This is a genomic window from uncultured Endozoicomonas sp. (assembly GCF_947495845.1).
Classification (GTDB): Bacteria; Pseudomonadota; Gammaproteobacteria; order Pseudomonadales; family Endozoicomonadaceae; genus Endozoicomonas.
This window is the reverse complement of record NZ_CANMAO010000006.1, coordinates 1-115,343: the sequence shown is the minus strand read 5'-3', so window position 1 is coordinate 115,343 and position 115,343 is coordinate 1. Positions and strand designations below refer to the sequence as shown.

Sequence of the window (115,343 nt, the reverse complement as noted above, 5' to 3'; positions counted from 1 at the left end):
AGCTTAGTGAATTGCTTTTTTCTTACACATTTATCATGCTGCTTAATGGGAGAGGTAGTGCAGAATGTACCATTATCACTAAGAGATGACTTACCGCTTGCTGGCGACAGAGTCGATAATGGTAATTTTTCCAGTGCTGCCACCCTGAGATCATTCTTTAATTGTTCATAGACACATTGTTTTTTATCTTCTATTTTTTTTTGAATTTCTACAAACATGGGATCATGTAATTTAAAGGATAAATTTTTCCAAAATAAAAATAACAGCGCATTACCATAACCCCTTAAAAAAAAGTCTCCAAACGATGTTTCATTTTTTGTAAAAGGCAATTTGTTTCTGCAGGACATAAATATCGGCTGCACTTTCTTGAACATATTTTTACCGGATAATAGTCCGTTGTATATTTCTCCATAAAGATCACGTTCAAATATAGCAAAAAGAACATCCGATAAAAAGCTACAGCCTGCACGCTGACTTTGTTCTATTTTATCGGAGCGTAGAGCAGATACGGCATCCTCTAGGGAGCTATTAAACTCCCCCCCTTTTTCATAATCATGTCGAAATTCAAAAAGAGGGATAGAATATATTAGCTCCATTTTCTTTGCCCTCGCGCATATCTCTTTGAAGAAAATATCTGGATTAAAGCTATTTTCAAGAAACTCCAGCTTTCTCTCTTTGCTATCAAACCGTGAAATTTGCCTGTCTACTACTTCTCTCCAATATTGATCGACCATATCATCACAGGCTTTTGAACCCGCTAAAAATCCAGAAATCCATTGAATTAAAACCTCAAAAACGATAATAATAATAAAAAACCCCTCGGGACAGGTTAATATTTTCGACACATGAGCATCATATTCCATTTGTTCACATGTCTTGACAGATGTATTAAATCGAATTTGCAGATTAGCCAACTCATCGAAAAGTACTTGACAATAAAGCTTATATTTATCTACGCAATCAGATTCATCGGGAATAATATTTTTTATTAATTTAAATTCGAATCCAATGCCCTCCATATGCTGAGTCACATCAAGAAGAAAATTATTTTTAATTTCCGGAAAGCTCATAATATTTCTGATATATTCAATAGTATCATTTTCTTTTGCATTTTCTGTTTTTTCCTTTTGCGCAAATCTACTACAAATACATTTATTTTTAATATTACTATCAACAGCCTCTCTAATTTTTTTTTCAACACAAGAGTTTAAAATTTTTCCAATTTTTCTATTGAACGCCTTCGCATGATCATCACAACAGGTTTGAGAATGTAAGGGGCAATACCTTCCATCTACCATCAGTTGCTGAATAAATTTGGTAGAACAAGTTTCGCACGAAAAAAATTGCGAGTTTTCATTGTTGCATAACATTTTACTGAGCATAAAGTTCGTGACTCAATGGCAAATACAATAGAGAATCAAGAATAGTCCATAAATATAGATTAATCTTGATGTGTCTTATTATCTTTTCCTGGCATCCATGTAGCCCTAAACCTCTTATTCTTGCAGCTAACCGTGATGAGTTTTATCAGCGCCCGACTGACAGCGTCCAGCATTGGGATGACCACCCCGATGTCTTTGGCGGACGCGACCTTGAAGCCGGCGGAAGCTGGCTGGCCATCAATAAAAATGGCCGCTTTGCGGCTGTGACCAACTATCGTGAAATGCCTCCCGTGACAACAGCGCGATCACGGGGTGAGCTTGTGCATAACTTTGTGACAGGCTCTCAAAGTGCTCACGACTATCTGCACGGCATTAAACAGCAAGCAAACCAATGGTCAGGTTTTAATCTACTGGTGATGGATAACACCGGCATTTACTATTTCAGTAATCGCGCTGGTGATATAGATATAGCACCTCTTCCAGCAGGTATCTATGGTCTTACCAATCACCTGCTGGATACACCCTGGCCCAAATTGATCAAGGCAAAGGACGATTTTTCCCATGCTGTTTCTCAAACTGCACCAATTGACAGTAACCAATTAATCGAGCTGATGCACGACTGCACTCAGCCATCGATCGAGCAACTTCCAGACACCGGTGTTGGCAAAGAGCTGGAGAAATTGTTATCCAGTTGCTTTATTGCCAGCCCCAATTATGGCACCCGCAATACCAGCGTTTTAATTCTGAATGACGAAGGCGTTCTTCAATGGACGGAACAAAACTATTTACCTAAAGGCGTAGTGGGTGAAAGGCAAAACTTTCGTATCAAAACTTTCATATCAACATATTGAAAACAAATGAACTAAGCTAGAGGCTGTTGATAAGTTGTCTGAGGTTGAATGATGGCTGCACAATCTATCCGTCCTATCCGTCTTTTACTGCTGTTGTTGATAACATTACCTTCTACCGTCTTCGCCATTGTTCCTTCACAGGCTCATCAATGGCTTGAATTAGGCTCTGCGCCTGCACGGTTTAGTGATAGCTCTCTAACCATCGTACCCAACAGTGATAAAAGCTTTGCCAAGCTGCGATTTCATATTTCACAAGGGAGCATCATTTTGAATCAAGCCAAGGTTTATCTGGTGAATGGTGATGTTTTTCACTTTGGTCTGCAGAAAACCTTAAAAGCCAGTACCACAGAGAGTTCCGGTTATGAGTACTCTCAAATGATTCCTCTGGTCAACGCTCAGCAAAGCCCAATTAAAAGAGTGGAAGTGTCTTATAAATTCAAGATGCAGCTACAGGCGTCAAACCCGGTGGTGCTGAAATTGCAGGGCATACCCATCAAGTAACTTCAGGCGGGCTTTTCCGAAAAGCGACGGCTTTTGATACCCAACACTTTACCAACGCCTTCTTTGCAGAGAGCAAGTTCCAGAGAGCTTCGAATCAACTCTGCATTGTCCTGCTGGAGCAATTCGGCAAAGATTTCCTGAGCCCGCTCCATGCTAATTTTCCGCAGCACCCACTTCACTTTCAGCAGATTCACGGCGCTCATGGAGAGCATATCAAACCCCATAGCCACCAGCAGAACCGCAGCCGCTGGATCACCAGCCATTTCACCGCAAATGCTGACGGTTTTGCCCGCCTCATGAGCATCATTGACCACCGATTGCAGCGCTTTTAATACGGCGGGATGGAATGAATGATATAGGTCAGAAACTCTGGGGTTGTTTCGATCCACAGCCAGCAAATATTGCGTGAGATCGTTGGAGCCGATAGAGAGAAAATCCACCCGAAGCGCCAGATCTTTCACAATATAAACGGCGGCAGGTACCTCAATCATCACACCAACCGGTGGCATTTTAACAGACCAGCCTTCTGCCAGAACTTCTTCATAAGCGCGATGAATCAAATGCTGGGCTTCTTCCACTTCAAAAACGCTGGATATCATCGGCAGCATAATGCGCAGATTATCCAAGCCCAAACTGGCTTTCAGCATGGCGCGCACTTGTACCAGAAAAATCTCCGGATGATCCAAAGTAACCCGAATACCACGCCAACCGAGAAATGGGTTGTCTTCTTTGATAGGGAAATAGCTGAGGGATTTATCACCGCCAACATCCAGCGTCCGCATCGTAACAGGGCGCGGGTGAAACGATTCTAACTGGTAACGGTAGATTTTTTCCTGTTCAGATTCACTGGGAAATCGATCCCGAACCATGAAGGGAACTTCAGTTCGGTATAGCCCAACGCCCTCGGCACCTCGATCCAATGAACGAATCGTATCCGTCATCAAGCCGGTGTTCACCCAGAGTGGAATTCGATGCTTATCCACTGTTTCACAGGGCAAATCAGCAATGGCTTCAAGCCCTTTGCTGAACTGATTTTCTTCTTCAACCACTTCAACATAATAGTCGAGAAGCTCCTGCGCTGGCGTTGAATACACCAGCCCAAGGTTGCCATCGACAATCATCTTCTTACCGGACAACTTATGAAAAGGAAGATCAACGACACCCATCACCGTAGGCACGCCCAAAGCGCGGGCAAGAATCGCAACGTGGGAATTACCAGAACCCCGGATGGAAACCAGGCCCGCAAGAGAATCCTGAGGTACTTCGCCCAGCATGACCGGTGACAGCTCTTCACTGATCAGAATCGTATTCTCCGGATATTCAACCCGAGCATGCTCTCCCTGCTGAAGGTAAGCAAGCACTCGCCGCCCCAGATCCCGCACATCCGCAGCACGCTCCCGAAGATAATGATCATCCATCATCTCAAAATTACGGACGTGCTCTTCAATCACCTGACGCAGAGCACCCTGAGCCCAGGCGCCGGCACGAATGCGATCACGAATCTCCTGCCCAAGAGCACGATCATCCAGCATGCGCTGATACACATCAAAAAGAGCACGTTCTTCTTCGGGTAAACGACCGGCCAGCCGCGCAGCGGTATCTTCCATTTCTGCACGAACGGCAATCAGTGCATCACCAAGAAGCGTTAACTCCTGATCAAGATCTTTCCAGGTGCGATCAGGCACTGAGCTCAAATCCGCTGGCGGAGAAACCACAACCACATGGCCAATGGCGACACCCGTTGAACCAGCACTGCCTTTAAAACGCGCGATTTTCTTTTTCTTCGCCGGCGCAGCAGTCGTTGTGAGGGTGGAGGTCACCATCGTGATGGAACCGGTTGCCTGTGCATGGGCAATGACACCGGCCAATTGGGCAGACATGGTGACCAGAAACGCCTCTTCGTGCTCATCGAAACGGCGCTGTTCAACCTGCTGCACCACCATAACCCCTAGCGGGTTGCGGTTATGAATGATGGGAACCCCGAGAAAAGAGGTAAGACGTTCTTCACCGGTTGCCTGGACGTAATGAAATTTGGGGTGGGATGCAGCGTCTTCAAGGTTCATGGGCTCTTCACGCAGCCCCACTTGCCCTACAAGGCCTTCGGAATGGGCAAGGGTCACCTGACCAACCGCTTCAGGGTTTAAACCTTCTGAAGCCATTAGCGTGTAGGTGGAATTTTCAGGATCGAAGAGATAAACCGAGCAAACTTCAGTTTCCATGGCGCCACGCACCCGCTGCACGATGATCTCCAGAGCCATCTGGAGATCGGAGGCGGCGCTGACTTCCTGAACAATATTGCGCAGGGTATTCAGCATGTCAGTTAAAGACCCTGTTTTAAGTTAGAATTACTCGTTTTTTAAAAGCATTAGCCATCGTCACTGGCCTGTAACTTTGCAATCCTTGGCACCAGCTCCTTTAAAGCCCGGCGATACACTTCCCGCTTAAACGACACCACCTGACCAAGGGGATACCAATAGCTGACCCAGCGCCAACCATCAAACTCCGGCGACCTGGTATGGTCAACCCGGATACGGTCTTCATTGCTTACCAGCTGCAGCAAAAACCACTTCTGTTTTTGCCCGATACACAGAGGCTTCTGTTCTCTGCGCACCAGCCGTCGAGGCAGACGATAGCGCAACCAGCCACGGGTGCAACCCAGGATTTCCACATCCTCGGGACAGAGACCAATCTCTTCGAATAGTTCTCTGTACATTGCATCTTCCGGTGATTCCCCGTCGTTAATACCGCCCTGGGGGAACTGCCAGGAATCCTGTCTGATTCGCCGTGCCCACAATACCTGACCGTGATGATTTGCGAGGATAATGCCCACATTGGGCCTGAATCCATCATTATCAATCACGTTTTGGTTACCTTTGGGTCACCTCGATGCAGTGCAACTTATTTCAGTTCATTACAACCTACGAGCATCCGGCAAGGGATCGTCGCATAAAACGTGCCTATGAAAAGGAATAAACACAACCACTGTTCGGCAACCACTTAAATTATTTCTTATTACGCATTGTTTCACAAACTGCCAGTTCTCAGCAAACAGGCATTTCAAGAACTTTGGGAATATTCCCTGACAGTTGTAATCCCTTGATTCTCTATTTTAACGCAAGAACTGCTGGCGCATCGGAGCACTCTCAAAGAAAATACCAGCAAAATAAGAACCTGCTTTTAAGGATTCCCCATGGCTCTTGCGATTTTTGACCTTGATAACACCCTCATCGCCGGCGACAGCGACGCACTGTGGGGCGATTTTATTGCCACCAACGGGCTGGTTGATTCAGAGATCTACCGGGAAGGGAACAACTACTTCTACGAGCAATACCAGCAGGGTCAGTTGGATATCCATAAATATCTGGCCTTCTGCCTGAAGCCACTGACGCAGATGAACCTTGATGAACTGGCGATATGGCATGACCGCTTTATGGAGCAAGTTATCAACCCAATCATGCTGGCGAAAGGCAAAGCACAAATCGAGAAGCACCGGGAACAAGGCGACTTTCTTATGATCATCACCGCCACCAACCGGTTTATCACCGAGCCAATAGTACGACAGCTGAACGTTGACGAGATGCTGGCGATTGATCTGGAGATCAAAGATAACCGCTACACCGGCAATATCGTGGGGACGCCGACCTTTCAGGATGGCAAAGTGATTCGCCTGCAACAGTGGCTCCATAAACACCCCGAGCATTCTATGGCAGGCAGTTACTTCTACAGCGATTCAAAAAACGATCTGCCGCTATTGAAACAGGTAGATCATCCCATCGCTGTCAATCCTGATCCCGAGCTCGAGAGTATCGCCAGAGATCAGGACTGGGCAGTGATGGACTTTCGTTAATAACTCATTAATACGGGGTCAAACGAGTAAAAATCGATTTAATATAATCGGTCTCAGGAATGGCCGGATGAACAGGATGGTCCGGCCCCTGATGCCCCTGCTCCAGAATTTGCAGATTACGACCAATATTCCGACTGCCTGTACGAAGCAAGTCCACCATATTTTCTCGCTGCAAATGCATGGAGCAGGATGCCGCTATCAAGTAGCCGTCTTTATCCAGCAAACGCATAGCCAACTCATTAATACGACGATAGGCTTGTTCACCCACTTTGATATCTTTGCGTTTTTTAATAAACGCCGGTGGATCGACAATGATCACATCAAAACGTTCTTCAGCACTTTTCAGGGATTTCAGTGCTTCGAATGCATCGCCTTCAATGGTTTCCACTTTGTCCTGAACGTCATTCAGCTCGGCGTTGGCATGCACGCTGTCCAAAGCAAATGCAGAAGCATCCAGACAGGTGACTTGATCTGCCCCAAACGCTGCCGCCTGAACACCCCAGCCACCCACATAACTGAAAACATCCAACACTCGCTTATCCTGAACATAAGGACGTAAACGATCACGATTCATTCGGTGATCATAAAACCAGCCAGTTTTCTGACCTTCCACCACCGGTGCCTGAAAACTCACGCCATTTTCTTCCAGCATGACCACATTTGGCACTTGACCAGAGACGACTTCTACGTACTGCGCGAGATCTTCCAGCTTGCGTCCATTGCCATTATTTTTGAACAGAATGCCTTTTGGCTTAAGAGCCTGATTCAGCGCATCGATAACAACATCTCGCAGGTTTTCCATACCCGCTGTGGATATCTGAGCCACCAGATAATCGCCAAAACGATCCACAACCAAACCGGGCAGGCCGTCACTGTCGCCGTAAACTAATCGATAGAACGGCTTATCAAACAATCGCTCCCGCATACTCAAGGCAATGTTGATACGATGCACCAGCAATGATTTATCCAGCATCTGTTCACTATCCCGGCTGACCAACCGGGCACAGATCAAACTGTTTGGGTTTACATAGGCAATCCCCAACGCTTTGCCATTGACGTTTTCCACCAGCACTTGCTCACCAAGCTCGAAACTTTTCAGCGGGCTTGTTTTTGTGTCCACTTCATTACTGTATATCCACAGGTGACCGAACTTCAGACGGCGATCTGCTTTGTTCTTCAACCGTAATCTTTTTATTAACATCTTATTACCTTTTTGATTTAAACGGCTGCCGACGGGAATACCAGTAAAGCCAGACAGACAAGCTCAGTGTTATCAACAAAATGATCCATGAGCCATAGATGACACCGCTCCAGCCAGACCAGCGCCAGAAGATACTCAGATAAAAACCACCCGTGCTGGCTCCAAGGTAGTAGAACACTAAATAAAGTGACGACGCACTGGCTTTAGCACTCACTGCATTATGGCTAACCCAGCTGCTGACATTGGAATGTGCAACAAAAAAACCAAAGGCATTGATCAGAAACCCACAAATGATCCAGCCGATAGACTGTGTCAGCATCACGCCAGACCCTAGAATAATCAGACAGACACCGGCAGCCATGATCAAAGGTTGTGGAAATAATCCGGAAAGCCGGCCAGAAAATGCCGCACCCATGGTACCGCTAAGATAGGTCAGAAAGAGCATGCCCAGCCAACTGGACGACAATCGCCATGGCTCGTCGGACAGTAGAAACGTAGCGTAGGTATATTGGTTGACGAAAATGAAGAAGTTAAACCCGCCAATCAGAAAGGGCACCAGCAACAGCGGGTTTCTCAAGTGCCCAAAAAGATCGCAACAGATGGTTCGAAACTTAAGCGGTGCTGGCTGAAAGTTTTTGGAATCTGGCAGCCAATACACAAAGATAGTCAGGCAAATCAAACTGAACATCGCCATAAATAAAAAGGCGTCTTCCCAACCAAACCAGTCACCAACAAAGCCACCAATCAATCTGCCGCTGATACCGCCAAGGGAGTTGGCACTGATATAAACTCCCACCGCCAACGTGAGTGCTGGCTTCGCAAATTCATCGCCCATGTAAGCGATAGCAATAGCCGGCAGGCCGCCAAGACAAAAACCTTGTACTGCACGGAGCACAATCATGTGCTCATAATCACTCACCTGAGAAATCAGCGCTGCGCACAAAACAGCACCGGCCATAGAGCAGATCATTAACGTCTTTCGTCCAATAGCGTCAGACACTGGCCCGAAAAACAACAACGACAAACCCAGCATAAACGTGGCAATGGTAAAACTCAGCCCCGCCTCAACGGGCGACAGCTGAAAGTTATCCGCCAGCATCGGCAACAGCGGTTGGCTGATATAGAGGTTTGAAAACACCATAAAGGAGCCAAGGCTCAGAGCCAAAGTGGCCCGCCAGAAACGGGGAGTACGTGCTTCAATCATGACGGCTTACCTGATTATCTCTCTGGCTCGATTTTCTGGCTCAATCTTTTGGCTCATTGTTCTTATGTGAAGCTGCAGTCTATTTAAAGAAAGCGCTAGCTACCAACCCAAAGTCCCTACTTTTTCTCTTTTCTTACCCGAAACCCGAGGGGAGACTAACCATTCCCCATCATCATGTCAGGGGAACTACGAATTCATCCACAGCTTCAAGCACTTTAGTCTTGTTGAGAACACAACGAGGAGCTGTACTGATGTCTGATAATAACGAAGAAACCATGTTCCAGTTACTCCACTCTCTTATGGGCAAAACGCCAGATCATTCTCTGACCGACCTTCTGGAATCAGCTCATAAAGGTTTTACCCACGGCGCCAATGATTTTGTCGAACAGGCTGCAGGCAACATGCAACCGGTGGAGATTAAAAATAACTTACGCAGTTATCCTTTGGCACAAATTCTGGTCAGTATTGTGAAATACCATGAATTAAATAAGGATACCGACATTATCCGTGAAACCGTGCTGGCCACTCTGGAATGCCTTGAAAACAATATCCAGCAAACGACTGATGCCGCTCAGACAGTGGAGACGACGTTACACTAATATTAAATCAGTTATTTAATCAGTGCTGGATGCCTGTTGAATCAGGCGAATACTGGTTTCAGTCAGTAAACTGGTAGAGCGCCAGAAGTCACTTTTTGCTTCTGGCGACTCGGGTTCACTTTTACTGAGCATCACAAGGCTGCTCTGGAGATCCACAGGGCACACTGACTGGCGATCCGGCGCAGTTACTTCAGGATAACTTTCCTGATAAAACCGCAGCCAATCAAAACACAACCCCGGATCAGCCTTGCCTCGAAAGCCAGCAATATGTTCATGCCCTACCACTCGTTCAGGGCTCGCAAGATTGGGGTAGTGTTTTTTCAATTGCAACATCACCTGCTTTAGCGCACCGTACTGAGCTTCGGTATATGGAAATACATTGCCATTGTAGTTCACTAACTCAATACCAATTGAGCAGTCATTCAACCCCGTCATGCCAGCCCACTCACTGACCCCGGCATGCCAGGCTCGCAGCGCTCTGCCATCAAGGCAATCCACCAGCTCATAAATATCACCAGTTATATCAATCACCAAATGAGAAGATACTGACGACTCTGGGTTTGTGAAAAGCGCCAGCGTTTCCTCAAGGTTCACAGCCGTGTAGTGAAGCACCAGAAACTCCACGGGAATCTCCCAGTCATCTCGATTTTTCGTTTTCAGGCTGTTTACCGTTAAAGACATTATCGTCTCTCAGAAAAGGGTTTTGATTTATCATTGCCTGAATTAACCTCCTCTTCAAGACCCATTATTTTTTCGGAGTTATCAAGATGGCCAAAGGCCTGCAAAAACATCAGGCGCGCAAAGATGCCCTGAACCTACTGGGCAAAGATCTGGCTCGCCGGGCAAAGTCCAAATGCGAAACCTGTGAAGCTTCTGGCGTTTCACTGTCGATTTATGAAGTAGAGCCGGTTCCCAATGAGCCGGATTACGACCATTGTCTTATGATTTGCGAAACCTGCAAAGATCAGCTGGAAAACCCAAAACGTATTAATGTTCATCACTGGCGTTGTGCTGCAAAAGGTATCTGGAGTGAAGTACCAGCGGTTCAGGTGGTTTCTCTGAGACAGTTGAGAAGTTTATCCACAACTCAGGACTGGGCTGCGGATGCACTTGAACACGCTTATATTGATTCCGACGTAGAGGCATGGGCGAGCTCTACTCCCTGAGTAGTTGTCACACAGAGGTTCGCGCCACATTTTTGCCACTATCTGCTCTAAGGTGCATTTGCTCATCATTGCTAGCGACCTCGGGGCGTGCGATCCATTGACGGAATGCAGTGAATGGTCGTGAGGCAACATTCCCTGCAGACTTCATTATCAACCTGCGGGTTCCCATTTTTGCTTGATCACCGTCATTACGCAGCCTTTGGTATTCCTTACCGGTATAGAAAGTAAAGGCGCCCACGCCAACTGCAGCGACTATTGCAGTGCAAACTAACCCAACCGTAGCTTGTGTACTTAAACCGGTACAAGCTGCTACCACGCACATATCATTACCACTGGTTGAACCATCCATTTCTGCTGGAGGTTCAGAAGACGTCATGATATTTTCAGAGGTTGAGCCTGAATAAAACCCCGGCGGACATATCATTCCTGGCGTCGCAGTGGTTTCAGGCATTTCTTGGGTGGGTATTTCATGACAATGCAACTCATCCTCACCATTGGTACAATCAGGCACTCCATCGCAAGCAAAGGCTTCAGGAGCATGATTGCCGGATGGTAACTCACATAACAGAAGACCATGTTTTTTTAGTTCATAGCCACTGCAATTGAATTCATCTGACTTATCTTTACACGAATTGAAACTATCACAATTTCGTCCCTTCACAACAACGCCATCGTCGCATTGAAATAGACCATTTTTACCATACGCTTCCTGAGTACACCCTTGTTCGTCTTCTGCTCCAGGGCAGTTTATCGAGCCATCGCAATATTGACTGGGGGTTATCTTCTTAAATGAATCAGGGCATTTCATATCGCGCCCTAATTTGCTAGTAAACGACAGGTCATTACATCTTGATACATCTTCATCATCATTATGCGGACAATGCTGAAAATTATCACACACATTCGAAGCTGGTATCTCCCTCTGCCCGCCCGCTGCCTCCTTACACAAATAATGCCCATGTCCCAATTTTTCGGAAATTGTACAGTTTTGGTGAGAGGAGAAATCTGCACAGCCGTTACGGTTATGATAACTCCATGACTCACCATTGCATCGATTCTCACTCTTAATCACTTCTCCACTGGTACAACGAAACATACCGTTTTCGAAGTGTTTTTTCTGAAGCTGTTGATCACTAGATATTTCTTTCCCGCTTTGCTTTGCCATGCCCGGACAATTATCTTCATCGAATCCATTGTCACAATCGGGATCATAATCGCACTTAAGAAAATCTGGAATAATGACTTTCTCACCGTATCGAGTGCACTGAAAGAAGCCGTTTTTCTTATAGTCTTCATCTTGACAGCCTAACTCATCTTCATATACATCTACATATACAGCGTTCACTGAAGCTTTAACTGAAGCCTTCGTTGATGCCTCAGTGGTTGGCACACCAGTAGTTGTCACATCCGTGGTTGGCACATCACTGATTGTCACATCACTGGTTGTCGCATCACTGATTGTCGCATCACTGGTTGTCACATCACTGGTTGTCGCATCACTGGTTGTCGCATCACTGGTTGTCGCATCACTGGTTGTCACATCACTGGTTGTCACATCACTGGTTGTCACATCACTGGTTGTCACATCACTGGTTGTCACATAAGTGGTTGGCACGCCCGAAGTTGGTACACCAGTGGTTGGCATCCTTGTTGTTGGAGACTCAGTTAGCGCCAATGTTGGCACATCCACTTTAACTCGATAACCATAACAATCCATTTTGTTATTGCACCTCTTTTCGCTTGGTATAGACTCTTTGCGCGGATCCTCATAACAGGTAAATACCTTGTATTCTTTCGAGCTGCAGTCATTTTCATCCTTGCCGGTTGTTTTGCAATCATCAACAAGATTACAACGTTCTGACTCATGGTATGAAGTTCCATCTCCGCATGGCCTTCTTCCATTTGCAGCCAGCGCTTCATCGGTACAATTTTCATCATCTTCGCCAGGGCAGTCGGGCACGCCATCGCACATTTTGGATTTATTGATATAAGAGCCGTCAGCACACTGATATATCCTAGCCTTAAGAAGCTTGACTCGAGCTCCCTGAGAATCCTGAGAAGACGAAGTGTGATTATCAGTATGTTCTGAACCTACGGGCTGAAAAATACTTAAAGACCAGCCGAGAGTAAGAAGGAACTTTCTTCCGCCAGGCAACAAATAGTCCAGCTCAGGTGTTAGCTCGATCTGATTATGCAAATACCCTGCTGAAGCCTTAGCTGCTTTACCAAGAAATTCGCCAACTTTTGATATTGATCGATCGACAAATTGATCAGCCTGTTGAGCAACATTCAGTGGCTTTTCTGTTGCTGAACTTTGAATATTAGCTCCGCAGCTATGGTATCTGGATGGATTAGCATTAGAGACTCTTCTGCTACCTGAAAACAGTTGTTGTGCAGCACTTTCATGTCTATTAATACGACCATCAATATAAGATTGTTGTGCAACTGTCTCAAGTGGTCTGGTAAATAACTGAACGACAATATTCATTAATACAACCACCCTATTTTTTAATTTACATTCGGGTCAATAAAATATAATTTTCTAACAGGCAAACTTAGACGATAATTATCGTCCTTGATTAAAAAATCCAATCCAATTAATTATGTTAACTTTGCGCATTATTGAGAAAATAAACACTGAAGTAGCGATTTAAAAGGCACTTGCCTTTTAAGCCGATAGCGTTCTATAGTTTTAGTATGAATAAATTATTAAAATATTTCTTCGTATTATCTTTTTTCCCTTCAGCACTCTGGGCTGAACCCGAAGAGACTATTCAGCCTGTCTCCGAGATGAACTTCATACAAATCATGATGCCTTTGCTCATGGTGATCGCCTTGATTTTCATGATTGCCTGGCTGGTCAAACGTTTTAACCCCAAGCTCTCCACGATGGGCATGAGCAAAGAGATCGAAATTCTGTCCAGCACTCAATTATCCACACAATCAAAGCTGTCTCTCATCAGAGTTGGGGGAAAGGATTTACTGATCGGTATCACGCCTCAAAGTATCTCTCTATTAAAAGAATATGATGAGCCTGTGGTAAAAGAGCAACCAGAAAAAGAACAAGTAGCCCTGGCCGACCAGTTTCGCAGCCTGTTAAAGAAAAAGCCTGAGTGAAATAACGTAAATTAGCACTTATTCATCAGGCCTCTGATAACGACTTATACAACTAATACACAAGTTACTAACAAAAACTCCGCAAAGTTATCCACATAAAATTCTCATCTGTTCGCCATCTCTGATATCAGCACCACCATTCTTATTTCACTGATACAGATCTGCTGAAGGGACTCCCGACTCTCATCACTCAAAGAGTCTAGTTTGCTCATTTGCTCACTGCTGTCATGCCAGAGGCCTGCTGCCATTTTTTCTGGGTAATGACTCTCCAGCTTTTCCTGCAGGCTGTTCCGCTTTTCCTGCAAGACAAGCAACATGCCAATTAAAACCGTAGGCGTATCTCCGGAAACTTGCTGACGTAGCCTTATGTAGGTGAAATAGAGCATGGTGATCCGCTCAGTGCTGTTTCTAAGACAGAGCAGACAAAGATAAGACTCATCTTCAATGGGCATTAATGGTGTGTCGTTGACGTCCATTCGCTGCTGATGGGCTTGTTCCATACTGACCTCCTCCATGAGGTTACTCATTTATCCAGAATACCGGAAATCTGTGAACTATTTCCACAGATTTCCTGATCAACCCATTGAATGAGCTGTGGATAAATCCCTTTACCCCCTACTAACACTACACAAAGAGAGCGCTGTTTGTTTTTTGATCAACATCATTTTCATTCACACCTCTTTCAAAATATTTGCAGGTGATTCACTGACAACACGACGAATGCCCAACCAGCCCACACCGCCTAAAACCACACCGCCGAACAGTGGCAATGCCAGCCAGATGTACCACACCGGCTGCCAGGCTAACTCAAAGACCTTTGTGGTTAAGAAATAGGTAGCCAGTTCTGTACCCGCAGCTGCTAACAAACCGGCCAGAACACCAAATAGAATAAACTCACCCACCTGCATAAGCAGCAGCTGTCGTCTCGTTCCGCCCAGTGAACGGATCAGCGCACCTTCCCTGAGCCGCTCATCAATAGTGGACTCGATTACTGATACCATAACCAGCAGGCCAGCGATTAATAGCGCGGCCAGCATGGCTTCGACAGCAATCGTAGATTGCGCCAACATGGCTTGAACCTGACGGATTACCGAATCCAAATCCAGTAATGTCATGGTTGGGAATCGGGTAATCAATTCGTTCAGTAATAGCTTATTATCGCTGCCCAGATAAAAGCTGTTAAGCCAGGTTGCCGGTAAATCCTCCAACACCGCTTTTGGGAAGATCATGTAAAAGTTTGGACGGAAGGATTCCCACTGAACCGTTCGGATACTGCTGACCGTTTCAGTAAATTCGGTGCCGGAGACAATAAACGTCAGTCGATCTCCCATTGTTATCCCCAGCCTCTGAGCCAGTTCGGATTCAATGGATAACCCATCATTACTGCCCGACTCCCACCATTGCCCAGCTTCCAGCTGATTTTTTTCGGGTAGATTTTCGGACCAGGTCAGATTCAGCTCACGATTCAAAGTGTGATCATCTTGCTCATCTTTTGAAACCGCTTCCCGCACCGGCAGATCATTCAACCGAATTAAACGACCACGAATGATTGGATACAACTGACTGGTATCCACCTGATGCTCAGCAAGAAACTCACCGTAAGCTTCGACTTCTGCTGGCTGGATATTCATAGCGAAATAGTTTGGCGTATTGTCTGGTAAATCATTCTGCCAGCGATTCAGAAGGTCGGTGCGCAGAACCAGCACAATGGCCATGGCGATAAACGTCAGAGTAAACGCCAGTAACTGGGCAGATGTTTTGCCTTTGCCTTGAATGATCCTACTCACTGCCGGTCGCCAGAAAACCGGTATCCCGGCAGCACTGTGGCGATGACCAAAATAGCCGAGGGCAAATTGAATCCCCAGAGATATCAGCACTAAAACCACACCAGAAGTCACCGCAAGAATCAGTGCCATCATCAAGCCGCCAGTGTGGTACCAGAGCAGAAGAAATACCGCCAGAAGCGAACAGCCGTAAACCAACCATGAAGCTGCCGGAGCAGGCGACAGATCACGTCTTAATACCCGAAGCGGAGAAACCTCCTGAAGGCGGAGCAACGGCGCCAGACCAAAACCTGCCAACGTGATAACGCCGGTAGCACCACCCACCACCATTGGCATCCAACCGGCTTCGGGTAACCAGGCTGGCAGGATGCCTTTTAATAATTGCACCAACCCTTCCTGCAAGAGCCACCCTGAGAAAACACCAGGCAGAGCAACCAGCAATGCCACCAGTGCCAATTCACCCACCAGCAAACGCAACACCTGTTGACGGCTGGCACCAAGACAACGCATGACGGCACAGCTATCAAAACGTCGCTCCGCAAATCGCTGGCTGGCCATGGCCACAGCAACACCTGCCAGCATCATGGCAGCAATGCTGGCAAGCCCAAGAAACTGTTTGAGCCGAACCACAGAATCCCGAAGATCACGGCGGCTGTCGTCCGCCAGAATTAACCTTTCACTGTCGTCGAGCTTTGGTTCTGCCCAGACTTTAAAGCCCTCAAGCTGATCACGCTCACCGGCTAGCATTGCTTTCCAACTGACCCGGCTGCCCGGTTGGATAATCCCTGTGCTTTGAAGATCATTAAGATTGAACATTAACCGGGGCGAAAAGCTGTAGAAATCGCCTCCACGATCGGTTTCAAGCGTGATTGCCCGGGTGATGGTCAGCCAGGTATTGCCCAGCATCACCTTGTCGCCTATATCCACACCCAGCAGTGGAAACAATCTTGGTTCCAACCAGGCAGTGCCCGGTTGCGGAATGTCATCTACTCTTTGATCCGGTGAAAATGGTTGGTCTGCGGTTCGAATATGGCCACGCAGTGGATAATTGTTTTCCACAGCCTTGGCGGAGACCATTTGCATCTCCTCCCCAGCCATCACCACCGACGGAAACTCCAACACTGTGGATAACTGCAAGCCCTGTTCACGGGCCTCAGTCTGCAAACTTTCCTGAACCGGTCTGGAGCTGCGGATAACCATATCCGCACCCATGACTTCGGCCACCTGTCGTCCAAGTGCCAGTTGCAGCCGATCGCTGAATAAAGCAATGGCGGTACTGACGGTGACCGCCATCAATAATGCCGCCACCAGCAGCCACAATTCACCGGAGCGCCAGTCTCTCAGTAAAAACCGCCAGGATAGTTTTGCCCAGGATAGCTTTGAAGAACACGACGGCTTGTGGGTAACTGGCCTGGCAGAGTTATTTACAGCAGCGCCGCTCATACCTGCGCCTCCAGTTTTCCACCATGAAGTTTCAACACCCGCTGGCAACGTCTGGCCAGATCCATATCGTGGGTCACCAGAATAATGGTGGTTCCTCGCTCACGATTCACTTCAAACAGCAGCTCGATGATGCTTTCACCAGTGTGCTCATCAAGGTTGCCCGTGGGTTCATCGGCAAACAGTATTTCTGGCTCGCCGGCAAATGCCCGGGCAATAGCAACCCGCTGTTGTTCACCGCCAGACAGTTGTTTTGGATAATGAGTAAGACGGTGTTCAAGACCCACCCGAACCAACAGGGCTTTGGCTCGCTCTTCCGGGTTATCCACACCAGCAAGCTCCAGTGGCAACATGACGTTTTCCAGAGCGGTCAAATTTGCCAGCAGCTGAAAGGATTGAAAGACAAATCCCGTATGTTCACCGCGTACCTTTGCCCGTGCATCTTCATCAAGCGCATCAATTCGCTTGCCGGCTAACGACACGGTGCCCGAACTGGGCAAATCCAAGCCGGCGAGAATGCCCAACAAGGTGGATTTACCAGAGCCTGACGTCCCGACGATAGCCACCGATTCGCCAGACTTGATCTCAAGGTCAAGTCCGGACAAGATGGTGAGCGAGTTATCCCGGGTCACGACCGTTTTTTCCAGACTGGACGCCGAAACCGCCATGACAATCCGATGGTCAGCCGTATTTTCGTTAATAGAGTTTGAAATGGTAGTTGAAATGGTATTCATGAATAAATCCCTGGTTCGAAGGGTGCTTGCCTTTACCCTGCTATCGTTATTTTCTTTGACTCTTTCAGCGGCGGAAAAAACACTGCTGGTGTATGGCGATAGTCTCAGTGCAGCTTATGGTCTTACGGATTTAAATCGTGGCTGGGTTCATCTGCTACAACAGAGAATTGACCAGCACCAATACCCCTGGAAAGTGCTCAACGTCAGCATCAGTGGTGAAACCACCTCTGGCGGCCTGAGCCGTTACCGAAAAACTCTTGAGCAAACCAAACCGGATTTGGTGTTACTTGAGCTCGGTGCTAACGACGGCCTGCAGGGGAAGCCCCTGAAAACTCTGAAATCCAACCTTGAGCAGATGATCATCCTGACGCGTGAGCACAATGCTGACCTTATGCTATTTGAAATGATGATCCCACCCAACTACGGACCGGTGTATACACGACGTTTTACAGAAACTTTTCACGAACTGGGTAAAAAATACGATGTGCCGGTGATTCCATTCTTTTTGAATGGCGTAGCAGGGGATGAACTATTAAATCAGCCGGATGGTATTCATCCGACAGAAGATGCTCAGCCTAGTTTGCTGGATAATGTTTGGCCAAGTGTCAAATCAGTTCTTCATTGAAGGGGAGTCTTGCTTTATGGAAGAAATACATCATTGTCCTCAGAAGAGGCCGTATTGATCCCCAGTTCTCTGTCAATAATATCTATGAGGGCATCCGACGGCTCACCCAGGGTTTCCGGTACTGTTACCTCATCGGACTGCACCGTTGAATCTGGCATGATATAACACGGGTGAACCGAGTACACTGGCTGACAGGTAGAGATTCTATAACCACCAAGTTCACGCGATGAAAGATGCTGACTACCCGATGTAAAGAGTCCTACTTGTAAGTTAGTGACACAAAAACCTCGGAACAAACCACTCACAGATTCATACTGTTTTATGTCGATAAACGGATTGGTAGCAAAAGCCTGTTTACTTGTCATAAATACAGGCTTGTCATTATAAACACAGAGAAAATTATTTATTTTATACATAGCCACCTTGAATCTATTGCAAGAGGCTACGTAGAGTCATCAAAAAGTTTTTAGTTCCATGTACTGACATTCTTTACCCCTTATAATGGTGCTACATGGTGTCTGACATTTCCGCTTGCCGTCATCTCAAGAAATGCATCACCAAGACGCTTGCTCTCACTCACCACCTTTTCCCAATACTTTACCCGATCATCATATGAAAAATTGGCAAAGTCATTCCGATCTGGGATTTTCCCATGGGGCAGGTTGGCGACAAATTCTTCCGAGGGCGAAATGAGTACAACATTGTCTGTATTTTCAGCCCTTGGCTTTCGATGTTTCAGCGCTTTATCAAACCAGCCAGGAATCATTCGGGAATAAAAATGAGGATACAAAACCAACCCTTCTCCGTGATTAAATGGCATATCGAAGTGGTAATCGGTAATCCCACCGTCACGGTACATGCCATCGGGCGCGCCACTGATATTACGAATACCCTGCATCACCGCAGGAATAGAACCGGATGCCATGATGGCATCCACAACATTCTCTTTCGTGAAAACCACCGGCTCAGTATGCATATCGCCCGGATTGAAGAAAGCCGGTTTCTCTTCATTTTGATAGGCTGGGTGATGAAAAAGGGTGCGTGTAAAAAAAGAAGGCAGTGTTTTTCTACTGATCAAGTTACCAGTAGCAGCCAGCGCCAGGCCAGCCATTTGAATAGGCTGAATTTCTGATGCAGTGAGGCCATGGCACCTGTCTGCAATCAAGTTAAAACGCATGACTGGATTATTGAGAATCTGATCCACACTCTCCGGGGTTACCATTATTTCCACTAAATCACGGGCTTTTGTGCTTATTTCTTCTGGTGTTGGTTTGTCAGAATAATTGGTATAGAGATACCCTTTTTCAAATCGTTCATGAGCCGCCAGTGGATCATTTTGTGCGTAACAGCTGAAGCGCCAACTGCCGGCTGATGTACCCAGTAGATCAAGAGGTGTTTTTCGATCCCGAAAGTATTCGCCAAGCAAGGCTTTATCCAGACCACTCAATACAAACCATTTTGGCCCACCGGAGGCGCCCACCATCACTTTGATGCTTTCTTGTGGTAACCCTTCAGACCGGATCTGCTCCAGAGCCTTTGCCCCCGCCTGAATATCCAGAAGCTTTTCCATCAGCACTGCCTTTTATTATATTAAAAACCTGTACATTCTATTTGGATAGAAGCGCTCAAAACTAGCCCATCCAACAAATATACGACTAATTTTACTTATTTCTATGCAACGATGCTGTTTGGGAACTTCTCTGTATTCAGAGACTCAATAGCAGTCCATAACAATACATATGAAAGTAGCTATTACATGTTTAGTTTGGAAACCGCAGCACAGAGGTGCTCATCTCTCTATTATTCAGAACTCCTTAATGAACACGGAAATGTAAGAGATGTAAATATACGAATTGGCACATTCTTTAATAAACAGGTTGTAAGTTATAACTCTGAAGGCACCATACAGATAAAGTCAGGTGAAAGTCCTTTATCAAAGCATATTCGTTCTATCGAAGAGGTAAAGCTGTTTGCGGCTAGTGGGTTAGCATTCTCTTCTGAAGCCTTAGTCTGTGCTGGGGGTTGCGGGCAAAGATACAATTTACTTAGCTTGGGAATAGTCAACGATGCCAGCGACATAGTGAAGCTACATGACTCACAGCACCCAAATTGTGATCGTCAGAAGCTGCAAAAGGAAGCCGAAAAACACATACCAATTCATACCTTTACCGAAGCAGATTACAGCTCTGAATTCCATCCAGATAATTCTCAAAACCCAGTTTTAGTTCACGTAATCGATGACTGGTAAATACTCTCAATTACCCCATTCAACTTGGCGTTAAAATCATCATCGCTCATCTGGGCACTCAAACCATCCGTCAAGGCTCTGGAAAAACTGGCTATCACACCATGATTGGCCGCCAGCTTCACATTAGCATCTTCCAGGCTGTAGCCACCGGAGAGTGCAACCACTTTCAGAACCCTTGGATGATCAACCAGCGACTTATAGAAATCTTCTTCATTAGGCAGTGACACCTTCAGCATGACTTGCTGCGTATCGGGTAAATCATCCAGCTGCTTTGTGATTTCCGTTTTCAGGATGGCCTCTGAATCCGATTTATCGGGACTGTGGATATCAATCTCCGGCTCAATAATCGGCATCAACCCTTTTGCCAGAATCTGTTTGCCCACTTCAAACTGTTGTTGCACTACTTCAGCAATGCCTGCGGCATCTGCCTGTTTGATCAGCAAGCGCATTTTGGTGCCAAATACATTCTGATTATTTGCTTTATCCAGAAGTGCATCCAGTTCAGGCATGGGCTTCATCAACTGTACGCCGCCTTTGTCGGTAGCCAGTCCTTTATCCACTTTCAGAAACGGCACAACCTGCTTTTTCTCCCAAAGATATTTTGAGGTAGGTATGCCTTCTATGTCCCGATCCAGCGTATTCTCAAAAAGAATGGAACCCAATATACGATGGCTGTCGAACACTGCGCTGGTGATAATGCGAGTACGCATTTCGTGCACCTTGGCAAACATTTCCTCATCGCCATTGTACTGATCCGGTGAGATGCCATAACTCTCTAAAGCCTTCGGTGTACTGCCGCCACTTTGATCCAACGCAGCGATAAAACCATTACCGATTTTAACCCGTTCCAGCATGTCTGCTTGAGCTTGTGATGACATTGAAGAGCCCCCCTGCAAGTGAGATTCACTGGGGTAAAAGATAAACCATAGAACCGGATCTCGCCTGTGAATCACACAAGCGAGGTACAAAATTACCGGAACCATTTTTTTTGGGGGAGTAGTTATTTGATGAAGTGCTTTCTATAGAATTGAAGTTCTTCTATGGACTCACGGATATCTTCAAGGGCCAGGTGCGTGCCCTTTTTGGTGAACTTGTCGAGCAGCTCCGGATTCCAACGTCTGGCTAACTCTTTCAGAGTGCTCACATCGATATTCCGGTAATGGAAGTAGTTGTGCAGATCCGGCATGTAACGGTTTAGGAAACGACGATCCTGACCAATAGAGTTACCGCACATTGGCGACACACCCTGATCCACATGACGACGAACAAAGTCCAAAGTCCGCTGTTCCGCTTCATTTTCACTGATGGAACTCTGTCTCACCCGCTCTGTCAGACCAGTAGCAGCATGGGTTTGAATGCACCACTCATTCATGGTTTCCAGAATGGCATCGCTGCGGTGGATTGCCATCACCGGGCCTTCTTCCAGCACATTCAGCTGCCCATCAGTGACAATGGTCGCAATCTCAATGATTCGATCGTTCTGTGGATCCAGACCGGTCATTTCCAAATCGATCCATATTAGATTGTCTGCTTTAGCCATTAAACACCCGGAGATTTGTGAGCAGAGAGAGAATGAACTGACATAATAAGTGTACTTCATTCATAATTGCAGCGAATTCAACACAATACAACTGTAAGTACCCAACCATATGAAATCATCTATTCTGACCAACCGATCAGACGCTCTGCGGCGTTACAACTTCAGTTACGTAGCGCTGCTACGCTCCCTGCGTTGTGCCTTGCATAGCACCTGCTCAATTGCCCAGAAATATCCGATTTCATATGATCGGGTACTTATGAACTTATCCACAAAAGCCCCACAAACACCATGAGTAAGCGCAAACTAACGCGCAGACAGAGTTGGCGCATCGAAAAGATCCAGGAAGAGCGTAAAGCCCGGGCTCAGAAACGGGAAGCTCAAATTACCCAGGAGCTCCGTGATGATGCTCTGGGGCCGGAACAACCGGGCCTGATCATTGCTCACTATGGCGCCCAGCTGGATATCGAGCCCATCGGCAAACCCGGGGAAACCTACCGTTGTCACCTGCGGGCAAATCTGCCCCAGCTGGTAACTGGCGATCGGATCGTCTGGCGACCTTCTCTGAAAGACGATATCGGCGTGGTCGTTGCGCTGGAAGACCGGGACAACCTGCTTTCCAGGCCAGATATGCACGGCCAGCTGAAACCCGTCGCCGCCAATATTGATTACATCGTGGTAGTGATTGCACCAGTACCTACGCCATACCCAAACCTGATCGACCGCTATCTGGTGGCAGCAGAAACGGTGGGTATTGAGCCTGTTATCCTGTTGAACAAAACGGACCTGCTGGAAAATCCGGCAGACAAACAAGCCCTCGATGAGATGCTCGCCAGTTACGAGCGCATTGGTTATCGAGTGTTAAAGGCATCAACCCTCTCGGAAGATGGGCTGGCGGCGATCAAAAATCTGTTGAACGAACACATCAGTGTGTTTGTTGGCCAAAGTGGTGTGGGTAAATCATCACTGGTGAATACCCTTCTGCCCGGTGTGGATATCAAAGTAGGCGCACTCTCAGAAACCACCGGCAAAGGCACCCACACCACCACTGCCGCCAAGCTATTCCACTTTCCGGCTGGCGGCATGCTGATCGATTCTCCGGGCATTCGTGAGTTTGGCCTCTGGCACATGGAGCCGGAAGAGGTGCTAGATGGTTTCCGTGAGTTCCGTCCGTTTATTGGTTATTGCAAATTCCGTGACTGCAATCATGAAAAAGAGCCCGGCTGTGCGCTCCAAAAGGCGCTGTTAGATGGTGATATCTCGGAAGAGCGAATGAACAGTTATCGAAGCATTCTTGTCTCTCTGGAAAAAGCGTAATAAAAGCTCAAGCATGCACCGTGGTTGCCTATACTGCGGTCATGTTTTCTATCCCGACCTGACAATGACCCAGTATCAAACCACCGACCATCATCCGAGACTGGGTATTGAAGTACACTCAGGGCTGGATCTGAAATCCCTGACGCCTCATCAACAATCCCATCTGAAAAATACCCTTTGGCAACATGGTGTAGCGGTTTGCCGGAATCAGCACTTTACCGCAGAAGAGCTTGAACAGTTTGCCGCGGATACCTTCGGACCACTGATGTTTGGCGGCAGTCGTGACAAAAACGCAGAGCTTCCCAATGAGCTGATCAGCCGTCATGTTGCTATTCTGGGCAACCCTTCAGGCCCGGTTGAAAAACCACCCGAGTCTGTTGCCTGCCAGTGGCATCACGACAAAGATGCCCTGCCAAAGCTTGAAGGGCTGGAGATGAACGCGCCTTACGTAGTGATGCTCCATGCTCATAAGGTGCCTGATATTCATGACGAACAACGTCATAGCACCCACTTTCTCGATCAGCAGGAGGCGTTAAAATCCTTAAGTCCTGAACGTCAGCGCGTTTTGAAAAATATTAAGCTTATCCACTCTCCGCCTACTTTTGGTCGCCAATTATCGTTTGATGAAACGCCCGCTAAAAGTCACCCTCTGATCTCTGAACACCAGTTCACCGCAGAAAAAAACTTGTATATGGGTTCTGATACGGCAATACCGGTAGGCAGTGAAGATGACCCTGAGTCTGCAAAAGCATTTTGGTACACATTGTTGGACGAGGTGTTAGCCAGCTGCAACGTGTACGCTCACAGCTGGCAGGAAGGCGATATCGTCATGTGGGATAACTCTCAGGTTATGCACTGCGGCCAACCTTACGATTCAATGAACCAACAACGTATCGCTTTGCGCCTGGGTGTCGTTGCTAGGTGAACTGATGATCCAAAGTGCAAATATCATTACAATGCCCTCAGCAATGTCCTCAAAACAGCCTCGACATATACCCATTGGATTTCAAGATGCTACTAGGCGACAAGTGAGCGAAGCCTTTAGGCCCTCGGGGGCCCGTTAACTCCAAGGATGGAGTGTATGCTGAACAACGTCAGGAACGTTGTCAGTAGTAGCCTACAAGTAGTAGGTGATCGGGGTGAGCGAACGCTGACAACAACGTAGCATCTTGAAAGCCGATGGGTATAAAAGAGCACACTCCAGAGAGAGACTCCATGACAGAAAATAATAATTTGCCACTGATACTGGAGCCGGAAGCTCTGGAAACATTACTGGCCTCCGATCAGCCCCTGAAAGACAACCTGATCATCATCGATCTTTGCAATCCACAGCTGTATCGTCAGGCTCATGTGCCCGGCGCCATCAGCGTTAACCCAGCCCGCTTAGTTGCAGGCACTCTGCCCGCCAGAGGCAAGCTCCCGCCCGTCAGTCAGCTCGAAGCCTTATTCGCCGAGCTGGGTTACACCGGCGAAGAACATTTTATCGTCTATGATGATGAAGGCGGTGGCTGGGCTGGTCGTTTTATCTGGACTCTGGATGTGATCGGGCACAAGCATTATTCCTACCTCAACGGCGGCATTCACGCGTGGTTAAAGGAAAAGCATCCGGTGGAAAGTCAGCCCAACCAGAGAGCTTCTGCCGATGCTTCTATACAAACAGTTTCTCTGAACATTGATGACAGCGTTATTGCTTCCAGTGATTTTATTATTGATAGTCTGGATAACCCTGAGTTTGTCATCTGGGATGCACGCTCACCAGAAGAGTACAGTGGTGAAAAAGTCATGGCGCAGAAAGCCGGCCATATCCCCGGCGCCGTGAATTTTGAATGGACTCGCGCCATGGATCCCCAGAGAAACTACCGAATAAAAAACGGAGTGGAATCCGAACTGGCAGCCATTGGAATCAACGGTGACAAACGCATTATTACCCACTGTCAGGGCCATCACCGCTCTGGCTTTACTTATCTGGTTGCCAAGTCCCTGGGCTTCGACAACGTCAGAGCCTACGACGGCTCCTGGTCTGAGTGGGGCAATTTACCAAATACTCCAGTCTCACTGTAAACATCCTGAAGGTGCAGGCGGCCATATGTTCAATTACAATGGCCGCGAATCCAATTTTGAAACGTGTGCTGGATTATCAGCACACACTTCATCAGGCACTAATAAAGGATACCCTCTCATCGTGAAAGAGAAGCTGTTTGCTGCACTGCAGTATGTACTTCCTCACCACCTTATTTCCCGATCTGTACACTACTTTGTTGAGTCACGGATCCCATGGTTTAAAAACGCCCTTATCCGCTGGGCCATCGATACCTACCATGTGGATATGGCAGAAGCCGAACGGGAAAGTGCGGAAGATTATGTTCACTTCAATGATTTTTTCACCCGCTCTCTAAAAGACGGCGCTCGTCCATTGCCAGAAGACCCTGGCATGATTGTCAGCCCTGCTGATGGTGTGGTCAGTCAGATTGGTGATATCGACAATGGCCGAATTTTTCAGGCCAAAGGCCATGACTACAGTTTGGTAGAACTCCTCGGTGGCGATCTACAACTGGGTCAGGAATTTATGGGCGGTAAATTTGCCACCATTTACCTGTCACCTCGTGACTATCACCGCGTGCATATTCCAGCCGCCGGTACTCTGCACAAAATGGTACATGTGCCTGGTCGTTTGTTCTCTGTAAACCAGGGAACGGTTGAAAACATTCCACGATTGTTTGCCCGTAACGAGCGGGTCGTGAGCATCTTTGATACCCAGTTTGGCCCAATGGCAGTGATTATGGTGGGCGCCATCAACGTTGCCAGTATTGAAACCGTCTGGGCAGGATTAGTCACGCCAAAACGTGGTCAGGTGGATACAACAGCCTATGGCGATGCCAGCAATGCTGTTGAGCTGAGCCGGGGTGATGAATTGGGACGATTCAAACTGGGCTCAACCGCTATTGTTCTGTTTGGCAAAGATCAGATCGACTGGCTGGAAAACTGGCAGTCTGGCAAGGCGGTGAAAATGGGTGAAGCCATGGCTCAGAGCAAGGCCATGAGTTCCGCTGCATCGATCACAGAATAATCACCAGACGTTCAAAATAATGGGTATCAACACAACAGTGGTGATGCCCTTTTTTTAAGTAGCCGACAGAGCTGTACTAATAATGAATCAGGCACACTCGGATGCCATCTGGCATCGCATCCATCAAAAAACCAAACCCGTCGGCGCTCTTGGTCAACTGGAATCCCTAGCCCACCAGCTAGCTCTGATTCAAAGCCAAAGCAAAGACGCTGCGGTTGCCAACATTGAAATCCATTCTCCCACCGCCATTGTGTTTGCCGGCGCTGACGATCATTGCCATCACTCTGATATTTCGCTCGCTGTTTAAACGATGGATTATCAAGCGCATCGGTGGCTTCACGGGGGATTGTCTTGGTGCTGCACAACAGTTATCAGAACTGCTTATCTATCTGATACTCATAGCTACTATGGCGTAAGCTCAAATTTGAATGAGCCATCGGCTTATTTTATGACTCAACGCCGACTTATTGGTATATTCCCACCTAACATGTCGCAATATATCAATCTCGCTTCTGCAAAGCGCGATTGATATGCATCCCACTTGAGGACGATTGTATCGTGACGAGCATTAAACTCGGCATCGTGATGGATCCCATTGCCTCCATCAATTACAAAAAAGACAGCTCTCTGGCCATGTTATTGGCGGCCAGTAATAAACAGTGGCAGCTGTTTTACATGGAGCAGGAAGACCTCTATCAGAAAGAGGGAAAGGCCATGGGCAGCGTGCAGCCCATGACCGTCAAAGCCGATCCTGAAGACTGGTTTGAGCTGGGCGAACGTCAGGAAATGCCTCTGGAAGAACTGGATGTGATTCTGATGCGAAAGGACCCACCTTTCGATATGGAGTTCATTTACAGCACCTACCTGCTGGAACAGGCCCAGGCCGCAGGCACATTGATCGTCAACAACCCGCGTAGTATCCGTGACTGTAACGAGAAGATGTTTGCCACTCTCTTCCCTCAGTGCACACCGCCGGTGATGGTTTCCCGCAGCCCGCGTCTCTTGAAAGAGTTCGCTGAAGAACACGGCGATGTGGTTTTGAAACCGTTGGATGGCATGGGCGGCAGCTCTATTTTCCGCACTCATCCGGGTGACGCCAATCTCAGTGTGATTATCGAAACCCTGACCGAGCTGGGTCAACGTCAGGCCATGATTCAAAAGTATATTCCGGACATTAAATCTGGCGACAAACGCATTCTGATGATTGATGGTGAGCCTGTTCCTTATTGTCTGGCTCGTATTCCTGCGGAAGGTGAACTTCGTGGCAACCTTGCTGCCGGTGGTACTGGTGAGGGTCGACCATTGAGCGACCGTGACCGTTGGATTGCCAGTCAAGTTGGCCCGGTACTTCGGGAGAAAGGTCTACTTTTTGTGGGTCTTGATGTCATCGGCGATTACCTGACCGAAATCAATGTTACTTCACCGACCTGCATCCGTGAGCTGGATAATCAGTTCAAATTGGATATTGCAGGAGAGTTAATGGATAAGATTGAGGCAAAGCTCACAGCTACAGATAAATGATACCAATTCAGCTTGTAAATTATGGGCTGTGCAGCCATTTTGATCGACTGGATCAGCGTTGAAGTTCCTCGCCATAGCTACCACCCACAGGGCGTAAAGGCTATGACTCGGCTCTTCGCCTTTATGCCCTCGGGTATTGCCCTGCCGATCAAAATAACTTGCTCACTCCACAATTTAAAAGCGCCATTGGTATAACCGGAAACTATCAGTTTTTTTCCGTTACAAAGTTGCATATAGTCAGCGGTGGTGCGAATGATTTCACCTCTTCGCCCACCGTACGGGAAGGCCCTGCTACAAGCGCCCTAAAAGCATCAAGGAAAGCAGTATTCAGAACGCTATGTCTCAGCCAGTTATTGCCTCCACGGCCGTTTCCACTGCCGACCGCCTGGGTTTTACCCTGTTTGCGGCCGCTGCTCTGCACCTTCTGGTGGTGCTGGGTATTACGTTTGCAGTGAATGATAAAACCGCACCACCGCCAACACTTGAAGTGACGCTTGCTACTTATCAAAGCAAAGAAAAGCCAAAGGATGCGGATTACCTTGCTCAGATTAACCAGCAAGGTAGTGGTACGCTGGATAAAAAAGCGCTGCCATCCAGCGATCAACAAGCACAATTTCAGGATGAGTCTATTCGCGAAGTGCAGCCTAAAGCACAAGCGGCTGCTCAACCCGAGCAAGTCATTGCTGAACAGCGCCGTATAACAACCACAGCGGCGAGCTCACACAAAACAACGGCAAAGGTTGATGTAGAAACGCCAAAACCAGCGGCAGAAGAGCGTGACAAGCCCCGCAAAGCGATTGATTTCAGGAATGAAATTGCCAGCCTGGAAGCTCAGCTTCATAAACAAAGGCAGGATTATGCTAAACGCCCTCGCATTAAGCGGCTAACGGCGGCATCCACCCTGCAGGAAGACGGCGCCTTCTATAAAGAGTCCTGGCGCCGCAAAGTAGAAACGGTTGGCAACCTCAATTACCCCGATAAAGCCCGCAAACAAAAGCTCTACGGTGAACTGCGCTTGATGGTGGCGATTAACCGTGACGGAACCCTGAACAAGATTGAGATACTTGATTCGTCCGGTTACCAAGTTCTGGACGATGCTGCGATTCGAATTGTTAGACTGTCATCGCCGTTTACCCCATTTGACGATACACTGAAGAGCTATGATCTCGTTGAAATCATCCGGACCTGGCGCTTCGAACCGGGGAACCGCCTGTTCAGTGAATAGATAGCTATTTCTCCTGCTCAGGCTTGCCATCAAATAGGTTTACCCTAAACTGCCGCTATGAGTAGCACTCTCTCACAAAGCTTTAAAAGCCAATTTCTGATTGCCATGCCCAGCATGGCAGACCCTTCTTTTACCGGTGCTTTAACCCTGATCTGCGAACACTCGGAAGAAGGCGCCCTGGGTCTTGTGGTTAATCGACCCAGTACACTGCTTCTGAGTGAAATTTTCCAACAAATGGGCATAACCACCAATGAAACTTTATATACTGGTGGACACTCTGTGTATGCAGGTGGTCCTGTCTCCCAAGAGCGCGGCTTTGTTCTGCATTCCGGCGAGTCTAACTGGGATAATTGCATGACCATTTGCTCAGGCATACAACTGACAACCTCCAACGATATCCTAAGCGCCATGGCAGAAAATCGTGGGCCAAAACAAAGCATGGTGGCCCTTGGTTACGCAGGTTGGGGCGCAGGGCAGCTGGAGCAGGAAATTGCTGACAACACATGGCTGACTTGTCAGGCAGACCCTGCCATTATTTTTGAAACACCCTATCACCTGCGGCTAAACGCTGCGGCCAAAACCCTTGGAGTTGACCTTAGCCTGATGTCTGATCAGGTAGGCCACGCATAATGACTGATAAATTATTACGAACCGTTTTAGGATTTGATTTTGGCACCCGGAATATTGGTGTTGCCGCGGGCCAGGTGATTACCCAAACAGCCACCGCCCTGCCTTCGCTGAAAGCCAAAGACGGAATACCCGATTGGTCACAGATTGAAGCCCTGATCAGCGAATGGAAGCCGGATGCGGTGATTGTGGGGATTCCACTAAATATGGACGGTACAGAGTCTGAAATGTCTCGCCGTGCCCGTAAATTTGGCAACCGAATTCATGGTCGTTTTAATTTGCCATTTTACGAAGCCGATGAGCGGCTGACGTCTTTTGAAGCGAAAGAGTGGGCAGGAAAACTCGGGCATAAAGGGCATTACGGATCGAATCCCGTCGATGCCATGGCTGCGCAGATCATACTGGAAGCCTGGTTGAATGACCCGTCTAATGAAGCATTGTTCGGCTCGTAGGTCGGTAAACCTGAAAGGTTTGCCGACACTTTGACACGAAAATGTCGGCAACCTTCCAAGTTACCGTCAGTATTGAAACCTTAGAAATCATCCATCTGAACAGTGAGCTTTTTACCACTCTGTTCAGTCAGATACTCTCCATCGGTTTCAGAAGCCAACTTGATCATCAGGCGCAAGTCGTTTGGTGCATCAGAATGCTTGATGGCATCATCGTAGGAAATCTCACCACTGTTGTACAAATCATAGAGTGCCTGGTCAAAGGTTTGCATACCAATCTCTCTGGATTTTTGCATCAACGGTTTCAGACTGTGAACATCCCCTTTGCGGATCAAGTCCTGCGCCAATGGTGAATTCAGGAGAACTTCTATCGCCGCCCGGCGTCCTTTACCATCAATACAGGGCACCAGCTGCTGGGCAATAATGCCTTTCAAGTTAAGGGACAAATCTGACCACACTTGATGATGCATTTCTGATGGGAAAAAGTTCAGAATACGGTCCAGCGCCTGGTTCGCGTTATTGGCGTGGAGGGTTGCCACACACAGGTGACCGGTCTCTGCAAAGTTCAGGGCATAACTCATGGTGTCCTGGCTTCGAATCTCACCGATCATAATCACGTCTGGTGCCTGCCGCAGCGTATTTTTCAAGGCAACTTCATAAGACTCTGTATCAATACCCACTTCCCGCTGAGTAACAATGCATCGTCTATGGTTGTGAATAAATTCCACCGGGTCTTCGATGGTTATAATATGACCCATGTCGTTTTCATTGCGATGCCCGATCATCGCCGCCAAAGATGTGGATTTACCCGTACCGGTAGCGCCGACCATGATGATCAAGCCACGCTTGGTCATGGCGAGATCTTTCAGTATGTTGGGCAGCTTTAGAGAATCAAGGTCAGGAATTTTCTCTTCAATACGACGAAGCACCATGCCGACCTGATTACGCTGTTGAAATGCGCTAACCCGGAAACGGCCAATACCCATCTTATTAATAGCGAAGTTACACTCCAGCGACGCTTCAAATTCCGCTTTCTGTTTATCTCCCATCATGCCAAGCACAATATTTTTAGCTTCAGTGGCATTTAATGGGGTTTTGGTAACCGGAACCAGTCGGCCATCCAACTTCACACTGGGCGGAAAACCCGCCGTAATAAACAGGTCAGACGCTTTTTTAGCCACAACCAGTTTTAATAACTTCTCAATTTCCATTAAAACGCGTCCCCGTTCTTCGCTTTCTCACGGGCAACATCACGATTAACAACCCCTTTACGCACCAGTTCGGTCAGGCACTGATCCAACGTCTGCATGCCTAAACTGCCACCTGTCTGAATAGCAGAGTACATCTGCGCAACCTTATCTTCACGAATCAGGTTACGAATGCCCGGGGAACCAATCATAATTTCATGGGCAGCAACACGACCACCGCCGTTTTTCTTGAGTAGCGTCTGAGAGATAACCGCTTGCAAAGATTCTGACAGCATGGAACGAACCATGGCTTTCTCATCTGCCGGGAATACGTCCACGATACGGTCAATGGTTTTAGCCGCGGAGGTGGTGTGCAAGGTTCCGAATACCAGGTGACCGGTTTCTGCCGCGGTCATCGCCAGACGGATGGTTTCAAGGTCTCGCATCTCACCCACCAGAATGATATCCGGGTCTTCACGAAGCGCAGAACGCAATGCGTTGCTGAAGCTGTGAGTATCCCGGTGAACCTCACGCTGGTTGACCAGACATTTTTTGGAAACGTGGATAAATTCGATGGGGTCTTCAATGGTCAGAATGTGTTCGTACTTGGTGTCATTGATATAATCGATCATGGCTGCCAGCGTCGTACTCTTACCAGAGCCCGTTGGCCCGGTGACCAGAACCAATCCCCTTGGTTTGTCCGAAATGGTTTTAAAGACCTGACCCATACCCAGATCATCCATGGTCAGTACTTTACTGGGGATCGCACGGAATACCGCGCCGGAGCCACGGTTCTGGTTAAAGGCGTTAACACGGAAACGGGCTACGCCGGGTACTTCAAAGGAGAAATCCGCCTCGAGGTGCTCTTCAAAATCCTTACGCTGGCGGTCATTCATGATGTCATAAATCAGTCCATGGACTTCTTTCTGGTCCATTGAAGGGAGGTTGATTCGACGCACATCACCGTCTATACGAATCATGGGCGGCAGGCCTGCAGACAAGTGCAAATCCGACGCTCCCTGCTTGTAACTGAACGCGAGAAGTTCAGTAATATCCATTTAATATCCCCCTAATTACACGAAGCAGGTAAAATAGTTTTTTTATATTGCGCTAATGTACCGTCAAATGACCTTATTACAAGACCGATTTCAACAGGTTTATGACCAGATTCACTTAACTGAACAAACCTGCCACCGCCAAGGTCAGGTTCAACTACTGGCCGTCAGCAAGACAAAACCGGCCGACATGATACGCGCCGCTTGGCGTTGTGGTCAGAAACACTTTGGTGAAAGCTACCTGCAGGAGGCCATCAGCAAAATTCAGGCACTGGGCGACCTTTCTGATATTCACTGGCACTTTATCGGCCCGATTCAGTCAAATAAAACACGAGATATAGCAGAGCACTTTGAGTGGGTGCACAGTGTGGATCGTCTTAAGATTGCCCAGAGGCTGAATGACCAGCGTCCTGAATCATTGCCGCCGCTGAATATCTGCCTGCAAATCAATATCAGTGAAGAATCGTCCAAATCCGGAATTAACCTGAGTGAGCTGCCACAGCTAGTACAAGCCATCAACCAATTACCCCGGCTTAAGCTACGCGGGCTGATGGGTATTCCGGCGCCAGAGTCAGACCCAGAGCAACAGCGAATTCCATTTCGAACACTGGCAGATGCGCTTAAAAACCTGAATGAGCAGTTTTCTCTGGATATGGATACGCTCTCCATGGGAATGAGTGACGATCTGGAAGCGGCTATTCAAGAAGGCTCAACCATGGTGCGCATCGGCACAGCGCTGTTTGGTGAGAGAGACTATGCACAAAAGCCGTCTCAGAATGCATATAAAAATCAGGAAAAAGAATAATGAATCAGCCAACTATCGCTTTTATCGGTGCAGGCAATATGGCCAGCGGTATCATCGGTGGCCTTATCCAGAATGGTTGGCCGACAGAGCGATTGATTGCAACGGCCCGCACCGAAGCAACGCTGTCAGCCATCAAAGATCAATTCGCCATTGAAACCACCACCGACAACCATCAGGCTGTGCAACAGGCTGATATCATCATGCTTTGTGTAAAGCCACAGATGATGAAAGCCGTGCTGTCGGACTTACGTTCATCCATCCCCGCTGTGTCTCTGCTTATTTCTGTCGCAGCTGGCATCACAATGAGCAGTCTCGAAGCTTGGGCTGGCAATGATCAAGCCATCGTCAGAAGCATGCCAAACACGCCATCGCTGCTGCAGTGTGGCGCGGCTGGTCTGTTTGCCAATACCGCTGTGACACCTGAACAGAAAGCATTGGTTGATCGTGTTTTCTCCGCCATCGGCATTGCCGAGTGGGTAAAGGAAGAATCATTAATTGATGCAGTCATCGCCGTTTCCGGCAGCGGCCCCGCATACTACTTCCTATTTATGGAAGTGATGGAACAGGTTGGCACCCAACTCGGCCTTGATCAGGAAACCGCTAAACGGTTGACTCAACAAACCGCTTTCGGTGCAGCCAAAATGGCACAGGCCAGTGATGTGGATACCGCTGAATTAAAACGTCGGGTAATGTCGCCAAATGGCACCACTGAGCAGGCAATCAACACCTTTATGGATGGCGACTTGCCAGCATTGATTGAGAAAGCAATGAATGCCGCCGTTAAGCGGTCGATAGAAATGGCGGAAGCATTGAAGGACTGATTTTCACTTCATTGACATGCCAACAGTAAGCTTTAATGTATTATCGAAAGATTATTAACAGGTAACTGACAAACATTATGGGTGCACTTTCTTCAGGGCTCACTTCAAGCCTCAGCTTTTTAATACAGACCCTCGGTGGGCTGTATATCATGGCGGTGCTGGTGCGTTTTCTTCTACAGCTGGTTCGGGCGGATTTTTATAACCCGATCTCCCAGGCGATTGTGAAAGCTACTTCCCCGCTCCTGACCCCCATTCGCAAAGTTATCCCAGGTTATGCCGGGATCGATTTTGCCTCGTTGGTATTGGCACTGGTGCTGCAGATTATTCTGTATTACGTGCTGTTTGCGTTGTCTGGATTTTCGCCAGCTCAAGTGCCGGTCGGCGCGGTGTTATTCAAAAGCGTTATTCAAATTTGCATTGAGTTTCTGAACATCTACATGTTCAGCCTGATCATCATTGCCATTGCCAGTTGGGTAGCTGCAGGCAGTTACAACCCGGGCCTGATGCTGCTGCATCAGATTACCGAACCGCTTTCCAGCCGAATCCGCAAAGTGATTCCACCCATGGGCGGCCTGGATTTTTCATTAATGGTTCTGGTTATTGTGATTATTACCCTAAAGAACTTTCTGGGCGCATTAGCCTGATCAATTGTAGAAAATTCGGCACTCAACTCTTTTGAGTGCCGGCTTCCTTCAAGCGCTCCACTCCCCCCGTCGATATCACTGCTATTCCCCTACATTTCAGGTCACGGATAGCACCATGTTTCTGGAAAAATTCTGCTCACACCTTTTTGGTCTATCTCCAGAAACCGTTGTTCGCTCTGCTCTTTTGGTGTGCCTGCTGACATTGTTTCCTGGAATAACAGTGGCGGATGACATACTTCTTAATAATCAGCAAACACCCCCTTTCAACTACCGTTTTGATGACCAAACCATCGAGCGGGGCACAGAGCTGATTGTCTCCGGCACCAATACCTCTGATGAACCTGAGATACTGGTGGTACGTATTGATAATGATCAATCCTCCAACTATTACTCTCGCAACAACCGTGAATTTACCTTGGCTCCCGGCCCTTTCAACCTGACCATTCCACTCACAGGGCTGAACACATCCAGCAAAAAGCCACTGGGACAGCCTTATACAGAAATGATCATTTTTACATCGTCGCGTTGGACCGGTATCAAACTCAATGCGGTGGTCATCAGCAAGGGAAATAGCATCCCGGATCAAACCATGGCACTGGATTTTGGTTCGTCCACCAGCCCCGTATTCCCGGGTTTTGAACCCATAGAGAAAAATCATTCGTTTATTAAAGGAATCCCGAAAGTGCGTGCTCGGGTTTCTGGTGATGCGCTGATTCGAGATGGTATTTCCGGAATCAATCAAGTGCAGATCCCATGGCCCGATGGCCAGTGGAAAGTGAGTTTGTGGACTCAGGACCAAGGTGAATGGGAATACCTCCCTCACTTTTTGAACAGAACCATTGCCGTCAACAACAAGCCTTTTACTAAACAGACGCTGACAGAGTCCCAATGGATAAATACCGTATACCTTGCCGGCCGACAGAAAGAAGCGGGGATTGATGGTGATCTCTGGTCATTGGTTGGTGAACGCCGTGATGGCTTTATTTCAGAGCATATTAACGTCAGTGATGGTCTGGTGACCATTAACCTTACCGGTGATTTTGGCGGGAATTTCCTCTCTGGCTTGGTCATTGAACCTATCGATGGAATCTATGCCAGCCAGATTCAGAAAAAGCGGCAAGAACGGTTTCTGAACAAATGGCCTGTTGTCAGCGACAGCCATAACGCCACTGCAACCTTGTTATTAGAAGACATCAGTCAACAAACTAAAACGGACGATGGCTTTTATCCGGTCGCCAAAAACACCGTACTTAACCTTTTATTCGAAATTAAAAGCCCCGTCGACGATATTGCCCCTGTACTGGCGATTTCCCCCCCAAAAAATATAGTGAATGAATCGCTGGAGATTGCCAAACGATATGGGCACTGGCGTTTTGAGCGCCCTTACCCCAATGCAACATCATTGACTATCGACGACAGTTATCTTCGATCTGATCTGGAACATATGCAGATATCCAGTCAGAAGCCCAGAAGATTGCATATTCAAGTTCACATCCCAAAAGAAGCACCCGCTGGCAACTATTTCGGCAAGGTTCAGCTGTTCAGCCAGGGTGAGCTGAAGGTGCTGGACTACCAGCTGAAGGTATTGCCCATGGCGCTGCCTGAGCTGGAAGCACCCGTCGGGCTCTATCTGGAACCAGCACCTTACTATCAGTGGTTTGCTACGCTTGCCCCCCATCGTGCTGCAGCTACCGCCTGCGATTTGTCATTACTGGCCTCTCATGGTTTCAGCACTGTCGCCCCTGCACTGGCAACCCCCGATAACGAGAAGTCCCGCGAACGCTTCATAGCACAGTTACAGCAACTAAAAGATCACGGTTTCACCGAAAATCTGTTGGCGTATTCACCTCTGAAACGACTACTTGCGCAAAAGAACACTGCCAATGCCACCAATGATCTGGCGGCATTAAAAAGCATTATGACAACCCAAGGACTGCCTTCTCTCTACTGGTCTATTTTCGACGAGCCGTTACCAGAGAAATATCAACAAATTAAAAACAGTGGAATGCTACTGGACTCTCCTGAACTGCAAATGAAAACAGCGGGTCATATGAATAATGGCCGCCAGGATGAACTGGCAGAGCATGCAGACCTGCTACTGATCAATCACGGCATTAACGTTGCTGAAGACACCATTGATCGCTTTCAGGAAAACAGCGAAGTATGGCTATATAACATGCCTCGCCCACGGCTGGCGTCCGGATTTTACCTATGGCGTTCTGGTGCTGATGGTTACTTACAATGGCATGGTCGTATGCCAACCGCTGACCCTTTTGATCCAACGGACGGCCGAGAAGGTGACATGATTTACCTTTACCCTTCCCCGGTACATTGCTCGAAAACACCTGATATTCATCGTCGCTTTCTTGACCTGCACGAAGCAACTCTGGACTTACGCTGGCTCCAGTGGCTTGAAAATGAAGCACAGAGCAGCAAGACAGCCAAGAAGCTTATTCAAAAAATTGAGCAGCGGGTTACCACTGACTGGCTTAAAGCCGAACAGGAACTTAGCAAAGCAGATGTCCTCAGGCTCCGAGCTGCCATTACTAAATTCGCGCTCATTCAGACCCGCTCTTTAGATGAATCACAAGGGATGCCTGTTACTCAAGCCGTCCCTCAAGAAGCGATTATTCAACGCTTACCGGCCAGTCAGGAACCAGTAGAAGTAAAAATATCGGAAACAAAACCAATAGCCATTCGCCCAACGCGCTCTAACTCATCATCAGGTTTTTATCTACAAGCCGGGAGTTATCAATCTGAACGTCGTGCTGCTAACGCACTATCTTTGATCAAGCAGGCCGGTTTTAATGCTTATATAGAGAATGCAGTGGTGGATGGCACTTCGTACAAGAGAGTCATGATAGGGCCCGAACTCTCACTGCCGGATGTCAATAAAGTGATTGCCAAACTAAAAGGAAAATTACAATTCAAACAATTCCCGGTAAATGCTGACAATACAAAATCACTGTCGTTTTTTATTCATGCGGGCAGTTATCAAGATAAAAATAGAGCACTGAGTGTTATGAAGACTATCAGAAAGTCTGGCTTTAATGCCTATGGCAAAACAGTCACGGTTAAAGGTAATTTATATTATCGTGTATTTATTGGCCCAGAATTAGACCTTAAAGATATCAACATCATACTCGAAAAATTTGGTGCTCAATTACCGCTTCAACAATATCCTCGATCTCATAATTTAGACCAGCAACCGTAAATCAACTAATACCGTGAAAAGGTAAGTAGAAGCTTTATTAGGTTTCAGAAGAATGGTCAATTTTCTTGAGGTAATGGACAAAGCGGATAAACAAAAAGAACGTAGAAAACGGGATTAATCAGAGAGCCGAATGGCTCCCTGACTAATTTTCTTACAGTAGCAGCTTACGAATATCCGCCAACAACTCACCCAACATGGCAGTGAATCGTGCAGCATCCGCGCCATTGATCGCTCTGTGATCATAGGAAAGCGACAGTGGCAGCATCAGCTTCGGTTCAAACTCTTTGCCATTCCACACAGGCTTCATGGAAGACTTAGAAAGGCCGAGTATCGCAACTTCTGGTGCATTCACGATTGGTGTAAATGCTGTACCACCGATGGAACCAAGGCTGGAGATCGTGAAGCAGCCGCCCTGCATTTCATCAGGTTTCAGCTTCTTATCTCTTGCCTTGCCAGCCAGTTCAATCACTTCTGCCGACAATTCCCACAGGCTCTTCTGATCTACATTCTTGATCACCGGTACCAGCAGGCCGTCCGGTGTATCCACCGCCATACCGATATTGATGTATTTCTTGTAGATCAAGGTTTCGCCATCCGGGCTGAGAGATGTGCAGAACTGTGGCATCTCTTTCAGCACGTAAGCCACTGCTTTCAGAATAAACGGCACTGGTGTCAGTTTGGTGCCACGCTTTTCTGCCAGTGCTTTCTGAGCTTTACGGAACGCTTCCAGTTCGGTGATATCACACTCATCAAACTGGGTAACGTGGGGCACGTTTAACCAGGAACGCTGGAAGTTCTTCGCCGCAACCTTACGCAAGCGGTTCAGTGCAACCTTCTCGATGTCACCCCATTTGCTGAAATCAATTTCTGGCATGGCTGGAATACCAAGACCAGATGTTGCAGCAGCAGCTTGTGGCTTCTCACTGAGGCGTGTCTTCACGTATTGCTGAACATCTTCTTTCAGAATACGACGGCGTGGACCTGTGCCAGAAACCAGCGCCAAATCCACACCGAATTCACGAGCCAGCCTGCGAACCGCCGGGCCAGCATGATAGTTACGATTCACCCGTTCCAGCTCAACCGGATTCGCTTCTGCATGGGGCGGTGGCGCAGCTGGTGCTCTGGATGGCTCAGCTTTTGCTGGTTCAGTTTTTGCAGGCTCCGCTGCTGGAGCAGGCTGAGTTACCGCTGGCACTTCTGCACCACCGATGACTTCCAAATCCAGAATCAAGTCGCCCTGACTCAGCGCATCACCTTCTTTTACAGAGATGGCTTTCACCACGCCGGTAAAGGGTGAAGGCACTTCCATCGTCGCCTTGTCGGATTCCAGCACAATCAAAGACGCTTCTTCTTCGATGGTGTCACCCACTTTCACGCACACTTCGATGACCGGCACATTCTCAGCGCCAATATCAGGTACGGTCACTTTTTCAAGGCGTGAGCCCGCTTGTGGAGCTGGAGCAGCAGCCGTTGGTGCAGCGACTGGCGCTGGCGCCGATGCCCCTGGTGCGGGTGTCGATGCAGCTGGAGCATTTCCACCAGCCACTTCCACATCCATCACCAAATCGCCCTGATTCAGAGCATCACCTTCTTTAACATGAATGGCTTTCACCACACCTTCTACTGGCGAAGGCACTTCCATAGTGGCTTTGTCGGATTCCAAAACAATCAGGGAATCTTCCAACGCAACGGTGTCACCTACCTTTACGCACACTTCGATCACCGGCACATTTTCAGCGCCAATGTCAGGAACGTGTACGGACTCAATACTTGAACCACCCGCTGCTGCTGGTGCAGCAACAGGTGTTGGTTCTGCAACCGGAGCAGGCGCAGCTTCTGCAACAGGCTCCGGATTTGCCGCAGCGGCTTCACCAGCCGCTGCCATTTTCAACATGGGAATACCTTCACTAACACTGTCGCCCACTTTCAGCAGCAGCTCAGTTACCACACCATCACGGGGTGCTGGCACTTCCATGGTTGCTTTATCGGATTCCAACACGATCAGGGAATCTTCGGCACACACCGAATCCCCCGGCTTTACGCAGATTTCAATGACTTCTGCTTCGCCGCTGCCGATATCTGGAACCTTGATGATTTCGTCACTCATTCCTCGTACCTTCTCTCAGTTCCAGTATCAGCTATACAGCGGGTTCGCTTTGGTTGGGTCGATATTAAACTTCTTGATCGCATCGCTGACCACAGAAGCTTCCAGCTCACCATCTTGAACCAGTGCGTACAGGGCAGCGACGACGATGAAATGACTGTCCACTTCGAAGAAATGACGCAGCTGTTCACGGGAGTCGGAGCGACCAAAACCGTCGGTGCCAAGAGCAACAAAAGTACCTGAAATAAACTCACGAATCTGGTTAGCGTACAGGCTCATGTAGTCGGAAGCGGCAACCACTGGTCCTTTACGGCCAGCCAATTGCTTCTCAACCCAGCTAGTACGTTGCTCACCTTCAGGATTCAGCATATTGTGGCGCTTCGCATCTTTACCATCCCGAGCCAGCTCGTTAAAGCTTGTGGCGCTCCAGATATCGGACTCAATGTTGTACTCATCACGTAGAATGGTGGCAGCCTTGCGCACTTCCTCAAGGATGGTGCCGCAACCCATCAACTGAACCTTAAGGCCACTGTTGCGGGAGCACTCTTCAAGGTTATAAAGACCCTTGATGATGCCTTCGATCACTTCCGGACCTTCCGGCAGCGCTGGCTGACGGTAGTTCTCATTCATCGCAGTAATGTAGTACCAGACGTTCTCGCCATCGCCATACATGCGCTGCAGACCGTTCTGAACAATCACCGCCATCTCATAGCCGTAAGTCGGATCGTAACTGATGCAGTTTGGTACGGTGGACGCCAGAATGTGACTGTGACCGTCCTGATGCTGCAGACCTTCACCATTCAGCGTGGTTCGGCCAGCAGTAGCACCGATCAGGAAGCCGCGTGCCTGAATATCGCCCGCAGCCCATGCCAGATCGCCGGTACGCTGGAAACCGAACATAGAGTAGAACGCATAGAACGGAATCATTGGCACGTTGTTGCTGCTGTAAGACGTTGCTGCAGCAATCCACGCCGAATGAGCGCCGGCTTCGTTGATACCTACTTCCAGAATCTGACCTTGAATGGATTCTTTGTAGAACATCACCTGATCAGAATCCACAGGCTCATAGTTCTGGCCGACAGCGGAGTAAATGCCAAGCTGACGGAACATGCCTTCCATACCAAAGGTACGGGCTTCATCTGGCACGATCGGTACGATGTATTTTCCAAGGTTCTTATCTTTAGCCAACGCTCCCAAAATACGAACGTAAGCCATAGTGGTAGAGATTTCACGCTCACCACTGCCTTTCGTCACGGCTTCAAAAGCATCCAGACCCGGAATTTCCAACTTCACGTCGGTTTCAACACGACGCTGTGGAATAAAGCCGCCCAGCTTCTCACGACGCTGACGCATGTACTTCATTTCAGGGCTATCAGCGTCCGGCTTGAAGAACGGCAGATTTTCGATCTCTTCATCTTTAATAGGCAGATCGAAACGGTCACGGAAGTGCTTCAGGTCATCAACCGGCAACTTCTTCACGTTATGGCTGATGTTAGCTGCTTCACCTGTTGCGCCGGTGCCATAACCTTTTACAGTTTTCGCCAGAATAACCGTTGGCTGACCAGTGTGATGGGTCGCTTCATGGTACGCCGCATACACTTTGTATGGATCGTGACCACCACGGTTCAGACGCCAGATATCGTCGTCAGAGAGATTTTCAACCAGTTTCAGTGCTTCAGGGTCACGACCAAAGAAGTGTTCTCGAGTCCAGGCGCCGCCTTTGGCTTTGCAGTTCTGGTAATCACCATCCACCGCTTCGTCCATAATTTTCTGGAGCTTGCCGTTTTTGTCTTGCGCCAACAGTGGGTCCCAATGACGACCCCAGGTGACTTTAATTACATTCCAGCCAGCACCGCGGAACACGCCTTCCAGTTCCTGAATGATTTTACCGTTGCCGCGCACCGGACCATCCAGACGCTGCAGGTTACAGTTCACCACGAACACCAGGTTATCCAGCTTTTCACGACCAGCCAGAGAGATCGCACCGAGGGATTCCGGCTCATCCATCTCACCATCGCCAAGGAATGCCCATACCTTACGGTTCTGCTCCTGAGCCAGGCCACGGTTGATCAGGTACTTCATAAAATGCGCCTGATAAATCGCCTGAATCGGGCCAAGGCCCATAGAAACGGTTGGGAATTGCCAGAAGTCCGGCATCAACTTCGGGTGAGGGTAAGAAGAAAGACCTTTGCCATCGACTTCCTGACGGAAGTTATCCAGCTGATCTTCACTTAAACGACCTTCAAGAAATGCCCGGGAATAAATACCCGGAGCCACGTGCCCCTGATAATAAACCAGATCACCTTCGCGGGAGTCGTCATGGCCATGGAAGAAATAATTGTAACCAATGTCATAAAGCGTGGCACTGGAGGCAAATGAAGAAATATGGCCTCCCAGACTGCTGTCTTTTTTATTGGCACGCATTACCATTGCCAAAGCATTCCAACGAACCAATGAACGAATACGGCGCTCCATAAAGAGATCGCCAGGCATGCGGGCTTCTTTCTCTGGTGGAATGGTATTGCGATAAGGTGTCGTTATTGCGTAGGGTAGCTGAGTCCCTTTAGCACGCGCGTGCTGAGAAAGACGGGTCAACAGAAAATGAGCCCGATCCTCTCCTTCCTGTTCTAGCACGGAATCGAGTGCTTCCAGCCATTCCCGTGTTTCTATTGGGTCGATATCATGCATAAACCAATCTGCTCCGAAATCAGTTGAGTTCCACCAGGTATGTATAGAAGCTAGCTAAAGAATCAGGCTGCCCTGCATCGGACGCAATCCTTACCAACTCCAGAAGAACAATAGATGAAAAGAAACAAGCGTTTCTGTCTGGCAGACTCATCAAACGAAATGATCGCACATGTTAATGGCTGATCATCACAAACACCAATTTCATTAGGTATAAATCCGTCTCACGGTCGTTTCCCAAGAAATCATTGATGCAAATAAACGCCTATCTAACTACAAAATAAGTAATCACCGCAATGAGTATCACTACTTAGATTCTATTTATTGTTAAAAATTCAGTTTTTCTTCCATTTTTTTGAGTAGAACTATAACAAAACCCAAACAATGAAAACAAAATAACAACAATCAACAATCTTTATCGGCTGAATAATTCACAACCTCTGCATCATCCGATATTTAAAAGTAGCAGCTTTAGCGGTTTTTAATGAACTTTTGCCAATTAAACGAACGTTTGTTTTATTTAAGAGTTATTTTACAGTTTTATTTTCTTTTAATCTGATTACCTGTGGATACGGGTGCCAAGTGCCTCTCCCGAATAATCGTATCAATCACTTTTTCAGTAATATGACCTCCATATATCCCTCCACATATCGCCCCTTCCAACCCCAACATACAAGGACAAACTACACCCCCTAAGACCATTCGACCAAAACAGCAACCAACACACATACAAGCCAAGGCTGAGGTATGACTTCCACAGTCTCTGACGGCATGCATCTTCTGACGCGTCAGACACTCCGGAAGAGCTAAAAAGTCTTTGCTTACTTCCATCGCTGATGGCTCCATAGATATGTCTCTGGCTGATCATGGATGGACGCTTCCGCTTCCTTTATATATGCATCCATAACCGGATAGTCCGAACCAGGGTCAGAACCAGAGAGCTTTATAAACTCCAGTCCATAGTATCCCGCCCTGATTTTCTTACACTTCGCAAAGAAAACCGGGTACTGAGTCAATTTAACGATTCGCTCTGCACCCGTAAAAAAATTTGCCTCCTTATTTAAGAAAACTGATGGGTAACCCTGCTCCTGATTTCCCGGACGCTGGTCCGCCAGCATCACGAATAATCGAAAGTGCTTTTGTTTTAATATATTTTTACCCACTTGTTTCATTGGAACGGGGGTCGAGTTGAACCGACTACGCACTTCATAAATAAACTGATTCATTCCTCTGTGATGCAAAGGCTTATAAACCGGATCAATCGGAACACCTAAATGCAGGGATGCACCATGCAGCATCCATTCCCAGTTCCCTTGATGAGTGGTCAGAATAATCACCGGGCGCGTTTGATTCTGCGTTTCAGCAAACAGCGCTTCCTGCCCTGTCAATACGCACCGTTTCTGAAACGCCTTTGCGCTCATATCATGCGCCTTAATCATTTCCAGAAACAATTGAGTAAGATGCCGGTAAAACCGTTTGGATAAGCACCGAACTTCAGCTTCACCGAATTGAGGAAATGCCTGACGAATATTGGTGGTTACCACCCCCTTTCGATACTTGAAAACATGGCAGACCAATAGGTAAAGCAACCATGCCAGTGGATAGATCAAACAAAAGGGCAGCTTTGCCACCAGCCTCAGCAAAAACATTTGCAAGCCCAACCAGTAAAAAACGTCTCAGTATAGACATTGCTGGCAGCGGCAAATGTTGTCCTTTAACATATCTTTAATAAGCTCAATAACTGGAAGAGATCAGGTCAATGGAGTCACTCACGGCGTTATTCAGTCAACACCTCACCTCCTCCGGGTTGCCTGATCCGGTTCAACAGGTGGTCGAAAGCCATTGGCAGCAGTTCATTGAACGACATCCGACATTTGACCTCACCCTCGACCCACGACTGATCAATGAGCTCATCCAGTGCTGGGCTGGCAGCGACTTTGCCGCGCAACAATGCATTCGTTATCCCGAATGGCTGGAAACGTTATGCACGAATAGAAAACAGTTGCCTGATATGGCAAAAAATCACGCCGAACGACTTGGCAGCGCCATTGCACTGGCAACTACCGATGATGAACTGAACAGAGCGCTGCGGTTGTATCGCAACCAGGAAATGCTGCGCATTATCTGGCTGGATTTGAACCGTCTGGTTTCCATGTCAGACACCACGAAAGACATGTCTAATCTGGCAGATGCCTGCATTGATCGTACCCTTGACTGGCTCTATCACGATGCCTGTAAAACCATGGGAACGCCCTTCGGCACTAATATTCCCGATGAAGAACCGGTTGCTCAGAAAATGATTGTTCTGGGTATGGGCAAGCTTGGCGCCTATGATCTGAATCTTTCCTCTGACATCGACCTGATGTTCACCTTTCCCTGCCAGGGTGAAACCCGTGGTGCCAAAAAAGTAATCACTAATCAGGAGTTTTTTATCCGGTTGGGGCAACGACTCATAAAAGCGCTGGATAGCCAGAATGCGGATGGCTTTGTCTTCCGGGTAGATATGCGACTGCGGCCTTATGGTGCCAGCGGCGCATTGGCTCTGAGCTTTGCGGCCATGGAACAGTATTATCAGGATCAGGGGCGTGACTGGGAACGTTACGCCATGCTCAAAGCTCGAATAGTTGCCGGTGACAAAACGTCTGGCCAGCAATTATTGGATACGCTTCGACCCTTTGTTTATCGCCGTTATATAGACTTCGGCTCCATCAGCGCACTGCGGGAAATGAAGCAGCTGATCCAACGGGAAGTCAAACGCAAAGGCATGGAAAGCAATATCAAACTCGGCCCTGGCGGTATTCGGGAAATTGAGTTTATTATTCAATCCTTCCAGATCATTCATGGTGGCCGTGATCGCAGTTTGCAGGAACGGAATCTGCTGAACGTTCTCAACACTCTTAAAGAAAAACAGTGGCTCTCCCCTGAAGAAGCCGCAGAGCTGGAATCCGCCTACATTTATCTGCGCAATCTGGAACATGCCATTCAGGCCATTGATGATCGTCAGACTCAAGACCTGCCAAAAGGTGCTGAAACACAGGCACGTATTGCTTGCTCCATGCAGCACAAAAACTGGAACGAACTATTAACGACACTGGATCAACATCAAAAACTCGTAACCGCACATTTTGATGCGGTCATAGCTGACCCAGAAGCCAAAGAGAAAAGTGACACTAACAGCAATCAATGGCAATCATTATGGCTCAGTCGTTTAACGGAAGAGGAAGAGCAACAGTTAATGACTCAGGAAGGTTTTAAAAACGTTAAAACCTCATGGCGACGATTGATCTCATTGCGAGACGGAAAAGCCATTACCCGTGTCAGAAAACAAAGCCATGATCGGCTGGATCAATTTATTCCCTTGCTGTTAACCGTCGCTGCCGCCTCTACCGAGCCAGATACTTTTTTACTGCGCATTCTCCCGTTAGTGGAAGCAGTGCTTCGTCGGACCGCCTATCTGGTACTACTGATTGAAAACCCCGGCGCACTCGAACACCTTGGCCGACTGTGTATTGCCAGCCCATGGATTGCTGAACAGATCGCCCGATTCCCGGCGCTTCTGGATGAGTTTCTCAACCTTGGCGATCTCTACAATCCGCCAAAAAAAGCCGAGCTTGCGGACGAATTACGCCAGCAGCTGGCTCATATTCCAGAGGATGACCTGGAAAACCAGATGGAAGCCCTGCGTCATTTTAAAATGGCTCACATACTTCGAGTAACGGCAGCGCAGGTATCCGGCAAATTGCCACTGATGAAAGAAAGCGATTATATAACCTGGATCGCCGAAGTTATTCTCGATGCGGTTCTGGCGATCGCCTGGCGCAATCTGACTGAGAAGCACGGCATGCCTCAGGATGCACAGGGCAACCTGTGTGATCCCGGGTTTATCATTGTAGGTTACGGCAAACTGGGTGGTATTGAACTCGGCCCGGGCTCGGATCTTGATCTGGTGTTTATCCACAATGGTGGCACCAATAAAGAGACTAATGGTGCAAGATCCATCGACAGCACCACCTTTTATACACGACTGGGTCAGAGAATTATCCATATCTTGACCACCCAGACGCCATCCGGCATTTTGTACGATACGGATATGCGACTACGGCCGTCTGGTTCAAAAGGCCTGCTGGTTAACTCTCTGCCTTATTTTGAAAAATATCAGAAAGAAGAAGCCTGGACATGGGAGCATCAGGCGCTGGTTCGCGCGCGCGTCATTGCCGGTGATCAAGCTCTGGCGCAGCAGTTTGTCAGCCTTCGCGCAGATATTCTTGGTATAGAGCGAGATACAGAAAAACTGAAGGTTGATGTGATCAACATGCGTCATAAGATGCGGGAGCATTTGGGCAGTAAAACCAATCAACACCTGTTTCATCTTAAACACGACAAGGGCGGTATTGTTGATATCGAATTCCTGATGCAGTTCTCAGTGCTGAATTACGCCAACCGTTACCCTTCTCTATTAAAGTGGACTGATAACATACGAATTTCGGAAGAACTGGAGGCCGTTCATCTGCTCACCCATGAAGATGCACGGCAACTACGGGAAGCTTATAAAACATTCCGCTTAGCTATTCATCAGAAAGCTTTACAGAATGAGGCACCGCATATCGAAACAGGAACGGCAAACCACATGCAGAGCAATGTAATTAGTATTTGGAATCATTTTCTAAAAGGATGTAATTGATTATTCAATGTGCTGTTTGGAAGCGCCTTTCAACAGCACAATAAAACACCTTATATTTTTTATCTTTTATTACCTTTCCTTGACCTCCACACTCAAAAAAATGGAGTCATTTTTAACATATGGGTAGTCTGACGTCAGTTTTTTCTGGCCTGCAAACCTTTCACAACCAAAGTGCCTATTTTCAAGACCTGCCTGAGGTTTACCATATTGTTCAAAAGAAAACTCTTTTTTAGAGTCAGTTTTTTTCGTTTTATGTTTTTGGTTTCCTGTTTGATCAAGCATAGAGAATTTTGTAGAAAATTCGCATGGGAATTTTTGGAAGTGCATATACTCGTTCGGGATTATCTTGCAAAAAAATGACATATATTTCCCTTCTTTTTTTCCTGAACCATTGAGGCAAAAACTGGGAACTAAACGAACCCCCCCTTGACTCACTTCAAACTCAGGCCCTTTAATTTCCTTATACTCATCCAATTTTCCAACAAGCTTTTGCTCTTTTGATCTAAGCCTGTCAAGCTCATTTTCCCTTTCTAAATTATTGGGGTTGTTAACTTCAATAGGCTGACTACTTAAATCTATAATTTTCTTTCTGACATTTTCTAGTTCAACAGGTATTTCCCTGATAGTTTTTAATTTTTCAGATACGTTATCGATTGACCAAAACACTTTCCCTGATGTTGATATGTCTCTATTTTCTTTTAATCTTTTGATTTCTTGCTTTTGCGACTCAACTTCAAGCTGTAGGCTTTCAATAGCTTGCTCTAGCTTTCTCTGACCAATATCTTTACATGCTATAAGCTCACCGATAAGAACAGCTGTACCCTTTTTTTCAATTGCCTTGCCAGAATCACCGATAAGAACAGCTGTACCCTTTTTTTCAATTGCCTTGCCAGAAATACCCTTAGAAAGATTTTTCACAACCTCCCTGATCAAAACCTTTTTTATTTCATCGTTACGTGCTTCGGCATTTTCAAGCCGCTGTGTTAGCTGTTTGACTTCTGGATTGAGTCCTCCTGCGATCATTGGCTGCCGTTTTTGATCCCTAGGGGTGACATAGCTATAGTCTCTTCGTACCGAACTCGGCCTGAACCGGATAGCTTCAGGATCAACAACAGTAAGGTTTCGCTGTCGTTTTTCTACTGCACTTCGTCTTCCATCGCCTTCTTTTTTTGGAATGTCCGGGGCAATATCCTGCCTGATTACGGAACCCATAGTTTTATGAGATGCATCGGACAGACGGCTGTCAGGTACGTTGCCGGTATTTACAACTTGATTAGGCTGTATTGTCAGTGTTTGGGATCCAGCTGCCTTATCCATTTAAGTTACTCCAGAAAGGATGATCAGCTTAGAACACTGTCAGCAGGATCAGTTCCATCAAATACATCATATTAGGCGCAAACCCCATTCCAATTACAACTAAGCGGACCTTGCTGGCATTGCGGCCATTGAGGGTTTATGATCCGAAGCAACCTGTACTAAAACTCTGTATCGACAACAATTTCAAAGTGGAGTTATCTGATGTCTTTCGCCGATCGTGATGGCGTTATCTGGCTAGACGGGGAGCTGATCCCCTGGCGCGAAGCCCAAACCCATGTTCTGACGCACACCCTGCACTATGGTATGGGCGTGTTCGAGGGTGTCCGCGCTTACAGCACACCGAATGGTCCTGCTATTTTCCGTTTAAAAGAACACACCGATCGCCTGTTCCGCAGCGCTCATATTCTGAGAATGGACATTCCCTACAGCAAAGAAGAGCTGAACGAAGCCCAGAAATTGGTGGTTCGTGAAAATGGTCTGGACGAAGCGTACCTTCGCCCCATGTGCTTCCTGGGTTCCGAAGGCATGGGACTCCGTGCAGAAGGTTTGAAAGTTCATACTATGGTTGCAGCCTGGAACTGGCCTTCCTATATGTCTCCGGAAGCATTGGAGCAAGGCATTAAAATTCGTACATCGTCTTATACCCGCCACCACGTCAACATCACCATGTGTAAAGCCAAGGCCAATGGCAACTACATGAATTCCATGTTGGCTCTGCGGGAGGCGTTGGAAAGTGGCTGTGAAGAAGCATTGCTGCTGGATAACGAAGGTTACGTGGCAGAAGGCAGTGGCGAGAACTTCTTTATCGTGAAAGAAGACGGCATTATTTACACGCCGGAACTGACTTCCTGCCTCGAAGGCATTACCCGCGATACCATTATGCAGTTTGCCAAAGAGCTTGGGTTAGAGGTTCGGGAAAAGCGGATTACTCGTGATGAAGTGTATATCGCGCAAGAAGCCTTCTTTACAGGCACCGCCGCAGAAGTGATGCCGATTCGTGAGCACGATGGACGCAAGATTGGTTCAGGTAAAAGAGGACCAATTACGGAGAAGCTGCAGTCTATGTACTTCGATCAAGTGCGTGGTAAACGTCAGGAAAAACCAGAGTGGCTGTCTACCTGTTTATAAGTAGTTAACCATCTGAAATCGTATTTTCTGACTCATTGATCAGGCCCTCTGACTGCGTTGCAACTCTGGTCACATAGCTCACTATGCTCCCGCTGTTGCGCCTTGCAGAGAGCCAACTCAAATCCGGTAACCTTTCGGGGTTATCGGTTTATGGAACGACCTTCAGCGACTTCACATCAATCTCTACCCCAGATTTTCGCTCCACATCCACCTCACCAATAATTTCCACTTTGGTCTTGGCATCAATATGCTGGCTAGATGGAAAATCTTTGTCGTCTATATCCACCTGAATCTCGCCAGAGCCATCACTGAACATATACGTTTCGTGCTTCACTTTACGCACCAGATGCCCTTTCATAGCCACGGGCATATCTTCTTTCGGATTCTTTAAAATGGACGCCACCGTTGCGGCACTTACCTTAGAACCGGGGCCAGTATAAGCAGCATTAACCTCCCCTATAAAAAGGTTAAAGAACAAGAGCGCGCCAATGGAGCAAACCACTGCTTTTTTTGTATTTGAACAAACGGATAGAAACGAAGAGTACATACTGATCACACCTATTCATGCTGGTACGTTACCAATATAGACGTATATTGACGTTCAAATAAAAATCTTTCTCCATAGAAAAACAAAGAATATTTGCTGCTCCAAAAACCGAGCTCCAACAATCTGGCCTGTTAGAATTCAGCGCCCGTAGAAGAGATTCAATGAATTTATTAATCAGCTGGCCAAAACTGTCTGTTTTTTTTACCGACCATTGATAAATCCAATCGTTTATTGAATAAAAATTCAAAAAGAAGAAAGCATGCACCACTTACATTTCGAGATAAAATCTTTTAAATAGACAACTTTTCATCCCCCACAATAAAAAAAACCATTTAACAATGGTGGATTTCAACAAATTGTTGATACTCGATGACAAACATCAATATTGTTTTTGATAAAAATAAGAACCACCGCTGTATTCTTGACTCATATTCATCTCAGGATTAGAACATAAGTTCTCATCGTATCGACCTTAATTAGAACCAGAGACTTTTCACCTGCGATGAGATTTCACCGACCAGAATTATCTCAAACAGGAGAATATCGGTATGAGCGGCAAAATCATCAAGAACTCCAGAAACACAGAAAAAGCACCATTAAATGCCTTTTCTACTCAGTCTGTGGCATTTTCCCATTACAACAACATTTCAGCTCAATTACCTGTAAACCCTGTCACCGGCGAAATCATTTCTGCTGATATTAAAGAACAGGCGAAACAATGTCTGGATAATATTAAAGCGATTGTTGAAAGCGTTGGTCATATTATGTCCGACGTGGTCAAAATCAATATTTATGCAATTAACATTACTGAACTTGCCGCAATCGATGAAGTGTATGCCACCTTCTTTCAGGGCTATCCTCCGGTAAGAACTTCATTAGCCGTTGAAGCTCTGCCAATGCAAGGTGCTCGCGTACAAATGGATGCACTGATTTCCAACGGTGAAGGCACTCACCCGCAAGCGCCTTGCGATCTTGTCAAAGTTGCTGGCAACACGCCGAACGCGCCTCAAAGCCCTTTCTCAACGCAAACTGTCGCTTTTTCCCATTACAACAACATTGGTGCGCAATTACCGATCGACCCAACCACCGGCAATAAAGTCATGGGGGGCATTAAGCAACAGACCAAGCAGTGCCTGAAAAACATCAAAGCCATTTTGGAAAGCATTGACGTGCCTTTCGACGACATCGTGAAGCTGGGCATTTTCGTTCGTAACGCTGCAGATGTTGATGCCGTCAATGACGTTTTCAAAACCTTCTTCCCTGATTCTGCCATCGCCAGAGCCGTAGGTTATGTTCCTGCACGCTCTGTTGTGATTACTTCTGGCTTACCGATGGATGCCCTGGTTCAAATCGATGCCGTCGTTTCCCACGGCGACGGTACACCGCCACAGGCCGTTGAAGATCGTCACGGCATTGTGATTAAAGCGCGTAATACTAACGATGCACCAACCTCTTCTCTGTATACGCAAACCGTCGCTTTTTCTCATTACAACCATATCACTGCACAATTGCCTTTGGACCCAACCACCGGAAACATGGTTGACGGCGGAGTAGAGGAACAAACTCAACAGTGCCTGCAAAACATTAAGGTGATTGTGGAAAGTATTGGCCACGAGATGGACGACGCGGTAAAGATAAATATTCAGCTGACAAAAATTGCCGATATTGAGGCGGTGGATGACGTGTATAAAACGTTCTTCAACGGAGACCTGCCTGCAAGAACCGTGCTTGGCGTTGCCGACATTCCTGAAGGCGCACTGGTACAGATAGATGCGGTGCTTTCCAATGCTGAAGGCACACCGCCACAGGCGTAAATAGAGAATCACTCCCGAGCTATGGTAGCCGAACTATCTAGCTCGGGAACACGATTAAACACTTAATAAAAAGCCTCAAGAAAAAAATAAATAATAAACATCCGTTTTCTAATAAATTCATGACCCAAGACAATGCGATCTAAAAACAGCATTGATGTTTTGTACCAATGTCCCCACTATTGCTCCTCTCAGCTATCAAAAAACAACCAATATAGCAGTCAACATAACTAGCACTGGAGTCTTTAATGAGCGCTATCCATGAACTGCAGCCCCATGCTCTATGGCAGCATTTTGCAGCGATTTGCGACATCCCACACCCTTCTTTTCACGAAGATGAGATCCGCGAGCACCTGATCGGTTTTGCTAAAGCGCACAACCTGGAATGTCAGACCGACTCTGCAGGGAACGTCATCATTCGCAAGCCAGCCACTGCCGGAATGGAAAACCGTGTCGGTGTCGTACTTCAGGGTCACATGGACATGGTGCCTCAGAAAAACAACGACACGGCTCATGACTTCACCACAGACTCAATCAAAGCCTATATCGATGGCGACTGGGTAACCGCAGAAGGCACCACACTCGGCGCAGACAATGGCATGGGCATGGCCGCTGCTCTGGCCGTTCTGGAATCCAAAGACCTTCAGCATGGCCCGATTGAAGCGCTGTTCACGGCGACGGAAGAAACCGGCATGATCGGAGCGCAAGGTCTTGAACCTAATAGGCTACAAGGGAAAATCCTGCTGAACCTCGACACAGAAGATGAAGGCGAGCTTTATATCGGCTGCGCCGGCGGAACCCGTGTTGAAGTGAAGGGTGAATACACGACAGAAGCAGTTGATAGTAAATTAGTATTTAAGACTCTGACCATTTCCGGATTAAAAGGCGGTCACTCCGGCTGCGATATTCACCTTGGTCGCGGTAACGCAATTAAGTTGCTGACGCGTATTATTCAGCGCCTGGAAGCCGAAGGCATTCGTATTGCCAGCCTGACTGGCGGTTCCCTTGCCAACGCCATTCCGCGAGAAGCTTCTGCGGTTATTGGAATTCCCGCAACCTCTTTGGCTGCCTGTGAAAAGATTGTTGATCTGATCAGCAACGACATCACTGCAGAGCTTGCAGAAGTTGAGTCTAACCTGTCCATCATCATGACTGATGCTGAGCCAGCCAGTGAACTGATGTCGCTCCCCGCTCAAAACAGCTGGATTGCCGCAATCAATGCCTGCCCTAATGGCGCTCAGCGAATGAGTGATTCCATTGAGGGCGTTGTGGAAACTTCGCTGAACATCGGCGTGCTGAATATCCGTGAAGGACAAGTCTTTGTTCATATTCTGCCAAGAAGCCTGGTAGGAAGCTGCAATGAAGGCATTAATGATTCAGTAGCTGGCCTGTTCAAGCTATTGGGTGCTGAAGTGGTCTTTTCTGATAGTTACCCGGGCTGGAAGCCAAATGCCAATTCACCGATTCTGGCAACCATGAAGCAGGTATATCTGGATCTGTTTGATAAAGAAGCCGGAGTTCAAGTGGTTCATGCCGGTTTGGAATGCGGCCTGCTGGGCAGCAAATACCCCGAGTGGGATATGATCTCCTTCGGCCCAACCATCCGCTTCCCTCACTCTCCGGATGAGAAAGTGCATATCCAAAGCGTCGCCCGTTTCTGGGATCTTCTGGTAGCGACTTTGAAGGTTATTCCTGAAGCTTGACATTACATATGCCGATCCAGTTAAAGCAGGATCGGCAGCTCTGGTTCAACTAAACGTCAGTAATCACTTTCTTACAGAATTTCAAATACTGATTTGCATTTTAGATAAAACTCATAAGCACAATAAATTCGTCGTATACTGATAACGAAAAAAGGCCTCGAAACTTAACGCTTCGAGGCCTTCATCATATGGTGCCTAGGGGCGGAATCGAACCACCGACACGCGGATTTTCAATCCGCTGCTCTACCAACTGAGCTACCCAGGCATAATCTGTCATATCCTTGCTTTTGCTTTCAAATAGAGCCAGAAATCGCCAGCAAGTTATTGAATTAATTATATTTAATATTTTCATAATCTGTCAACAGCTTTCATGCTCTATTTTTACATCGCAATGGGAAACTGTCCCAAAACTGTCCCCAAAAAAGCAAAACTGACCCCAGAAATGACCCCAGAATTGTTGCTCATTCCAGGAAATCCAACTAGATTATTAATTAACCGAACGATCAATAAATCGTTGTCGTATGATCAGACGGTATTACTCGGATATGGAATTCAGAGTGCTTGATTGTCATAAAAGCTAGTCATTAAAACAGCAACAGGACAGGCAGTTAAACGACACTATGCAGAGACCAAAAAAGGTTAACACAAATACACTGACAAAGCTGTGCAAAGACTTTCTGAAGCAGCATAAAAATGGTGGAGAAAACGACACTTCTCTCGCGATTCACTCTTTCCCCCAGGGCGAGGGCTCCATTGTTTTTCGTATGAAGATTAACAGCAATGATGCCGTCGTCGGCACCTTTATCTATCGGTACACTAACGAGCACAAAAAAGTCCGCAAGATCAGTCTGGGGAAATTTGACCCTGAGACTTATCCGTTCTCAAAAGCAACCGAAGATACAGCACTTTATCGGAAGCAGATCAAACAAGGCATAGACCCACTTGCGGTTAATCTGTCACACACACCGGAAAAGAGGCTGGCAACTTTCAAAGATGTCGTCCATTTCTATATTTATTACCAGACACAGTCCGGCAAAAAGGATAAAGACAACGTAAAGCGCGAGCTAACCAAAAACGTACTTGCCGTCAAAAAGTTTGAACCTATTCTTGATACTTTGGCTCACGAAGTGACAGAAGATTGTATCGAGAAAATTGTCAGCCATATGGTAAAGCGAGACATTGGTCGATCCTCCAACCGGGTAAAAACGTACCTGACAACGGCGTATAACTTCGCCAAAAAACGGCAGGCGACGCTTGGAGCGCTAAGAGAGAAAGGGTTTCCTGATGTCGATTTTTCCCGAATTCGCTATAACCCGGCACAGGATGTCGCAACAGACCCCTCTTTTGAACAATCAAAAAACAATCACCTCACGGAAAAGAAACTGACTCAATTCTATCAATCCGTCACCCTTGATAAAGATGACTCGACACGATTTTGCATGGAAACCAGCACGTTTTACCTGATCACGCTGAACATACTGCTCGGTGGGCACCGTAAACGACAACTGATCGATGTGGACTGGGACAGGGTCGATTTTGAAGAGCGTTCCATAGAAATCATCGACTATAAAGGTAACAGCGGTAAGCCGAGAGAATACCTTGTCTACCTGTCAGATACCGCTATTGAGTGCCTCAAACGGCTTCGAGAATTGAGCGGTGGCGTAGGCAAGATTTATCCATTCTCAGAAAGCTATATCCCAAAACAGTTCAGGCTATACAGTGCGTGGGCGAAGACATCAGTCAAGTATGACGGTCTTCGCAGTACCTGCACCACTCTGATGAAAAAGCATTTCAAAAAAGTCATCAACAATTACGATCCTGATGATGTGAAGCGAATCCAGCATCACGTTTTTAGCGGTGTGCAAAGCAAGCACTATGACAAAAATGAGTACTGGGAAGAAAAGACAGCGCTATTAACTGAGTGGGAACAGTATTTGAAGCAACTCGGGCTGTGGGTGGGTGGTAGCTATGGAGAGGAACTTCAACGCAAATCCAGTAGGTCAAAATAGCTACGTAGCCCATAATTTAAAAATAGTAATTGGTATTACTAAGTACCCAACCATATGAAATCATATTTTCTGACTCATTGATCAGGCTCTCTGACTGCGTTGCAACTCTGGTCACATAGCTCGCTATGCTCCCGGCGTTGCGCCTTGCAGAGAACTTGATCAACAAGCCAGAAATATTCGATTCCAAATGGCCGGGTACTTAAGCTGGCTCTGTCCGATCTTATTCAGGGTACATATTTGCAATAATGCCTTTGATAAATGTCTTCTTATTGATCTCGTAATCACTCACACACGGTGCTTTTGATAGCCAGTAGTTAACGCTTGCCAAAAAACCATTAAGGTGATCATGGTTTTTCAATTTCATTTGAAGATTCTTAGTAAGTGTATGAAGGTCTTGTTGTTCTGGAAGCTGGTTATACTTTTCTTCAGAGTACAGAGAAATAAACTGTTTGCCTTTATTCAGGCTAAGCAGGGAGCGCATAAGCAAGCCATAAATTTGCTCATTGATTGTTTTGGGGAGGTTAAAAAGAATGGTTCGAGGTATGTCAAATACATCCCCTTTTTGCAATTGCTCTGTTAGCGGAACCAGTTGATCACCCAGGTGTTTCAGTGTGTCGTTTAGTGATTTGATCTCTTCAGCAAACGACAAACAGCACACAGGCCTCTCAACGCCAGGAACATGAACTAACAATGGTTTTCTATTCCAGTAAGTTACTCTGGCCTCAACACTGACCTGAAGCCCCATTGCTTGCGTACCCAAATCACCCTCATTCAAAGCAATATTGTAGGCTCTTGGTAGTCTGATCTCAGAACATCCGGGAATTGGCCAGATGACAATGCTTCGGGGAACTTCTGACCACTTCTCGGCGTTAAGTATTTGCAGCTTTTCAAAAAGTATCCTGGCAGACTCTTCCGTCATGCAGATAATGTCAATATCTTTAAATGATGAGCAGCGGTTCTGCAAAAATCGAGAAAATGACCCGGTAATAAGAATGGGAGGTTCGGTAAAAAAACTATTGACTTCTTGAATAATCTCCAGCGCTTTCAGCGTTAGCACATTTAACCGCGCAACCTGATTGTCTGGTAAACTCGCTCCGCCTACATTTAACAATTGCTTAAGAGTTTGAGTAGCACTGGCACTGACTGTCTGAGTAACGAACGTATTCTCCGCTATTTTTGTTCCTCCCCGGTATCCCGGAACTCGGCAAGGGAATAGGCCTCCTTTGTTAAAATTAGCAACGGATACTTCTACCGATTTTTTTCTTCCACCAGACCTTTCTATAACGGGGATTACGTCGAGAAAATCTCGATGATCCGGTGTGGCGCTATTTACACGTTTGGCTGAATAACTATTTTCTCCATCACTGGGTAAAAAGCTAGCATTCGTGTTATCTGAGCCTGGTTTAGGTAATACAAAGTGCTCTCTATTCACTGCCATTGAAGCATCACCTTGACTGGCAGAAGCTGCGTGCCCGTGCCGGCTATCACTGTCCCGCTTTGTAATCGAAGTATCTCGCTTATACAGTAACTGCTCCATGAGATAGTCTTCGGAGCTGAATCGTTCAAACCAGCAGCGTAAAGCATGGCGCAACTTGCTTCCTTCAGGGAAACTCTGAAGGCAGTTTAGAACCTGACTCTCATGGATTTTTTGTCCCCCAATAGACAGCCTCGTCTTAAAACAATGTGCCAGGAAGAAGAACTCTAAGCGTGAATTTTGAAATGAGCTCCTGAGTGTTTTGATGGTTTGCAATACCTGTTCTGCTGACACCCTCTGATGATCAAGTGGCAGCTCATACTGCACAGCCATGAATTTTAAAATACATTGAAGTCGATGTTGCTCATCGTTTTTGACTGATACGTTGTTTAAGATTTGCCAAGCCTGTTGAAGTGTACCCTGAGCTTCGTTGGTTTCATCGTATAACTGTGTTTTTTTCAACCTTTGCATCAGATACTCGACTTGCCTCGAAGAATGATCTCCGGGAACTTCATCAAACGCTTTTAATACTGTTTCATTATCCAGATGACAGTCATTCAGTTCTCTTGCATTCAGTGCCAGCTGAGAATAAAAAATAGCTCTTTCGAGGAGCCAACCATTGCATTCATAACCCTTAACCACAGCATCCGGTGTAACCTGCCGGCCATTTAACGGCAGACCCCTCAGGCAACATTCCTGTTTGAAGCGCACTATCCCAAGTTTGCCTTCTGGATTATCCGGAAAACCGTTAACTACCGCATCCGGTGTAACCTGCCGGCCATTTAACGGCAGACCCCTCAGGCAACATTCCTGTTTGAAGCGCACTATCCCAAGTTTGCCTTCTGGATTATCCGGAAAACCGTTAACTACCGCATCCGGTGTGACCTGCTGGCCATTTAACGGCAGATCCCTCAGGCAACATTCCTGTTTGAAGCGCGCTATCCCAAGTTTGCCTTCTGGATTATCCGGAAAACCGTTAACTACCGCATCCGGTGTGACCTGCTGGCCATTTAACGGCAGATCCCTCAGGCAACATTCCTGCTTGAAGCGCGCTATCCCAAGTTTGCCTTCTGGACTACCTGGGTAATCCTTAACCACCGCATCCGGTGTGACCTGCTCGGGTTTCTGCTTACCATCCGGTGACAAAAGCAGGCCCTTCAGGCAACATTCCGCTTTGAAGCGTGCTAGCTCCAGTGTTGCTTTGACTGCCTGATAATCCTTAACCACCACAGCCGGTGTGACCTGCTGGCCATTCAACGGCAGGTCCCTCAGGCAACATTCCTCTTTGAAGCGCGCTATCCCCAACTTGCCTTCTGGATTATCCGGAAAACCGTTAACTACCGCATCCGGTGTGACCTGCTGGCCATTTAACGGCAGACCTCTCAGGCAACATTCCTGTTTGAAGCGCGCTATCCCCAACTTGCCTTCTGGATTATCCGGAAAACCGTTAACTACCGCATCCGGTGTGACCTGCTGGCCATTTAACGGCAGACCTCTCAGGCAACATTCCTGTTTGAAGCGCGCTATCCCAAGTTTGCCTTCTGGACTACCTGGGTAATCCTTAACCACCGCATCCGGTGTGACCTGCTCGGGTTTCAGCTTACCATCCGGTGTCAAAAACAGGCCCTTCAGGCAGCATTCCGCTTTGAAACGCGCTAGATCCAGTGTTGCTTTGACTGCCCGAAAATCCTTAACCACCTCATCCGGTGTGACCTGCTGGCCCTTCAACGGCAGCCCCCTCAAGCAACATCGATCCTTGAAGTGAGCTACCGCTAACTGACACTTATTTTTTTGATCTGGAGCTCGATTGAATTCTTGAATGACCTGATCGGGACTGATATGTCCATTGTCAAAGAGAATGTCCTTTAAGCAGAGCTTTTGTAGAAAGAAGCCTCTTCGTAGGGAGTTTGAGTCCTTTAAATATGCCGTCATCACATCAGATGCTGTGACTTTACGCTTATGTAATGGTGATGGTTGCTGTTTCCAAAAGACATCCTCTAAATATTTGACATTAACTTGGGTAGCTGTACTTTTACAGGGTTCACAAGTTGAGACGCCACGTCTTTCGTTTAATTGATTTCTTGATCTGCTCTGCTGGCCATCCGTGACATGATGTCTTGGATAGGGGTAGGTTGTTGTAAATTCCAGAATAGAACCCTGTTCAGTTAAACTATAAAATACCGCCGTTTGACCTCAAAATAATTATTAAGTTCACTCCATTTATGGTTTTTTGGGCGAGGGGCAAAGATGCCCCTATATCGCAATCGCATGCTGACCCACCCGACAAGATCATGAAAGCCCCTGCCTTGCCAAGGCTTCAAAAAGATAGTGTGTACTCATCGCAGCTTTCTTTTCATCGCAGCTTTCTTTTGCTCTCTTTTCAAACCTGCTTTAAGGGACTTCGTGCTATTCAACAGATTGACAGCGACAGGCCTCAGGTCTGCTAGGAGGCTGACCGAGAATAGCGCCCGTAGCGAGGATGGTAGAAAATTGAGTAGACCAGCGGAACTTCCCCACTCCTAGAATGAGAAATAACCTTAAGTCAGTGCCATTGGCGTTTATAACCATTTCAACAAAATGAACCTATAGGAAGAACCATGATCTAATTTTTATTTTTATGGAATTACTAAACATGAATAACATTGGCAGCGCTACCAACTTTAGAACAGGCACAGTTAGAACAGACACAGATAATAATGACAAAAACCCGAATGAACGTGCCAATTCTTCAAAGGGGCTGCCGCATAAAAGTAGCTCGGTCCGTAGGGTACAAAAAGCAGCAAAATTTACCCCCAAAATACAAAGATTTAATAACCCTTCCAGCGCTCCCAATTTATCAATGCGGGGAACACGCAGAATTCAAAATTTTAATGAGCTCATCACCCAAACGACAATTGACTCTTTGGTGTCGGTATCGAGTAAGTACGGAACTAAATATGATGGGAAAAAGCATAGTCAATGTGCCCAAACAATTAAACAATACACATCGACTGCTCAAAGTCCTTTAAATCTAGACCAGATAAGCAAGCTGGCACCTTTACTGGAAGTATTTAAGCCAGCAACGAATTGGGAATGGCGTAGCTTAACGACAACACTTCATTCATTCACTTCAGCGGGTGTTTTTACACCTCATGAAAAAATGGATAAGAAGGTTAAGGATTCTCAATCTAATTTATTGTCAACTTTGCTTGATGAAATAAAACTAAAGTGCGACCAAAAGCCTGCTTATACAGATGCCCAAGGTATCACCAACCTGCTGTGGGCCATGGCGAAACTGATGGATAACGGGCTGGAGTGGACAGCAGAGCTCAAAGCCGCCGTGGCCGCGCTATTACCCCAGGTGAACAGAGAGAAAGACCAATTTAATACCCAAGCTATCACCAACCTGCTGTGGGCCATGGCGAAACTGGTGGACAACGGGCTCGAGCGGACAGCAGAGCTCAAAGCCGCCGTGGCCGCGCTGCTGCCTCGAGTGAACGTAAAGAAAGACCAATTTAATGCCCAAGCTATCACCAACCTGCTGTGGGCCATGGCGAAACTGGTGGACAACGGGCTCGAGCTGACAGCAGAGCTCAAAGCCACCGTGGCCGCGCTGCTGCCTCGCGTGAACGCAAAGAAAGCGAGCTTTAATCCACAGGAAATCAACAACCTGCTGTGGGCCATGGCGAAACTGATGGATAACGGGCTGGAGCGGACAGCAGAGCTCAAAGCCGCCGTGGCCGCGCTGTTGCCACTGGTGAACAGAGAGAAAGACCAATTTAATGCCCAAGCTATCGCCAACCTGATGGGGGCCATGGCGAAACTGATGGACAACGGGCTCGAGCGGACAGCAGAGCTCAAAGCCGCCGTGCCCGCGCTGCTGCCTCGAGTGAACGTAAAGAAAGACCAATTTAATGCCCAAGCTATCGCCAACCTACTGTGGGCCATGGCGAAACTGGTGGACAACGGGCTGAATCAGCCAGCAGAGCTCAAAGCCGCCGTGGCCGCTCTGCTGCCTCGAGTGAACGCAAAGAAAGACCAATTTAATGCCCAAGCTATCACCAACCTGCTGGGGGCCATGGCGAAACTGGTGGACAACGGGCTGGAGCGGACAGCAGAGCTTAAAGCCGCCATGGCCGCGCTATTACCCCAGGTGAACATGCAGAAAGACCAATTTGATGCCCAAGCCATCGCCAACCTACTGTGGGCCATGGCGAAACTGGTGGACAACGGGCTCGAGCGGACAGCAGAGCTCAAAGCCGCCGTACCCGCGCTGCTGCCTCGAGTGAACGTAAAGAAAGACCAATTTAATGCCCAAGCCATCGCCAACCTGCTGTGGGCCATGGCGAAACTAGCGGACAACGGGCTGGAGCAGACGAAAGATCTAACAGCCGCTGTGGCCTCGCTGTTGCCACAGGTGAACATGCAGAAAGACCAATTTAATTCCCAAGCTATCGCCAACCTGCTGTGGGCCATGGCGAAACTGGGTGAGGCTATTGAGCTGAGCGTAGTTGAACCTCTGTTCGAATCTCTTGTCCGCATCAGTGAAAACTCTAAACCCTCTCAACAAGGGGCGTTCATGTCTCTCTGGGCAGTAATGGCATATTGCGCCAGGTTGGCTCTAAGGGGAGAAGCAATAAAGAATTTACCAGCCACCCGTCATTCCCACGCAGGCGGGGATGACGATAGGAAAAAACTGAATGCCCCTCCCCTAAGTTATAATGCGACGGATGATAATCTGTTTACAGAGTGCATAAGGAACCTGTTTACACGCTTGAAAACTAACTCTCCAGTTAGTGTAGATAATCAACCCACCCTTGCAATGGCCGCAAGTTGGTTGAACGAAGAGTGTCCGGTTACCCCCCATTACAAGACCACTACTTCAGAACCTCAATCCGAATTCCTCAGGCAACTTCGGATCAAAATGCAGGGTTTAAACATTACAGAAGAAAAGAGTCTGAATTCATTACCTCCGGTTGATCTGCTACTGACAGATTACCCTGTTGTTATTGAAATACAGGGGCCTGTTCATTATGTGGGCAATGATTTCAAAATCAGGAATGGCTCGACGCTGCTAAAAATCGCCCTGCTTCAAAAATTAGGCTTTAGGGTCATTGAAATCCCGACGAACCAGCTTAACAGCGTGGAATCAATAGGCGGAGCAATTAATCGAATAGACAGTGTTATTAAGCAATCCGTACCACTGAAAAGCGGGGAGGAGTGGGAGAATGAGTCAAACGTGACTGCCGATGTAAATCAGGGAGGATATAATACAGTCACACGAAATAGGAGATCCAAGAAGAGAAGAGAATGGTGAAGGGAAATAAGTCACCATCATCGATAGGGGTTATGTCCAAATTCCTGTTCGGCCAGCAGCGCGAGCCCACGAAATGACTTTCGAAAATCAATGGGATCACGATACAGGTAGACTTTGGGAAGGACGCGGGTTTATTTGGCGCTTACGATGCAGTCATTCAAAACTATCCCGCATCAGTTTCAGCCATATGCTCAACGGGAATCACGACATCTTTCGTCTTTAAACCATGATTCCCTCTCACGACCACGTGATCCCCAGCATGAATCTTCCCGCTCACATAAGCATACTGTTCATTATCGAACAAAACATCGACAGTGATGGCAAAAGCACGATGTTCATCATTTTCCCTCAACACCTTGTATATCTTCTGCCCCTCTTTACTTATCACAATGGCATCTCTGGGAACCCTCAGAGCTTCCACGGGTTCACTCAAAGGTATAGCTACTTTTACTGGAGTGCCCGGTGCCCACTGAACAGAACCCGGATTCAATCGCACCTGTATCAAGCGCGATCTGGAATCAGCACTTGCTCCCTGGTTAATCAATTGAGACTGGTAAGAGTTTTCGCCATTAAGAATTTGCAGTGTTTCTTGTGAGGTAAGGTAATGGCTCAAGCCGATAGGAATCTGAACCTGCACTTCGACCTGCTCGGTGTTAACCAACTCAACCAACTTATCGCCCACAGTTACATATTCCCCAAGAGCAGCCATTCGCTCATTGACCACACCAGAAAATGGAGCACGTACCTCAGATCGCTCCAGCTGATCATTCGCCTTATCAAAATTAACTTTGGCCAACTGCCAGTCCAGCTCAGCCATTCTGGCATCATGCTGAGCAGCATCCAGCTTGTTACGCGAGATACTTTTCTTTTTATGTAATGCCTGCAACCGCTCGGCTTCTCTGGATAAGTAGCTAAATTTTTGTAATGCCTGATCTTTCTGGAGCATTTTATGCTCAGCTTCCAGCTTCAGCTCTGTGCCATCAATTTTCGCCAGCAGACCTCCCTTATTAATCTGAGCACCAAAATCAGCCACCCATATTATACGACCACGAACTTCTGAACTGATCTGCGCACTTTCTTTACTGATCACAGTGCCATTGAGCCAGTTCACGGGTGCGGATACATGATTTTCAACCAATGCGGTAGATACGGCCATTGAAGCGAGACCAACCGGAGAAATCATCACCAATAATGATACAAACAAACTCAATTTTCTTATTTTCATACTCGAGCCTCTGGCAGAGCCACTCCCTTGGTCACATTCGTTTCTCCCATACGTAACAGGGCAGGTAGCAGAATCAAGGTAAACAAGGTGCTGATAATCATACCGCCAATAATCACGGCCGCCAGACCCCGGTAAATTTCACTTCCCGTAGCCGGCGTCAGCAACAGTGGCAACATGCCAAAAATACTGGTGAGGGTGGTCATAAAAATAGGGCGCATCCGGGTAACCAGTGCCTGCTGTACAGCTTCTGCTCTCGATAGTCCTTCTGCTTCACCACTCCGGGCCTGATGAACCAACAAAATGGCATTGTTGACAACTAACCCAAGCAAGATAATAAAGCCAACCATGGTCAATAAATCCATGGGTTGGGAAGAGACGCTATTTAACAGGTGAATAGCCAGCAACCCACCCACTGTCGCCAATGGCAATGTCAGAATAACCAGCAACGTATCTCGCAATGACCTGAACAGCCCCCACAATAAAATCAGCAGAATCAACAAGGCGAAAAGGAAAATCTCCAGCAGATTATCAATGGCCTGATTAAGGCTATCCGCATTACCGGAAATCTTAATCTGCCCACCAGCCGGCATCCATTCAGTCACCACGGGCAGAATTTTTTCCTCCACCGCCTTAAGTGTCTCTTCCAGCGTCATGTTTTCAGCCGGTGAAATAGACAATGTCAGCGATCTGCGCTGATCCACCCGACGAATACTTTCAGGCCCTAACCGCGACTCAACCGACAAAACTTCCCCCAGAGGAATTACAAATCCGGAGGGTGTCATCAGCGGCGTCATTTCCAACATCTGAGGAGACCGGATATCACTACCCCGCATAATGATGTCCAGGCTTTCCTGCCCATCAAAGTATTCACCTAGATGAATACCCTCCCCCAGGCTTTGCACCACTGACGACAGATTACTTCGATACCATCCAACTTCAGATAAACGACGATCATTTGGCAAAAGCCTGAGCTCAGGAGCGGTGAAATCCAAACCAGGAAACGGTCGAACATCACTACCAGGCATCTCTTTTTCAATAAGCCCCATTGCGCGCCTTGCTACCTCATACAGCGCCGGAAGATTATCGGCCTGTAAATCCAGGTTAACGCCATTACCATTACCGTAGTTACCAAACAAGTTTCCCTGTCTGGCAAAGGCTCTCGTATCGGGTATATTGCTTACAATATCTTGCCGAACCAATTGCTCCAGAGCGCTGACCTGAGACTGGTCTTTAGCCCGAACTCCCATGGTGGCGCCACCGGGCCAGAGAATAAAATAATAATTCTTTAATGCTGGCTCAGTTGTTCCGTCCATATAGGGTTTGAGACGATTAATTAATAATGGCACCACTTCCTCTTTTACCGATGCGACACTGGTACCCGGAGAGAAGTTGAACCATACGTCCACTGCATCCCGTTTTACCTCGGGCAAATAGTCCATTCTTGGCATAGCGACCCGAGTCATTATGATTGGAATTCCCATCAGCACGACAATCAACACAACACGACGCCGGTTAGTTGATGTGAGCCTGATTATCCTTTCACTGATTCGCTGCCAGGTGGGCTGGTAGTGATCTTTAAATTCTTGCTTTGGTAGCCAGCGCGCAGCTGCCGTTGGCAGTACGGTCATGGCGATCACCAATGACACAGCCACAGAAACCGCAATGGTCAGAGCCAGATCTGAAAATAACTGACCTTCCACATCGTTCAGCAGCATCACTGGCAAAAAGATAGCGATGGTTGTCAGGGTTGATGCCAACAATGCACCCCATACTTTTGATGACGCCTGCTCAACGGCTTGAACAGGGGAAGCATTGTTACGCTCCCGCTGCCGGACAATACTTTCCAGCATAACAATTGCCGCATCAAGCACCATACCAACCGAGAATGCCAGGCCGGCCAGAGAGATGACGTTCAGTGTACGACCAGTTATGTACAGAATGCCGAGTGTGATCATCAAACAAACAGGAATCGACATGGCAATCATCAGCGTTGCACGCCATCGTCGTAGAAAACACCACAGCACCGCAATAGCCAGCAAAATACCAAACAGTAAATTGGTGCTCACCATATCCAAAGCTCGCTGGATAAAAACAGAGGCATCAAAAGACTGAACCATCTTGACACCTTCCGCTTCTAACACATCCTGATTTAGTTTCTTTACTTCAGACTTAATGGCCAGCAAAGCCTCCAGCGCATTAGCACCGGATTCTTTGAACACTTGCATACCAATAGCGGGGTTACCATTTTGAATTCTTAACGTCCGTTCTTTACCGCGGGAGAGGGATATCTCCGCCAGATCACGAAGGTAAACCGGCTTCCCTTCGCGCCAGGCAACGACCATTTCACCCAATTGGTCAATTTCATACTTACCTGCCAAGCGCAGCTTATACTCCCGACGCCCAATATTCAGAGTGCCTCCGGAAATATCAAATCCAGTTGCCACACGGGATGCCAATTCCGGAATGGTGACGCCCAATTCAGCTACCCGCCATGGATCAAAAATCACATCAAGCTGCTGTTCACCTTCTCCTCTGACTGCAACACCGGCAACACCGGGTATACTTTCCAGAGCCGGTTTCACACGGGAATCAATCAGACCCTGATAGCTTTGAATTGAACGATCATTACCAGGTAATTGCTGGAGAAAGAACCAGGTCAGACTATCGTTACTGCCTCGATTATTTACAAAAGGCCCACGAATATTCTCCGGTAAGCCGGACACTCGATTCAGTCGATTAATCACCTCCAGCAAGGTCTTTTGCATATCTGTGCTGAGGGCAAATACCATCTCGACTTCTACCCGGCCATTCCCTGAATTGCTTTCCATAACCTTCAGCCCGGGAAGGCCTTTCAGGGCCTGCTCAAGAGGATCAGTAATTTCCGATTCCATCTCTTCCGGGGCCGCAGCCCGCCAGAACACTTCAACAGACAAGCTGGGCCGTTCGATATCTGGAAACAGCTGAATAGGCAACTGTCGTATACTGAGAAACCCAAACACAAAGGTCAGTGCAACAGCAATTGCAATGACTGTTGGGTTCTGAATAGAAAAACGGGTTAAATTCATATCATTTGCTGTTCTTTTTTATAAATATCGAAAGATATATTGTACGTGACAGTTACTTTCCATCTCGCTCCCATACTCCGGGCTGACTGCCGGCAACCCATTGGGTTACCGACTTACGGATAACGATAATTGAAATATGGAAGTTATTTCAGAACACATCCTTTCAGAACACATCCTTAATGTATCACCAGACCCTGACCCGATCTTCTGGCTTGCGATACATTCCATCACCTTCTTCCACCTCAAATGCTTCATAAAATTCATCAAGGTTGGACAATACGGCTTTGGCTCGATACTCACCCGGTGAATGCGGATCAACGACCAATTGCTGTCGAAGTGCCTGCTCACGAGTCTTGATTCGCCAGATCTGCGACCAGCCCATAAAGAAGCGCTGTTCACCGGTAAAACCATCGATTTCCGGAGATTCTTTACCGCTCAGTGACAATTGATAAGCTTTATAGGCAACACTCAAACCGCCTAAATCGCCAATATTTTCACCCAGCGTCAGCTGTCCATTAATGCTCATATCGTCAAAAGGTTTGAAGGCATTGTATTGATCCACCAGCTTGGCTCCACGAGCTTTAAACTGCTCAAGGTCTTCATCACCCCACCAGTTTCTCAAATTGCCATCACCATCATACTTAGCGCCCTGATCATCAAACCCATGCCCCAGTTCGTGGCCAATAACAGCCCCAATGGCGCCATAATTGACCGCATCATCCGCTGCCAGATTGAAAAAGGGTGGTTGAAGAATGGCTGCAGGAAATACAATTTCGTTATTGACCGGGTTGTAATAGGCGTTCACTGTCTGTGGTGTCATAAACCACTCACTGCGATCCACCGGCTTGCCGGCTTTGGCTGCCATTTTTTCATACTGCCATTGGCTTGATCGCATAAAGTTGCCAACTAGGTCATCCGGTTTTATCTCCAAAGTCGAGTAATCGCGCCATTGATCGGGATAACCAATCTTCGGTGTAAACTTACTCAGTTTGACTTTAGCGGCAAACTTGGTTGGCTCGCTCATCCAGGGTAAGTCATCAATCGAAGCCTCAAAACCATCAATAACGTTGTCCACCAACGTCGACATTCTGGCTTTGGCTTGCGGTGGGAAGTAGGTTTTTACATACTCCTTGCCTAATAATTCACCTAATACGTCATCAGCCGCATTTACACCGCGCTTCCAACGTGGTGAAGGCTCTTCAATTCCTCTTAGCGTTCTGCCATAAAAATCAAATCGGGCATTCGCATAAGACTCACTCAGAGACGATGCGTAATCATTCAGTGTATGAAAGACGAGATAAACCTTCCAAGTGGATAGATCGGTGTCGCCAATAATAACTGACAACTTCTCCAGATAGCTTGGCTGGCGAACAATCACCTGATCAACATCAACGCCAAAACCTTGCAAGTAGTCTGAAAAATTAAAATCACCGACCAATTGATTCGCATCCGCTACCGTCATTTTATTGTAGGCTTTAATCGGGTCACGCCGTTCAACCTGACTCCATTGAACGCCTGCGATTCTGGTTTCCAACGCTAATATCTTACTGGCTGATTTTTCAGGATCAGCCTGCCCAGCCAGAGTGAACAGTGCTGTAATGTAATCCAGATACTGACTACGGATCTTTTCAGATCGTTCATCCCCTTTCAGATAATAATCCCGATCAGGTAAACCCAAACCGGACTGATACACATAGAGCGCATTAATCTCTGACTGTCGTGCATCGTTATTAACGTACCAGCCTAATGGAGTAGTAATGCCTTTTGCGCCCAATTCTGCCAGAACGCCTGGCAGCTCTTCATGCGCTTCTATATCTGCAATCCGTGACAACTCATCATTCAAAGGCGCGATGCCTAACTCATTAATGCGTGCTTCATCCATATAGCTGGCGTAAAAATCACCAAGTTTTCGGGCATCGTTATCGGTCGTTGTACGCCTATTTTCTTCCGCCGATTCCAGCACTGTACGCAGAGCCTCTTGTGACGCCTCATACAGTTTACTGAATGACCCATAACGGGATTTATCTTTCGGAATCTCGGTGGTATCCAGCCACTGACCATTCACATAACGGTAAAAATCATCCTGCGGGCGGACCGTCGAGTCCATGTTCTCATACTCAATGCCCGAGACCTCAGCGACACGGGTAATGTCATTACTGCTCTTGGTCATCGCATCATTAGAGCTGACAGCACAGCCAGCCATAAACACTGAACCAGCAATGGTTGCCGCTAGCATCGTAAACTTCATAGGCTTACTCCTAAATGCCTTTATCCTTAATGCCTGTGTATTCATCAGGCACTATTTCCAAGCAATGACTCAAATCGAGATATCAGCCTATCGACTATATCCAGACTTTCATGCCAGAACTCCGGGTTTCTTATATCTTTACCCAAGTGTTTCTGTATCAATGCTTCCGAAGTCATACGTCCTGTGTCTTTTAGAATATCTAAATACTGACGCCTGAAATTACTGCCCTGTTTGTCTTTCTGCGCATACACACCCAAGCTGAACAAATAACCAAACAGATAGGGGTAGTTATAAAACGCCAACTCTGAAATAGAGAAGTGACCTTTACTGGCCCAGAACATGGAGTCATAACCAGACAAACTCTCGCCATACCAGACTTCCCAGCTGTCCGTCATCATTTGCGACAACTCAGACGCTGGCACATAACCTTCCCGCCGGGCTTCTGTTAATCGTTTTTCAAACTCGAAACGCGCAGGAATATTCACCAGAAATGAAGCAGCACTTTCAGCATCTTCCCAGGCAATTTGCAGTTTTTCCCGATCCGATTGAGCCTGTTTAAACAATTCATCTCTGACAATAGTTTCTGCAAAAATACTGGCTGTTTCTGCCAGCGTATGAGGATACTCACATTCAAAATAAGGTATGTCTCGAAGTATCCACTCATGCCATGCGTGCCCAAGCTCATGAGCCAGAGTTATGACATCCTTTATAGAACCATCCCAGGTAATAAAAATTCTCGGCTCACGAACACTTGCAAAAGACGTGCAGTAGCCTCCGGTTTCACGGTTATCCGATGCTTTGGCATCAATCCATCCTTTGTCGTACATCATACGGGCGAAATCACCCATGTCCGGATCAAACCCGTCAAAGGCTTTTGCAACCAGATTTAATGCATCGGCAAAGCCATAGTAACTGTCAGCATCAGATTCAATGGGGCAAGGCGCCAGAATATCCTGCGGCCCCAGCTTTTCAAGGCCAAGGCCTTTTGCCATTCCCACTAGCGCCCTGTGCCCTAAAGATCGACGCTGCCGTGTAGCAGACATTAAAGTATCCAGCGTCTGCCGTTCAATGCGCTGATCAAAGCAGGTAACATCCAGATAATGGAGTGGCTTCGTCTCAGAGCGCAGTTTCCGCTCCTGAAAACGCCAGCCATTAATCGCATTCAAAATAGCCGCCGCTGTTTCCTCTCTTGTGCGCCAGGCATCCTGAATGGCCTGCCAGCCCTTCAATCGTTTTTCTGCATCGTGATCACAAGTGAGATTAAAAGCCGAAGCCAGCCCAAGTTCTTTTCCATCAACAACACAACGGATGTTGCCTGACAATTCACTGTATAAACGCCCCCAACCATGTAAACCGTCCGAAGACATCGCGGCCAAAGTGACTTCTTCTTTTACGCTAAGGTCAAAATCACTTTTCTTTGCTTCCTGCTCAAACAGGAAAGCAAACTGAGTCGACTCAGGTTCTGCAAACAACTGTTGTTTTTCAGGCTCTGATAACTTGAGGACAACCGACTTTATCTGCTGAAATAGTTGCTCCAGCGTTGATTCGTACTCAGTCATCCTTACCGATAGCTTTGCACCCACTTCATCACGGGTATTCACGCTGGTAGCGGACTCCGCATACACATAAACCGTCATCTCTAAAATATAAGCCTGACTGTAAATGCATAACGCCGTACTAATCTGGCTAACAGAAGAATTGGTCTTAAGGCTTTTCACAACCTCTGAAAGCTCTGTAATCTGGGCGTCGATAGTGTCAATATCCTGCTCAATTTGAGCGTCGTCTAGTCCGGAATAAATACCGGCGTTGTCCCAGACAGGAATGGACTCATCGGATTTTACTGATAATTTCATTGTTATTTTTTCTCTGTATTTTTCTGTAGCTGCCTTCCCTGACAACGATTCCCTGACAACAATTCCCTGGTACTTATGGTCACCGGTCACCGGTCACCCAGCCATCGAGAGTGCCCCTGTTTCTTCAGCAACAACATCCTGCTGAGCCTTAAACATATCCTGATATAACCCTGTTTCTTTCAGTAGGGATTCGTGGGTCCCACGCTGCACAATCTTTCCGCGCTCCATTACCAGAATCAGGTCGGCATCTTCAATGGTATTCAGCCTGTGGGCGATAGCTAACGTCGTTCTGCTCTGTCTGAGAGTAAACAACGACTGTTTGATGGCCAGTTCTGTTTCGCTATCAACATTGGCCGTCGCCTCATCCATAATCAGAATCGCAGGGTCTTGAGCCAGAGTTCTGGCAAACGACAGAAGTTGCTTTTCACCACTGGACAATGACTGACCACGTTCTCCCATTTTTTCTTCATAGCCATCGTGAAGCTGCTCTATAAAGCCTGATGCCTGCACGAGACTGGCTGCCTCTTTTGCTTGCTGTTCCGATATCTCCTCTTTGCCCAGATGGATATTCTCGGAAATGCTGCCCTGAAACACAAAAGGCTCTTGAAAAACCAGACCAAGGCTGTCTCTCAAGGCCTTTTCAGAAAAAGAAGACAACGGTTGATCATCCACAAATACCGAGCCTTTCTGATACTGATAGAAACGCATCAACAGGTTAACAATGGAGCTTTTACCACTACCGGTATGGCCCACCAGCGCTACAAACTGCCCCGGTTCTACCGTAAAACTGATACCGTCCAGTGCCTTGTTCACACCATCATAAGAAAGCTCAACGTCCCGAAACTCGATGCGCCCCTGCTGAATGGCTTTACCACCTGGATGCTCAGGTCTGTGCTCTACTGGTTCGTCCATCAGCAGAAACACTCTTTCTGCAGACACTACTGACTGCTGCCATACCTGCATTTGCATGGTGATATGCGTCAGCGGCTCAAACATACGATCAAGGTAGTTTATAAAGGCATAGAGTAAACCGATCTCAACCGGTCCGTTCAGCGCTTGACCAGTAAAACCTCCCACCAATAATGCCAGGGCAATCATGGAAGCGAAGTGCACCATCGGACGCAACAATACGCCATTAATGATGACCAGCTTGTTCTGAATCTGCTTATACTCTTCGCAGGTATCTTCAAACTGCTGACTTACACGCTTCTGCTGTCGTAAAACCTGTATGACCGACATACCCTGTATGGATTCATTAATCCGGGTATTAATGTCGCTCAGCACGGCACGGGATGCATGAAACACCGGATGGCTGTATTTCTGATAAAGATAAATACACCCGATAATGACCGGCAAAATCCCCAGACAAAACAGTGCCAGCCGGACATCCAGCAAAAACATCGCAATAATGACGCCAATAATCGTCACAACCCCTTGTATGGTATCAGGCAATGCCTGAACGAACAGATCACGCACAGTTTCTGTGTCGTTCGTCACCCTGGAAACCAGCTTGCCGACTGGCTCCCGATCAAAAAAGACCATTGGCAAACGAAACAGGTGATTGAATACCTGACGACGAATATCGTGTACAACCGATAGCGCCACTTTTTGAAACAAGATTGCTTCAAACCAGCTCATCACTGCGGCGATAAGAGACATCCCCATAAAGCCGATTGCCAGCAACAACAGCGCATTCGAGTCCCAGCTGCGGGGAACCACATGGTCATCAATAAACGTCTTCATTATCACCGGGGCATAGAGTGAAGCTCCGGTTCCCAGCAACATAAGCAGCAAACTGAAAAGCAGTTTGCTTTTATAGGGTCTGCCATAATTCAGCAGCCTGATAAACTGCTTTTTCTTGTTATGCCTTTCCACGGCTCACTTCCTTGAAACTGTATTTTGCTACTCGACGGCTACGAAAGTACGGGAGTAGATTTATTTTTATTTATTAATTCCGGATGCTTTTATTTCCAACGCCTGACGATTAAATATCTTTGCGTACCAGCCATTTTCTGCGATCAGATCTCTGTGAGAACCCGATTCACTGATGACGCCATCATCAAGCACAACAATCTGATTGGCCCTGTTTAAGTTGGTCAGGCGTTGTGTAATCAAGACAATGGTTTTCGTATTGCCCGGCTTCATCAAATTGTCGAGAATTCTCGCTTCAGTCTGCATATCCAGAGAGCAAAAGGCGTCATCAAACAGTAAAACCTCTGCATCCAGGAGCAGAGCGCGGGCAATGGTCAATCGTTGTTTCTGTCCACCGGACAGGTTCACCCCTTTCTCTCCCAGCAGGGTTTCATAACCTTCTGTAAACTGAACAATGTCATCATGCACACAAGCCAGTCTGGCAACACGTTCAATCTCTTCCCGACTGGCAAAGGGCTTACCAAATGCGATGTTTTCCGCGATGGTTGCCGAAAACAAAAACGGCTCCTGAGACACCAGAGCAAACCGACTTCTTAATTGATCCAGCGAAAATTGCTGGTGATCGATCCCATTAATCTGAATAGTGACTGACGCGTCGTCGTATTGTCTCAACAGCAATCTGAGCAAAGTGGATTTACCACAGCCCGTTCTTCCACAAATACCGATGAACTGCCCTTTCTTCAGGTTCAATTCCAGCTTACCCAGTGCCAACTTATCAGCACCAGGATAGATAAAGTGCTTAACATCAAACCGTATATCACCATCAAGGCTATCAGTAGCCTTTACTTCCTTATCGGTTACACCCGGTTTCTCGCCCATCAGAGACTGAAGACGGTTAAGCGACGCATTACCTCTTTCCACAATGTTGAACAGCCAACCAAAAGCAAACATTGGCCAGATCAACAGGCCCAGATAAATGGTAAATGTTGTCAGCTCCCCCAACGTCATCAGGCCACTGTTAATACGCCACGCCCCAAACCCCATACTTCCCAGAATAGAAATCCCCACACAAATAGAAATGGTTGGATCAAACATCGCATCAACCCGGGCGACTTTCATATTGGCAGCAACCGTCGATTCTGATTGATGGGCAAACTTCTGCATCTGAGCACTGCTCAAATCATGGGCTCGGATTGCCCGCACGCCTGAGACCGCTTCCTGCACACGATTATTAAGATCTGAAAAAGCCTCCTGCGCCTGCTTGAATCGAGAATGCAACAACCCTGAATAAGTGAACATCAACCAGGCCATTACGGGAAACGGCAGCAAGGCCGCGACGGTCATCTCCCAGCCACACACAAGGATCATGGCAATAATCACTGCAGATCCCGCTATCATCGAATCGACCAGAGTAAGCACTCCCTCTGCCGCCGTCATTTCTATGGCCTTTACGTCATTGGTCGCATGAGCCATTAAATCGCCGGTATTGTGTCGCTGATAAAACTCCGGGGACATGTGAGTAAATTGATGAAATAAACGAAGGCGCATGACTCTGCCCAGCTCAATGGCCCCACCAAACAACATAATCCGCCAACCGTTTCTCAGGACATAAATCGCAAGACCAATAAAGGCAATAAGCAGTGATGATTGCAACACCATGGCAAATGTGACACGGTCCTGCTGCACTTCATCCACCAGTTCACCGATAATCCAGGGTGGCAAAAGCTCCGCTAAAGAAACCAGAATCAGAAAAAGCACACAAAAACTGTAACGCAACCAGTGTTTTTTGAAGAACCATCCCAGGTTCCAGAAAATAGACATTTATCCCCCTAAAGCCTTCTTACAGCGAAATATCGCTGAAAACAGGCCAAGACTTTGTTTCCGTCAGAGTCAGGTATTCCCCGGCAATGCAAAACCGATAAAGACACTAACGTCACCTGATATCAGGGAAGCCTGACGTCAAAAATAATTAATATAAAAAGAGAGATGTGTCGCTATAGAAGGGGGTTCAGCAGACCGCCCAAACCGTTCACAGCGACACGTCCATGAATGCACGCAATGGCAAACGTCGTCATAGTGATTTCTCGGGCGGTATTAATCATGAAATACTCCTTTACCTTTTTTATTATCAGCTTTTGGCCGTTTATTTGATTACCTGTCGCATAGGTTGAGGCATCAGGAATAAGTATTATTCCTGATGCCGTTTTCGCTTTCAACCGATATCAGGTAATTTTGTCAAGCAATTCTTCAAAGCGGAGGATTTGTTGATCGACAATGTCCAGGCTTTCATTCCAGAACGCTGGCTGACGAATATCCTGATCAAAGTGTTTCTCAATTAATTCCTCTGCTGTCATACGACCAGTGTCCATTAAAACGCCTCGGTAAACATCACTGAACTGATCACCGTAACGCTCTTTCTTGGCGTAAATACCCAGACTGAACAAATAGCCGAACAAGTATGGATAGTTATAGAAACTCATGCCTGAAATTGAGAAGTGTAACTTTGCTGCCCAGAAAAGTGGGTCATAGCCAGAAATACTGTCCTGATACCATTTAGCCCAACTTTCATTCATCAGCGCAGTCAGTTGACTGGCAGGAACATACCCTTCTGCTCTTGCCTCAACCAGTTTTTTCTCAAACTCAAAGCGCGCAGGAATATTGACTAGAAATGCCGATGCCCGCTCTGCATCCAACCAGGCCGTTTCGAGCCGTTCATGATCAGTACTGGCGTGTTCTGCCAGCGCGTCACGCACCAGTGTTTCTGCAAAAATGCTGGCGGTTTCAGCCAATGTTGAAGGATAAATCGTTTCACAAAACGACAAATCTTTCATAACCCAGTTATGCCAGGCATGACCCAGTTCATGAGCGAGCGTAATGACATTGCTGATAGAACCATCCCAGGTCATAAATACTCTGGGCTCACCCACTTTAGGAAACTTTGCACAATAAGCCCCCGTCGTGCGGTTATCGGATGGCTTGGCATCAATCCAGCCCTTTTTATACATGGTACGGGCAAACTCACCCATTGCCGGGTCGAGTCTTGCAAATGCATTTGCAACCAGATCGATAGAGTCGGAGAAAGTCCGATAGCCTATTGCGTCACTCTTGGCAGAAGGAAAAGGCGCGTGCAAATCCTGGGGGCCTAATTTATCCAGCCCAAGACCTTTCGCCATACCTTTCAGCGCTCTGTGCCCAATATCAAGATGCGCTTCTGTAGAACCGATAAGAGCATCCAGTGTGGACCTCTCAATCTTCTGACGATGACAACTCACATCCAGATAATGAACAGGCTCAATTTTCGAGCGCAGCTGACTTTCTTCATTTCGCCAACCATTGACGGCATTGAGTATAGCTGCTGCGGTTTCTTCGCGACTTCCCCAGGCATTTTGAATCCCATCCCATGCCTGTTTTCGTTTAACCGAATCTTGTTGCAACGTGAGATTGAATGCACTGGCGAGCCCTATTTCCTCACCGCCAACCTGGCATCGCAGCGAACCCCTCAGTTCATTATACAACCGCCACCAACTGTGCAGCCCATCAACAGAGAGCGCTGAAATAGCAACTTCTTCCTCCGTAGACAACAGGTGAACATTACGTTTTCTCTGATGTTGAAAATAGAATCGATAGCCAGCCGCGTCGTCATCAGAAAACACCTTTTCCAACAAGTCATCTGGCGCTTTCAGCAAATACTGTTTAAACGGTTTAAATGCCTGCTCAATTCTGGCGCTTAATGTGTTCGTTTTTGCATCCAGCCTGGATGCTTCATCATTTTTTGCATCAACACTACTGATTGAACTGGCAAAAGTTGAAGCCGTCCAGCAGAGAATACTGGCCTTTTCATCAAATTTAATAGCTTCAACCAAAATGCGAACCAAGTCTTCACCAGCACTGTCTTCAAGCACTAATGCTTTGTCGTTCAATGCATCACATATCGTTGAAATGGTTTCAATGTCTTGCTGGAGGGCTGGGTCATTGAAATCTTTGTAAATGTGGGTGTTATTCCAGACTGGGATGGTGTTGTCAGAATCGATACTCATATACAGCTTCTGTCTTCGTTAGGTTTTATTACTTTGGAGCTGCCCAGACAGATTAAGAATTCAGCTGAATACCGCTAAACACTTTAGCCACTATGCTAAAAATCAGATAAAAGACGATTCCCAGATAAATATACAATAACTGCGTTGTTTTTATGTAAGCTTTTGTTTGTCAGATATATTTTTGGGCTAGATGGTAAGGAAAGGCTGCCGAATGTAGGCTCTGAAGGGTATAATTCTGTACAAATATCTTGATAAAGAAGCAGCAGAAAACCAAATGCAAATCGATCACTTGGAGTCACCACTGAGAGCGCTTGAACCCGGGCAATGGCTGCACACACCGTTTCATAAAATTACCGAGCCTTATCGAGCCGCCCGTCACATCCCCGGAAGAGAGTCACTACTGCTACCGAAACTTGCTGAGCTCCATTTTTACGGTTTATTGCAGTCCATCGACAGCCTTTTCAACGCCACTCGAAGGTTAGTATCCTATCTGGAAAGGCCGCTATCAAAAGACTCGAACGATGGTCTGACATGGTCAGGAAAGCAGCCCTACAACCCCTCCATGGTAGAGAAAGTCCTGACTGCTCACCGCGTTTATTACAACTTTATCAAAATCGGCAAGGACGGGCAGACGCACGCCGTAAGGGTGGGATTGGCTAAAGCGCCCTGAAAGGGGGAGGATGTTATTTATTTTAATCCTTACCTTTAAGAGCGCTCGATCATTACAGAGTGGTTTCGTCTTTTGGCCGCCAGACATCGGCCAGGGCAGAGTTAAGATTGGCCCGATCCTGATCCAACATCGCTGCCGTCCTTCTACCGACATATTTAGAATAATTAGTATTGGAACGTAATTATCATAACCAGTGCCCAGCAAGCGACTCTATACTTGAAATAGCTTCACTCCATTTCGCCGGAGATCGGTGATAAACCAGCGGACCTATAAATTTATTGTATCGATCTTGATGGTGCGGCTGTTTAATTAAAAGAGACAGGCCATAACGCAACTCGCTGTTTGCATCACGCATAAATTCCTCGTGCTGATTACCAAACTGCTCTTGATCAATCTCTATCACTCGCTGAATCATTGATTTCAGGCTTGCTGGCGACCGCATTGATTCGTAAATCAAGTGCAGATCATAAACATGGCGGATAAGCGTTTCGTCATCTGCTCTTGAGCTGTTTCTGGCGTGAGACGCTGTTCTTCGAAGCAGGGATACAAACTTCTCACTTGCTGTTGAATTGATAGTGACACAAGCAATGTTTTGAATCTCGTTTGATTCTTTCAACTCACTCGCATAAAGAGAGCCTAGAGAAAGCTCAACCGGGTCTTCGAGCAGGATAGATTCCGTCAGGTCTAGTTGCAGGTGAGCCCTCAATGCATCCGAGCTGTCATGATCTTTAGGGTAGTTAATTAAAAACTGCTGATACTTGTTTTCGTTTCTTTTCTTTGGCGGTTGGACTAGCTCGAATTGCTCATTGTTGTCGATGATGTCGTTAATGAGTTGATGTATTTTACGTCTCAAATTTCTCTGTTGGTTTTTGGAGCGCGATCTTGTATCTCTATGTGGAACCATTTTGATATCAATATCTTCAGACATTCTAAATGTATTTTGATGTGCTTTAGCCAAGCAGGTTCCGCCAGCAAATACCAATTGGTGGCCTTCAGGCTTTAGTGTTGATATTTCTTTTAATAATTGAGTAGCCCAATAATCTTTTTCAACGATAGCTGGAATGCCAATCCCTAAGACGTCCGCTACATCTAGGAAAAGGGATGAATCAACAACACTCATTAAGCGCGAACCATTTTAAGTTCAAACCTGTCGGTGCCTATCTTGCGATTGAATCGTTCAAAAACAATCACTTCTGCGTTAGCTGGAATTTGTGTAGAGCCTGCTTGATAAGCTGCAGTAGATTTTGACGACTCCCATTTTACCCCTAGCCGAGAAAGCGCTTCTTCTGCAACCTGGGCGAATCCTCCTTTGGCGGACAACATGGGGCTGCCAGTAATTCGATTTAACCGAGCTTTCGCATAAAGGCCATAACCAACTTTTATTAGCGATCCTTCGGATATTAGCTGACGCAACACTCTGCCAATCTGGTCGTATCCGGCCAGCTTATCAAAATCCGAACGCAAAAAAACCTCCCGCCTAGAGCGGGTTATCTTGGTGGCAATTGTTATTTTTAGTGACTGGCGTTTCATAACACTCAACCAATTAAGGTAATCGCATAATAGGTAATCTAGCAAAAAAAACACTTTCAGTCAAGCAAAGATACGACATTTAAGATTTTAAAGATCTCTCATAACATGCTGATTAATATATATTAAATCATAAATGATGTCGTATTTTTGCACTCGACAATTAAAAACAAACCAGTATGTACTCGGCGCAGGCTTTGACAGGCATCTCCCGAGCCAGCATTAACAGGGCTTGTTTAAATAACAGAGTGAATTTGCCGCCTTATCTGGCCAGGGGATATTTACACGCCGAGCGCCGTGTTCTTCACATTTTGTTCTGGGCACCTGTGCGGCGGTAAAGCAATGGTGTTGGAAGAAATTGAGATGCCTTCAGGTCAACGAATTGAAATCATGGGCAGGACAGACCTTACCACAACAAGGGCATGGAAACAGGATACCACGGTCAGCTGCTGCATCAATTGTGAGCGCGTTGGGTTTTGTTGAGGTATCCAGATTCTGACTAACCAGCTTCCAGGGAGATTGCAAGCCAAGACCGAGTATAAAAACCTGATTTCCATCCATGGTAGGACACTACGTTGCAGAGGTTAAAAACGGCCTGGATTATCGCTGATGCTTCTGGATGAAATCCACACTAAAGGACGAGGAGCCTCAAATTTTAGGCGTTTTTTTATGAAGAGGCATATTCCTAACAGGGGTGGTGACAGGCAGTTTTATCGGAAAAAGTCGAACATTCGACCAGGCCCTTATGATTATTGCCGTTCAAGTGATTACGAAAAGCTTGATGTGAAATATTGGAAGGAGATCCGGCAGTGGTAGAGTCATAAAGACCTGAAGTAGACGATATCTTCGGCACAGCGTAAATCCATTTTTCCGCCTTTTGTACTTATTTTTAAGTGTAGCATGGGATTTTTGTAATACATCATCATACTGGTAGCGTAGTGGCTAACTAAATACTGTCTGTCAGTAAATAAGGAATCCCTCCCTCCCCGTGGGAGTCACACCCACCGTGGCAGAAAGAGGAGGGAGGAATATTTCATGAGCTATTGGCTACTCAAATCCTGCTGTAAAAAACCAATCCATGATTTGGCTTGCCCACTGCTGGTTTTGTACTCGGACGCTTTATTCATATAGCTGAGAGACTTCCGGGTATCTCCCAACTGATAATGCGCCATACCTGTTAAAAACAGCATTTCACCTTGTTGCTTCTCTGTCATGCCTTCAACAGGGTTATCAACCATAACCAATAACTCTTGATAGCGCTCAGAACGAGCCAGCATTCTGGCAAGTTTTACCTGTAGGCCCGGATCGGCTTTCAGCTCAAGCGCCTGATTAAAAGCATCAATTGCTTTGGCATTCTCTCTTGCATGAGACCAGAAGTTCGCCAGCTTTTTCAGATTTTCGAAATTACTTTCAACCAATCCTTCCTGCATACCTTTCGAATAAACAACGCCTGCCTGATAAGGCACCTGTTGGTAAGTCAGAAAGTTTGCCAGTTGTGTGTAGTCACTCTCTTTATCAAACAAGCCATTCCGGTAGGCTGCACGAAGTGCTGCCAATGCGGCAGCATCTCGCTTAATGGACATATTCATGCCAGAAAGCTGCAACCAGTATTGCTTCTTTTGTGGCGCTAATGTCACCAGCACTTCAAGCACATCAATGGCAGAAGGAATATCCTTCATTTCATAATGAGCTGCCAACAACAGGGTGTACCAGGACTCGGGTGGGGAATCTGAAGCAGCAATCGCATTCTCTGCTGGTTCAATCACTTTGCCCCACTGCTGCATCCTTGAATAACCGTTTGCCAGCATGATCCAGGCACGGGCAGGTATCTCTACATTGTCATCAAGATTCGACATCCAGATTTTCAACTGGTCAATGCCTTCAGGGTATTTACCCTTCATCATCAACAATTGCGCCAGGTTATAGCGAACCTGCTGCGCAGCTGGCAAATGCAGAGCATCATCGGCAAGTGCAGACCGGAAGTAACTAATCGCTTTATCGTATTGTTCCTGATTGGCAAACACGACACCCAGCATCTGATTGATCGCAGCCTTGTCGTATTTGCTGCTCTGCACCTTGGCAAGCACATGCTCAAGGCTCTGGCGGGCAGAGGCATAATCGTCTTCTGCCATCTGTTCCTGAGCTTTGAGAATGTATTTATAAGTAATCTGCCGAAGCTCAGGCGCTTTTTTTGGAGCGGCCATGGCAAGCGGAGCGCTGATCCCCGCCAGCAATACAGAAACCATAGCCGTCTTTTTAAGACCTAACGTTATTCTGTTCATGGTTTACTCCAGCACAAACTCATATTCCTGCTGCTGTGTACGTGCCACAGCAACCCCATCTTCCATCGCTGGTTTAAACTTCCATTTCAGGGCAGCCTTTTTAATCGCCTTACCAAAGCCTTTACCTCTCGGTTTTTCTTTGACAATTTTGACATCAGATACCCGGCCATCGGCATTCACCGTGTACTGAAAGACTACCGATCCACCAACGCCACGTTGCAAAGCCTTACGTGGGTACATGGGACTGAACTTATTCAATGGAACAGGTCCACCACCGGCAGAAACACCACCAGAAGCGTACAAACCAGCACCGTCGCCTACTGCCAGATCAAGATCCACATCAACCTGTGGTACTTCCATCTTCACCTGTTCGATCACAGGTTTGTCCACCTGCTGTGAGATTTTCATCTCCGGTGGTGGCGGTGGCCGTTTAGGCTGCGGTTTTGGAATTTCCCGCTTTTTCTCTTTTATGGTTTCCGGACGCTGTAAGCGAATGAACTCACTGATCCGGTTATCGTCTGCATCGACCAGTTCATGGCGGTTGTTGTTGACCAGGGCGTTCATCACTGCGAACAACCCCAGTGCCACCACAAATCCCAGACCGAGTGCTGCTAAATAACGCATACGCACCTCTTACCTTCTGGTTTTTATGGTTCCCGTGCAGAAATGGAGATGCTGTAAACACCCGCCAGTCTCACCTGATCCATGACTTCTACGACAATGCCTGATTCGGACTTCTTATCCGCCTGTATCACTACCGCACCCTCAGGGTTTTCCGCCTTCAAACGCTCAACGTTGGCCCGAACCGCACCCACTTCGACACGACGTTTGTCAATCCAGACAGCGCCTGTATCACTGACGGCAATCATGATATTGCCTTTCTTTACCACCTGGGCGGAGTTCGCCGTTGGGCGGTTAACATCAATACCAGCTTCTTTAATAAACGACGTAGTCACAATGAAAAAGATCAGCATGATAAACACGATGTCCAGCATCGGTGTCATATCAATCCCTGCATCTTCCTGTGCGCCGTTGCTATAGCGTCTTCTCATTATTCTTTCCTCCCACCCGATGACCTGCTTGGGGAGCAGCAGGCCATCGGGCTGAGATTTAAGCTGTATTCACTGCACCTCGCCCGGACAGTAAACACAACTTTATATTGCCTCTGCCGTATAGCTTCCTGACGATGGAAGTAGCTACAGCCCTATTAGTGTCACAGTCCAATTAGTGTCACAGCCCAATTAATGCTGCATGGAGTCTGCGACTTTATGGGTTACCCGGTTGGCACGCTTTTCGAGCAATGCACTGAAATACAGACCGGAGAGTGCTGCCACCATTCCCGCCATGGTGGGAATCGTCGCTTTGGAAATACCCGATGCCATGGCCCGTGGGCTGCCGGTACCGGTAACTGCCAGCACATCAAATACCTGAACCATGCCCACTACTGTTCCCAGCAGACCCAATAATGGGCAAAGAGCTATCAAGGTTTTGATCATAGGCAGCCCCTGCTGCGCACTCAAAGAAACCTCAGAGATCATGGCAATGCGAATATGCCGCGCCCGCCAGGACAATTTGTCCGACCGGTTCTGCCATTGATCAATGGTTTCCTTAACCACCTTAGGACAATCAATATAAAAGAACAGATAACGCTCAATCACTAACACCCAGAGAACCAGAGTCAGTAAAAACAACATCATCAGTACATCGCCGCCCATACCAAGAAAGCGGCGAATGGATTCAATTTCTTCCAGTAACCAGTACATAGGTTACTCCTTACGCTGGCTGAGCAGTGCTAACTGCTTCTGTCGCGCGAACATTGCGTACGCCGGTGTTCAAATCCTTTTCCTGGTGCTGGGCAATAAAGCCGGCACTCTGTTCTTCAAGAACCTGAATCAAACGACGACTCTTGCTCTGAACAAGACTGTGGGCGAACAGTGTAGGAATCGCCACTACCAGACCCAGCATGGTCGTTACCAACGCCTCGGAGATACCATTTGCCATCAGTTTAGGGTCACCGGTACCAAAGAGAGTAATGGCCTGGAATGTGGCAATCATGCCAACAACCGTACCCAACAGCCCCAACAGAGGAGCAACAGATGCAATCAGTTTGATACCACCGACACCGCGTTCAATAGAAGGCGCTGCACGCATGATGATTTCGTCCAGCTTCAACTCCAGGGTTTCCAGATCAGCTTCCCGGTTTTCCTGATAAGTTTTCATGATGTCGCCCAACGGATTACCGTCAATAATCTGATCGGTTTTCTGTTGCTTACTAACACCTTGACCAATACGGGTCAGATTAACAAAGCAGGCTCCTGCCAGAAGAAGACCAAAGGCACCGAGTGCAAGAATCACATAACCAACCACACCGCCCTGATCAATTCGCTCACCAATACTTGGGCTTTGAACCAGCAGAGAAAGAATCTGCCCCCGCGAAGGATCAACATAAAAAGGTGCATACCCTTCTTTTGCTTCTTCAAGATCATCAACCGAAGAGAGAATACTGGAAGATGGCTGACGGGAGAGCTCTTGGAATTTACCCACCGCAGGTGAGTACGTCAGGTATTTACCCTCTGATATGGCGTTAAAACTGCCAACACGAATTATGTCTTTTTGTGCCTCATCACCTTCGCCGTAAATCACGGTGGCTGGCATTTTGGTTACACGACCAGATTCAACCATCTCACGAAGCACTTCGTGCCAAAACTGTTCCAGTTTTCCTGTGGTTGGCAGTTTTTTACTTTCTGCCATCTCCGCCATAAAGGCGGTTCTTTCTGGAAACTGTGCAGTGATCATGGAGGCTTCAAAAATGCCTTTGTTATCACCAGCAAACTGTCGTACAACGCCAAAGAGTTCTTTCAGTTCTCCAGAACGGATATCCAGAGTGTTCTGAGTTTCTTTCAGAACTTTCTCGTTATCATCGGACTGCTTGAGCAATTGATCACTCAGGCTCTCCTGAGCTTTAAGCTCTGCTTTTGCTTCTGCCAGTAACCGCTGCTGTGAGTTTTTATCACTTAAAAACCGCGTTTCACGCGCCTTATTTTCACGACTTTCGGTGACACTGTCCGCTTTGATTTTATTGAGAAGGTCTTGCAATGCAGCAGCACCTTCGTTGGCACTGGCTGAAAATGTCAGGCCTAGCCCCAGGGAAATAACTAACGGTTTAACCATTGACCGGGTCATGGCTTTAGTAAGCGAGGTAATGTACTTCATTATGCATCCTCCGCAGCGCGAACCGGCAATTTGATCAGGTTATGGGGCGCCTGCTTACGGGCAATTTTCAGCCCCTGGTTAACACCGGCACGATAATTATCCGGGAGTACTTCCCAGTCGCGGGTTTCGCTGTTCCACTGGCCCGTTTCATCACCATCCAGTGATTGATAGAGCAGCGCCATTCGACCTATGCGCAGGAAGTTATAGGTGCGAGTTGCATCACCTTCACCAAGGCTGGCTTCATAAGCCTCGATGGTACGACCAAAGTCGTTTTCAATTTGATAGGCTTCAAGAATTTTGCGGTATTTTTCGGAGGTCGTAACGTTCGGGCTATCCATGGTCTCACGGAGACGGGCGACACGATCAGTACGTTCTTCCAGCTGAAAGGGCACATCAAGTGCGATAAAGCTTTCCAGACCATCCACCATTTTCAGCATCAGTGGCGTAATTTCGATATTAGTCTGATCCAGCGTTTCGATCTGAGCCAGCATGGATTCAATTTCTGCCTGCTGGGCATTGACCACTTTCTGCAGCTGTCGGTTGTAAACAGTTAATGCTTCAACCTGACGAATGGTGCTTTTGTAATCCGCCAGAAGCTCTTGCGTCTGATCAGAAATTTTATTCACCTTCGCTTGAGAACGTTGCGAGGCCTTATCGGTTTTCTGTTGTGTAGTCAGCGCACTGCTCAAAGGGTCCTGAGCAAATGCAGAGGGAATCATTATTGAAGCGGACAACGCAGTGCTGAGTACCAGCGTGCTGCACAGGCCTTTTACCTTGTGGGTGGTTTTATTCTTATCCATGGACTGCCATTTCCCATGTATGTTTTTGTTAATTCCGAAGGCTGACTCCCATGCTGCGCGTGGGAGTCAGTATCGGTTTATGGTATGAACTCCCACGGAAAACCGTGGGAGTCAGGTCAGGCTACTAGAACGTATGCTTCATCTCAGCATAAACAAATCTGCCTGTTGGGCTATACAGAGCCTGATTATACCAAGGCCACTGAGTTTCTTTAGAGAATGGAGGTTCTTCATCTGTGGCATTCTTAACACCGGCAAGTACTTTTGTACCAGTGTGGAATTCATAACCTAACTGAAGATCCAGCGTTGTATAAGACTTAACTTCTTCAGTGTTTTCGAAGTCACAGCCGGAGCTGCGTCCACTGCCGTTATCATCATAGCTACCAATGTATTTCACAGTAGCATTACCACTCCAGGCTTCACGCTTCCAGTTCATACCAAGAGAAGATTTCCACTCAGGCTCACCGTAAGTACCAGCTTCTTCACATAGCACACCACTCAAGCCTTTACTGCGCTTAAACGACATAAGATGAGTTGTATCCCAACGGAAATCAAACTGGCCTAAGTCTGTAGGCAGGCTATAGTTGACAGCAATATCCAGCCCTTTACCGCGCTCTTCTGCAACATTCTGATAAGTATCCGTAATCTGGGATCCACTCTCCTTGCCACCTAACTGACCAGAAGGATTACGGTCTACATACTCACCACCAAACCCATCTTCATTATTCAGGATTTCCTGAGCACCGATAGTTGTAATCTTATCTTCGACGGTGATGTCCCAGTAGTCCACAGATGCAGAGAGCTGATCAGTCACACTCCAAACCACTCCAAAGTTAAGAGACTTAGACTCTTCTGCATCCAAATCTTCATTACCACCAGAGACAGAGTAAACTTCTTTCTTCTTACAAGCCTGAGCTACCTCATCTGCAGTGCCGCCAGAATTTTTGGTCTCATTACACACCTTGGTGTCAATAACCTTTTGAACACCTTCACTCTTCCCAAGGTACAGTTCCTTAAGATCAGGGGCCTTAAAACCGGTTGCAACACTTGCACGTATCAACAACTCATCCATAGGGCGCAATCCAGCCGACAACTTACCTGTCACAGAATCACCAAAGTCATTGTACTTGTCATAGCGGACAGCAGTACCAAGCTCAAGCATATCCACAGGATTATATGCAAACTCCAGATACGATGCAGTCACCTTCCTGTCACCACCACCGTTACCAGATGCGCCACCGATGATGTCGTCATAATTTTCAGTGGTCTGATCGAAATATTTCTCTTTTCTTGCTTCAAGGCCGTATGCCCAACCAAGATCAAGATCATCCAAATAACCATCAGCACGGAGGTTTGCAAAAGAAAGCTTCAACTCACCTTCCCGCTCTGGGGACTGCTGATATTTAGCAACCGTTTCAGCACTGTTTGCACTTGGATCGAATGGGTTAATATCTCCATTCGCAACGCCTGCTTCCATATCAGCCCGGTACAACTGACCATTAATACCCTTCTGTAAACCTTTAGTCACACTATGACCAGCCTCTGCCGACCAGTTAATGTCGCCAGCAAAAAACAGATCGGTCAATGAACCGGTCACACCAAAGACACCTTCAGCAGTTGTATTGGTATTTTCTTTTTCCCGCTTACCAAATTCATTCCAGCGTCGAGCAACAAAAACCTTATCCCCCACAGCTACACCTGACAATCCCGAAACATATGGTAAGTACTCATTTGTGACTTCCACTTCCAAAAAGCCAGGAGCCGCAGCATTAGACGTAATTGTTTTTGATTTTGCATATCGAAGTTGAGCAAAACCTGTCAACTCGTCATTAAAGTCGTGCTCAACGATACCAAACACACCATATCGTTCAGTTTCAGGAATCAGCTGATAATCGCTGGAATAATCATACAAACACTCCGTACCCGCTGCTGCATTTGAAGATGGCTGAGTGTTTTCTGGAGCACAATCCGACGGAGCAGCCGCTTCAGAGAAATCGGTTTTAAATACTGATGAGGGGTAGCCGTATGCACTTCGACCATCAATGCCATTCTTCACAGCCGAATTGGAATAGTCCCGGTCTGTAGCCTTAACGATACCCTGCTTAAAGACATCTGCCGTAAAAAGAACACGGGTGTTATCATTACTTGCACCCGTAACAATTGAAAGCGCATCCTGGCCACCATCAGACTCACCAGAAATGCCTTTTTTCAAGCTAACAGTTGCTCCTTCATACTCAGTACGAGTAATGATATTAATAACCCCTGCCACTGCATCCGAGCCATAGATAGCAGATGCACCATCATTAAGAACTTCAATCCTCTCCACAGCCGCAGAAGGAAGTTGATTAACATCAACGAACGTAGAAGAAATTGGGTTATCGGGCAGACGCCTTCCATTCAGCAAAATCAGCGTAGCATCATTGCCAAATCCACGGTAATTCAGGCCGGAAGCACCAGCAACCTGAGACAATGTTTCATTTTCGGTAATCATGCTCGGCCCCATTAGCATTGGGGACTCTTTCAGAAATTCAGCAATTGTTGCAGCACCTGAGCTCTCAATGGCTTCACGGTCAAATACAACTACCGGTGTTGAACCCTCAACATCCACCCTCGAGATCCGAGACCCGGTCACCTGGATTTTCTCCAGCTTCTCAACCGATTCCTCATTTGCAAACGCTGCCGTGGAGGCAAGCGTAGAACTTATAGCCACAGCTACAGCTGTGCTTAGCACCGTCCTTCTAAACATGTTTTATCCTTGCTCACTTGTTGTGTTTATTATGGCCAGCTTGAGCTTTTGGCTCCCTGCCTGTACACCGCCATGGCGGGCTACGCTCTACTACATCATCTCCAGATGGAGACATCCCCTTTGTAGCTCCCCTGTCCGATTCAGGTTTATGCCTTCACCGGACTATTGGCCTGTCACCAATTTATACTGCAGTTGTCCGTTAAACGTGTGCAGCTTCTTCTTATTTCCACTTCTTTCAATGCATTCACATTGATAAACACGTCAGAGCAAGTACCATTCCAATTTTCACGCGCCGCCAAAAACTGGAATAAAATACCTTCACATGGACGTATTTATATTTCTTCTATGCGACAGGTAAGCGCACTGTAATTTTTTTTAAAGAGAAAAATCAACCAACCAGTTCAAAAAAATAGGTATTTTTACTTAACTCAGCCATTAAAAGGTCATTTAACTATAATATTCCTGTAATAAAAGCATTTTATCCTGAACATTTTTTGCTCTACTTCCACATTCTCAAAACTCCCGCTTGCACCAAATTAGCGCAAAACACCCTCTCTGCTGCACCAATAAGCGTCAGCAGACGTTTGATTTATGTAAAGATGACGAGATAAGCATAAATACGTACAATCCGTTGACAGCTGATTAGCCGACATCACGGCTATCTCTAGAAAATGTATGCGTTTCTGGCTCAACATCTGCTTAACGCATGGCGAACGGAAGCCCACTGGCTCTGACCACCGATAACAATAAAGAGAGAAATCATGCCGCAAAGCACCACAACAAAGTGGGCCGCTATCCTGACTGCAGCTTTACTGCTTTCGGGATGCTCAGGCCCCTGGAATGACCCGAATCCGGCCGTGGATTCAGAAGAGATCACCTACTTTGGCAGTTTCATTACCCGCCCCAAGCATCTGGACCCTGTCCGCTCTTACAGTGCGGAAGAAAAGCTGTTTATTGACCAGATTTACGAACCACCTCTGCAATACCACTTCCTCAAGCGGCCTTATGAGCTGTCGCCAGCAACCGCATCAGCAATGCCGACACTGACGTTTCTTGACGATGATTTAAACCTGATTCCGGACGACAGTCAGGATGTTGCTTACAGTCTGATTACTATACGACTAACGCCGGGTACCAGGTATCAGCCACACCCGGCGCTCGCTGAAGATAATCAGGGTAAGCCTGTTTATTTGTTCAGCAGTATTGAAGAAGGTGAACAGTACAAACTACTGAGCGACTTCCCAATCACCGGCACACGGGAATTAAAAGCTGATGATTACATCTACCAAATCAAGCGAATGGCGGATCCGGTCAACAAATCACCTCTGCTCGGTTTGATGACCGATTACATCGTTGGCATGAAAGATTTTGGTGCATGGGCAAAAGAAAATCGTAAAGAAGAGCAGTGGCTCGACCTTCGTGCTCAACCGATGGCAGGCTTAACCAAAGTAGACGACTATACCTTCTCTATTCGCATTGAAGGGATCTACCCACAGTTTCAATACTGGCTGGCCATGCCTTTCTTTGCGCCTATTCCCTGGGAAGCGGACCGGTTTTACCACAACCCCGGCTTCCCGGATCGTAACCTGACTCTGGACTGGAACCCCATCGGTACCGGGGCCTTTATGATGACGGTGAACTCACCTAATCGTGAAATCATTCTTGAGCGCAATCCGAATTTCCGTAATGAGCTCTACCCCTCCGAAGGTTCCGGTGATGATCAGGAACGAGGCTATCTCGCCGATGCTGGTAAGCCACTGCCGTTTATTGACAAAGCCATCTTCCGCCATGAAAAAGCAGCCACATCCATGTGGAGCAAGTTTACCCAGGGTTACTATGATCGCTCCGGCGATGGTGACCCAAACATCAACACCGCTACCTTCGACCAGGCGTTTACCGTTGGCCCTGAAGGGCTTGAGCTGACGCCAGAACTGGAAAAACGCGACATTATTGTGGATGAAGAAATTCGTCCTTCGCTTTACTATACCGGCTTCAATATGGTCGACCCGGTGGTTGGTGGGTACACAGAAGATAAACGAAAACTGCGCCAGGCCATCAGCATCGTTTATAACGATCAGGAATACATCGATATTTTCCGCAACGGTATTGGCCAGGTTGCCCAGGGGCCGATTCCACCAGGTTTGTATGGCTATACAGAAGGTGAAGAGGCAACCAACCCCTACATTTTTGACTGGGATCCGGCCACCAAAACACCGAAAAGAAAGTCCATAGAATACGCTAAGCAACTGCTGGCCGAAGCGGGCTACCCCAATGGACGACACCATGAAACCGGCAAACCCCTGATCCTCTATATGGATACCACCTCTGCAGACAGCAGCCCAAGAGCTGACTGGATCAAAAAGCAGCTGGCGAAGATGGGTGTCCAACTTGAGTTCCGCACCACGGACTATCCTCGTTTCAAAGAAAAGATGCGACAAGGCAATACTCAGATGTTTGGCTGGGGATGGTTGGCGGATTACCCAGACCCGGAAAACTTCCTGTTCTTGTTGGACAGTCGTCAGGGATTGGTCAAATGCCAATGTGCCGGCAGTAACTCAACAAATTATGACAACCCGGAATTTGATCGTTTATACGACAAAGTAAAGGCACTTTCCAATGGGCCGGAAAGACTGGATGCCATCAACCAAATGGTCGCCATTGTTCAAAAAGACAGCCCATGGATCTGGGGATTCAATAACAAAGAGTATTACCTCTCCAACCAGTGGGTCTATAACACCAAACGTCACGGTATCAATCAGGGCACATTGAAGTATGTGCGCGTTGATCCGGTGCTCAGAGAACAAAAACAAAAAGAATGGAACAAACCTGTTGTATGGCCATTGATGGCCAGCATTGGCTTACTGTTCTTGTTAATCGTTCCTGGTGTCAGGGCTTATCGCCGCAGGCAGAAACTGACGATTGATGCCGGTTAAGTACCCGACTACCACCTGGAAAGAGAATAAAAATATGTTTTCCTACATCATTAGAAGACTGTGTTACGCCATTCCAATTCTTATTGGCGTAAACCTGCTGACGTTTATTTTATTTTTTATTGTCAATACGCCTGAAGACATGGCAACGGCTCACCTTGGTGACAAGTACGTTACCGAAGAAGCTGTGCAGGAATGGATTGCGGAGAAAGGGTATGACCAGCCTCTGTTCGTCAATGGCGATGCTGATGGACTGGGCACTCTCACCGACACCATCTTTTTTAACAAGTCGTTAAAGTTGTTTGCTTTTGATTTTGGTACTTCCGATGCCGGCAGAAGTATTCAGTCGGATGTTCTTGAACGGATGGGCCCAAGCCTGGCACTGGCTTTACCCACTTTTTTCATTGGGATCTTTGTTAATATCTCAGTAGCCCTGATGGTATTGATGTTCCGCGGCAGCAATCTGGATCGCTTTGCCGTGGTGGTGTTTGTCACCCTGATGTCTATCTCTTACCTGTTCTACATTATTTTCGGCCAGTACTACATGGCGAAAATGTCTCGCCTGTTTCCGGTGTCCGGTTTTAATGATGGTATAGACGGCTGGCGTTTTCTAATACTGCCCATTGTTATAGGAGTGATCTCCGGTATCGGCGCCAGTGCCCGTTGGTACCGCTCGCTGTTTATAGAAGTTTCCGGACAGGATTTTGCCAGAACCGCTCGCGCTAAAGGAGTCAGCGAAGCGGGTGTGTTATTCCGCCATATTCTGCCGAACACCATGCTACCCATTCTTACCGGGGTCGTCGTTGTGATTCCTGTGTTGTTTATGGGCAGTCTTGTTATGGAATCATTCTTCAGTATTCCAGGCCTTGGCAGCTATCTTCTGGACGCCATTCGCGCACAGGATTTCGCCATTGTCAGAGCGATGGTCTTTCTCGGCTCTGTGCTGTACATCATCGGTTTGATTCTGACCGATATTTCATACACCTGGGCAGATCCCCGGGTTCGATTGAGCTAAACAGAGAGGGACGTAATTATGGATTTCGAAATCGGACCGGGCCTGTTTGGTGAAGGGTTTATGTGGACCATTTTATGGAGTGATGTGCTGATCTTTTTGCTGGTCGGTGCCATCGCCTTATTCGTTGCCTCGTTCAGACGCAACCCTCAAAACCAGGAAAACTGGCGACAGGTGTTTTCTACCAGGCTGGGCATGGCAACCTTTGTCATCATCATGTCCTATGTTGTTATTGCGTTAGTGGATTCCATTCATTTCCGTAAAGCACTGCCTGCAACGGAAGGACAAAGCAGTGAACAGGTATTTTACAGTAATGATGTAAACAGCCTGTTGGATCTTGCCCTTGGCGAGATGGGTGATCGCCCTGAGCGTACCTACTCGGCACCTTTCGCCCTGAAATCATGGAATAAAGAAAACCTGTTATTACCGGATGGTGAACGGGTTCGTGATTACCCTGAGCTAACTTTTGCTGGCGCGCATCTGGAAAACCCGGAGGCCTTCGCTAAAGATGTCGCATTGAATTCGATGGTTGGCATTGGTAAAGGTTTGGCGCTGGCGTTAGCACTGATCGGACTTCACGCCTTCTGGCTGCGCAGAAGTCAATCTGGCAATACCGGTGATGGTGATACTTCCCCTCTGCCCTGGAAATCGGCCTGGATAACCTTTGCCGTTATCATGGCAATCTTGGGCTGGCTGATTACTATGGGCAATCTTTACCACGTTCTGGGCACCGATCAGGCAGGCAACGACACCCTATTTGAAAGCTTGAAAGGCATTCGCACCGGTGTTCTGATCGGAACTCTGGCGACGCTGATCACCATGCCGGTTGCCATCAGCCTTGGTCTTGCTGCTGGCTATTTCAGAGGATGGATTGATGATGTCGTCCAATATATTTATACAACATTGATCTCGATCCCAGGGCTTCTGCTGATCGCCGCCTCTGTTCTGCTGTTTCAGGTCTGGATCAACAACAACCCACAGTTCTTTGAGATCGGTTTAGAGAAAGCGGATGCCAAGTTCCTGGCGCTGTGCTTTATTCTGGGGATTACCAGCTGGACGACACTCTGTCGCTTACTTCGGGCAGAAACCCTGAAAATCAGCCAGCTTGACTATGTTCAGGCCGCTCACGCTTTTGGTGTCAGCCATTTCCAGATTATAAAACGACACATCCTGCCCAACCTGAGCCATATCATTATGATTTCGTTCGTACTGGACTTCAGTGGTCTGGTGCTGGCCGAAGCCGTTCTTGCCTACATTGGTGTCGGTATTGACCCGGCCATGGCAAGCTGGGGCAACATGATTAATATGGCCAGTACCGAGTTGTCCCGCGAGCCATCCATCTGGTGGAACCTGAGCGGAGCCTTCTTCCTGATGTTTACCCTGGTGCTGTCCGTTAACCTGTTCTCTGACCTGGTGCGTGACGCGTTTGATCCAAAAACCAAACTGGAGACTGCATAATGTCAGTAACAATAACAGAAGCGCGATCCAGTTCACCCACTCAAGGGGCAACCAGTGCAATCACGATGAATCATCAACCGTCAGATAAGACATTGGCGCTGTCCGTCAGTAACCTGAATGTTCGCTTAAACCATAAGCCGCACACACCTATTTTAAAAGATGTCAGCTTTGATCTGAAAAAAGGGGAAGTGTACGCGCTGGTTGGAGAGTCTGGCAGTGGAAAGTCCATCACATCCCTGTCCATTCTACGACTACTGCCTGATGCATTGACCATCACCAAAGGGAAAATCTCGCTACCTGAAACCAACCTGTTTGCGTTAACAGAACAGGAAATGGGAAATGTTCGCGGTAAAAAGATTGCCATGATCTTTCAGGATGCGCTGACGGCTCTCAATCCCGTTCAAACAGTTGGCGCTCAAATTGCCGAAACCCTGAAAATTCACACTTCCTTAAACAGTTCAGAGATCCGTCATCGAACCGTGGAACTGTTTCATGAAGTAGGGCTCCCGGATCCGGAAAAACGTGTTGACTGGTACCCTCACCAAATGTCCGGAGGTCAGCAGCAGCGGGTGATGATTGCTATGGCTCTGGCCTGCGAACCGGACATCCTTTTGGCAGACGAGCCAACCACTGCGCTTGATGTGACGATTCAGAAACAAATTCTGGAGCTGATAAAACAACTCACCATCAGTCGCCAGTTGGCCGTATTGTTAATCACCCACGACATGGGCGTCGTTCGTCAGACGGCTGACCGGGTGGGTGTTATGTACAAAGGCGAAATCATTGAACAGAATGATTGCGTGGCTTTCTTTGAAAACCCAAAGGAAGCCTATAGCCGACAGTTGATCGATAGTCTTCCGGATATGGATGAGTACCGCTCGCTGGAGAGAGAAGCACCTCTGTTAAAAGTGGAAAACCTGCAGATTCACTTCCCGGTTCGTAAGGGATTACTTCAGCGAGTTCACAGTCATACCAAAGCCGTTGACGGCATCAGCTTCTCAATTGGTAAGGGTGAAACGCTGGCACTTGTTGGTGAGTCCGGCTGTGGCAAATCCACGACTGGGCGAGCCATTCTTAATCTTGAGAAGGCGACTGCGGGTGATATCTGGTACAACAACCTTTGTATCAATAAGCTCACCCGTAAAGAAATGCTGCCACTTCGCAAGAAGATTCAGGTCATTTTCCAAAACCCATTCTCGTCCATGAATCCGCGGATGACCGTTGGCGACATTATTGAAGAGGGGATGGTCAGCCTTGGTCTTGAGCAGACCAAAGAGGAACGCATTCAACGCATTGAATCACTCCTTACCCGTGTGAAGCTTGAACCGGAACACCGTCACCGTTACCCCCACGAGTTCTCAGGTGGCCAACGACAGCGGATTGCTATTGCCCGGGCGCTGGCGGTGGAGCCGGATCTTATTATCTGCGATGAACCCACCAGCGCTCTGGACGTTTCCATCCGCGCCGAAGTTTTGGATCTGCTTCTGGAACTTCAGCGGGAGTTACACGTCTCTTATCTGTTTATCACCCACGACCTTTCTATTATTCCTCACATCGCTCACCGTGTTGCAGTGATGCAGGGTGGAAAGATTGTTGAACAGGGAGAAACCGAGCAAGTTCTGACCCAGCCAAAGCATGAATACACAAAAGTGCTGCTTGAGGCTGTGCCTTCTGTTCATTGATTGAAAACGACAAAGGTCGGCAACCTTCGGGTTGCCTGACCTTCACGCCCGATGAATACCATAAATAGCATGATCAACAATTTTATCGTTTAGTACAGCCTGATGCGTCAGCACTCCCTCCAGTTTCATACCCAGGCGCTCACAAACTGCACGACTGGGTTTGTTTTCTGTAGCTGCGCGGATTTCAATTTTTTCCAAATCAAGTTCAGTAAATGCATGATCAATCAGAAAATGACAAGCTCTTGTTATCAGCCCATTCCCTTGAGCAGACTCAATAATCCAATAACCGATCTCTGCTTTTTTAAGCGGCGTATTCACGTCGAATAAAGCGATATTTCCGACCACTTCACCTTTAAACTCAATGGCGAATGTTATCCCTTTGTTATCTGCAAATTTATGCAGAGCCCCCTGAATAAAGCCTTTGAAGTCATCTTCGGTTTTGTTCGTTTTTGGCCATGGCAGCCATTGGGTCAGGTAATCATAATTTTCTGTCGCCAGTCTGACATAAGTACTGGCGAACTTTTCATGCACGAGACACAAACGGATTTCCTGATCAATATCCAGTGCAAACATTAGCCTTTACTCCTTTCTTATTCTGATAAAGCCAGTGGTTCCGTAACGGCTTGTTCTTTACCGTATTTTTTAATCAATACTCTGAATTGGTCGTAACTCAACCCGAGCAAGTCTGCTGCCGCTTTCTGATTGTGTCGGCTAAACTCCATCGCATTGCGAACAAACAACTGTTCAATAGCTGCTACAACACGTTTTAATTCGATCTTGTTTCCGGTTTTCATTTCTTCTAAACGGGTTTCAAGCTGGCCTTTTTTCGTATCAGAATGGTATTTGGCTACGGCGACCTGTTCACAGCCGGCATCTTGCGCACTTGCCCCGCTCATGCCGGAGAGCCAGGGTGAACTGAACGGATCTATCACTATTTGATCGATTTCTTCACCTGCCACACCATGGCACACACTGCGTTCAACCACATTTTTCAACTCACGAACATTTCCAGGCCATTGATAGTTCTGCAGTATATCGATAGCTGCATCCGAAAAACCAACAAAACCACCGTCGTTTTCAATATCAGCTAATTCCTGGGAAATTCGCACTGCGAAGTGAGTAGACAATAATAGAATATCTTCCTTTCTTACTCTCAACGGTGGTATAGCAATGACATCAAAGGCCAGCCGGTCCAGAAGATCTTTCCTGAACTCTCCACGTTCAGAAAGCACCTTCAGGTTTTCATTGGTTGCTGCCACAACTCGCACATCCACTTGTACAGGCTTGGAACTACCAACCCGGTAAAACTCACCATACTCCACAACCCTGAGTAATTTTTCCTGCAGTCGGGGTCCCATGGTTGCCAGCTCGTCTAAAAAAAGGGTTCCGCCATCAGCCTCTTCAAACAAACCTGTCCGCGTTTGTTTAGCGCCAGTAAACGAGCCAGCCTCATGCCCAAACAACTCTGAATCCAATAGCTCATCATTAAAAGCAGCACAGTTTAGTTTTACCAGGCTTTGTTGCCATCGTGGAGACAGGTAATGCAAACGACTTGCGACTTCTTCTTTTCCAGTACCACGCTCTCCCATTACCAGTACCGGTCTCTGGTGGTGAGCATATCGGGAAATAGACTCAAGCATCTCAAGAAACGCAGACGATGAGCCGATCAATGTCTTCTTCCTGGAAAACTGTGTGTAAGGCATTGTTCTTATATTTTGAAACCATTAATTGGTTTATCTGACCATAAAATGGCGGCTAAAACCATGATCAAAAATCATGCATTTTTACAGAAACTTAATAATTCCTTAATAAACAGCACGTTAAAGTGTTCCAGAACCTTGGCACAGTTTATGACTTATCTTTATGGAAAGAATTACCTGAAAGGACTTCAAAACATGAAAGCAATACTCCAATCTGTTATCGTCTCACTGTCTCTGCTTGGCGCATCAGCCATGGCAAATGAGCAGCCTCTGGCATGGGATAGCGTTTCTGACGATGCGATGAAAGACATACAAATACAAGCCATGCAGGATATTGAGAGTGAACTGGAAAAAGAGCTGCCAGCAGATCTGGCCAGGCATCATCAATTAATCAATGAACAGCTATTTCAACAACAGCCATTGAAAGAAACGGTTCAGAAAAATCAGAACAATAGAAAGAAAAGCGACAATCTCATTATTAATTATTTGAACAGCAATATGAGTCAGGGAGCGTAGCCATGAGTATTTTTTCACGCCTCAGTGACATTCTGAATGCCAACATCACCACCCTGCTGGATAAAGCGGAAGACCCGGAAAAGATGGCTCGCCTCATGCTTCAGGAGATGGAAGAAACCCTCGTAGAGGTAAGGCTGGATGCCGCAAGCCTGATCGCTGATAAGAAAGACATTGAACGTCAACTGTCTAACAAGCAGATGCAAATAGAAGACTGGACGACAAAGGCCAAACTGGCTCTGGAACATAACCGGGAAGATCTGGCCCGGCACGCTCTATCGGAAAAGCAACAGCTACTCACCGAGTCTCAGGAAAAAGAACAGTACCTGGAAGAGATGGAGCAACAACTTGGCCGCCACGATGAAGATATCCAGCGCCTTCAAAATGCCATGAAAGAAGCTCGTAAGCGTCTTGAATCATTACGCATACGGAAGCAGGTGAGTCAGAACCGGTTAAAAATGCGCGAAAGTACCCGGGAGAAAACCCGGCTACGACAGGAAGCCCGGTTTGAAGAGATGGAAAGGGATCTTGATGCATTAGATAGCCAACTGGAGGCCGAAGGCCTGGGAAATACCACCCAAGATCTGGAAGCTGAGTTCCAGAACCTTGAAATTAGCAGCGCAGTTGAGAAAGAGCTCGCTTCTCTTAAGGCTTCTATTTCCAAAGAGCCTGAAGATAAGGTAGTTTGAACAACACTATCTGAGCAACAATAAGTATAAAAACAAGATCCTATCTTTTTAGTGATCTGGCAAAGGAGTTACAAGAGCTATGGAATATGTCATAGACGACATTGTTCCCCTGAGTGCGATTCTCATTTTATTTCTTTTTCTGCCATGGCTAATCTTTCATTACCTGACACAGCTTCGTCAGGCAAGGCAGCTGGACGAGGAGTCGCAGGAATTATTTGAATCGACAGTTCATCGTGTAGAAGTCATGGAAGAACGAGTGCATGTACTGGAACGCATTCTGGATACGGAAGTGCCAGGGTGGAGGAATCGACAATGAGCCGGCTGAAAAAGATCTTTACCCAGCAAAAGGAAGGCGAAGCAAGCCCGGCCATCATGGGTGTATGCAGTTATATTGCCAACCGGTTCCATCTGGATGTTTTGGCTGTTCGGCTGAGTGCTGCGGGTATTGCTTATTTCACCTCAACCTCTCGCGCCATGCTCGCCTATATTGCTATCGGGGTTGTACTCAGTATCAGCACAAGCGGTGCGACCAATAAAAAACTTCGTACAAAAAAAACCAAAATTGGTTCCGACAATGGGCCTGTAAAAGAAGAGGAAAATTCTGATTTTAAAGAGCATGAGTCAAACCCCAAACTGACGAAAATGGCTGTAAAACAACTAAGCCGAAAGCTCTCTCAGCAAGAATACAGAGTCGCTCAGCTAGAGAACTGCGTTACTTCCAACCATTTAAAAGTTGCCAGAGAATTTCGTGATCTCCATGCTTCTTCAAAACAGCAAGCTTGAGCATAACTTCTGAGATCAGACATTAAGCACCTACGATCGCTAGCCATTAAATTGGAAGTTCTCGACAATTTTTAGATGTAAACATGACCTCAGAAAAGCATTCATTTCGTGCATGTCGCCAGTTGCATAAAACTCAAGCATGAGTTGATTAAACTCCTTCTGGCGGGCTGCGGGCACATTGATAACAGGATAGCCATGAGCAAGTAGAATCCCATTCATCATGAATCTGCCCATGCGTTTATTAACATCCCGTAAGCGCCAGCCCAACTACATCTACCCAGCCTGAGCACCAAACTGGATACTGAAGCCTCTCAATTTCCAGGAGGCAACATGTCCGATAAACGTCAATTCTGGTTCCAGCATATTGAACAGTGGGAACAATCTGGACTTTCTCAAACCAAATACGCTCGTCAACAAGGGCTGTCCATAAAGTCATTTGGTTATGGCTCTTTATGTGTTTCTGGGAGGTGCCAGAATTGAGTTACTTTTTTACCTCAAAACCGGCCTGAAGCTCAGCAAAATCAAGGATGAATGACGGTGCTATTTGGCTGTTTTGTGTCACCTCCCAGAAACCCATAATGAGCCTAGATTTTTATGACACTAAGGTGCACGCGGGTTCTGCCAGCTCTGTCAACAAGTTGTCAATTCAATTGTGCATTATCATGAATGGCAACTATATTCCCATGTTCAAGTATTCCGAGCGAAGTGGTGCCACTGCTCTTTTCAGTCTTGTCTACTTCTTGTGATGTCGTAAAGCGGAATAGTTCTGAAGAGACTAATAATTGATTGTTGTTTTTCGGCATACTACTATAGATACACCAAAATCTTTAAATAAGGTGTATTCGTGTCCTCCAGCGTAAGAACCAACATCGTGATTGATCAGGATTTGATGAGTGAAGCCCTTGAGCTTTCTGGTCTTGGCTCGCGACGTGAACTGGTGAACTATGCCTTACAGGAGTTGGTGCGCCGGGAAAAGCAAAAGCAGATTCTGTCATTAAAAGGCAAGATCGCCTGGCAGGGAAACCTTGATGATATGAGAGAAACCCGCTGAATGGATATTATGGTTGATACCAGTGTTTGGGTTGATTTTTTCAATGACATCGACAATCCACAGGTGAACTATCTTATGAGGTTGTTGCAAGAAGGTCGGGTGGGCACCTGTCCAGTCATACTGATGGAGGTACTTCAGGGTATACGGGATGACAAGGCATGTAAAAAAACGCAAAATTACCTTTCTTCACTTGCCAGTTATTCGATATCAGATCAGCTATATATGGATTCTGCCATGTTGTATAGAAATGCCAGAAAGAAAGGCGTGACTATTCGAAAAAGTGTGGATTGTCTCATTGCGGTCACCGCTATTCATCATGCACTTCCTCTCTTACACAAAGATCGTGATTTTGATGCTATTGAAAAATACTCTGAACTTATTTGTGTCAATGCTAACCAACATTGAGCTCGAAAAAATGGTGTCAGGTTTTTCATTTTGTATGATCTCTGTCGTAAGTAGTTGGCCATTTAGAATCGAATAATTCATTCCTGGGGGCAAGATTCAACGTTTCAATTATGTTCATTTGCTATTTTAAGTATTTGATCCAATAGAGGTGATGAATAACGGTAACCGTGTCGGCTCTACTTCTCTAATAACGGCCTCAGGGCAGATACTCTGCCGTTCTGCTTTAGCTTTAACATAACACCAAGACTGCCAGTAATGGGAATGCCCATGCTTTTGGCGCATCGTCTGCCCGCTTTATCATCTATAAGCAGCAAACCCTGTTGCATTTGGGCTACCGCGATTGCCTGTGCTTCTCCTGGATCTATCAGTGCTGAAATAGTGCCAAGTTCTGGTGATTGGTGTAAATCTATATCCTGGGTTACTGTCAATAGCTGGGTGCTGATAGCCTGTTTGATCCTCTGTGCGCCGGGAAGGGACAGATTTTGTGTGCACTCTCTCTACGGCAATTGGTAAGAGTATTTTACTGGCCAGACTGTTCAATTCAGGCAGTAGATTGAGCAGCGCCAAGGCAATGAGTGGGCTGCTGTCGGCAATAATAAGCGGCTTGCTGTGGCTAACCAAGGTTGCTTAATTCCTCGTCTAATTCCTCTGTATCGTAATCGATCAGCGTTATGCCGAGGTGGCCAAGTTTTTGGATAAATTCCTCAAGACTGCATTGTGCCAGTCGAGCAGCTTTTGCCGGTGACAGAATACCCTGTTCATAAAGGTGGGTTGCAAGGTTAGTGTGGACTCCTTCTTTCAATAGGGTTTCACTGAAGGGGATACCCACCATAAATGGTCTGTCTCTTTTCGTAAATACACATAAATGACCGGATTCTGCTGCTTTAGTCAGCTCGCCGCTGCGTTCCCGCAAGTCTCTGATTCCGAACATATGCATAATTGAGCCTGCTTTCTTACTTGAATATATTGTGTACACATAAGGTGGCACATTATTGTTATCGGGCAATGGTTTTGATTGATTCGCATATTGCGTTCTTTCTCCACAGTGGGGATTTGAGCAAGATTTCTCCGCTGGCTGAGGAACAGCTTGAGCAGCATGATATTGTTTTGCCTGAGCTGGCAAGGCTGGAGCTTCAATATTTATATGAGATTGGTCGGATTGCCTACACACCTGCGGAGATAGTGGCTGATTTGTATGGTGATGTGGGGATGATTTGCTAAAAAACGCCAACAGCCGGCCTGGTTCAATCCGCTATCGGTACTCACTGGACGAGGGACGCTTTTGACCGGTTGATTGCAGCAGACACCATTTTTTGCGATAGCCCGTTGATTACCCGTGACCAACGTATCATTGAGCATTTGCATCTGGCGTTCAGTGCCCGGTGAAAAGAAAACCGGAGTCGTATGTGGTGCGCCCCACGATGCAAGGAAGCGTTTTCGACAATGGAAAAACTCAACAGCCCCATCAATCACCAGTGCTGATTTTCTTGTAAACATAACGTAAAAAAAACAACCTCAAACCTGAAGCAATGAAAGGTGTGAATAACCGTATTTAACATCTTTTTCTGTCGCCTGCCTGATCCTCCAATCCTCTATTTCTCCTGCTGTCATTCTGTGGATAACTCTGTTTTCTGCTGTCTTTTCCAGTCAATTACCCATATAAGACCACGGTAAAATACCTGCCTTCCCGAGACAGCTATGCGAATCTTGTTCGTATAATCATTGCAATACAATGGGTTAGGTTTTTTAAGCAGCCAGCCGCCCAAAGGGTTGCAATGCCTGTGAATAAGTTTTAGTGTGCATAAATAAGTCGTGCATATCCTGTTGATAAGTTGTTTGAATCTGCAGGTTATGATCGATTTAAAAAATCACAACGATAAATGAGCAGAAAGCTCAGGCACGAACCAAAAAACAGGATTGTAGTGTACGTAGCGTTTTACAAACCCTACAGCAAGGAGGCATATGACAGTAAAAAAAGATACGGTGTTTGCCGCGGCCGAGGCAATACTGGTGCGAGGTGAGAAACCCACTTATAAAAAGGTGCGAAATGAGCTGGGCTCGGTGGGCAGCTTTTCGGATATCGGCCCACACTTTAGGGAGTGGAGGGACAGGCAGTCCAGCCATTCATTAGCCATCATCGATATACCGGAAGACGTGAAGCAAACGATTACGCGTTCCGGTGAGCTTATGTGGGCTGAAGCCAGTAAAGTCGCCGCTCAACGCGTGGCTTTGGCAGAGGAGCGCGTGGTGCAGATTGAGGCTGATCGTCAGGAAGTGGAAGAGCTTCTGGAAAAAGAAATCAAACGTCTTGAACAACTGCTTGCTAAGCGGGATGCGCAAGTTGTTGATTTGCAGGCTAATGTTTCTGCGAAGGAGGATGCCATCCGGCTTTTGGAGCTAGAGTTATCGAAGCTGAAAGGGCGATCTGAAGCAGCATTAGAGCTACAGTCTCAATTTAAATGGCTGAACGACCATATTGCCAAAGCTGACTCCGGTGAAGATAAAAATGCAGGGCGTTCGTCGTCTGATTGAGCCTGGATTAAAACTCAGAGTGTAATAGATCGACCTTTTCGCAATCGTTTATTGAACCTACCTTGCCTGCTTGTTGTCCGATACATAGGATTGTATTAATGTGGGCAGCTTATCATTTGCCCCTGTCCACCAATCCCTGAGCCTATCACCGGCAGCGACCACTTCATGTCCGATTTGAAAGTTAACCTGAGTCAGATTTTTTCGCACACTACCCTGCAGCGGGGGCGTGAGTATTTTCGCAAGAACAAAGTCAATTCTGTTGAGCTGGATAGCGATTCCGATGTTTTATACGGCGAAGTTCGTGGCAGTGGGCGAAAGATCTATGAAGTGGATGTCTTCCTTAATTACTTTTCCAGTGATGAGCCGATCATCGGTGAGTGCAGTTGCCCGGTTGGCCATAACTGCAAACATGCCCTGGCTCTGCTGCTGGCGGGGGAGAAGCGGTACGGTGCCAATCGCCTCAATAAAATGATGGAAGAGGATGCTAGCCCTGTGGATGCGGGGCCTTCAGAAGTCAGCATTTCACAACTCGATGAACTGAAAAAAATGCTGAAGCAGCAATACGGTAATAAGCTGCCGGTGGATATTGATGCCATCATTGGTGAGGTGTTGGATGTGCCAGCGGCAAAAGCACCTCAGGTTCCCTCTGAACATCAGTCAGCCATTCGCTCCCGTGAGCTGGAGCAACAGCGCAACCGGTGGTTGAGCAGTTTAAAAAACGCAGCCAATGCGCTGGAAGTGAAAGAAAAGAGCGAGGCCGCAAACAGCAGCAATACCAATATCGTGCTTTATGTGTTGGAGGAAAACAGTTATCACGGCGGTATGGTCGTACAAATTTGCCTGTCCCGTTATTTGAAAAACGGTGGCTACGGCAAACCCTCGACATACGGTGGTGCTTATAACTGTTTGCACAACGGTAACTGGCCGGCCAGCATGGCGGAAAACGATCGTCGTATATTGCGCCTGGCCTACATTAATAAGAAGCTGGATGTCTATAAGGGCAAGATCACCCTGAACGGTGAAGATGGTCATGAGCTGCTGGAAAAGGTCATGGCCACTGGCCGTTGCGTGGTGGACCGTGAATTGAAACTCCCCCTGGAGCATCAGTCTGCGATAAAAGGTGAAATTCGCTGGCAGCTGGATGAACAGGGTTTGCAGTTTCCGCAACTGGTCGCGGCAGGCAGCGGGCATCCTCTGATGTTGATTCCATCGGAGCCGCCTTACTATTTGCAGCGTCATCACGCGTCGTTCCATTGCGGTGATCTGACCGGCCTGCCCGATATCGAATTGCTGTCTGTTTTATTAAAGGCACCACCGCTCGATGAAGCCGGGGTTGAAGAAACCTCCAAAGCATTGACGACGATTTTCAAAAGTGTGAAAAGCATTGGCAAAGGTGGCAAGCAATCGAAAAAGCAGACCGTGGCTCTGCCTGAAAAAGTCGCTGTGCTCAATGTAATGCCCAAACCCTTGCTGCGCCTCGATAGTATTCCCATGGGCAAAAAAGCCGATGAAGTGTTGGCTCGTGGTCGTGTAAGTTTTGACTACGATGGTCAGGTAGTGCCTTTTGGTAGCCATGAACAGACCCTGAAGCCGCTCAGTGATACTAACAATCATCAGGTGATTCCCCGACAAACCGGTGCAGAAAATGCCGACCTTGAAATGTTGCCAGAAAGCATCGAGCCGGCTCATATCAGCCATATGGAGAAGGTGCATCAGATTGCGGATCTGGATGTGTACGATCTCGTGATGGGGATGCCCGGTTCCGGTAGCGAGTACCGTAATCGCTGGCTGCGTTTTATGACCAACAGCCTTCCAGAGTTGGAAGAGCATGGCTGGACGATCACCATAGACGACAATTTCCCATTTCAGTTCGAACCCATCAGCGATGACGACTGGTACGCAGAGCTGGATGAGTCCGACGAAACAGGTAAGAACAACTGGTTTAACCTGCGCTTGGGCATCACCATTGATGGGCAGCCTGTTGATTTGCTGCCGTTGCTGGCGCGGCAAATCCATCAATTGCCACCGGTGGATGAACTGAAAGCCATGGATGAAAACAGGCTGGTGCCTGTGGCATTACCCGGCGGAAAGTTTATGCAACTGCCGGCCGGCCGTTTAGGGTTGATTGCGGGCACGTTGCTGGAGTTGTTCGGCGATCGTCCACTTAATGAATATCAGCTCCAAAACTACCACGCAGAAATCTGGCAGGAACTGTACGACAAGTTGGGGCTGCCCTGGTCCGGTGGCGAAAAACTATTGGCCATTGGCAAAAAGCTGAAACAGTTTAAACGACTGAAGTCCGTTAAACCGGCGAAAACCCTGCAAGCGGATATGCGGGATTACCAAATGCACGGTCTTTCCTGGCTGCAGTTCCTGCGGGAATACGGTTTGAACGGCATTTTGGCAGACGACATGGGTCTTGGTAAAACCCTGCAGACGCTGGCTCATATCCAGTTGGAAAAACAGCGGCTTAAAAGCCGCAAAGAAACAGCTGCGCCGACGCTGGTGGTTTGCCCCACCAGTTTACTGCACAACTGGAGCAACGAGGCGGCACGTTTCACGCCAGATTTAAAAGTGCATATTCACCACGGCAGCAGTCGTGATGCTGAAGAAATTGCCAACTCCGACCTGGTGCTCACCAGTTACGGGGTGATTCAGCGGGATTTTGAACAGCTGTCGAAAATCAACTTTCACCTGTTGGTTTTAGATGAAGCCCAGGCCGTGAAAAACCCGAAAGCCAAATCAGCCAAAGCGGTTCGTTGCTTGCAGGCGGAACACAAACTCTGTTTGACCGGCACGCCCATGGAAAACCATCTGGGTGAACTGTGGTCGCTGTTTGATTTTCTGATGCCGGGCTTTTTAGGTGCCCATGATCAATTTACCCGTTTTTATCGCACGCCCATTGAACGACAGGGGAATACAGACCAGGCGAAGAAACTGCAAAAACGGGTAGCACCGTTTATGTTACGCCGCACCAAAGATTTGGTAGCCAAAGAACTGCCGGCAAAAACCGAAATTATTCGTGCCACCGAACTTCACGGTCAACAGCGCGATCTTTACGAAACCATTCGCGCCAGCATGGAAGCCAAAGTAAAAAGCGAGATCGAGAAAAAAGGCTTGGCCCGTTCTCAGATTGTGATTCTCGATGCGCTGCTGAAAATGCGTCAGGCTTGTTGCGATCCTTCCTTAGTCAAACTGGAGCAGGCCGCTTCCGTGAAGGACTCTGCCAAGCTGACCCTATTGATGGAGTTGGTAGAACCCATGGTGGAAGAAGGTCGTAAGATTCTGATTTTTTCCCAGTTCACCACTATGTTGTCGCTGATCGAAGACAAATTAAAAGCGACGGGCATCCCCTGGGTGAAACTCACCGGCCAAACCCGCAATCGGAAACAGCCGGTGGAGGACTTCCAGAACGGCGATGTGCCCGTCTTCCTGATCAGCCTGAAAGCCGGCGGCACTGGTTTGAACCTCACCGCCGCTGATACCGTCATTCACTACGATCCGTGGTGGAACCCGGCGGCAGAAGATCAGGCCAGTGATCGTGCCCATCGTATTGGCCAGGACAAGCCAGTGTTTGTTTATAAGCTGGTGACCGAGGATACGGTGGAAGAAAAAATCCAGCAATTAAAGGAGAAGAAAAAAGCCATCGCCGATTCCCTTTATGGCGACAATGCAGGTAAGAAAAAACCGTCCATCACAGCGGACGATTTGAACGTGTTGTTTGAGCCGGTGAAGGCTGGGTAAACTGAGAATAACAGCCTCCCGTCGGTAATCCCAACGGGATTGCTGATGCTCCACTCGGGTTTTTCTGTCGCCAACCCCCATGGGGTTAACGATCTACGGAGCTGCCATCAGGCATCAGAACAGCCTTCGAGATGGGTACTGTCCGCGAATAGCCTGGTTATAATACCCGCCGGCGGAGGCTGCGCTGATCAGGTTGTTGTAAACGGTCTCTGGCACATCGTAATAACGGTACACGCTCCCGCTGCGGGTAAACTCAATTTCCAGCATACCAATGGCGTGGTCGTAGCCGGCCGAAGCCAATGCTGAAGAATCGAGTGTTGTCCGATTTAGAGGCAGGCTTTCAAGATTAAACGCGACTGATCGTATAAAGTTCGTCAAAACCTGTTGGCTGGGGTTGCCGCTGGCATAGGTGTCGACAAAGCTGTGATTTTTCCAGTCACTGCTTTCGTTACTGTTTGCAAGGTTACCTGGCAGTGGGTTGATAATGGCGCTGCGAATCACATTGATAACAAGATCATCATTCAGAGTCAGATAACGGGTTATTTTTTGCTGATCTCCTTCGTAATCGAGCGGTGCTCCTACAAAGCTGGCAGGGGTTGCGACCGATACCATTCCCATGACTTTTAATTGGCTAAAGGGCAGGCTGTTGATAGAGCTTTTATAAACCCGTTGCCATGCTTCATTGCCATAGAAGTTACCTTGAGAGTGAGCAACCAAAAGCACTTTACGACACTGTTCAATATCTTGTATGTATTGCCTGACGTGTGTTTGCAGGTCTCTGTCAAGAATATAGCTGAAGGACTGATATAAGATGGCTACTTCTGAAAGGGCTTCTCTGAACCAATCTGGAGCCGCTTCGATACCGGCCAGCCAGAGCAGGATAACGCCATAATCTTGCAGTGCTTTTTGCCGGGACACTTCGAGCAGCTGGTCGAAAGGGTTTTCATTATGGTTGATTGCAACTTTATAAGACAAGCGGTATTCAGGCAACTGTCGTGCAGTTAAATACTTTATCATGAGCCTTGATGAATTGGAGTCATCAAGGTTGTTGAACATACCATTTCCAAAATAAATTGAAAGATTAGGAGCGTTGCCAGAACACTCTGCCGCGTAAAGAGGATGAGAGAAACATAAGCAAAGAACAATAATTAATCGTTTCATCATCTATCCTCAAATTATGGAGTATTGACAGGTTCTTGATTACAGTATTTTTCATAGTCTCCCGGGTCTTCGACGATCATTCCTCCGTAGTAGCTATTGATTTTGTTTCTTGCTTGAAGCCTGTCATAAGTGTTGTATAGCTTTGCCTCTACCCGCTTATACAGCACACGATATTTTGAAAAATCATCTTGAGTATGATGAAAAAAGCAATATTGTGATGCCAGCGTTTGAGGAAGAAGAGCCAGTACTTTTTGTTTGTCATAGGCATGAATCAGTTGTTCCTGTCTGACCATAACCATTTTACTGACAGGCATCATTTTCTCAGTTGGCTCATCCTGAAAGGTTGAAGCAATAAACCGCTGAACATCATCCCGCACCCCATCCTGATCCGAATCAATACCTGCAAGCCCAATCTTTCCTTCCTCGCCAGGTGCTGGTGGCATGGCATAATACCAATGACTTTTTTCGCGCAAATCGGGAGACTGGAGACAGTCTTCCAATAAAGCGTGCTCGAAGTGAAAGCGATTTTTGGGAATCAGGCACCGGGTCTGGCCATCCCGGCCTTTATAAACCAGACGTCCCTGTAGCCATTGAATGGGAAACGTTTTAATCAGTGTTCGACCTTTTTTGATCACAGGTATGACGTGTTGTTTGAAGGGCAAGGCCGCCAGCTCGCCTTCCATGCCAGTCAATGATCCATCATCGTTTATCCATTCTTGCTGACGATGTTGATCGCAATTGGTCAAAGTGACGATGTAACCTCTTCTGGCCCGATGCCATTGCAATAGCCATTTTGGCAGCGTATCGGTTTGTTCCTTCGGCTTGAAAGCACCGGCCTGCAAGCATTGGCCAGGCAGGGTTACGGGTTCAAGAGGACCTTGTGCCGCCGCGGATGATAGATAGAGGCTAGAGAAAAACAGAAGTAAACCGAGGGTGTGTCGCATATCCATTGCGCAGTTCCTGATTTGTCACCTGATTTTAGAAAATCATTGGTGTTTTTAATTGTCAAATACATCTGTTCTGTATGGTGTATACCCATTGGATTTCAAGATGCTACTAGGCGACAAGTGAGCGAAGCCCCGTGAGCCTACAAGTAGTAGGTGATCGGGGTGAGCGAACGCTGACAACAACGTAGCATCTTGAAAGGCGATGGGTATATTGCGTTGAAAAATCGTTGTGCTCAGTATTTCACAGATCTAATCCGAACTTTGAGTCAATAATCAGGGGGTGAGGGGGAGCGAATCATCAAGTTGTAGTATCATCGTATAATCTACAGCTGCCGTATAATGACGATGACTCAGTTCGATTGGAAACAGGTTCCTTCTCTTGATTCAGGATTCGTAGACTACTGCCGTATACCTTCTATGAAAGTTCGCCTGATTATTGCGCAAGCCGAAATGAAAAAGCTGCAGGAAGAACTTCGAGCTCGAAAGCAATGGACGATGACTGATGCTAATCAGCGTAAGATTGCAGCAATAGAAACGCATCTGAAGTTTATTGAAAGGGATTATGCGGTGAATGAACCGGCATGATGTCTTTGAGAAGACGGAACAGGTAGCTATCGTGTGGGATAGCCCATAACAGTCATTGCTTAGAGCTGATTCTATAACTACCCTGATTGCATTCGTATAAACGAGAAAATACTCGGCAGGTTGTAGCATGTCTCACCAAATCAGCCTTGATGCTTACTTGGTTCATGAAAGAGCATCATTAGGCTCTCGAAATGAGTACATAGAAGGCTATTTGATCCCAATGGATGGTGGGACTATCCAGCACGGTAAGATAATCACCAATATAGCCCGCCTTATGGGGAATCATTTAGTGGGAAAGCCCTGTGATGTCTTTGCATCTGATGTCAGACTCAAGGTGGAGTCGGCATTTGTGAAGTCATTTCGTTACCCGGATGTGATGGTTTCCTGTGAGGAAAATCGGCGATATAAGGATATGTGTGAGTCCGCAACTGTGTTGGTCGAGGTGCTCTCTGAAAGCACAGAATTGACCGATCGGGTATATAAGTCGGCGGAATATGGACACATTCTAAAATCCACTGACGGAGAATATTTGGTGGTTGACCCTGATCGTCCGATTATAGAAAAACGGATGTGGCATAACGGCCGTTTTGAAGTGGTAGCAACTTATGGTTCCGGTGATCAGGTTGTGCTCGATAGCATCAAGCTGAAACTGTCTATGGATGATATTTATATATAGTGTTCAAATTACTCAAGCACTAGCATCAGATCTGCAAACTTCTTTAGCTCAGACAAATGCTTGTCAATCACCGCGCGTAGAATATCGATATTCAATTTTTGATACTCATGCACGGCAATATTTCTGAACCCAACCATCTTCGTCAGCGTTTCTGCCAGTTCAGGTGGGATGGTTTTTGAGTCAGCCAGTAAGGAAAAAGACTCACGAGCACTTTTTGGGACTCCCAGCTGTTTTAAACGGATGACACGGTTAGCAATATCCTGAACTGCCTGACACACCCGTTGGATATTCAGAATAACTGAATCCTGCTGGGCAAAGTCTGTGGCAATCGTACCTTCTTTACCATGGTATTCTTCGGCCACACGCTTAAGGCTGCGACCAATAATAGTGTGCTTGTTAAGAATAACGTCATCCATTTCGGGCTCTCTCTGCAAGATCGTTAATGGTGCCTTGTCTGTCTTATTATCACAGTGTTATGTACTTATGTCTTATAGAACATTAAAACGTTGATATCAGATAATGATACTATAATCTATACTGTCATGCATGAATGCCAGACACCGAAAAACGCTCATCGCGATATATAAAGATCCAACGCCAAAGCAGTTGGAGTGGAAAGCCATAGAAGCTCTCTTCATTGCCGTTGGAGCTGAAGTTATCGAAGGGCGCGGATCGCGTGTGAGGTTCCATAAAGGTGGGGAAATTGGAACTTTTCATAGACCTCATCCAGAGAAAGAGGCAAAGCCGTATCAGGTGAAAGATGCACGAGATTTCCTAATCAGGATTGGAATCAAACCATGAATACAATGACTTATAAAGGTTACGCAGCAAGTATTGAATACAGCGATGACGATGAGTGTTTTATTGGTCATATTGCAGGCATTAAGGATAGGGTTGGCTTTCATGGTGAGTCAGTAGCCGAACTTAAGGATGCTTTTCATGAAGCAGTCGAGGATTATCTTGAAGCTTGCATAGCCATTGGTAAAGAGCCACAGAAACCATATTCAGGCAAGCTCATGTTACGTATACCGCCAGAATTGCATGCAACTATTGCAACAGCTGCTCAGGTGAGCGGACAAAGCATCAATCAATGGATTTCTCGCACATTAAGTGATGCTTCTCGCATCAAATAATCACACGCATCAAAAAATTTTGGGTACTTACCTACGGCGACCCCGAAATGGGCAGTAGGGAGGTCATAAGGCAGAATAATAGGGCTTTTTAGCCCCCTAAAATCATAATTTGAGCTGTTGAGCTAATGTTCAGATTGATAACGCCTCCATCAGCCAGCCAAAACCAATCCTTTCCTGTTCCAGCCTGAGATTTTTACCGTGTAGATTGCTTTTCAATTCAGCAAACAGCTGTTGTTCATCACTGGTCAGGTGAGCAAGTTCGCCCAGAAAACGTTTGTCTTCCGGCTCTTCGACGCAGAGATGCTGATGTTGGAGCAGAGTACTTTGATCCATTAAAAGGGCGCGGGTTTCAGGAAAATGCTGACGCAACCGGGAGAGAATTGCAAAGCCGTGGGTATCGATATCACCCCAGTAGATCATGTTTTTCTGTTTTAGCCAGTGGATGGAAGACAGTGACCGGATACCGTAGCCCAGACCGAAAATCACCATGGCGTCAGCTACCGGAGGAAACGCCAGTCCGTTCACCTTGTTTTCGGTAATAAAAACCGTGCTGACGCCGGTGTCTATAAATTGAGACAGAGGGACGGTGATATCCGTCACGGGTTCGGTGCTGTCCAGAAGCCGATAACGGATCAGCGGTTCATCATATTTCAGGCCGAAGCGCCGTTCGAAACCATTTTCAGCGAGACCGGTAATGGTGCCGTCAAAGTCCTCCGGCTCAAGAATCTGACTCAATAGTTCCGACAGAATACCCTTGTTGTTCTCGATAAATTTACTGTCCACGCCCTTAATATCCAGTTGTCGTATATATCGATCCGGTGTTGGATTAAGGCGAAAATAGTGGCAAACCTTGAGTAGCCGAGGCCAGTTTTCCAGTTGCTCCAAAGCTTTCAGAGGCTTCTTTTGTAGCCAGGGTAATAGTTCCGGCAATTGTCGCCGTAGAGTGCCGATCAGTTCATCAAACTGGCGGAAGTCTTTCCGCTTGCCAATAAAACTCAGCCAGTCATCACGAGTATCAAAGAAGATTTTTTCTGGAATGCGCTGGCTACCCAGCATCTTGTGATTGATGGTGCGAAATTCGAGACGGTAGCCGCTACCAGTGGCGGCCTTACTGTGACTGTTCAACTGAGTGATCCAGTCCCGAACTTTGAGGTAATCCTGGCTCAACACTTTACCGGCAGGCTTACGGAAGGTGACTTCCAGTGGGAACAGCTGGTCACCGGTCAGAACACTTTGCAGAAAAGCCCCGGAAGTCCAGGGGCGCAGTGCTTTTTTCTTCAGTTCACTCCGAGTGATCATGTTGGTACGGTGCCCATTAGCTTAGGATCTGATGATAGGTCGTTCTGTCGATTATGACAGGTTTCGTGTCGTAATCTGAATTCAGCAACTGGATGAGAGTTTGCTTGAATGCCTCAATGCTTTCAGCAGATAAAGAGAACCGATGAAGCGCAGCGGAAGAACGAGATTTTATTAAGCGCCGACACCGACTTGACTTGCGAATAATATGTACCAATATTAGGTATATATTGGTACTCAATGATAATTAGGGAGGTATCTAATATGGCTAAAAACACCAGTGTAACCTTGGGTGAACACTTTGATTCGTTTATTTTCAACCAAGTTGAAAGCGGCCGTTATGGCTCTGCCAGTGAAGTTATTCGTGCAGCTCTGCGTTTACTGGAAAGTAAAGAAACGAAACTAAATACCCTCAGAAATTTGCTTATCGAAGGCGAAAATAGCGGCCTTGCTGAGTATGACTACGATACCTTTATTAACGAGCTCGATAGTGACCATAAACAATGAAGTCTTTTGCCTTAACCCAAAAAGCCAAGGCAGACTTGAAAGAAATTGCAATGTTCACAATGAAACGTTGGGGACGAGAGCAAAGGAATCTTTACCTAAAACAATTTAACGACACATTTATTTTATTGTCTGGGCGACCCAGTCTTGGTAAATCCTGTAACGAAATCAGAGAAGGTTATCTAAAATTCCCTCAAGGTAGTCACATGGTTTATTTTAGGCAATCTGGTAAGAATCAAATACAGATTGTGAGAATTCTCCACAAAAGCATGGATGTAGAAACTCACTTCATAGCGCATAACCGATAACAATATCATTGTGTGCCAGGCAGGCGTCGGGCTTAGGGTAGAGGCATGAGGAAGCGTGCCGTTTCAGTGATATCAACGATGACCGGTTTACTCATCGCGCATTTGCACTTCCTGCTCTGAATAAACCCGGTGAACCGGCAAGCCATGCGGGGTATTTCGCAAAGGACCATCATCTACATCCAACTTGGCCGCATTTTGCTTCAGATAGCTCAGGGTTTGTGTATCCATAGGTGTGTTCCTTTTGCTGATTTGTTTTCAGTCTATCGGAGCCTCTGCAATATCTGCAATAGTAGATGCTGTCTTACGGCAGTTTGAATAATACGCTTTATCAAAACCATCAAGCACTAATGAGGCATGTGTTGCTGTGTCCTGTGCCTCGACTGTGGTGGGGGCGGTGGCATACAGCCCCATTTTAGGAGGCTCAGGCAAAACCAAGTTCTAAGGACGTGGGTTCTTTACTTGACCCGCCAGATAGAATTTAAGCCAATTTATCGCGGAATCTGGAGCTGGTTTGTGCTTAACCGGACAGTCGTGTTGAAAAATACTTTGTGCATATCTCAAACCTGACCTATATTAACTTCAACTGTCGTGTAGAGTATGCGTTGATTATATGACTTCTTTGATAGTCGGTAAGTTGAAGAGCCCTTCAACCTCATGATTGAGTGTCTACCTATGCATTGCTCACCATTACTCATTTTTTCGCCTTATTCTGCTCCTTATCTTTGAGTTTTCCTCATAACTACTAGAGATAGGAAGTGGCGCCCCAAACCGAAAACGACTGCATATTTACGACTAACAATTATGCCAATTAAATGATGTTAATCAGAAGTAGGTAAAGATGAAGGTAGCATGAGTAGATTTTAAAGGTTAACACATGTGATATGTTGCTGACGATACCATAATGCTGACGTTTTTACGCCGAACTTTTGTGGGCTTAAGTAAATACCACGTTATAAGTGCGTGAATAATTGCTGAATTGCATCCTATGTTAAGGTGAACATTTATGAATCAGAAATCATTTAAGTTAATGCTTCTTTCTTCAGTAGTAGCTTCTAACCTATCCTATGCTAATGTTGAGCAAGGTCTAGTTAATCCTTATTCGGAATTGTTAATCAATCCATCGTTATTCATCACTCCATCCACAAGCATTGAGGAAGTTAAAAATATAATTTCTAGTCAGAAACAAATTATACAGTTGTTAGATATGACTGCTTATGATTCAGATATCCTAGATTTTATTTCTCGAATTACGCTTATAAGTAATGAGTCTCTACTTAGTGATGGCAATGCAAGCTATTACAGTAATGGTAATAAAGTTATTTATATTCCTGGATTGGAATCAAAATTGAAAGTACAAAGCATACTGAGCGCTTCTGAAAACTCAACTTTGAATCGGTCAGTAGCCGAGGCACCAGAGCAGCTAGATTATTATTCTATAACTACAGCACTTGCTGATAATTGTACGAATGAATACTCTCAAAACAATCCTCAGTATTTGCATTTAGCTAAGCAAAAAGTTACGGCTAAGAACGAAGTTGGTGTAAATGATGTAAATGATATAACTGAGATTTATGGATTTGAAGGCAACTCAGATATGCATTACTTATCTGATAAGGAACTATCTAATGCAGGGTGCCAAACTGCGTTAGCAGAGGTCAAAATCTATCTAAAACAACCTGGTGGTATGACTGCCGCTCCTCAGCAATTCCCGCTGAAGTGATTCCAGTCAACAGCACCAAGGCTTCTAGCCAGTTTTACTTATTCCGGAATCGCAAA

The 115,343-nt window shown here is 46.9% G+C and carries 98 protein-coding genes and 1 tRNA gene (1 of these 99 running past the window's edge); 50 read left to right on the top strand and 49 right to left on the bottom strand.

Annotation, left to right across the window (positions count from 1 at the left end; translation table 11 throughout):
* A protein-coding gene (locus Q1B11_RS06810; RefSeq protein WP_299729600.1) for a hypothetical protein crosses the window boundary here: on the bottom strand, positions 1 to 1,382 show its 5' portion. The gene continues 1,150 nt to the left of window position 1, outside the view; only the first 1,382 of its 2,532 coding nucleotides appear in the window; its start codon is at positions 1,380 to 1,382; its stop codon lies beyond the left edge, outside the window.
* A 68-nt stretch (positions 1,383 to 1,450) separates the two neighbouring features.
* On the opposite strand from Q1B11_RS06810, the gene Q1B11_RS06805 reads away from it, so the two are divergent.
* Complete coding sequence (locus Q1B11_RS06805; protein WP_299729598.1) at positions 1,451 to 2,233, top strand: NRDE family protein; 783 nt, start codon at positions 1,451 to 1,453, stop codon at positions 2,231 to 2,233.
* Positions 2,234 to 2,281: 48 nt separating this feature from the next.
* Positions 2,282 to 2,734 (top strand): hypothetical protein, encoded by a 453-nt coding sequence (locus Q1B11_RS06800; protein ID WP_299729596.1) that lies wholly within the window; start codon positions 2,282 to 2,284, stop codon positions 2,732 to 2,734.
* Between the two features lie 2 nt (positions 2,735 to 2,736).
* Here the strand turns inward: Q1B11_RS06800 and ptsP are convergent, their stop codons facing one another.
* On the bottom strand, positions 2,737 to 5,049 hold the full coding sequence (gene ptsP / locus Q1B11_RS06795) for a phosphoenolpyruvate--protein phosphotransferase (RefSeq protein WP_299729594.1): 2,313 nt from the start codon (positions 5,047 to 5,049) through the stop codon (positions 2,737 to 2,739).
* Positions 5,050 to 5,099: 50 nt separating this feature from the next.
* Complete coding sequence (gene rppH / locus Q1B11_RS06790) at positions 5,100 to 5,594, bottom strand: RNA pyrophosphohydrolase (RefSeq protein WP_299729592.1); 495 nt, start codon at positions 5,592 to 5,594, stop codon at positions 5,100 to 5,102.
* Between the two features lie 330 nt (positions 5,595 to 5,924).
* On the opposite strand from rppH, the gene Q1B11_RS06785 reads away from it, so the two are divergent.
* The gene (locus Q1B11_RS06785; protein ID WP_299729589.1) at positions 5,925 to 6,581 is read left to right on the top strand and encodes an HAD family hydrolase; all 657 of its coding nucleotides are present in this window, start codon (positions 5,925 to 5,927) and stop codon (positions 6,579 to 6,581) included.
* A gap of 7 nt (positions 6,582 to 6,588) precedes the next feature.
* On the opposite strand, the gene Q1B11_RS06780 is transcribed toward Q1B11_RS06785, so the two are convergent.
* Both Q1B11_RS06780 and Q1B11_RS06775 read right to left on the bottom strand, forming a co-directional pair.
* On the bottom strand, positions 6,589 to 7,782 hold the full coding sequence (locus Q1B11_RS06780) for a class I SAM-dependent rRNA methyltransferase (RefSeq protein WP_299729586.1): 1,194 nt from the start codon (positions 7,780 to 7,782) through the stop codon (positions 6,589 to 6,591).
* 4 nt (positions 7,783 to 7,786) lie between these two features.
* Positions 7,787 to 8,986 (bottom strand): MFS transporter, encoded by a 1,200-nt coding sequence (locus tag Q1B11_RS06775; protein ID WP_299729583.1) that lies wholly within the window; start codon positions 8,984 to 8,986, stop codon positions 7,787 to 7,789.
* A 251-nt stretch (positions 8,987 to 9,237) separates the two neighbouring features.
* Here Q1B11_RS06775 and Q1B11_RS06770 point away from each other — a divergent pair, with 251 nt between their 5' ends.
* Entirely contained in the window at positions 9,238 to 9,585 is a 348-nt protein-coding gene (locus tag Q1B11_RS06770) for a hypothetical protein (protein ID WP_299729580.1), read from the top strand.
* Between the two features lie 15 nt (positions 9,586 to 9,600).
* Here Q1B11_RS06770 and Q1B11_RS06765 read toward each other — a convergent pair whose 3' ends face one another.
* Positions 9,601 to 10,266 (bottom strand): N-acetylmuramoyl-L-alanine amidase, encoded by a 666-nt coding sequence (locus Q1B11_RS06765; protein ID WP_299729577.1) that lies wholly within the window; start codon positions 10,264 to 10,266, stop codon positions 9,601 to 9,603.
* 86 nt (positions 10,267 to 10,352) lie between these two features.
* On the opposite strand from Q1B11_RS06765, the gene Q1B11_RS06760 reads away from it, so the two are divergent.
* From Q1B11_RS06760 to fliO, 3 genes are all read left to right on the top strand, one after another.
* Positions 10,353 to 10,751: a phnA protein gene (locus Q1B11_RS06760; RefSeq protein WP_299729574.1), complete on the top strand. Its 399-nt coding sequence runs from the start codon at positions 10,353 to 10,355 to the stop codon at positions 10,749 to 10,751.
* Between the two features lie 1,405 nt (positions 10,752 to 12,156).
* Complete coding sequence (locus tag Q1B11_RS20440; RefSeq protein ID WP_366139438.1) at positions 12,157 to 12,420, top strand: pentapeptide repeat-containing protein; 264 nt, start codon at positions 12,157 to 12,159, stop codon at positions 12,418 to 12,420.
* Positions 12,421 to 13,448: 1,028 nt separating this feature from the next.
* On the top strand, positions 13,449 to 13,868 hold the full coding sequence (gene fliO / locus Q1B11_RS06750) for a flagellar biosynthetic protein FliO (protein ID WP_299729568.1): 420 nt from the start codon (positions 13,449 to 13,451) through the stop codon (positions 13,866 to 13,868).
* Positions 13,869 to 13,972: 104 nt separating this feature from the next.
* Here fliO and Q1B11_RS06745 read toward each other — a convergent pair whose 3' ends face one another.
* The 3 genes from Q1B11_RS06745 to Q1B11_RS06735 form a co-directional block, all read right to left on the bottom strand.
* Positions 13,973 to 14,368, bottom strand: coding sequence for a hypothetical protein (locus Q1B11_RS06745; protein WP_299729565.1), 396 nt, complete (start codon positions 14,366 to 14,368; stop codon positions 13,973 to 13,975).
* A 171-nt stretch (positions 14,369 to 14,539) separates the two neighbouring features.
* Entirely contained in the window at positions 14,540 to 17,095 is a 2,556-nt protein-coding gene (locus Q1B11_RS06740; protein ID WP_299729562.1) for an FtsX-like permease family protein, read from the bottom strand.
* Entirely contained in the window at positions 17,092 to 17,760 is a 669-nt protein-coding gene (locus Q1B11_RS06735) for an ABC transporter ATP-binding protein (RefSeq protein ID WP_299729695.1), read from the bottom strand. The genes Q1B11_RS06740 and Q1B11_RS06735 overlap by 4 nt, the downstream gene beginning before the upstream one ends.
* A 64-nt stretch (positions 17,761 to 17,824) precedes the next feature.
* Between Q1B11_RS06735 and Q1B11_RS06730 the strand changes: the two genes are divergently transcribed.
* Positions 17,825 to 18,451, top strand: coding sequence for an arylesterase (locus tag Q1B11_RS06730; RefSeq protein ID WP_299729559.1), 627 nt, complete (start codon positions 17,825 to 17,827; stop codon positions 18,449 to 18,451).
* A 14-nt stretch (positions 18,452 to 18,465) separates the two neighbouring features.
* On the opposite strand, the gene Q1B11_RS06725 is transcribed toward Q1B11_RS06730, so the two are convergent.
* Together Q1B11_RS06725 and Q1B11_RS06720 are read right to left on the bottom strand one after the other, a co-directional pair.
* On the bottom strand, positions 18,466 to 18,609 hold the full coding sequence (locus Q1B11_RS06725; RefSeq protein ID WP_299729556.1) for a hypothetical protein: 144 nt from the start codon (positions 18,607 to 18,609) through the stop codon (positions 18,466 to 18,468).
* 338 nt (positions 18,610 to 18,947) lie between these two features.
* Positions 18,948 to 20,021, bottom strand: a complete 1,074-nt coding sequence (locus Q1B11_RS06720) for a patatin-like phospholipase family protein (RefSeq protein ID WP_299729553.1) — start codon at positions 20,019 to 20,021, stop codon at positions 18,948 to 18,950.
* Between the two features lie 186 nt (positions 20,022 to 20,207).
* Between Q1B11_RS06720 and Q1B11_RS06715 the strand changes: the two genes are divergently transcribed.
* Positions 20,208 to 20,699 (top strand): hypothetical protein, encoded by a 492-nt coding sequence (locus Q1B11_RS06715; RefSeq protein ID WP_299729550.1) that lies wholly within the window; start codon positions 20,208 to 20,210, stop codon positions 20,697 to 20,699.
* On the opposite strand, the gene Q1B11_RS06710 is transcribed toward Q1B11_RS06715, so the two are convergent.
* Both Q1B11_RS06710 and orn read right to left on the bottom strand, forming a co-directional pair.
* On the bottom strand, positions 20,678 to 21,577 hold the full coding sequence (locus tag Q1B11_RS06710) for a fructose bisphosphate aldolase (RefSeq protein WP_299729547.1): 900 nt from the start codon (positions 21,575 to 21,577) through the stop codon (positions 20,678 to 20,680). The two genes, Q1B11_RS06715 and Q1B11_RS06710, sit on opposite strands and share 22 nt — an antisense overlap.
* Positions 21,578 to 21,699: 122 nt before the next feature.
* Positions 21,700 to 22,239, bottom strand: coding sequence for an oligoribonuclease (gene orn, locus Q1B11_RS06705; RefSeq protein ID WP_299729691.1), 540 nt, complete (start codon positions 22,237 to 22,239; stop codon positions 21,700 to 21,702).
* 288 nt (positions 22,240 to 22,527) lie between these two features.
* Here orn and rsgA point away from each other — a divergent pair, with 288 nt between their 5' ends.
* The 10 genes from rsgA to ruvX all read left to right on the top strand — a co-directional run bounded on the left by rsgA (position 22,528) and on the right by ruvX (position 30,445).
* Positions 22,528 to 23,553: a small ribosomal subunit biogenesis GTPase RsgA gene (gene rsgA / locus Q1B11_RS06700; RefSeq protein WP_299729544.1), complete on the top strand. Its 1,026-nt coding sequence runs from the start codon at positions 22,528 to 22,530 to the stop codon at positions 23,551 to 23,553.
* Between the two features lie 64 nt (positions 23,554 to 23,617).
* Positions 23,618 to 24,478: a TauD/TfdA family dioxygenase gene (locus Q1B11_RS06695; protein ID WP_299729541.1), complete on the top strand. Its 861-nt coding sequence runs from the start codon at positions 23,618 to 23,620 to the stop codon at positions 24,476 to 24,478.
* Between the two features lie 290 nt (positions 24,479 to 24,768).
* Entirely contained in the window at positions 24,769 to 25,614 is an 846-nt protein-coding gene (locus Q1B11_RS06690; RefSeq protein ID WP_299729538.1) for a rhodanese-like domain-containing protein, read from the top strand.
* Between the two features lie 121 nt (positions 25,615 to 25,735).
* On the top strand, positions 25,736 to 26,620 hold the full coding sequence (asd, locus tag Q1B11_RS06685) for an archaetidylserine decarboxylase (protein ID WP_299729535.1): 885 nt from the start codon (positions 25,736 to 25,738) through the stop codon (positions 26,618 to 26,620).
* Positions 26,621 to 26,702: 82 nt separating this feature from the next.
* Entirely contained in the window at positions 26,703 to 26,927 is a 225-nt protein-coding gene (locus tag Q1B11_RS06680; RefSeq protein WP_299729532.1) for a nicotinate-nucleotide--dimethylbenzimidazole phosphoribosyltransferase, read from the top strand.
* A complete protein-coding gene (locus Q1B11_RS20435; protein WP_366139436.1) occupies positions 26,836 to 27,036 on the top strand; it encodes an adenosylcobinamide-GDP ribazoletransferase in 201 nt (66 codons plus the stop codon). Before Q1B11_RS06680 ends, Q1B11_RS20435 begins: the two co-directional genes overlap by 92 nt.
* A 142-nt stretch (positions 27,037 to 27,178) precedes the next feature.
* Positions 27,179 to 28,141 carry a glutathione synthase gene (gene gshB / locus Q1B11_RS06675; RefSeq protein ID WP_299729529.1) on the top strand — a complete coding sequence of 321 codons (963 nt, stop codon included), beginning with the start codon at positions 27,179 to 27,181 and terminating at the stop codon, positions 28,139 to 28,141.
* Positions 28,142 to 28,478: 337 nt separating this feature from the next.
* The gene (locus Q1B11_RS06670; RefSeq protein WP_299729526.1) at positions 28,479 to 29,366 is read left to right on the top strand and encodes an energy transducer TonB; all 888 of its coding nucleotides are present in this window, start codon (positions 28,479 to 28,481) and stop codon (positions 29,364 to 29,366) included.
* Positions 29,367 to 29,423: 57 nt separating this feature from the next.
* Positions 29,424 to 29,996, top strand: a complete 573-nt coding sequence (locus Q1B11_RS06665; RefSeq protein WP_299729523.1) for a YqgE/AlgH family protein — start codon at positions 29,424 to 29,426, stop codon at positions 29,994 to 29,996.
* Complete coding sequence (gene ruvX / locus Q1B11_RS06660) at positions 29,996 to 30,445, top strand: Holliday junction resolvase RuvX (RefSeq protein WP_299729520.1); 450 nt, start codon at positions 29,996 to 29,998, stop codon at positions 30,443 to 30,445. Before Q1B11_RS06665 ends, ruvX begins: the two co-directional genes overlap by 1 nt.
* 80 nt (positions 30,446 to 30,525) lie before the next feature.
* Here ruvX and Q1B11_RS06655 read toward each other — a convergent pair whose 3' ends face one another.
* Complete coding sequence (locus tag Q1B11_RS06655) at positions 30,526 to 31,653, bottom strand: PilT/PilU family type 4a pilus ATPase (protein ID WP_299729517.1); 1,128 nt, start codon at positions 31,651 to 31,653, stop codon at positions 30,526 to 30,528.
* The gene (locus tag Q1B11_RS06650; RefSeq protein ID WP_299729514.1) at positions 31,653 to 32,687 is read right to left on the bottom strand and encodes a type IV pilus twitching motility protein PilT; all 1,035 of its coding nucleotides are present in this window, start codon (positions 32,685 to 32,687) and stop codon (positions 31,653 to 31,655) included. Before Q1B11_RS06650 ends, Q1B11_RS06655 begins: the two co-directional genes overlap by 1 nt.
* A gap of 67 nt (positions 32,688 to 32,754) precedes the next feature.
* Between Q1B11_RS06650 and Q1B11_RS06645 the strand changes: the two genes are divergently transcribed.
* From Q1B11_RS06645 to Q1B11_RS06630, 4 genes are all read left to right on the top strand, one after another.
* Complete coding sequence (locus tag Q1B11_RS06645; RefSeq protein ID WP_299729511.1) at positions 32,755 to 33,489, top strand: YggS family pyridoxal phosphate-dependent enzyme; 735 nt, start codon at positions 32,755 to 32,757, stop codon at positions 33,487 to 33,489.
* Complete coding sequence (gene proC, locus Q1B11_RS06640) at positions 33,489 to 34,310, top strand: pyrroline-5-carboxylate reductase (RefSeq protein WP_299729508.1); 822 nt, start codon at positions 33,489 to 33,491, stop codon at positions 34,308 to 34,310. The genes Q1B11_RS06645 and proC overlap by 1 nt, the downstream gene beginning before the upstream one ends.
* 77 nt (positions 34,311 to 34,387) lie before the next feature.
* Positions 34,388 to 34,954 (top strand): YggT family protein, encoded by a 567-nt coding sequence (locus tag Q1B11_RS06635; protein WP_299729505.1) that lies wholly within the window; start codon positions 34,388 to 34,390, stop codon positions 34,952 to 34,954.
* Positions 34,955 to 35,069: 115 nt separating this feature from the next.
* Positions 35,070 to 38,168 carry an SPOR domain-containing protein gene (locus Q1B11_RS06630; RefSeq protein WP_299729502.1) on the top strand — a complete coding sequence of 1,033 codons (3,099 nt, stop codon included), beginning with the start codon at positions 35,070 to 35,072 and terminating at the stop codon, positions 38,166 to 38,168.
* A 151-nt stretch (positions 38,169 to 38,319) separates the two neighbouring features.
* On the opposite strand, the gene aceF is transcribed toward Q1B11_RS06630, so the two are convergent.
* The 3 genes from aceF to Q1B11_RS06615 form a co-directional block, all read right to left on the bottom strand.
* On the bottom strand, positions 38,320 to 40,275 hold the full coding sequence (gene aceF / locus Q1B11_RS06625) for a dihydrolipoyllysine-residue acetyltransferase (protein WP_299729499.1): 1,956 nt from the start codon (positions 40,273 to 40,275) through the stop codon (positions 38,320 to 38,322).
* 27 nt (positions 40,276 to 40,302) lie between these two features.
* The gene (gene aceE / locus Q1B11_RS06620) at positions 40,303 to 42,960 is read right to left on the bottom strand and encodes a pyruvate dehydrogenase (acetyl-transferring), homodimeric type (RefSeq protein ID WP_299729496.1); all 2,658 of its coding nucleotides are present in this window, start codon (positions 42,958 to 42,960) and stop codon (positions 40,303 to 40,305) included.
* 818 nt (positions 42,961 to 43,778) lie between these two features.
* The gene (locus tag Q1B11_RS06615; protein WP_299729493.1) at positions 43,779 to 44,612 is read right to left on the bottom strand and encodes a lysophospholipid acyltransferase family protein; all 834 of its coding nucleotides are present in this window, start codon (positions 44,610 to 44,612) and stop codon (positions 43,779 to 43,781) included.
* 104 nt (positions 44,613 to 44,716) lie between these two features.
* Between Q1B11_RS06615 and glnE the strand changes: the two genes are divergently transcribed.
* Entirely contained in the window at positions 44,717 to 47,638 is a 2,922-nt protein-coding gene (gene glnE, locus Q1B11_RS06610; protein ID WP_299729489.1) for a bifunctional [glutamate--ammonia ligase]-adenylyl-L-tyrosine phosphorylase/[glutamate--ammonia-ligase] adenylyltransferase, read from the top strand.
* A 69-nt stretch (positions 47,639 to 47,707) separates the two neighbouring features.
* On the opposite strand, the gene Q1B11_RS06605 is transcribed toward glnE, so the two are convergent.
* Positions 47,708 to 48,955, bottom strand: a complete 1,248-nt coding sequence (locus tag Q1B11_RS06605) for a hypothetical protein (protein ID WP_299729486.1) — start codon at positions 48,953 to 48,955, stop codon at positions 47,708 to 47,710.
* Positions 48,956 to 49,156: 201 nt separating this feature from the next.
* Between Q1B11_RS06605 and Q1B11_RS06600 the strand changes: the two genes are divergently transcribed.
* Positions 49,157 to 50,083: a branched-chain amino acid transaminase gene (locus tag Q1B11_RS06600; protein ID WP_299729483.1), complete on the top strand. Its 927-nt coding sequence runs from the start codon at positions 49,157 to 49,159 to the stop codon at positions 50,081 to 50,083.
* Positions 50,084 to 50,231: 148 nt separating this feature from the next.
* Here Q1B11_RS06600 and Q1B11_RS06595 read toward each other — a convergent pair whose 3' ends face one another.
* Positions 50,232 to 50,630 (bottom strand): NirD/YgiW/YdeI family stress tolerance protein, encoded by a 399-nt coding sequence (locus Q1B11_RS06595; protein ID WP_299729480.1) that lies wholly within the window; start codon positions 50,628 to 50,630, stop codon positions 50,232 to 50,234.
* A 548-nt stretch (positions 50,631 to 51,178) separates the two neighbouring features.
* On the opposite strand from Q1B11_RS06595, the gene Q1B11_RS06590 reads away from it, so the two are divergent.
* A complete protein-coding gene (locus Q1B11_RS06590; protein ID WP_299729477.1) occupies positions 51,179 to 52,444 on the top strand; it encodes a RidA family protein in 1,266 nt (421 codons plus the stop codon).
* A gap of 245 nt (positions 52,445 to 52,689) precedes the next feature.
* Complete coding sequence (locus Q1B11_RS06585; RefSeq protein ID WP_299729474.1) at positions 52,690 to 54,144, top strand: aminoacyl-histidine dipeptidase; 1,455 nt, start codon at positions 52,690 to 52,692, stop codon at positions 54,142 to 54,144.
* 189 nt (positions 54,145 to 54,333) lie between these two features.
* Here the strand turns inward: Q1B11_RS06585 and Q1B11_RS06580 are convergent.
* Positions 54,334 to 54,409: transfer RNA gene (locus tag Q1B11_RS06580), tRNA-Phe, on the bottom strand.
* Positions 54,410 to 54,764: 355 nt separating this feature from the next.
* On the opposite strand from Q1B11_RS06580, the gene Q1B11_RS06575 reads away from it, so the two are divergent.
* Complete coding sequence (locus Q1B11_RS06575; RefSeq protein ID WP_299729471.1) at positions 54,765 to 56,153, top strand: hypothetical protein; 1,389 nt, start codon at positions 54,765 to 54,767, stop codon at positions 56,151 to 56,153.
* Positions 56,154 to 56,373: 220 nt separating this feature from the next.
* On the opposite strand, the gene Q1B11_RS06570 is transcribed toward Q1B11_RS06575, so the two are convergent.
* Complete coding sequence (locus tag Q1B11_RS06570; protein ID WP_299729468.1) at positions 56,374 to 59,355, bottom strand: hypothetical protein; 2,982 nt, start codon at positions 59,353 to 59,355, stop codon at positions 56,374 to 56,376.
* 904 nt (positions 59,356 to 60,259) lie between these two features.
* Here Q1B11_RS06570 and Q1B11_RS06565 point away from each other — a divergent pair.
* Complete coding sequence (locus tag Q1B11_RS06565; RefSeq protein ID WP_299729465.1) at positions 60,260 to 62,923, top strand: RAP domain-containing protein; 2,664 nt, start codon at positions 60,260 to 60,262, stop codon at positions 62,921 to 62,923.
* Between the two features lie 17 nt (positions 62,924 to 62,940).
* On the opposite strand, the gene Q1B11_RS20430 is transcribed toward Q1B11_RS06565, so the two are convergent.
* From Q1B11_RS20430 to Q1B11_RS06530, 8 genes are all read right to left on the bottom strand, one after another.
* On the bottom strand, positions 62,941 to 63,030 hold the full coding sequence (locus tag Q1B11_RS20430) for a hypothetical protein (RefSeq protein WP_366139437.1): 90 nt from the start codon (positions 63,028 to 63,030) through the stop codon (positions 62,941 to 62,943).
* 56 nt (positions 63,031 to 63,086) lie between these two features.
* Complete coding sequence (locus tag Q1B11_RS06560; protein ID WP_299729462.1) at positions 63,087 to 64,148, bottom strand: efflux RND transporter periplasmic adaptor subunit; 1,062 nt, start codon at positions 64,146 to 64,148, stop codon at positions 63,087 to 63,089.
* Positions 64,145 to 67,213: an efflux RND transporter permease subunit gene (locus Q1B11_RS06555; protein WP_299729459.1), complete on the bottom strand. Its 3,069-nt coding sequence runs from the start codon at positions 67,211 to 67,213 to the stop codon at positions 64,145 to 64,147. The genes Q1B11_RS06560 and Q1B11_RS06555 overlap by 4 nt, the downstream gene beginning before the upstream one ends.
* Before the next feature lie 184 nt (positions 67,214 to 67,397).
* The gene (locus tag Q1B11_RS06550) at positions 67,398 to 69,461 is read right to left on the bottom strand and encodes a M13 family metallopeptidase (protein ID WP_299729456.1); all 2,064 of its coding nucleotides are present in this window, start codon (positions 69,459 to 69,461) and stop codon (positions 67,398 to 67,400) included.
* Between the two features lie 44 nt (positions 69,462 to 69,505).
* Positions 69,506 to 71,314, bottom strand: a complete 1,809-nt coding sequence (locus Q1B11_RS06545) for a M3 family oligoendopeptidase (RefSeq protein WP_299729453.1) — start codon at positions 71,312 to 71,314, stop codon at positions 69,506 to 69,508.
* Between the two features lie 93 nt (positions 71,315 to 71,407).
* Positions 71,408 to 73,189: an ABC transporter transmembrane domain-containing protein gene (locus tag Q1B11_RS06540; protein ID WP_299729450.1), complete on the bottom strand. Its 1,782-nt coding sequence runs from the start codon at positions 73,187 to 73,189 to the stop codon at positions 71,408 to 71,410.
* Positions 73,190 to 73,255: 66 nt separating this feature from the next.
* Complete coding sequence (locus tag Q1B11_RS06535; RefSeq protein WP_299729447.1) at positions 73,256 to 75,007, bottom strand: ABC transporter transmembrane domain-containing protein; 1,752 nt, start codon at positions 75,005 to 75,007, stop codon at positions 73,256 to 73,258.
* 401 nt (positions 75,008 to 75,408) lie between these two features.
* Positions 75,409 to 77,223 (bottom strand): M3 family oligoendopeptidase, encoded by a 1,815-nt coding sequence (locus Q1B11_RS06530; RefSeq protein ID WP_299729444.1) that lies wholly within the window; start codon positions 77,221 to 77,223, stop codon positions 75,409 to 75,411.
* 274 nt (positions 77,224 to 77,497) lie between these two features.
* Between Q1B11_RS06530 and Q1B11_RS06525 the strand changes: the two genes are divergently transcribed.
* Entirely contained in the window at positions 77,498 to 77,893 is a 396-nt protein-coding gene (locus Q1B11_RS06525; protein WP_299729441.1) for a hypothetical protein, read from the top strand.
* A 184-nt stretch (positions 77,894 to 78,077) separates the two neighbouring features.
* On the opposite strand, the gene Q1B11_RS06520 is transcribed toward Q1B11_RS06525, so the two are convergent.
* The 9 genes from Q1B11_RS06520 to Q1B11_RS06480 form a co-directional block, all read right to left on the bottom strand.
* Positions 78,078 to 79,013, bottom strand: a complete 936-nt coding sequence (locus Q1B11_RS06520) for a nucleotidyl transferase AbiEii/AbiGii toxin family protein (RefSeq protein WP_299729438.1) — start codon at positions 79,011 to 79,013, stop codon at positions 78,078 to 78,080.
* Entirely contained in the window at positions 79,013 to 79,357 is a 345-nt protein-coding gene (locus Q1B11_RS06515) for an S-adenosylhomocysteine hydrolase (protein WP_299729435.1), read from the bottom strand. The genes Q1B11_RS06520 and Q1B11_RS06515 overlap by 1 nt, the downstream gene beginning before the upstream one ends.
* Before the next feature lie 1,103 nt (positions 79,358 to 80,460).
* The gene (locus Q1B11_RS06510; protein ID WP_299729432.1) at positions 80,461 to 81,702 is read right to left on the bottom strand and encodes a tetratricopeptide repeat protein; all 1,242 of its coding nucleotides are present in this window, start codon (positions 81,700 to 81,702) and stop codon (positions 80,461 to 80,463) included.
* 3 nt (positions 81,703 to 81,705) lie between these two features.
* A complete protein-coding gene (locus Q1B11_RS06505) occupies positions 81,706 to 82,326 on the bottom strand; it encodes an energy transducer TonB (protein ID WP_299729429.1) in 621 nt (206 codons plus the stop codon).
* Positions 82,327 to 82,349: 23 nt separating this feature from the next.
* Positions 82,350 to 82,754, bottom strand: coding sequence for a biopolymer transporter ExbD (locus Q1B11_RS06500; RefSeq protein ID WP_299729426.1), 405 nt, complete (start codon positions 82,752 to 82,754; stop codon positions 82,350 to 82,352).
* 189 nt (positions 82,755 to 82,943) lie between these two features.
* Positions 82,944 to 83,465: a MotA/TolQ/ExbB proton channel family protein gene (locus Q1B11_RS06495; RefSeq protein ID WP_299729423.1), complete on the bottom strand. Its 522-nt coding sequence runs from the start codon at positions 83,463 to 83,465 to the stop codon at positions 82,944 to 82,946.
* Positions 83,466 to 83,475: 10 nt separating this feature from the next.
* Positions 83,476 to 84,915 carry a MotA/TolQ/ExbB proton channel family protein gene (locus Q1B11_RS06490; protein WP_299729420.1) on the bottom strand — a complete coding sequence of 480 codons (1,440 nt, stop codon included), beginning with the start codon at positions 84,913 to 84,915 and terminating at the stop codon, positions 83,476 to 83,478.
* Positions 84,915 to 85,715: a DUF3450 domain-containing protein gene (locus tag Q1B11_RS06485; RefSeq protein ID WP_299729417.1), complete on the bottom strand. Its 801-nt coding sequence runs from the start codon at positions 85,713 to 85,715 to the stop codon at positions 84,915 to 84,917. Before Q1B11_RS06485 ends, Q1B11_RS06490 begins: the two co-directional genes overlap by 1 nt.
* 124 nt (positions 85,716 to 85,839) lie before the next feature.
* Complete coding sequence (locus Q1B11_RS06480; protein ID WP_299729414.1) at positions 85,840 to 88,458, bottom strand: TonB-dependent receptor; 2,619 nt, start codon at positions 88,456 to 88,458, stop codon at positions 85,840 to 85,842.
* Between the two features lie 761 nt (positions 88,459 to 89,219).
* Here Q1B11_RS06480 and Q1B11_RS06475 point away from each other — a divergent pair.
* From Q1B11_RS06475 to Q1B11_RS06460, 4 genes are read left to right on the top strand one after another with little or no spacing between them, the layout of a single operon-like run.
* Positions 89,220 to 91,391 (top strand): ABC transporter substrate-binding protein, encoded by a 2,172-nt coding sequence (locus tag Q1B11_RS06475; RefSeq protein ID WP_299729411.1) that lies wholly within the window; start codon positions 89,220 to 89,222, stop codon positions 91,389 to 91,391.
* Positions 91,392 to 91,425: 34 nt separating this feature from the next.
* A complete protein-coding gene (locus Q1B11_RS06470) occupies positions 91,426 to 92,403 on the top strand; it encodes an ABC transporter permease (RefSeq protein WP_299729407.1) in 978 nt (325 codons plus the stop codon).
* Between the two features lie 18 nt (positions 92,404 to 92,421).
* Positions 92,422 to 93,858 carry an ABC transporter permease gene (locus Q1B11_RS06465; RefSeq protein WP_299729404.1) on the top strand — a complete coding sequence of 479 codons (1,437 nt, stop codon included), beginning with the start codon at positions 92,422 to 92,424 and terminating at the stop codon, positions 93,856 to 93,858.
* Positions 93,858 to 95,540 carry a dipeptide ABC transporter ATP-binding protein gene (locus Q1B11_RS06460; RefSeq protein ID WP_299729401.1) on the top strand — a complete coding sequence of 561 codons (1,683 nt, stop codon included), beginning with the start codon at positions 93,858 to 93,860 and terminating at the stop codon, positions 95,538 to 95,540. The genes Q1B11_RS06465 and Q1B11_RS06460 overlap by 1 nt, the downstream gene beginning before the upstream one ends.
* A 42-nt stretch (positions 95,541 to 95,582) precedes the next feature.
* Here Q1B11_RS06460 and Q1B11_RS06455 read toward each other — a convergent pair whose 3' ends face one another.
* Complete coding sequence (locus tag Q1B11_RS06455; RefSeq protein WP_299729398.1) at positions 95,583 to 96,113, bottom strand: GNAT family protein; 531 nt, start codon at positions 96,111 to 96,113, stop codon at positions 95,583 to 95,585.
* 17 nt (positions 96,114 to 96,130) lie between these two features.
* Positions 96,131 to 97,243, bottom strand: a complete 1,113-nt coding sequence (pspF, locus tag Q1B11_RS06450; RefSeq protein WP_299729395.1) for a phage shock protein operon transcriptional activator — start codon at positions 97,241 to 97,243, stop codon at positions 96,131 to 96,133.
* Positions 97,244 to 97,435: 192 nt separating this feature from the next.
* Between pspF and Q1B11_RS06445 the strand changes: the two genes are divergently transcribed.
* From Q1B11_RS06445 to Q1B11_RS06420, 6 genes are all read left to right on the top strand, one after another.
* A complete protein-coding gene (locus tag Q1B11_RS06445; RefSeq protein ID WP_299729392.1) occupies positions 97,436 to 97,756 on the top strand; it encodes a hypothetical protein in 321 nt (106 codons plus the stop codon).
* A 2-nt stretch (positions 97,757 to 97,758) separates the two neighbouring features.
* Complete coding sequence (locus Q1B11_RS06440) at positions 97,759 to 98,442, top strand: PspA/IM30 family protein (RefSeq protein ID WP_299729389.1); 684 nt, start codon at positions 97,759 to 97,761, stop codon at positions 98,440 to 98,442.
* Between the two features lie 79 nt (positions 98,443 to 98,521).
* Positions 98,522 to 98,758, top strand: coding sequence for an envelope stress response membrane protein PspB (pspB, locus tag Q1B11_RS06435; RefSeq protein WP_299729386.1), 237 nt, complete (start codon positions 98,522 to 98,524; stop codon positions 98,756 to 98,758).
* A complete protein-coding gene (locus Q1B11_RS06430) occupies positions 98,755 to 99,225 on the top strand; it encodes a PspC domain-containing protein (RefSeq protein ID WP_299729383.1) in 471 nt (156 codons plus the stop codon). Before pspB ends, Q1B11_RS06430 begins: the two co-directional genes overlap by 4 nt.
* A gap of 844 nt (positions 99,226 to 100,069) precedes the next feature.
* Positions 100,070 to 100,276 (top strand): type II toxin-antitoxin system VapB family antitoxin, encoded by a 207-nt coding sequence (locus Q1B11_RS06425; RefSeq protein WP_299729379.1) that lies wholly within the window; start codon positions 100,070 to 100,072, stop codon positions 100,274 to 100,276.
* A complete protein-coding gene (locus Q1B11_RS06420; protein WP_299729376.1) occupies positions 100,277 to 100,681 on the top strand; it encodes a PIN domain nuclease in 405 nt (134 codons plus the stop codon).
* 176 nt (positions 100,682 to 100,857) lie between these two features.
* Here the strand turns inward: Q1B11_RS06420 and Q1B11_RS06415 are convergent, their stop codons facing one another.
* Both Q1B11_RS06415 and Q1B11_RS06410 read right to left on the bottom strand, forming a co-directional pair.
* Complete coding sequence (locus Q1B11_RS06415) at positions 100,858 to 101,109, bottom strand: DUF3368 domain-containing protein (RefSeq protein WP_299729373.1); 252 nt, start codon at positions 101,107 to 101,109, stop codon at positions 100,858 to 100,860.
* 185 nt (positions 101,110 to 101,294) lie between these two features.
* The gene (locus Q1B11_RS06410) at positions 101,295 to 101,618 is read right to left on the bottom strand and encodes a UPF0175 family protein (protein WP_299729370.1); all 324 of its coding nucleotides are present in this window, start codon (positions 101,616 to 101,618) and stop codon (positions 101,295 to 101,297) included.
* Positions 101,619 to 101,734: 116 nt separating this feature from the next.
* Between Q1B11_RS06410 and Q1B11_RS06405 the strand changes: the two genes are divergently transcribed.
* The 3 genes from Q1B11_RS06405 (at position 101,735) to Q1B11_RS06395 (ending at position 106,957) form a co-directional block, all read left to right on the top strand.
* Complete coding sequence (locus Q1B11_RS06405) at positions 101,735 to 101,902, top strand: hypothetical protein (RefSeq protein WP_299729367.1); 168 nt, start codon at positions 101,735 to 101,737, stop codon at positions 101,900 to 101,902.
* Positions 101,903 to 102,643: 741 nt separating this feature from the next.
* The gene (locus Q1B11_RS06400; RefSeq protein ID WP_299729364.1) at positions 102,644 to 103,213 is read left to right on the top strand and encodes a DNA-binding protein; all 570 of its coding nucleotides are present in this window, start codon (positions 102,644 to 102,646) and stop codon (positions 103,211 to 103,213) included.
* 165 nt (positions 103,214 to 103,378) lie between these two features.
* Positions 103,379 to 106,957 carry a DEAD/DEAH box helicase gene (locus Q1B11_RS06395; protein ID WP_299729361.1) on the top strand — a complete coding sequence of 1,193 codons (3,579 nt, stop codon included), beginning with the start codon at positions 103,379 to 103,381 and terminating at the stop codon, positions 106,955 to 106,957.
* A 114-nt stretch (positions 106,958 to 107,071) separates the two neighbouring features.
* On the opposite strand, the gene Q1B11_RS06390 is transcribed toward Q1B11_RS06395, so the two are convergent.
* Positions 107,072 to 108,013: a KTSC domain-containing protein gene (locus tag Q1B11_RS06390; protein ID WP_299729358.1), complete on the bottom strand. Its 942-nt coding sequence runs from the start codon at positions 108,011 to 108,013 to the stop codon at positions 107,072 to 107,074.
* Positions 108,014 to 108,132: 119 nt separating this feature from the next.
* On the bottom strand, positions 108,133 to 109,068 hold the full coding sequence (locus Q1B11_RS06385) for a hypothetical protein (RefSeq protein ID WP_299729355.1): 936 nt from the start codon (positions 109,066 to 109,068) through the stop codon (positions 108,133 to 108,135).
* Between the two features lie 336 nt (positions 109,069 to 109,404).
* On the opposite strand from Q1B11_RS06385, the gene Q1B11_RS06380 reads away from it, so the two are divergent.
* Together Q1B11_RS06380 and Q1B11_RS06375 are read left to right on the top strand one after the other, a co-directional pair.
* The gene (locus tag Q1B11_RS06380; protein ID WP_299729352.1) at positions 109,405 to 109,650 is read left to right on the top strand and encodes a hypothetical protein; all 246 of its coding nucleotides are present in this window, start codon (positions 109,405 to 109,407) and stop codon (positions 109,648 to 109,650) included.
* 127 nt (positions 109,651 to 109,777) lie between these two features.
* Entirely contained in the window at positions 109,778 to 110,326 is a 549-nt protein-coding gene (locus Q1B11_RS06375) for a Uma2 family endonuclease (protein ID WP_299729349.1), read from the top strand.
* Positions 110,327 to 110,334: 8 nt separating this feature from the next.
* Here the strand turns inward: Q1B11_RS06375 and Q1B11_RS06370 are convergent, their stop codons facing one another.
* Positions 110,335 to 110,742 carry a DUF86 domain-containing protein gene (locus Q1B11_RS06370; RefSeq protein ID WP_299729346.1) on the bottom strand — a complete coding sequence of 136 codons (408 nt, stop codon included), beginning with the start codon at positions 110,740 to 110,742 and terminating at the stop codon, positions 110,335 to 110,337.
* Between the two features lie 124 nt (positions 110,743 to 110,866).
* Positions 110,867 to 111,043: a hypothetical protein gene (locus tag Q1B11_RS06365; protein ID WP_299729698.1), complete on the bottom strand. Its 177-nt coding sequence runs from the start codon at positions 111,041 to 111,043 to the stop codon at positions 110,867 to 110,869.
* Between Q1B11_RS06365 and Q1B11_RS06360 the strand changes: the two genes are divergently transcribed.
* Complete coding sequence (locus Q1B11_RS06360; RefSeq protein WP_299729688.1) at positions 110,984 to 111,127, top strand: type II toxin-antitoxin system HicA family toxin; 144 nt, start codon at positions 110,984 to 110,986, stop codon at positions 111,125 to 111,127. The genes Q1B11_RS06365 and Q1B11_RS06360 overlap by 60 nt on opposite strands.
* Complete coding sequence (locus Q1B11_RS06355; protein WP_299729343.1) at positions 111,124 to 111,459, top strand: type II toxin-antitoxin system HicB family antitoxin; 336 nt, start codon at positions 111,124 to 111,126, stop codon at positions 111,457 to 111,459. Before Q1B11_RS06360 ends, Q1B11_RS06355 begins: the two co-directional genes overlap by 4 nt.
* Before the next feature lie 129 nt (positions 111,460 to 111,588).
* Here the strand turns inward: Q1B11_RS06355 and Q1B11_RS06350 are convergent, their stop codons facing one another.
* Positions 111,589 to 112,758 (bottom strand): DUF3322 domain-containing protein, encoded by a 1,170-nt coding sequence (locus Q1B11_RS06350; RefSeq protein WP_299729340.1) that lies wholly within the window; start codon positions 112,756 to 112,758, stop codon positions 111,589 to 111,591.
* A 261-nt stretch (positions 112,759 to 113,019) separates the two neighbouring features.
* Here Q1B11_RS06350 and Q1B11_RS06345 point away from each other — a divergent pair, with 261 nt between their 5' ends.
* Positions 113,020 to 113,262, top strand: a complete 243-nt coding sequence (locus Q1B11_RS06345; RefSeq protein ID WP_067517615.1) for a type II toxin-antitoxin system ParD family antitoxin — start codon at positions 113,020 to 113,022, stop codon at positions 113,260 to 113,262.
* Entirely contained in the window at positions 113,259 to 113,567 is a 309-nt protein-coding gene (locus tag Q1B11_RS06340) for a type II toxin-antitoxin system RelE/ParE family toxin (protein ID WP_299729333.1), read from the top strand. Before Q1B11_RS06345 ends, Q1B11_RS06340 begins: the two co-directional genes overlap by 4 nt.
* An 87-nt stretch (positions 113,568 to 113,654) precedes the next feature.
* Here Q1B11_RS06340 and Q1B11_RS06335 read toward each other — a convergent pair whose 3' ends face one another.
* Positions 113,655 to 113,795: a hypothetical protein gene (locus tag Q1B11_RS06335; RefSeq protein WP_299729330.1), complete on the bottom strand. Its 141-nt coding sequence runs from the start codon at positions 113,793 to 113,795 to the stop codon at positions 113,655 to 113,657.
* 775 nt (positions 113,796 to 114,570) lie between these two features.
* Between Q1B11_RS06335 and Q1B11_RS06330 the strand changes: the two genes are divergently transcribed.
* Positions 114,571 to 115,287, top strand: coding sequence for a hypothetical protein (locus Q1B11_RS06330; protein ID WP_299729328.1), 717 nt, complete (start codon positions 114,571 to 114,573; stop codon positions 115,285 to 115,287).
* Positions 115,288 to 115,343 lie beyond the last annotated feature (56 nt).

Excerpts from the sequence above, each read along its gene's own strand:
- Q1B11_RS06635 (WP_299729505.1), top strand. The coding sequence starts at position 34,388 with ATGGGTGCACTTTCTTCAGGGCTCACTTCAAGCCTCAGCTTTTTAATA.
- Q1B11_RS06470 (WP_299729407.1), top strand. The coding sequence starts at position 91,426 with ATGTTTTCCTACATCATTAGAAGACTGTGTTACGCCATTCCAATTCTT.
- Q1B11_RS06355 (WP_299729343.1), top strand. The coding sequence starts at position 111,124 with ATGAATACAATGACTTATAAAGGTTACGCAGCAAGTATTGAATACAGC.
- Q1B11_RS06475 (WP_299729411.1), top strand. The coding sequence starts at position 89,220 with ATGCCGCAAAGCACCACAACAAAGTGGGCCGCTATCCTGACTGCAGCT.
- Q1B11_RS06535 (WP_299729447.1), bottom strand. The coding sequence starts at position 75,007 with ATGTCTATTTTCTGGAACCTGGGATGGTTCTTCAAAAAACACTGGTTG.
- Q1B11_RS06680 (WP_299729532.1), top strand. The coding sequence starts at position 26,703 with ATGAATCAGGCACACTCGGATGCCATCTGGCATCGCATCCATCAAAAA.
- aceE (WP_299729496.1), bottom strand. The coding sequence starts at position 42,960 with ATGCATGATATCGACCCAATAGAAACACGGGAATGGCTGGAAGCACTC.
- Q1B11_RS06465 (WP_299729404.1), top strand. The coding sequence starts at position 92,422 with ATGGATTTCGAAATCGGACCGGGCCTGTTTGGTGAAGGGTTTATGTGG.
- Q1B11_RS06770 (WP_299729580.1), top strand. The coding sequence starts at position 9,238 with ATGTCTGATAATAACGAAGAAACCATGTTCCAGTTACTCCACTCTCTT.
- Q1B11_RS06345 (WP_067517615.1), top strand. The coding sequence starts at position 113,020 with ATGGCTAAAAACACCAGTGTAACCTTGGGTGAACACTTTGATTCGTTT.
- Q1B11_RS06480 (WP_299729414.1), bottom strand. The coding sequence starts at position 88,458 with ATGTTTAGAAGGACGGTGCTAAGCACAGCTGTAGCTGTGGCTATAAGT.
- Q1B11_RS06335 (WP_299729330.1), bottom strand. The coding sequence starts at position 113,795 with ATGGATACACAAACCCTGAGCTATCTGAAGCAAAATGCGGCCAAGTTG.
- Q1B11_RS06800 (WP_299729596.1), top strand. The coding sequence starts at position 2,282 with ATGATGGCTGCACAATCTATCCGTCCTATCCGTCTTTTACTGCTGTTG.
- Q1B11_RS06565 (WP_299729465.1), top strand. The coding sequence starts at position 60,260 with ATGAATAACATTGGCAGCGCTACCAACTTTAGAACAGGCACAGTTAGA.
- Q1B11_RS06500 (WP_299729426.1), bottom strand. The coding sequence starts at position 82,754 with ATGAGAAGACGCTATAGCAACGGCGCACAGGAAGATGCAGGGATTGAT.
- Q1B11_RS06765 (WP_299729577.1), bottom strand. The coding sequence starts at position 10,266 with ATGTCTTTAACGGTAAACAGCCTGAAAACGAAAAATCGAGATGACTGG.
- Q1B11_RS06490 (WP_299729420.1), bottom strand. The coding sequence starts at position 84,915 with ATGAAGTACATTACCTCGCTTACTAAAGCCATGACCCGGTCAATGGTT.
- ruvX (WP_299729520.1), top strand. The coding sequence starts at position 29,996 with ATGACTGATAAATTATTACGAACCGTTTTAGGATTTGATTTTGGCACC.
- Q1B11_RS06605 (WP_299729486.1), bottom strand. The coding sequence starts at position 48,955 with ATGGATAAGGCAGCTGGATCCCAAACACTGACAATACAGCCTAATCAA.
- Q1B11_RS06340 (WP_299729333.1), top strand. The coding sequence starts at position 113,259 with ATGAAGTCTTTTGCCTTAACCCAAAAAGCCAAGGCAGACTTGAAAGAA.
- Q1B11_RS06780 (WP_299729586.1), bottom strand. The coding sequence starts at position 7,782 with ATGTTAATAAAAAGATTACGGTTGAAGAACAAAGCAGATCGCCGTCTG.
- Q1B11_RS06695 (WP_299729541.1), top strand. The coding sequence starts at position 23,618 with ATGACCCAGTATCAAACCACCGACCATCATCCGAGACTGGGTATTGAA.
- Q1B11_RS06505 (WP_299729429.1), bottom strand. The coding sequence starts at position 82,326 with ATGCGTTATTTAGCAGCACTCGGTCTGGGATTTGTGGTGGCACTGGGG.
- Q1B11_RS06760 (WP_299729574.1), top strand. The coding sequence starts at position 10,353 with ATGGCCAAAGGCCTGCAAAAACATCAGGCGCGCAAAGATGCCCTGAAC.
- Q1B11_RS06650 (WP_299729514.1), bottom strand. The coding sequence starts at position 32,687 with ATGGATATTACTGAACTTCTCGCGTTCAGTTACAAGCAGGGAGCGTCG.
- Q1B11_RS06395 (WP_299729361.1), top strand. The coding sequence starts at position 103,379 with ATGTCCGATTTGAAAGTTAACCTGAGTCAGATTTTTTCGCACACTACC.
- Q1B11_RS06440 (WP_299729389.1), top strand. The coding sequence starts at position 97,759 with ATGAGTATTTTTTCACGCCTCAGTGACATTCTGAATGCCAACATCACC.
- Q1B11_RS06455 (WP_299729398.1), bottom strand. The coding sequence starts at position 96,113 with ATGTTTGCACTGGATATTGATCAGGAAATCCGTTTGTGTCTCGTGCAT.
- Q1B11_RS06670 (WP_299729526.1), top strand. The coding sequence starts at position 28,479 with ATGTCTCAGCCAGTTATTGCCTCCACGGCCGTTTCCACTGCCGACCGC.
- Q1B11_RS06385 (WP_299729355.1), bottom strand. The coding sequence starts at position 109,068 with ATGGATATGCGACACACCCTCGGTTTACTTCTGTTTTTCTCTAGCCTC.
- Q1B11_RS06370 (WP_299729346.1), bottom strand. The coding sequence starts at position 110,742 with ATGGATGACGTTATTCTTAACAAGCACACTATTATTGGTCGCAGCCTT.
- Q1B11_RS06730 (WP_299729559.1), top strand. The coding sequence starts at position 17,825 with ATGAATAAATCCCTGGTTCGAAGGGTGCTTGCCTTTACCCTGCTATCG.
- Q1B11_RS06715 (WP_299729550.1), top strand. The coding sequence starts at position 20,208 with ATGTTTAGTTTGGAAACCGCAGCACAGAGGTGCTCATCTCTCTATTAT.
- Q1B11_RS06575 (WP_299729471.1), top strand. The coding sequence starts at position 54,765 with ATGCAGAGACCAAAAAAGGTTAACACAAATACACTGACAAAGCTGTGC.
- Q1B11_RS06530 (WP_299729444.1), bottom strand. The coding sequence starts at position 77,223 with ATGAGTATCGATTCTGACAACACCATCCCAGTCTGGAATAACACCCAC.
- Q1B11_RS06545 (WP_299729453.1), bottom strand. The coding sequence starts at position 71,314 with ATGAAATTATCAGTAAAATCCGATGAGTCCATTCCTGTCTGGGACAAC.
- Q1B11_RS06775 (WP_299729583.1), bottom strand. The coding sequence starts at position 8,986 with ATGATTGAAGCACGTACTCCCCGTTTCTGGCGGGCCACTTTGGCTCTG.
- Q1B11_RS06330 (WP_299729328.1), top strand. The coding sequence starts at position 114,571 with ATGAATCAGAAATCATTTAAGTTAATGCTTCTTTCTTCAGTAGTAGCT.
- Q1B11_RS06445 (WP_299729392.1), top strand. The coding sequence starts at position 97,436 with ATGAAAGCAATACTCCAATCTGTTATCGTCTCACTGTCTCTGCTTGGC.
- Q1B11_RS06735 (WP_299729695.1), bottom strand. The coding sequence starts at position 17,760 with ATGGCGGTTTCGGCGTCCAGTCTGGAAAAAACGGTCGTGACCCGGGAT.
- Q1B11_RS06380 (WP_299729352.1), top strand. The coding sequence starts at position 109,405 with ATGACGATGACTCAGTTCGATTGGAAACAGGTTCCTTCTCTTGATTCA.
- Q1B11_RS06785 (WP_299729589.1), top strand. The coding sequence starts at position 5,925 with ATGGCTCTTGCGATTTTTGACCTTGATAACACCCTCATCGCCGGCGAC.
- Q1B11_RS06740 (WP_299729562.1), bottom strand. The coding sequence starts at position 17,095 with ATGAGCGGCGCTGCTGTAAATAACTCTGCCAGGCCAGTTACCCACAAG.
- glnE (WP_299729489.1), top strand. The coding sequence starts at position 44,717 with ATGGAGTCACTCACGGCGTTATTCAGTCAACACCTCACCTCCTCCGGG.
- Q1B11_RS06805 (WP_299729598.1), top strand. The coding sequence starts at position 1,451 with ATGTGTCTTATTATCTTTTCCTGGCATCCATGTAGCCCTAAACCTCTT.
- Q1B11_RS06645 (WP_299729511.1), top strand. The coding sequence starts at position 32,755 with ATGACCTTATTACAAGACCGATTTCAACAGGTTTATGACCAGATTCAC.
- Q1B11_RS06600 (WP_299729483.1), top strand. The coding sequence starts at position 49,157 with ATGTCTTTCGCCGATCGTGATGGCGTTATCTGGCTAGACGGGGAGCTG.
- Q1B11_RS06410 (WP_299729370.1), bottom strand. The coding sequence starts at position 101,618 with ATGCATATGTTCGGAATCAGAGACTTGCGGGAACGCAGCGGCGAGCTG.
- Q1B11_RS06520 (WP_299729438.1), bottom strand. The coding sequence starts at position 79,013 with ATGAGTGTTGTTGATTCATCCCTTTTCCTAGATGTAGCGGACGTCTTA.
- Q1B11_RS06710 (WP_299729547.1), bottom strand. The coding sequence starts at position 21,577 with ATGTCATCACAAGCTCAAGCAGACATGCTGGAACGGGTTAAAATCGGT.
- Q1B11_RS06550 (WP_299729456.1), bottom strand. The coding sequence starts at position 69,461 with ATGAAGTTTACGATGCTAGCGGCAACCATTGCTGGTTCAGTGTTTATG.
- orn (WP_299729691.1), bottom strand. The coding sequence starts at position 22,239 with ATGGCTAAAGCAGACAATCTAATATGGATCGATTTGGAAATGACCGGT.
- Q1B11_RS06365 (WP_299729698.1), bottom strand. The coding sequence starts at position 111,043 with ATGAAAAGTTCCAATTTCCCCACCTTTATGGAACCTCACACGCGATCC.
- Q1B11_RS06690 (WP_299729538.1), top strand. The coding sequence starts at position 24,769 with ATGACAGAAAATAATAATTTGCCACTGATACTGGAGCCGGAAGCTCTG.
- proC (WP_299729508.1), top strand. The coding sequence starts at position 33,489 with ATGAATCAGCCAACTATCGCTTTTATCGGTGCAGGCAATATGGCCAGC.
- Q1B11_RS06720 (WP_299729553.1), bottom strand. The coding sequence starts at position 20,021 with ATGGAAAAGCTTCTGGATATTCAGGCGGGGGCAAAGGCTCTGGAGCAG.
- fliO (WP_299729568.1), top strand. The coding sequence starts at position 13,449 with ATGAATAAATTATTAAAATATTTCTTCGTATTATCTTTTTTCCCTTCA.
- Q1B11_RS06595 (WP_299729480.1), bottom strand. The coding sequence starts at position 50,630 with ATGTACTCTTCGTTTCTATCCGTTTGTTCAAATACAAAAAAAGCAGTG.
- Q1B11_RS06375 (WP_299729349.1), top strand. The coding sequence starts at position 109,778 with ATGTCTCACCAAATCAGCCTTGATGCTTACTTGGTTCATGAAAGAGCA.
- Q1B11_RS06430 (WP_299729383.1), top strand. The coding sequence starts at position 98,755 with ATGAGCCGGCTGAAAAAGATCTTTACCCAGCAAAAGGAAGGCGAAGCA.
- Q1B11_RS06350 (WP_299729340.1), bottom strand. The coding sequence starts at position 112,758 with ATGATCACTCGGAGTGAACTGAAGAAAAAAGCACTGCGCCCCTGGACT.
- Q1B11_RS06555 (WP_299729459.1), bottom strand. The coding sequence starts at position 67,213 with ATGAATTTAACCCGTTTTTCTATTCAGAACCCAACAGTCATTGCAATT.
- Q1B11_RS06745 (WP_299729565.1), bottom strand. The coding sequence starts at position 14,368 with ATGGAACAAGCCCATCAGCAGCGAATGGACGTCAACGACACACCATTA.
- Q1B11_RS06655 (WP_299729517.1), bottom strand. The coding sequence starts at position 31,653 with ATGGAAATTGAGAAGTTATTAAAACTGGTTGTGGCTAAAAAAGCGTCT.
- Q1B11_RS06525 (WP_299729441.1), top strand. The coding sequence starts at position 77,498 with ATGCAAATCGATCACTTGGAGTCACCACTGAGAGCGCTTGAACCCGGG.
- aceF (WP_299729499.1), bottom strand. The coding sequence starts at position 40,275 with ATGAGTGACGAAATCATCAAGGTTCCAGATATCGGCAGCGGCGAAGCA.
- Q1B11_RS06420 (WP_299729376.1), top strand. The coding sequence starts at position 100,277 with ATGGATATTATGGTTGATACCAGTGTTTGGGTTGATTTTTTCAATGAC.
- Q1B11_RS06725 (WP_299729556.1), bottom strand. The coding sequence starts at position 18,609 with ATGCCAGATTCAACGGTGCAGTCCGATGAGGTAACAGTACCGGAAACC.
- pspB (WP_299729386.1), top strand. The coding sequence starts at position 98,522 with ATGGAATATGTCATAGACGACATTGTTCCCCTGAGTGCGATTCTCATT.
- rsgA (WP_299729544.1), top strand. The coding sequence starts at position 22,528 with ATGAGTAAGCGCAAACTAACGCGCAGACAGAGTTGGCGCATCGAAAAG.
- Q1B11_RS06390 (WP_299729358.1), bottom strand. The coding sequence starts at position 108,013 with ATGTTCAACAACCTTGATGACTCCAATTCATCAAGGCTCATGATAAAG.
- Q1B11_RS06590 (WP_299729477.1), top strand. The coding sequence starts at position 51,179 with ATGAGCGGCAAAATCATCAAGAACTCCAGAAACACAGAAAAAGCACCA.
- Q1B11_RS06400 (WP_299729364.1), top strand. The coding sequence starts at position 102,644 with ATGACAGTAAAAAAAGATACGGTGTTTGCCGCGGCCGAGGCAATACTG.
- Q1B11_RS06560 (WP_299729462.1), bottom strand. The coding sequence starts at position 64,148 with ATGAAAATAAGAAAATTGAGTTTGTTTGTATCATTATTGGTGATGATT.
- pspF (WP_299729395.1), bottom strand. The coding sequence starts at position 97,243 with ATGCCTTACACACAGTTTTCCAGGAAGAAGACATTGATCGGCTCATCG.
- Q1B11_RS06510 (WP_299729432.1), bottom strand. The coding sequence starts at position 81,702 with ATGAACAGAATAACGTTAGGTCTTAAAAAGACGGCTATGGTTTCTGTA.
- Q1B11_RS06630 (WP_299729502.1), top strand. The coding sequence starts at position 35,070 with ATGTTTCTGGAAAAATTCTGCTCACACCTTTTTGGTCTATCTCCAGAA.
- Q1B11_RS06665 (WP_299729523.1), top strand. The coding sequence starts at position 29,424 with ATGAGTAGCACTCTCTCACAAAGCTTTAAAAGCCAATTTCTGATTGCC.
- Q1B11_RS06485 (WP_299729417.1), bottom strand. The coding sequence starts at position 85,715 with ATGGATAAGAATAAAACCACCCACAAGGTAAAAGGCCTGTGCAGCACG.
- Q1B11_RS06460 (WP_299729401.1), top strand. The coding sequence starts at position 93,858 with ATGTCAGTAACAATAACAGAAGCGCGATCCAGTTCACCCACTCAAGGG.
- ptsP (WP_299729594.1), bottom strand. The coding sequence starts at position 5,049 with ATGCTGAATACCCTGCGCAATATTGTTCAGGAAGTCAGCGCCGCCTCC.
- Q1B11_RS06585 (WP_299729474.1), top strand. The coding sequence starts at position 52,690 with ATGAGCGCTATCCATGAACTGCAGCCCCATGCTCTATGGCAGCATTTT.
- Q1B11_RS06495 (WP_299729423.1), bottom strand. The coding sequence starts at position 83,465 with ATGTACTGGTTACTGGAAGAAATTGAATCCATTCGCCGCTTTCTTGGT.